The following is a 94,988-nucleotide window of genomic DNA, read 5'->3' on the forward strand; positions in this document are numbered from 1 at the left end:
AGCCCGAGCAGGAACGCGACCACGGCGGGCCCTACCAGCAGGGTGATCGCCTGGAGGCGGTACGGCATCCGGTGCCGGGTCAGCTCGCCCGCGTTGCCCAACACGATGGCCCCGGCCAGCATCAGGAACGCCCCCCACCACCCGGTCTCCAGGTCGATCAGGTTCACCCGGATCAGTTGCAGGGTCAGACCGAGCAGCGCGCCGGTCAGCGCGAGCAGGGCCACCGCCCGATGCAGGCCACGGGCCAGCGGGTGGGCCGCCCGCCAGCCGTAGGTGCCGGCGACCGCCAGGCAGGGCAGCACCACCAGCACCGGCCAACCCAGGCTCATCACGCTGAACATCAGCAGCGCGCCCACCGCGAACACCAGCGTGCCGACGCAGGCGAGGACGAACCCGGCGAAGGCCCGCCCACCGCCGCGGGCCAGCAACGGCCCACCACTGGCCGCGATCAGGGCGCCGGGGATCAGGATGAACCCGGCCCACCAGTGGAACCGCCCGCTGCCCTGTGCGGCCGTCGCGACCGTGGCGCAGGCCAGCCCGGCGACCGCCAGGCTGGTCAACCACGGCCGGCTGCTTCGGGAGTACGGCTCAGCCAACGACGTCCGCTCCGCTTCGACGCTCACGCCCACCAGCCTGGCCGGTGGCGCCCCCGCCGGTCCATCCGGCCAGCCCTACCGGGCGGCGGTGGCTGGCCGGAACAGCGGCTGGCACCGACCTCAGCTCGTCTCGCCGGCCACGCTGAACGAGCGCAGGCGGTCGATGGCGAGCACGGTGAAGCCGACGCTGACCAACGCGGTCATCACCGAGGCCACCGGCACCGACACGCTGGTCTCCAGCAGACCGGTGGGGGCGATCCGGTCGGCGAGGGCGATCACGTACTGCTGGATGGAGAGCACCTTGGTGCCGCTGACGAAGTTGCCCAGCAGCCCCTCCCAGATCAGCACGTAGACCAGGCCGAGCAGCACCGGCCGCCGGGTGACCAGGCTGAGCGCGAGGAACAGCGCCGAGTAGGCCAGCGCACCGAGCGTCGCCGCGACGGCCAGCGCCAGACCGAGGCGTACCGAAGAGGCCAGCACGCCCGCGACGTAGAGCGGGACCGCGACGGTGGCCGCGGTGACCCCGGCGGCCACCGCGAGTTTGGGCAGCACGATCTGCCAGCGCGGCAGCGGCTTGGTCAGGATGTGCACCACGGTGCCGTCGTCGATCTCGGCGCCCAGCACGCCGGTGCCGATGATCAGCGCCACCACCGGCAGCACCACGGCCAGCCCGAGGCCGACCAGCACCGGCGGCCCCCACTGGCCCGGGTCCACCCCCAGTGAGCGGCAGAGCACCGCCAGCCCGAGCAGCACCAGCGGCAGCGGGAGTAGCAGCAGGAACCGGCGCCGGCCGAACAGCCCGCGCGCGGTGATCCAGGTAACGGTCGACATGGCTCAGCTCCCTTCGTTCGTGACTGCGGGGCTCACTCGCTGCGCTCGTCTACTCCTCGCACTCACCTCAAGCCTCCACCAGGTAGGAGAAGACGCTCTCCAGGGATTCGTCGGACGGCACCAACTGGCGCACCCGGATGCCCCGGTCCAGCGCGATCCGGGGCAGCGCCCGGGTGAAGGCGCCGTAGTCGCCGGCGCGCACGGTCAGGCCGGTGCGGTCCAACTCGACGCCGCTCACCGATGCCTCGGCGATCAGCGCGACGGCCAACGCCCGATCGTCGGTCGAACGCACCGCGAAGACGTGCGGGCGGTTGGTCATCAACCGGCGGATGGTCCGGAAGTCACCGGAGGCGGCCAGCCGGCCGGCCACCATCACCTGGACCGTCCCGGACACCTGCTCGACCTCCTCCAGGATGTGCGAGCTGAACAGGATCGTCCGGCCGGCGTCGCCCAAGGAGTGCAGCAGTTGCATCATGTGCAGCCGCTGGCGCGGGTCCATCCCGTTGAACGGCTCGTCGAGCAGCAGCACCTGCGGGTCGTGCACCAGCGCGGCGGCCACCCGTGCCCGCTGTCGCATGCCCTTGGAGTACGTGCCGATCCGGCGGTCCTGCGCCGACTCCAGCTCCACCAGGTCGATGGCGCGTCGGGCCGCCGCCGCCGGATCGGCCAGCCGGTGCAGTTTCGCGCTGGCCAGCACGAACTCGTACGCGCTGAGGAAGCCCTGTACCGCCTCGCGTTCGCTGACCAACCCCAGATGCCGGTAGACCTCGGGGTTGCGCCAGGTCGGCTCGTCGTCGAGGGTCACCGTGCCCCGCGACGGGGCGAGGAAGCCGGCCATCATGTGCAGCAGCGTGGTCTTGCCGGCGCCGTTGGGGCCGAGCAGCCCGGTCACTCCCGGGCCGAGGGCCATGCTGATGTCGTTGACCGCGACCACGTTGCCGTACCACCGGGACACCCCGGTCAGGCTCAGCGTGCTCATCAGGAGGCGACCTTCCGGTAGCGGGCCAGCAGGAGGGCGGTCGCGCCGGCGACCAGCAGCACCGCGGCCAGGGCGTAGACCGGGCCGAACCCGCCGATCGACATTTCGCCTGGATCGCCCTCGACCAGCAGGTCGCCCAGCGACCAGATGCCGACCCCCTGCACCAGGGTGGACGGCGACGCGAGTCCGGCCAACTCGTTGGCCGTCCGCGACGGCAGGATGCTCAGCACGCCCACGATCGGGGTGGTCATCAGGAAGACCGCGACCACGCCGCCGGCGGCGAAGGCCCGCTTGCCGGTCAGCGACGCGACCAGCAGCCCGATCGAGGCGAAGACCACCGCCCACAGCCCGGCGTAGAGCAGCCCGGGCAGCAGGTCGAGCAGCTCGTTCCAGACCCCGCGCAGGCCGTCCTTGGTGGTGAACGCGGCGCCCAGGAACATCACCAGCTGCGGCCCGCCGAGCAGCAGCCAGAGCGCGGTGACCAGCGCCAGCAGCTTGGCCAACGCGTAGTCGGCGCGGGGCAGCGGCCGGGAGAAGTAGAGCGGCAGCACCCCGCTGCGCAGGTCCCGGGAGACCAGCTCGGGCGCGGCCACCGCGACGAAGAAGATGACCAGCCAGCTCATCGCGTCGGCGAACTGGGCGTACGTGGCGACCGGCTCGCCGATCTGGCTGCGTACCGCCGCCAGGGCCACCGCGACCAGGGTGACGATCCCGACGACCAGCCAGGGAAAGATCTTGGCCTTGACGCTGCGCCCGAAGCCGAACGTGGTGCGCAGCCCGTGCAGGTAGAGCGCGCCGAAGACGTGTCGTCGGCCCAGCCTCGCGCCCTGGTAACGCTGGTAGCCGATGTCGTGGATGACGCCGCTCGGCGCGGGGCGCACGGCGGTGGTCGACGGTTCAGGCATGGGTGAGCTCCCTCGTGGCGAAGAGTTCGGCCACCCGGTGCCGGCGCTGGTCCAGTCGGTGCAGCGGCAGGTCCAGCTCGGCGACCGCGCCGAGGATCAGGTCGTAGGTGCTGTCGTCGGCCAGCGGCACGAGCAGCAGCCGGCCGTCCCGGGCCACCGGCAGGTCGAGCGCGGCGAGCCGGGCCGCCAGCTCCTCGGTGCCCTCGCTGACCTCGACGGCGAGCACGTCGGTGGCCGAGGTCATGGCGGAGATGTGGTCGGCGCGCAGCAGCCGACCGCCGTCGATGGCGATCAGGGTGTCGCAGATCCGTTCGACCTCGCCCAGCAGGTGCGAGCAGACCAGCACGGAGATGCCGAACTCGGTGCCGATGCGGTGCACCAGCGCCAGCATGGCGTCGCGGCCGGCCGGGTCCAGGCCGTTGGTCGGCTCGTCGAGCAGCAGCAGGTCGGGGTCGTGCACCAACGCCTGGGCGAGCTTGACCCGCTGCTTCATGCCGGTGGAGTAGCCGCCGACCGGGCGGTAGCGCTCCTCGTAGAGCCCGACGTGCCGCAACGCCTCCGAGGCCCGCTCCCGGGCCGCGGTCCGGGGCAGGCCGCTCATCCGGCCGAGATGGGTGACCAGTTCGGCGGCGGACAGGTCCGGCGGGAGGCAGTCGTGCTCGGGCATGTAGCCGACGCGGGCGCGGACCGCCGCCGGGTCGGCGGTCGGGTCGATGCCGAGCACCGACACCTGACCTGTGGTGGGGGCGATCAGGCCGAGCAGGATCTTGATCAGGGTGGACTTGCCGGCGCCGTTCGCGCCCACCAGGCCGATGATCCCGGGCTCGACGGCGACGGTGAGGTCGGCCAGCGCGGTGACCCGACCTCCGTACGTCTTGGTGAGCGACTGGGTCGCGATCAGTGTCACGTCTGCCAGCGTAGGGAGTCGGTGCCCACCCCGGACACCGGCGCGCCCCCCGCACTCCCCTGATCTTGGCGCGGCGAACCCCTAGGGTCCCGGGCGACGTTCGCGCCGATGGTCGGACCCCGCCGCCGGAATCGCCCGCCGAAGGTGGCACCATTCACTTCCCGTTCATTCGGATGCGCGATCAGCGGAGGCCCCGGAACCGGCTGCCGTCGGCGGAGGGGTCACCAGGTCCGTCAATGATCCGGCAACCCCGGCCGTGGAGTGGCACCCTCGACCGATCGGCGGTCGGCTGCGAAACTGTGTGCCGGTCAGCGAGTTGGGGGCGTGGATGAGCAACGGCTGGGTGCTGCCCGACGAGGTGCTCCGGGACGCACCGGCGTACACGCCACGTCCCGGTGAGCTCGCGGATCTGGAGCTGCTGCTGACCGGCGCGTACGCCCCCCTGACCGGCTTCATGACCCGCGCCGACCTGGTGTCGGTCAGCCGGCGCAGCCTGCTGGCCGACGGCACGCCGTGGCAGGTCGCGGTGACCCTCCAGGTGCCGGCCGCGCTGGCCCAGGGCTTCGATCCGCGTGACCCGGCCCGCCGGGCGCTGGTCCTGACCGACGGCGAGGGCGCCCCGGCGGCCGCCCTGGACGTGGCGGACGTCTGGCCGGTACGCGAGGGCGTGGCCGGGGTGGGCGGCCAGGTTCGCCGGTTGGGCGACGGTGGCCACGGCCCGTTCCAGCGACTGCGCCGCACCCCGGAGGAGGTCCGCGCGCTGCTGCCCCCGGGCCGGGTGCTCGGGGTGATCGCCGACCGGCCGCTGCACCGACCCCAGCTCGCCCAGATCGCCCACGCCGCCCGCACCCTGGCCGCGCACCTGCTGGTGATGATCCCGGTCGGCGAGGGTGGTGCCGGTGGGCTTCCGCCGGAGGCGCTGGTGCGCAGCGTCTTCGCCGCCCGGGACCGGATGCCCCCGGCCACCCTGGTGGCGGTGCCGCTGTCGCACCGGCGGGAGGAGATCAGCGACGCGCTGCTGCGCGCCCGGGTCTCCGCCGCGTACGGGGTGACCCATCTGCTCTCCACCGGGGAGATGCTCTCCGGCGCCGGGTTGCGCGTGCTGGTGCCGCGCGAGCTGGCGTACGACAACCGGGACGGCCAGTGGCGCTGGCGGGAGGACATCCCGCCACGAAACCGTCGTCTCGCGCTGACCCAGGCGGAGGTCGAGGACCTGCTCGACCGGGGCTTCCCGCTGCCGGAGTGGCACACCCCGCCGGCGGTGGCGAGGGAGTTGGCGCGGGTGCGCCCGCCGCGCCGGCACCGGGGGCTCGTGGTCTTCCTGACCGGCCTCTCCGGCTCCGGCAAGTCCACCATCGCCCGAGGGCTGACCGACGCGCTCCGGGAGAGCGGCGACCGGACGGTGACCCTGCTCGACGGGGACGTGGTGCGTCGGGAACTCTCGGCCGGGCTGGGCTTCACCAAGGCCGACCGGGACCTCAACGTGCGGCGGATCGGCTGGGTGGCGGCGGAGATCGCCCGGCATCACGGCCTGGGCATCTGCTGCCCGATCGCCCCGTACGCGGCGGCCCGCGCCACGGCGCGCGAGATGGCCCTGGCCGCCGGGGCGGGTTTCGTGCTGGTCCATGTCGCCACTCCACTGGACGTGTGCGAGCAACGGGACCGCAAGGGCCTGTACGCCCGTGCCCGGGCCGGGCTGCTGACCGGTATGACCGGCATCGACGACCCGTACGAGGTGCCGACCGATGCCGACCTGTTGGTGGACACCACCGACCTGAGCGTGCCGGAGGCGGTGCAGGCCGTCATGGACCACCTGACCGAGACCGGCTGGGTGGAGCTGAAGGCCCCGTCCGCCTGAAGTCGTCGCCGTACCCCGTTCCTTCCGCCGCTGCTCACTACACGCTAGTGTTCATCTTTGTTGGAACACGTTCGACCGCGTGAGAGTACGTGGACCCCGGGGAGGCACGGCATGCTCGCTCAGCAGCGGCAGGCTGCCATCCTGGAGCGGGTCCGGCAGACCGGCGGTGTCCGGGTGACCGAGCTGGCAGGCGAGTTCGGCGTCTCCGACATGACCATCCGTCGCGACCTGGAGGCGCTGCACGAGCGCGGCCTGCTGGCCAAGGTGCACGGCGGCGCCACGGCAGCCGACTCGAGCTCCACCGACGAGCCGGGCTTCCGCGCCAAGTCGGTGCGCCAACTGCCGGAGAAGGCCGCCATCGCGGACCGGGCGGCGCGACTCGTCCGGCCGGGCGCAGCCGTCGCGCTCTCCGCGGGCACCACCACCGCCGAGCTGGCCCGCAGGCTGGTGGACGTGCCCGGCCTGACCGTGGTGACCAACTCGCTGCCGGTGGCCGAGATCCTGCACGCCAGCGGTCGGCCGGACCAGACCGTGGTGCTCACCGGCGGCGTGCGTACGCCGTCGGACGCGCTGGTCGGCCCGCTCGCGGTGGGGGCCGTCCGCGCACTGCACCTGGATCTGCTCTTCCTGGGCGTGCACGGCATCACCGAGCGGGCCGGCTTCACCACCCCGAACCTGATGGAGGCGGAGACCGACCGGGCGCTCGTGGCCGCGGCGGACCGGCTGGTGGTGCTCGCCGATCACACCAAGTGGGGCACGGTGGGCATCTCCTCGATCGTCGAGCTGGCCGCGGCACACGTACTGGTCAGCGACGACCGGTTGCCTGAGCCGGCACGACGGGTACTCGGCGAACAGGTGGGCGAACTGATCATGGTTGAGGTAACAGGGGCGGGCCGCGCGACGGGCACGCCGACGAGTGAGGGGACGGCGCCGTGAAGCGCACCGCGATCGACCTGGCCGACGGCCGGGAGCTGATCTACTTCGACGAGCGCGACGACGCCGTCCGCGACCAGCCGGACCGCCGGGACCTGCCGCCGCCGCCCCCCGCTTCCCAACTGCGCTACGACCCGCTGACCGACGAGTGGGTCGCGGTCGCCGTGCACCGGCAGACCCGCATCTTCCTTCCGCCGGCGAACGAGTGCCCACTCGACCCGTCGGTCGGTGACCGGCTGACCGAGATTCCCGCCCCCGACTACGACGTGGTGGTCTTCGAGAACCGGTTCCCGTCCCTCAGCGGCCGGGTGGCTGACGAACCCGGGAACATCACTGCGTTCACGCCGGTCCGGCCCGGTCTCGGCCGGTGCGAGGTGGTCTGCTTCACCTCCGACCACAACGCCTCCTTCGCCAGCCTCCCCCCGCGTCGGGTCCGCACCGTGCTGGACGCGCTCGCCGACCGCACCGAGGTGCTGGGTGAGCTGCCCGGCGTCGAGCAGGTGTTCTGCTTCGAGAACCGCGGTGTCGAGATCGGCGTGACCCTGCACCACCCGCACGGCCAGATCTACGCGTACCCCTTCGTCACACCGCGCACCCGTGCGCTGCTGGCCGCGGCACGCCGGCACGCCGAGCGGACCGGCGGGGGCAACCTCTACGCCGACGTGCTGGCCGCCGAGCGCGCGACCGGCGACCGGGTTGTCACCGAGAACGAGCACTGGACGGCGTTCGTCCCGGCGGCGGCCCGCTGGCCGTTCGAGGTGCACGTGGCACCGCACCGCGTGGTGCCGGACATTCCGGCGCTCAGCGACAGCGAGCGGGACGCCTTCGGGCCCCTCTACCTGGACCTGCTGCGCCGCTTCGACGGCCTGTTCGACATGCCGATGCCCTACATCGCGGCGTGGCACCAGGCACCGGTACGGATCGACCGCGAGCTGGGCCACCTGCACCTTCAGCTGTTCAGCATCCGGCGGGCCAAGGACAAGCTGAAGTACCTGGCGGGCTCCGAGTCCGGGATGGGGGTCTTCATCAACGACATCTCCCCCGAGCGGGCCGCGGACCTCCTGCGTGCCGCCTGAGAAGAGCGGGAAAACAGGGCGCGGGGGGCCCGGGACAGGGCCCCCCGCAGGGAAGGGACGGCTGGCTGTGCACGACACAGCCGGGAAGGCTGGCTGATCGGCACGCGTGCCGCGGTCGACCGCGGTCGACCTTCTGGACGCGACTGGCATCTCGTCCATCTTTGTCAACGAGGCGCGCCGGATCAGGTGACGCCAATCGGCGCGCCGCGAAACCTCGGTGCGGACGCGACCCGGAAACGCCGGAGCCCGCCGGCGAGTGCCGACGGGCTCCGAACGAGTGAGATCAGGCGCCGAGCTTGCGCGCCAGGTTCTCGTCGAGCGCGTTCATGAACTCGTCGGTGGTCAGCCACGGGGCGTCCCGCGAGATGAGCAGCGACAGGTCCTTGGTCATCTGACCGCCCTCGACGGTGTCGACGATGACCTGCTCCAGCGTGTTGGCGAACTCGGTCACCGCCGGCGTGCCGTCCAGCTTGCCCCGGTGGGCGAGGCCCCGGGTCCAGGCGTAGATCGACGCGATCGGGTTGGTCGAGGTCTTCTCGCCCTTCTGCCACTGCCGGTAGTGCCGGGTGACCGTGCCGTGCGCGGCCTCGGCCTCGACGGTGCGGCCGTCCGGGGAGAGCAGGACGGAGGTCATAAGACCCAGCGAGCCGAAGCCCTGCGCGACGGTGTCGGACTGCACGTCACCGTCGTAGTTCTTGCAGGCCCAGACGTAGCCGCCCTCCCACTTGAGCGCGGCGGCGACCATGTCGTCGATCAGCCGGTGCTCGTAGGTGATGCCGGCGGCGGCGAACTCGGCCTTGAACTCCGCCTCGAAGACCTCGGCGAAGATGTCCTTGAACCGGCCGTCGTACGCCTTGAGGATGGTGTTCTTGGTCGACAGGTAGACCGGGTAGTTGCGGTCCAGGCCGTAACGGAACGAGGCCCGCGCGAAGTCCCGGATCGACTCGTCGTAGTTGTACATGCCCATGGCGATGCCGCCGCCGGGGAAGTTGGCGACCTCCATCTCCATCGGCGCGCCGCCGTCGGCCGGGGTGTAGGTGATGGTCACCGTGCCCGGGCCGGGGACGACGAAGTCGGTGGCCTTGTACTGGTCACCGTGGGCGTGCCGGCCGATGATGATCGGCTTGGTCCAGCCGGGAACCAGCCGCGGCACGTTGGACATGATGATCGGCTCGCGGAAGACGACGCCGCCGAGGATGTTGCGGATGGTGCCGTTGGGCGACCGCCACATCTTCTTCAGGCCGAACTCCTCGACCCGGGCCTCGTCCGGGGTGATGGTCGCGCACTTGACGCCGACGCCGTGCTCCTTGATGGCGTTGGCGGCGTCAACGGTGACCTGGTCGTCGGTCTCGTCGCGGTGCTGGATCGACAGGTCGTAGTAGTGCAGGTCGACGTCGAGGTAGGGCAGGATCAGCTGCTCCCGGATCTGCTTCCAGATGATCCGGGTCATCTCGTCGCCGTCGAGCTCCACGACCGGGTTGTTTACCTTGATCTTCGCCATCGGCCGGCGCTCCTCTCGGGGGACACGTACTCAAGCAGTACGAGCGTACTGCAATTGGGCCGGCAGCCCCCAGCCGGCCTCGACCGGCCGGCGAGAACGGGGCTGCACGGCACAGTAGTTCCCTGGCATCCTCGCCCGATGCCACTGAGCCGCACACTCGGGTCTATCACGGTGACCGCCCTCACCGACGGCGAGGGAGCCTTCTTCCAGCCCCGCACGGAGGCGTTTCCGCACGCCACGGCGGCGCAGTGGCGGGAGGCCGACCGACGGGATCCCGCAGGCGTCACCGGGGACGGGCAGTGGTGGCTGCCGTTCCGCAGCTTCGCCATCCGGGCCGGCGACGGGCCGGTCACCCTGGTCGACGCCGGCATCGGCCCGGCCGACTCCCCCGCCGCGAGCTGGGCACCGGTGCCCGGGCGGCTGCCCGATGAGCTGGCCGCGGCTGGCATCGACCCGGCCGACGTCGACACGGTCGTCCTCACCCACCTGCACAGCGACCACATCGGCTGGGCCGTCACCGGCACCCCGGGCCGCCCCCACTTCCCCGATGCCGCCTACCTCGTGCAGCAGGCCGAGCTGGACGCGGTGGAGACCATCAGCCCCGGGCTACCGGCCGGGCTGGTCGCGCCGTTGCGCGCCGCCGGCCAGCTCCGGGTGATCGACGGCGAGGCGACCCTCACCCCGGGGGTACGCCTGCTGCCCACCTTCGGGCACACCCCCGGCCACCAGTCGGTGCTGGTCGAGGCGGCCGACGAGCGCCTGCTGCTCACCGGCGACCTGCTGGTGCACATGGTGCAACTCGTCGACCCCGACCTGGCGTACGCCCACGAGGTCGACCGGGAGACTGCCCGCGATTCCCGGGTGGCCCTCCTCCGCGCCCTGGCAGCCACCGGCCCCACGACCCTGGCCACCCCCCACCTGGGCACCCCCTTCACCCCTCTCTAGACCCCACCCCCACCCCGCCCACCTCGCCATGTTGATCATGGGATTGGCGGCGGTTCTGATCTCCACAGGTGCCGCCAACCTCATGACCAACGGGCGGGGCGTGGGGTGCGGCGGGGCGGGAACGGCGGGAGGGGCGCATCGGCCTTGGCCGGTGCGCCCCTCCCGTGGGTTGGTCAGCTCACATGCTGGAGATGTCGCCCTGCTTGGCGCGGACGGCTTCGGCGGCCTCGACGAGGCTGGCCCGCTCGTCGGCGTCCAGGTCGGTCTCGACGACCCGCTTGACGCCCTCGGCGCCGATCTGGGCCTCGACACCCAGGTAGACCCCGGAGATGCCGTACTCGCCGTCGACCCAGGCGCAGACCGGCAGAACCTCGCCGGAGTCCTCGGCCACGGCCTTCGCCATCCGGGCCGCCGCCGCGGACGGGGCGTAGTACGCCGAGCCGGTCTTGAGCAGCGCGACCACCTCGGCACCGCCGTTGCGGGTCTTGACGACCAGTTCCTCGATCTGCTCCGCCGGCATCACGTCGCGCAGCGGCTTGCCGTTGACCGTGCTCTTCGACGGCACCGGGACCATGGTGTCGCCGTGCGAGCCCAGGGTCAGTGTGCGGACCGACGCCACCGGTACGTTGAGTGCCTCGGCGACGAAGTTGCTGAACCGCGCAGTGTCCAGCATGCCGGCCTGGCCGAGCACCCGGTTCTTCGGGAACTGGGTGGCGAGTTGGGCCAGCGCGGTCATCTCGTCCAGCGGGTTGGAGACGACGATGACGACGGCGTTCGGGGCGTACTTCGCGACGTTCTCGGCGACCTGCCGCACGATCTTGGCGTTGGTCTCCAGCAGGTCCATCCGGCTCATGCCCGGCTTGCGCGGCAGACCAGCGGTGATCACGACGACGTCGGAGCCCTCGATGGCCTCGTAGCCCTCGCCGTTGCGGCCGGTGGTGACGCCGACCACCTTGGTCTCGAAGCCCTCGATGGCCCGCGACTGGTTGAGGTCGAGCGCGAGACCCGCCGGCTTGCCCTCCACGATGTCGGTGATCACGACGGTGTCGAAGACGTCGTACTCGGCCAGGCGCTGTGCGGTGGTGGAGCCGTAGAAGCCGGCCCCGACGACAGTGACCTTCTTACCCATGGTCGTCCCACTCCCTGCTACCAGTCGGTTTTCCGGACCGTATCAGTCATCCTGGCACCGATCGGCCCAGGGGCGGACGGTTACCGCCGGGGTGGGCGGCCCGTCAGCCGCGCTCGGCCCGCTCGACGACGTTGCTGAGCAGCATGGCCCGGGTCATCGGGCCGACGCCGCCGGGCATCGGGACCAGCGCGCCGGCCGTCTCGGCCACCTCCGGGGCCACGTCGCCGGTGTAGCGGCCCTTGCCGTCGGCGCCGATCACCCGGGTGATGCCGACGTCGACGACCACCGCACCAGGATTGATCATGTCGGCGGTGAGCAGGCCGGGCACGCCGGCCGCGACGATGACGATGTCGGCGGCCCTGGTGTGCGAGGCGAGGTCCAGCGTGCCGGTGTGGCACAGGGTCACGGTGGCGTTCTCGCTGCGCCGGGTGAGCAGCAGGCCGAGCGGGCGGCCGACGGTGTTGCCCCGGCCGACCACCGCGACGGTGGCACCGCGCAGCGCCACGTCGTGCCGGCGGAGCAGCTCCACGATGCCGCGCGGGGTGCACGGCAGAGGGCCGTCGTAGCCCAGGACCAGTCGGCCCAGGTTGACCGGGTGCAGGCCGTCGGCGTCCTTGTCCGGGTCGATCAGTTCCAGCACCCGCTGGGTGTCCAGGTGGGCGGGCAGCGGCAGCTGGACGATGTAGCCGTGGCACGCCGGGTCGGCATTCAGCTCGGTCAGCACGTCGTCGACCTGCTGCTGGGTGGCGTCGGCCGGCAGTTCCCGCCGGATCGAGGCGATGCCCACCTCGGCGCAGTCCCGGTGCTTGCCGTTGACGTACGCCTGGCTGCCCGGGTCCGCCCCGACCAGGACGGTGCCGAGTCCGGGGATGATGCCGCGTTCCGCGAGCGCCTTCACCCGTATCCGCAGCTCATCCTTGATCTCCGCCGCAGTGGCCTTGCCGTCCAGAAGCTTCGCCGTCACGACTCGATCGTCTCACGGCCTTCGTCCTCGGTTCGGACGACCTCGTCGGGCGGGCTGCCGACATGCTGGCTGCCCTCGCAACGGTAACGATCAGTGACGTGTCGCTCGTCACTCTGAGTGCCTGGCCGTGGATCCAGTCACAGCCGATCCGGGCGGTACGGCGGATCGTGGTCGGGAGCGGACGTTCGGTCGAGAGCCGGCCAATCCCGCCGAGGCACCGCGGCTGAGCCGGAAAGAGCCAAGGAATTGGCACGTCAGGACCGCCAAAGCGCAGTTTCGCTAGCAGACGTGTCGCCAGCCGGCAAGGGAGGGAACGTCAGACCGTTACCCACCCGCAACCGGACCGTTGCCGAAGCCCGTACGCCGACCTACCGTTACCGCTTGTTGCGCAGCGTAAACCCAGCGTCGGGCCTGACTGCGCAGCGTGAGGAGATGAGGAGGCTCAATGCGAGTTCGTAGACTCGCCGCCTGGACCGCCCTCCCGCTCGCGGTGACGCTGGGCCTTGCGGCCTGCGGCAGCGGCGGAGACGGTGGATCCGGCAGCGGCGACCCCAACGCGGCCGTCAGCATCCAGATCAGCGAGCCGCAGCACCTGGTTCCGACCAACACCACCGAGACCTCGGGTTCGCAGGTGCTGGCCGGTCTGTTCAGCCCGCTCGTGGACTACGACGCACAGAACAAGCCCGTCGAGGTCGCGGCCCAGTCGGTGACCTCGTCGGACAACAAGGTCTGGACGATCAAGCTGAAGGACGGCTTCACCTTCCACAACGGTGAGAAGGTCACGTCCGAGGACTACATCGACGCGTGGAACTACGGCGCGTACGCCCCGAACGGTCAGGGTGGCAGCTACTTCTTCGAGAAGATCGCCGGCTACCAGGACCTCCAGGGTGCGAAGCCCAAGGCCAAGACGATGTCCGGCCTGAAGAAGGTCGACGACACCACCTTCACGGTGACGCTGTCCGACCCGTACATCGACTTCAAGACGATGCTGGGCTACAACGCCTTCTACCCGCTGCCGCAGGCCGCGTTCTCCGCCCCCGGCGTGCTGAAGGACTCGTACGAGCAGGCGCCGATCGGTCAGGGCCCGTTCAAGATGAAGGGCACCTGGCAGCACGACTCGAAGATCGACGTCGAGCGGTACGACGCGTACCCGGGCGAGAAGCCCAAGGTGAAGGGCGTCGAGTTCCGGGTCTACCAGCAGCTCACCGCGGCCTACGCGGACGTGCTGGCGGACAACCTGGACGTGCTGCCGACGATCCCGACCGAGAACCTGAGCACCGCGCCCACCGACCTCGGTGACCGGTACCAGACCAGCCCGATGTCGTCGTTCCAGTTCCTCGCGTTCCCGACGTTCGACAAGGACTACAGCAAGCCGGACGTGCGCAAGGCCATCTCGATGGCGATCGACCGGGACGAGATCACCAAGTCGATCTTCAAGGGTTCGCAGCAGTCGGCCCGTTCGTTCGTCTCGCCGGTGCTGCCGGGTTACCGGGACAACACCGCGGGTGCGGCCGGGCAGTTCAACCCGACCGAGGCCAAGAAGCTCTACCAGAGCGCTGGCGGCCCTTCCAAGATCACCATCTCCTACAACGGCGACGGTGGCCACAAGGACTGGGTCGACGCCACCTGCAACCAGCTCAAGGCCAACCTGGGCGTGGACTGCGTGGGCAGCGCCGAGCCGAAGTTCGCCGACCTGCTGACCAAGGTCGAGAAGAAGCAGCCGGTGGGTCTGTTCCGGATGGGCTGGGTGATGGACTACCCGTCGATGGAGGACTACCTCGGCCCGCTGTACAGCACCAACGGCTCGTCGAACTACTACGGCTACAGCAACCCGGAGTTCGACAAGCTCGTCAAGGAGGGTGCCGCCGCCAAGACGCAGGACGAGGCGATCGCCAAGTACCAGCAGGCGGAGGACATCCTGGCCAAGGACATGCCGGTGATCCCGCTCCGCTTCGGCGAGAACGTGTTCGGCCACTCGTCCAAGGTCAAGAACGTCCAGATGGACCTGTTCCAGCGGGTCAACCTGGTCAAGATCGAAGCGGCCAGCTGAGCTGACCACCGGTTGCGGGCCACCCGGGCGACGACGCCCGGGTGGCCCGGACCGCACTACCCGGAGCGGGCCGCAGACCTGGCCCGGACAGTGCCGGCCTCCCCCGGGCCGGACGGACGTCTCGGATATTTCGGGTACGACCAGAGATGCCGTCCTGCGACCCTTTCGCATATTTCCGGAGAGACTGCTAAGCATGTTCCGCTACATCCTGCGGCGCCTACTCCAGATGGTCCTGGCGTTCTTCGGGACCACCCTGATCGTCTACGCGCTGACATTCGCCGGGCAGAGCGACCCGATCCAGGCTCTCGCCGGCGAGAGGCCGGTGACGGCGGCCCAGCGGGCGTACCTGACCGAGAAGTACCACCTGGACGCGACCGGCGTCGGCGGCTTCTTCTACCGCTACTTCGACTACGTGAAGAACCTGCTCCAGGGTGACCTGGGCCAGTCGCTGACCGGCCGCCAGATCGGCGACATCCTGCAGGCGGCCTGGCCGGTGACCGTGAAGCTGGCGCTCATCGCGCTCGCCGTGGCGATCATCTTCGGGGTCTCCGCCGGTGTGGTCGCCGGTATCCGTCGGGCCAGCATCTTCGACAACTCGACGCTGGTGCTGACCCTGCTGGTGCTGGGCATCCCGACGATCGTGCTGGCGCCGCTCGCGCAGTACTTCCTGGGCGTCAAGTGGCAACTCTTCCCGCCCACCGCCGGTGCCGAGCCGAGTTTCTACGCGCTGCTGCTGCCGGGCATCGTGCTCGGCTCGCTGTCGCTGGCCACCGCTCTGCGGCTGACCCGGGCGTCAGTGGCGGAGAACCTCCGCGCCGACTACGTCCGGACCGCCCGCTCCAAGGGCCTGGTCAAGCGCCGCATCGTCACCGTCCACGTGCTGCGCAACTCGCTCATCCCGGTGGTCACCTTCCTCGGCGTCGAACTGGGCAACCTGATGAGCGGCGCGATCATCACCGAGGGCGTCTTCAACATCCCCGGCGTGGGCTTCAACCTCTTCCGCGGCATCCGCACCGAGGACGGTCCGCTGGTGGTGGGCATCGTCAGTGTGCTCGTGGTGGTCTACCTGGTCTCGAACCTGGTGGTGGACGTCCTGTACGCCGTACTCGACCCGAGGATCCGCTATGAGTGAGCGCAGCACGGAGCAAAGCGAGGTGCCGGCATGAGCGATTTCGAGACGGTGGCGGCGACCGAGAACCAGGCCGCCCGCCGCGGCCCCTCCGGCGAGCCCGGCGCGCCCAACCAGATCGGCGCGGCGCAGAAGCCGCGCAGCCTGGCCGGGGACGCCTGGCGCGACCTGCGCCGCAACCCGATCTTCTGGATCTCGCTGGCGCTGGTCGTCATCTTCACGCTGATGGCGGCCCTGCCCGGCGTCTTCACCGCCAACGACCCGCGTGACTGCCTGCTCTCCCGACAGCACGCCGGGCCGTCCGGCGGGGCGATCTTCGGGTACGACTTCCAGGGCTGCGACACGTACGCCCGGGCGGTCTACGGCACCCGAGCCTCGCTGCTGGTCGGCGCGCTCGCGGCCCTCGGCACCGGGGTGATCGCGCTGGTGGTCGGCATGCTGGCCGGCTACTTCGGCCGCTGGGTCGACGCGATCCTCTCCCGGGTGATCGACGTGGTCCTCGGCATCCCGCTGCTGCTGGCTGCCATCGTGCTGCTCAAGCGGGTCTCCAGTGACAGCCAGTGGGCCCGGATCGGCGCGGTCGTCTTCGTGCTGGCCATCCTCGGCTGGACCACCGCCGCCCGCGTCGTCCGCTCATCGGTGATCACCGCCAAGGAGCAGGACTACGTGGCAGCCGCCCGGATGCTCGGCGCCGGCAACGGCCGGATCATGTGGCGGCACATCCTGCCCAACTCGCTGGCCCCGGCCATCGTCGTCCTGACCATCGCGCTCGGCTCGTTCATCGCCGCCGAGGCGACGCTCTCCTTCCTGGGCATCGGCCTGAAGGCACCGACCATCTCGTGGGGCCAGGACATCGACACCGGCCGCATCCACATGCGGGAGGCGGCGACGCCGCTGCTCGTTCCGTCGGCCTTCCTCGCGCTGACCGTGCTGGCGTTCATCATGCTCGGCGACGCGATCCGTGACGCCTTCGACCCGAAGCTGCGGTGATTACCTCATGACCGACCGACCAACGCCCGCCTCCGCGACACCCGAGGGTGGCCACCTGCTGGAGCTTCGGGACCTGCACGTCGAGTTCCGCACCAACGAGGGCGTGGCCCGGGTGATCAACGGCGTGTCGTACCACCTGGACGCCGGGGAGACGCTGGCCGTGCTCGGCGAGTCGGGCTCCGGCAAGTCGGTCACCGCCCAGGCGATCATGGGCATCCTGGACACCCCGCCCGCGTTCGTCCGGTCCGGCCAGATCCTCTACCGGGGTCAGGACCTGCTCACCCAGCCCGAGGAGCAGCGTCGGCAGATTCGCGGCAAGGAGATCGCGATGATCTTCCAGGACGCGCTCTCCGCGCTGAACCCGGTCTTCCCGGTCGGCTGGCAGATCGGCGAGACGCTGCGCCAACGCGCCGGCATGTCCCGGGGCGACGCGCGGCGCCGGGCCGTCGAGCTGATGGACCTGGTCAAGATCCCGGGCGCCGCGAAGCGGATCGGCGACTACCCGCACCAGTTCTCCGGGGGAATGCGGCAGCGCGTCATGATCGCCATGGCACTGGCGCTGGACCCGAAGGTGCTGATCGCCGACGAGCCGACCACGGCGCTGGACGTCACCGTGCAGGCCCAGATCATGGACCTGCTGGCCGACCTCCGCCGGGACCTCAACATGGCGATGATCCTGATCACCCACGACCTGGGCGTGGTCGCCGGAGTCGCGGACCGGATCGCGGTCATGTACGCCGGCCGGATCGTCGAGCACGCCGACGTCCGCTCGCTGTACAAGGCGCCGGCCCACCCGTACACCAAGGGGTTGTTGGAGTCGATCCCGCGGATGGACGTTCGCGGCCAGGAGCTGTCGACGATCAAGGGACTGCCGCCGAACCTGATGCGGATCCCCTCCGGATGCCCGTTCCACCCCCGGTGCCCGTACGTGCAGCAGGTCTGCGTGGACGTGGTGCCGCACGACCTGGTCCTCGGTGACGGCCGGACCAGCAGGTGCCACTTCGCGCAGGAGGTCCTCGATGACAGCGCCCGCTAGCTCGACGAAGGTCCGGGGCGAGACCATCCTCTCCGTCGACAACCTGGTGAAGCACTTCCCGATCCAGCAGGGCGTGCTGTTCCAGCGGCAGGTCGGCGCGGTCAAGGCCGTCGACGGCGTGAGCTTCGAGCTGCGCCGGGGCGAGACGCTGGGCGTGGTCGGCGAGTCCGGCTGCGGCAAGTCCACCCTCGCCCGGCTGCTGATGCGCCTGGAGACACCCACCTCCGGGCAGGTCACCCTCGAGGGCAGGGACCTGTTCAAGGCGTCCGGGTCCGAGTTGCGTCGACTGCGCCGCAACATGCAGATGGTCATGCAGGACCCGTACACCTCGCTGAACCCGCGGATGACCGTCGGCGACATCATCGGTGAGCCGTTCGAGATCCACCGTGACGCGGCGCCCAGGGGCAGCCGGGAGCGGCGGGTCCAGGAGCTGCTGGACGTGGTCGGGCTCAACCCGGAGCACATCAACCGGTACCCGCACCAGTTCTCCGGCGGTCAGCGCCAGCGCATCGGCATCGCCCGCGCGCTCGCCCTGCGACCCGAGATCATCGTCTGCGACGAGCCGGTGTCGGCGCTGGACGTCTCCATCCAGGCCCAGGTGATCAACCTGTTGGAGAAGCTCCAGGACGAGTTCGGGCTCTCGTACATCTTCATCGCCCACGACCTGTCCGTGGTGCGGCACATCTCCGACCGGGTCGCGGTCATGTACCTCGGCAGGATCGTCGAACTCGGCACCGAGGACGAGATCTACGAGCGGGCCACCCACCCCTACACCCAGGCACTGCTCTCCGCGGTGCCGGTTCCGGACCCGGACGCCCGCGAGCAGCGCAACATGATCCGACTTGTCGGTGACGTGCCCAGCCCGGCCGACCCGCCGTCAGGCTGCCATTTCCGGACCCGCTGCTGGAAGGCCCAGGACATCTGCGCCACCGAGGACCCACAGCTGGTGCCGCACGCCGCCGACCCGCACCCCTCCGCCTGCCACTTCGCCGACCTCCGCCCCACAGAAACCCCGACCCCCTAACCCCACCCCACGCCGGGCCACCCCGCGCCGGTGATCATGAAGTTATTGCGCCGACACGCCGAGTGGGCAGGCAATAACTTCATGATCAACCGGGCGAGGCGGGGTAGGGGGGCGACGCGGGGCGGGGCGGGGAGGGGGTGGGTTAGTGGAAGAAGTGGCGGGTGCCTGTCAGGTACATCGTCACGTTGGCTTCCTTTGCCGCGGCGATGACCTCTTCGTCGCGGATCGAGCCGCCGGGCTGCACGATCGCCCGGACGCCCGCGTCGATGAGGATCTTGGGGCCGTCGGCGAAGGGGAAGAACGCGTCCGAGGCGGCGACCGATCCCCGGGCCCGGTCGGCACCCGCGCGGCTGACCGCGAGCTGCGCCGAGTCGACGCGGTTGACCTGACCCATGCCGACGCCGACGGTGGCGCCGTCCTTGGCAAGCAGGATCGCGTTGCTCTTCACCGCGCGGACCGCCCGCCAGGCGAACGCGAGGTCGCGCAGCAGGTCCTCGTCCGCCGCCTCGCCGGTCGCCAGCCGCCAGCTCGCCGGGTCGTCGCCGGGGGCATCCACCCGGTCGGCGACCTGGGCCAGCACGCCACCGGTCACCTGCCGCAGCTCCACCAGCGCCGGAGCCCAGGCCGGCGCCCGCAGCAGCCGGATGTTCTTCTTGGCCTGCAACACCTCCACCGCGCCCTCGTCGAAGCCGGGGGCGACCACCACCTCGGTGAAGATGTCGGCCACCTGCCGGGCCAGCTCGACGGAGACCGGCCGGTTGACCGCGATCACCCCGCCGTACGCCGACACCGGGTCACAGGCGTGCGCCCTCCGGTGCGCCTCGGCCACGTCTGCGCCGACGGCGATGCCGCACGGGTTGGCGTGCTTGATGATCGCCACGGCCGGCTGTTCGGCGAAGTCGTTGGCGGCCCGCCAGGCGGCGTCCGCGTCGACGTAGTTGTTGTAGGACATCTCCTTGCCGTGCAGCTGCTCGGCCTGGGCCAGCCCCGCCGGGGCGTCCGGGTCGGTGTAGAGCGCCGCCGGCTGGTGCGGGTTCTCGCCGTAGCGCAGCGCGGTCGACCTGCGAAGTGCCAGCCCGGCGAACTGCGGCCACCAGTCGTCGGCGGGCGCGAGCTCCTGCGCGCACCACCGTGCCACGGCCACGTCGTACTCGGCGATGTCGGCGAACGCCCGGGCGGCCAGCGCGCGGCGTTGGGCCAGGGTGAACCCGCCCTCGCCGAGCGCGGTACGCAGTGCCGGGTAGCCGGCCGGGTCGGTGAGCACGGCCACCGAGGCGTGGTTCTTGGCGGCGGCGCGCACCATGGCCGGGCCGCCGATGTCGATCTGCTCTACGCACTCTTCCACGCCCGCGCCGGAGGCGACGGTGGCCTGGAACGGGTAGAGGTTGGAGACCAGCAGGTCGAACGCGGCCACGCCCAGCTCGTCGAGCTGGGCGACGTGCGTGTCCTTGCGGAGGTCCGCGAGGAGACCCGCGTGCACCTTCGGGTGCAGGGTCTTCACCCGGCCGTCGAGCACCTCGGGGAAGCCGGTCACCGTCTCCACCGGCGTCACCGGCACCCCGGCGGCGGCGATGGTGGCCGCCGTGCTGCCGGTAGAAACGATCTCCACGCCGGCCGTGTGCAGGGCCTGGGCCAGCTCGACCAGCCCGGTCTTGTCGTAGACGCTGACCAGCGCCCGCCTGATCGGGCGGCGCCCGTCCTGAGTGGAACTCACGGAACCGTGACCTTCCTTCCGGTGATGGTCCAGCCTTCGCGGACCAGGCGGCCGACCTGCTCGACGAGCTGCCGCCGCTCGGCTTCCTTGATGCGCTCGGTGAGCGCGTCCACGTCGTCGTCGTCGAGCACCGGCACCGCGACCTGCGCCACGATCGGCCCGGTGTCCATGCCGGCGTCGACGAAGAAGAGCGTGGCCCCGGTGAGTTTCACGCCGTAGGCGAGGGCGTCGCGCGGGCCGTGGATGCCGGGAAACGCCGGCAGCAGGGTGTTGTGGGTGTTCAGGTAGCGGTCGCCGAACGCGGCGAGGAAGTGCGGGCCGACCAGCTTGAGGAACCCGGCGGAGATGACCAGGTCGGGCTGGTGCTTCGCGACGTGCGCGGTAAGCGCGACGTCCCAGTCCTCGCGGGTGTCGTGGTCGCGGACCCGCTCGACGAACGTCGGCACACCGGCCACGACGGCCCGGTCCAGGCCCGCGATGCCGTCGCGGTCCGCGCCGACCGCGACGACCTCTGCGCCGTACGCGGGGTCGGCGGCGGCGTCCAGCAGTGCCTGCAGGTTACTTCCGGAGCCGGAAACGAGGACGACGATGCGGGCGACGGACGCGGGCTCGGTCACCGGTTCACCCTATCGGGCAGGTCAGGACGCCCACCGGCTGGGCGTCGCGCTGTTCTTTGACAGTCGGACAAGCATCGAACGGGTACGCTGCCGGTCGCTCGGGCTGAACGCCGAGCCGACCCGCACCTCCGTCTGTGCTGCGCGTTGGGCGGTCTGGGCGCGATCATGAGTGCAACAACAGCAGCTATCGACGGAACCAGTCCAAGGAGCTTCGAATGCAGCCCGGTAACCCCGGTCAGGACCCGTACGGCCAGCAGCCCAATCAGGACCCGACCGCCCCCCAGCCGCCGCACGACCCGTACGCGCCGCCGCCGGCCGCCCCGTACGGCCAGCAGCCCACCCCGGGCCAGCCGTACGGCCAGCAGCCACAGGACCCGTACGCGGCACCGCAGAACCCGTACGGCCAGCAGCCTCCCGCGGGGCAGCCGTACGGCCAGCAGCAGCCGTACCAGGACCCGTACGGCCAGCAGCAGCCGCCGCCCTACGGTGCGCCGGCGTACCCGAACGCCGGTTATCCCCAGCAGCAGGGGCAGAACAACACCCTCGGCCTGGTCTCGTTGATCCTCGGGATCGCCTCCATTCCGCTGGCCTGCTGCTTCTTCCTGGGCATCCCGGTCGGCATCGCCGGCGTGGTGACGGGTTACCTGGCCCGGCAGAAGGTCGCCCAGGGCCAGGCCAGCAACGCCGGGCAGGCCAAGGCCGGCCTGATCTGCGGCGCGGTCGGAGTCGGTTTGGGCATCCTGGCGGTCGTTCTCAGCATCGTGGCGAACGTCAACCTGCCGACCGAGCCCTGACCGGCCCGGTGTTGACGGGGCGCTCCGGGTTCGCCCGGGGCGCCCCGCGCCGCATCCAGGGCCGGGAAGCTAGTGGGCGGGAGCCCGGGTCAGCGCCCGGGTTGCCGCGGCACCGATCACCGCGCCGACCGCGATGACACCGGCCGCCACGGCGCCGACCTGCCAGCCCACCGGCCCGACCTGCGCCAGTCGCCCGCCACCGAGCGGCCCGCCGGAGACCGCGGCGGCCACGCCGAGCAGCACGCCGGCCACCGGCCCGGCCAGCACCGCCGGCGCCAGCAGCTCAGCCCAGCGCTGGGGCGGCCGCTCCGGGCTGGCCAGCCGGGCAACCCGGCGGGCCAGCAGCCAGCCGGCGACCATCCCGGCCAGCACCGGCACCGCGAGCAGCAGGGCGCCGAAGCCGTCCACCGGGCCGCGCGGCAGGCCGGCCAGCAGGGGTACGGCCGGCAACGCGCCAACCGACACCTCACTGGTACGGACCGCCGTGTCGACGCCGACCGCGAAGCCCGGCCCGAGCAGGTAGCTGGTCGACCAGATCGCCGCGTTCGGCGCGTAGGCGACGCTGACCAGGGTGATGCCGGCCTGCCCGGCCACCCCGGTGCGGTATGCCCCGATCATGTCCGCCGCGTCCCCACCGCCGGTGGCCACGGCCAGGCCGGCCGCGCCCGCGCCCGCGCCGAGCAGGAGGAGCCCTGCCACCAGACCGGTACGTACGCCGTCGCGCACGGGACCCGGCATGCGGGTGAGGAGCAGCCGGGTCACGGCGGTGATCCGGGTCGCACCGACCAGGGCGGCGAGGGTGCCGACCACCGCGAACGTGGCTGCCGCCCGCACCAGGGGCACGGTCGGCCCCCCGGCACCGATCAGCACCGCCGCGAGCGTGCCGAGCACCGCGTACGCCAGGCCGACCGCGCCCGCGGCGAGCAGCGCCCGTCGTGGTGAGCGGGTGTCGCGGGCGCCGATCGCGCGACTCACGTGCACGCCGGCCCGGGTCAGCCGCCAGATCGCGAGCACGGTCAGCGCCAGCGGGGCGAGCCCGAACGGTCCCGACTCCGTCTGCAGCGGCACGCCGTGCCCGAGCAGCCAGCCGGCCAGCGAGGTGCGCAGGGTGCCGGTCAGCGTGGCGGAATCCGCGCCGAGTTGAGCCAGGCCGAGCACGACGGCGACCGGAAGGTATGAGGTGAGGGCGGCCCAGCCGGCGGCCACCCCGGCGGCGACGGGCAGCGGTGCCCGTCCGCGCGGCGACTCGCCGGCGCGTTGCGCGGGCACCCGCCGGCCCGGCGCGGCACGGTCGGCCGTCCGGTCGTCGGCGCGTACACCGGCGGCCCGGCTGGGATGGTCAGGGGTGACGGGGGACATCGGCTCTACTCTGGCACGTCGCGCGGGCGGTGGTAGTCCGTTGACCCGCCCCGACCCACGGCGAGTTGACCGAACCGGGGTCCGAGCCACCCGACTCGGTCTAGCCTCGGCCCTGAAGGGGGCGACCGTCGCCGCCAACCGGGTCGGGCGCGCCGGTCGCGGTCCGGGTCGGCCCCGCCGCTCACAACCGCCCGGAGGACGTCGTGACGACCGCATACCCGCCGACCCCGCCACCACCGGCCAGGGGACGGGACCGGACCACGCTCTGGGGCGTGCTGGGCATCGTGCTCGGCCTGATCTGCTGCGGCATCCTCGGCATCATCTTCGGTTACCTGTCCATCCGCGACGCCCGGCGGAACGGCAGATCGCCGCTGCTCGGCTACCTCGCCATCGCGTTTGGCGTGATCAACATCATCGGTGGCTCGATCCTGCGCCTCACCGGCAACTACCCGTTCTGGAACAACGACTGAGCCCGCGCCGAATGGTCGGCAGCCGGCCGGTGGCCTTCCCGACCAACCGGTAGGTACGCCGCAGGGGGCCGACCGCGTACCGGTCGACCCCCTGCGGTTGGTGCCTGGTCCGCTCAGCTGCCAGACATGATCTCGCGCATCAGGCGCGCGGTCTCGGTGGGCGTCTTGCCGACCTTGACCCCGACGGCCTCCAGCGCCGTCTGCTTGCCCTCGGCGGTGCCGGCCGAGCCGGAGATGATCGCCCCGGCGTGACCCATCGTCTTGCCGGGAGGCGCGGTGAAGCCGGCGATGTAGCCGACCACCGGCTTCGTGACGTGTGCCTTGATGAACTCGGCGGCCCGCTCCTCGGCGTCGCCACCGATCTCACCGATCATGACGATGGCGTCGGTCTCCGGGTCGGCCTCGAACGCCCTGAGGGCGTCGATGTGGGTGGTGCCGATGATCGGGTCACCACCGATGCCGACGGCGGTGGAGAAGCCGATGTCACGCAGCTCGTACATCATCTGGTAGGTCAGCGTGCCGCTCTTGCTGACCAGGCCGATCCGACCGGCGCCGGTGATGTCGGCCGGGATGATGCCGGCGTTGGAGGCGCCCGGCGAGGCGATGCCCGGGCAGTTCGGCCCGATGATCCGGGTCCGCTCACCCTGCGACACGTTGTACGCCCAGAACGCGGCGGTGTCGTGCACCGGCACGCCCTCGGTGATCACCACGGCCAGGCCGATCGCGGCGTCGATCGCCTCGACCACGGCGGCCTTGGTGAACTGTGGCGGCACGAAGATGACCGTGACGTCGGCCCCGGTCTCGGCCATAGCGTCCGCCACGGACGCGAAGACCGGCAGCTCGGTGCCGTCGAAGTCGACCTTCTGGCCCGCCTTGCGCGGGTTGACGCCGCCCACGACGTTGGTGCCGGCGGCAAGCATCCGCCGGGTGTGCTTGGAACCCTCGGAACCGGTCATCCCCTGGACGATGACCTTCGAGTCCTTGGTCAGCCAGATAGCCATGATCAGACCCCCGCAGCTGCCAGCTCGGCGGCCCGCTCGGCCGCACCGTCCATGGTGTCCACCCGCTGCACGAGCGGGTTGTTCGCGCTGTCCAGGATCGCCCGGCCGGCCTCGGCGTTGTTGCCGTCGAGGCGCACGACGAGCGGCTTGGTGACCTGCTCACCGCGCTGCGCCAGCAGGGCCAGCGCCTGGATGATGCCGTTGGCGACCTCGTCACAGGCGGTGATGCCGCCGAAGACGTTGACGAAGACGCTCTTCACGGCCGGGTCGGAGAGCACGATCTCCAGCCCGTTGGCCATCACCGAGGCGCTCGCGCCGCCGCCGATGTCGAGGAAGTTGGCCGGCTTGACGTTGCCGTGCCGCTCCCCGGCGTACGCGACCACGTCGAGGGTCGACATGACCAGACCCGCGCCGTTGCCGATGATGCCGACCTCGCCGTCGAGCTTGACGTAGTTGAGGTCCTTCTCCTTGGCGGCCTGCTCCAGCGGGTCCACCGAGGCCTGGTCGACCAGGGCCTCGTGGTCCGGGTGGCGGAACGCGGCGTTCTCGTCCAAGGTGATCTTGGCGTCGAGCAGCAGCACGCTGCCGTCGCCCGTCTTGGCCAGAGGGTTCACCTCGACCAGCGTGGCGTCCTCGGCGACGAACGCCTGCCACAGCTGCACCGCGATCCCGACGATCTGGTCGGCCACCTCGGCCGGGAAGCCGGCGGCGGTGACGATCTCGCGGGCCTTCGCCTCGTCCACGCCCTTGACGGCGTCGATCGGGGCCTTGACCACCCTGTCCGGGGTCTCGGCCGCAACCTGCTCGATGTCCATACCGCCGGCAACGCTGGCGATGCAGAGGAACGTGCGGTTGGCCCGGTCGAGCAGGTACGAGAAGTAGTACTCCTCGGCGATGTCCGCGGTCACCGTGATCATGACCTTGTGGACGGTGTGACCCTTGATGTCCATGCCGAGGATGTCGGTGGACCGAGCCACCGTCTCGTCGGTGCCCTCGGCGAGCTTGACGCCGCCGGCCTTGCCTCGGCCGCCGACCTTCACCTGCGCCTTGACGACCACCCGACCGCCGAGGCGTTCGGCGATCGCGCGGGCCTCCTCCGGGGTAGTGGCGACGCCGCCGGCCAGCACGGGCAAACCGTGCCGCTCGAAGAGGTCCCGCCCCTGGTACTCGTACAGGTCCACGATTGCGCGTCCCGTCCCGTCTCCGCGGCGCGCCGTCGCGCCGCCACCAGCGTTCGAAAACAGTTTGACGCCTGTCATCACGTCAAACAGGTCATTGGCCGCAGCCTAGCGAGGTGTGCACCGCCGGCAACCGAGCGGGTGCACGGTGTGCGGTAATGCACAACCGGGCAGTGGACGCGGCCGGTTCCGGTCACGCCGCGGGCGGCGTCCATCGTCCGGGCGATGTTGCCCGGCGTGCGTAACCCGCCCGTCGGGGCGTCGTTGAGTCAGGTGTCGGAGCGCTGATGCAGCGCGAAGACGGGATACGGCCGATGCCCTGTCGGTCGAGGGGTGGCGGCGGGGCATCGTGCATAGAGGGGCCGGACGTGTGAGGGGTGCGTCCGGCCCCTCCCCCCTGCCCGGATTCGCCCGACGACCCCCTGCGGCACGCTCAGGCGACGGGTTGCGCGACGTTCTGCCGGACCCACTCGACGATCGACGCGGTCGTGGCGCCCGGCGTGAAAATCTTGGCGACGCCCAGCTTCTCCAGCTCGGGGATGTCGCCGTTCGGGATGATGCCGCCACCGAACACGACGATGTCCCGGGCGTCCCGCTCGCCGAGCAGTTCCAGCACCCGACGGAACAGGGTCATGTGCGCGCCGGAGAGGACGGAGAGGCCGACCGCGTCGGCGTCCTCCTGGATGGCGGTCTCCACGATCTGCTCGGGCGTCTGGTGCAGGCCGGTGTAGACGACCTCCATCCCCGCGTCCCGCAGGGCACGCGCCACCACCTTGGCGCCCCGGTCATGGCCGTCCAAGCCTGGCTTGGCGACGACGACCCGAATACGAGAGCTCATCAGCGCACACCTTTCACCGGCTCCACGGCTTTCACCTGAACGAACGGTAACCCGGCCGAGTGTGCCCGGGAAATCCGGGCCGGGAACCCATTCCTGCCGGATCCGCCCTGCCGGGCTGGACGCCGGCAGCAGGGGTGCGCATTCCGGTGGCATCCGGGGGCCGCCGAGGTCAAGCCGGACGACTCCGCCGGACCGGTCACGCTCGGCGACGAACGGGCAGTAACGAGGGCACCGTCTGGCGTCACGATGCGTGACAATCATGGACGCAAACGGACAGATCGACACGCCAATTCGGCGCTCTGGCTTGTGAGTCGCCTGGTGGTTGGCTAACGTGTCCACGGTTGTCATCAGGTCCATGGACGGGTGACGACGCGGTCAGCGGACGTTCAACGAAGCTTCACAGACGTCCACCGGCCGCCTCGGAACCCCGACAACGGAGGGTGTGCGTGCGCCAGCGCCTGTCGTCTGAGCCCGATCGATATCGCGGTCGTCGCCGCGTACCCACCCCCCCGCGTAGCCGTTACGCCGCGGTCGTCACCACCGCCTTCGTCGGAGCCGGCATCGTCGCGCTCGGCGCGGGCGCCATGCCGGACGCCAAGGACGTCAGCTCGTCGGTCCTCGACGATCTGAAGCAGGCGTCGGCCACCAGCCAGGACGCCGCGGCCCGTGCCGACAACGCCGACCGCGCCTCCCGGGACAGCCGGAGCAAGAACGCGACCGAGCCCGACGTCTGGCTGCTGCCGTTGCAGGGCTACGACTTCAACTCCCCGTACGGCGTCCGCTGGGGCAAGATGCACACCGGCGTCGACCTGGTCGCCCCGGAGGGCACGCCGTACGTGTCGGTCCACGACGGGCTGGTCACCAAGGCCGGTTGGTACGGCGGGTACGGCCAGGCCGTGATCGTCCGACACGCCGACGGCAGCGAGGCCATCTACGGTCACTCCTCCGCGCTGAGCGTCAAGGAGGGGCAGCAGGTCAAGGCGGGCGACCAGCTCGGGCTGGTGGGCTACACCGGCCACTCCTACGGCACGCACCTGCACCTGGAGATCCATGTCAAGGGTCAACCGATCGACCCGGTGCCGTTCCTGCAGGATCGCGGAGTGGACATCAAGCTGCAAGTCGAGACAATCTACAACGAGGTGCCCGCGTCCTGACGGAGGGTACTGACCGTTGACCGCCCGGATCTGTCGATCCGGGCGGTTTTTCGTTGCGCGACCGACCGGGATGTCTGCTGGGTCACAGCCGCAACTGTGACCGGGGACACCAGCTCGCATGATCACTTTTGCCAACGAAATGGCACAGAGACGGATGAAGCGGGACAGTAACGGCCAGGCTCACCGGCTGACCGCCCGGTCCCCGTTTCCGGCACTCTTCGGCCCGGCACCAGTATTTCGAGGTCAAGTGCCCCCTCGACTGTGAAGGTTCGCCGTGCCGGAGAACAGCCCCGTCCAGAACGAGAACACCCCCGACGCCGCCGCCGAACAGCCGAAGAGCACCGGCCGGCGGAACCGCCTCATCGTGCTCGGCGCGGCCGCGCTGGTCGCCCTCGGCCTGGGAGGCGTCGCCGTCGCCACCACCGGCCCGGACCGCCCGGCGCCCACCGCCGTCTCCCTCGACGCGCAGTCCCGGGTCGACGCCACCAGCCGCGCGGACCGCTCAGCCCGTGAGTCGAGCGCCCCGGTCTCCCCCTCGGCCAGCCCGACGCCGAGCCCGTCGGCGGTCAGCGCCAGCCCGACACCGGTGAAGACGGTTCCCGCGAAGGCGAAGCCGAAGCCGAAGAAGACCACCAAGCCCACGCCCGCCTGGGTCGACCCGATGCCGGGCGCCGCGGTCACCTCCTGCTACGGGCAGCGCTGGGGCACCCTGCACGCCGGTATCGACCTGGCACTGCCCTCCGGCACCCCGATCCACGCCGCGGCCGCCGGCACGGTGGTCCAGGCTGGCGACGCCGCCGACGGGTACGGCAACTCCGTCTTCGTCGACCACGGCAACGGTTACCTCACCCACTACGCCCACCAGAGCCGGATCGCGGTCACGGTCGGTCAGACGGTCAAGGCCGGCCAGGTGCTCGGCTACGAGGGCGCAACCGGCGACGCCACCGGCCCGCACCTGCACTTCGAGGTGCACCAGGGCATGTGGAACCAGATCGACCCGGCGCCGTTCATGCGGGCACGCGGCGTCGACCTGGGCTGCTGAGGCGAAGTCCCCTGCGGGGTCCGCGCAACATCAAGGAAGGAGTGGCCTCAGCGGTGCCCGAGGCCACTTTTTCCTTGCATCAGTGCGATCTTCGGATGACGGGTCAGAGCTTGTCGATCGGGGCGTGTCGCAGCACCAGCCACATCGTCTGGTCGCCGAAGTCGATCTGTGCGCGGGCACCCGGGCCGTGCCCCTCGACGGCGACCACCCGCCCCAGCCCGTAGCGCTGGTGGTTGACCCGGTCACCGGCCGCCACCTTCGGCCCCTGCGGCAGCTCGCTGGCCGTCGTCAGTCGGCTCGCGTCCACGCCGAGCCGCTTCGCCAGCTGTGCCGCCTTCGGCGTACCCCCGTTGAAGGTGCCGCGCCCGCCGGGCGCGCGGTCCGCGCGACCGCCGACGCCGCCGCCCCCACCGGCCCACGAGGTGTACGACCCCTCGGTGCGCTCCCAGTGCACCAGCTCCGGTGGCAGCTCCTCCAGGAACCGCGACGGCGGATTGTAGGACGGCTGCCCCCAGGCCGAGCGGGTGACCGCCCGGGACAGGTAGAGCCGCTGCCGAGCGCGGGTGATGCCGACGTACGCCAGCCGACGCTCCTCCTCCAGCTCGCGGGTGTCGCCCAGCGAGCGCAGGTGCGGGAAGACGCCGTCCTCCAGCCCGGTCAGGAAGACCACCGGGAACTCCAGCCCCTTGGCGGTGTGCAACGTCATCAGGGTGACCACGCCCTGGTGGTCGGGGTCGTCCGAGGGGATCTGGTCGGCGTCGGCGACCAGCGCGACCTGCTCGAGGAAGCCGGCCAGGGTGGCCCGCTCCCCGTCGGCGCCCAGCGCCTCGATCCGCTCGGTGTACTCCCGGGCGACGCTGACCAGCTCCTGGAGGTTGTCGACCCGCCCGGCGTCCTGCGGGTCCAGGCTCTCCTCCAGCTCGGTGAGGTAGCCCGAGCGGGTCAGCAACGACTCCAGCACCTCCTCCGGGGTGCCGGTCTCGGCCATCTCGCGAGCGTCGTTGAGCAGCGCCACGAAATCGGCGATGCCGTTGGCCGCCCGGCTGGAGATGCCCGGCGCCTCCCGCGCCCGGCGCAGCGCGGCGCCGAAGGAGATCCGGTCGCGGCTGGAGAGGGCCTCGACGCACGCCTCGGCGCGGTCGCCGATCCCCCGGCGCGGGGTGTTCAGCACCCGCCGCAGGCTCACGGTGTCGTCGTCGTTGACCACCGAACGCAGGTACGCGAGCGCGTCGCGGACCTCCTTGCGCTCGTAGAAGCGCACCCCGCCGACCACCTTGTAGGGCAGGCCGACCCGGATGAACACCTCCTCGAAGACCCGGGACTGCGCGTTGGTGCGGTAGAAGACCGCGACGTCACCGGGGCGGGTCTCGTCGGCGTCGACCAGTCGGTCGATCTCCCGGGCCACCCAGTCCGCCTCGGCGTGCTCGGTGTCGGCCACGTAGCCGACGATCTGCTCGCCGGCGCCGGCATCGCTCCACAGCCGCTTCGGCTTGCGGGAGGTGTTCCGGTCGATCACCGCGTTGGCCGCGTTGAGGATGGTCTGGGTGGAGCGGTAGTTCTGCTCCAGCAGGATCGTCCGCGCGTTGGTGAAGTCCCGTTCGAACTCCAGGATGTTGCGGATCGTCGCACCCCGGAACGCGTAGATCGACTGGTCGGCGTCACCGACCACGCACAGCTCGGCCGGCTCCAGCCCCTCGGTGCCGGAGACCAGCTCCTTGATCAGCGTGTACTGCGCGTGGTTGGTGTCCTGGTATTCGTCGACCAGGACGTGTCGGAACCGACGGCGGTAGCTCTCCGCGACGTGCGGGTGGGACTGGAGCAGGTGCACGGTGGTCATGATCAGGTCGTCGAAGTCCAGTGCGTGCGCCTCGCGCAGCCGCCGCTGGTAGAGCGTGTAAGCCTCGGCCAACGCCCGCTCGTTGGGCCCCTTGGCCCGCTCCGCGAACTGCTCCGGGTCGACCAGCTCGTTCTTCAGGTTGGAGACCTGGGCGGCCAGGCCACGCGCCGGGTAGCGCTTCGGGTCGAGGTCAAGTTCGCGGGTGACCAGCTGCATCAGCCGGCGGGAGTCGTCCGCGTCGTAGATCGAGAACGTGGATTTGAGGCCGGCGTGCTCGTGCTCGGCGCGCAGGATCCGGACACACGCGGAGTGGAACGTCGACACCCACATGAGCCGGGCCCGCGGGCCGACCAGCGAGGCCACCCGCTCCTTCATCTCGCCGGCCGCCTTGTTGGTGAAGGTGATCGCGATGATCTCACCGGGGTGCACGTCCCGTGCGGCGAGCAGGTAGGCGATCCGGTGCGTGAGGACGCGGGTCTTGCCCGAACCGGCGCCGGCCACGATCAGCAGCGGCGTGCCGGCGTGGGTGACCGCGTCGCCCTGCGGCCCGTTCAGCCCGGCGAGCAGCTGCTGCGGGTCGAGGCGCACGGCGGGCGGCCGGGGCCGGTCCGGACGAGCCGGCGCGGAAGCCGGCGCAGGCGGGGACGCGGGGATGTCGAAGAGAGGATGCATCGCCCGACAAGTCTATGCCGCCGGTCAGACACTGCGCCCTCGTGGCACCGCGCCTGGCACCGTCCCTCCGTCGCCGAGCGGTGCCGTCTGGCCGAACCGCTTGCGCCGGGGCAGGAGGCGTGGGCATACTCGACGGCGTGTTCGGTCAGCGCTACTACTTTTCCTATGGCACCGGGAGTCCGGCAGCCGTAGGTCCCGCCTGATCGATTCAGACCTGCGAAAAGCCCCGGGCTCTTGGAGTCCGGGGCTTTTTCGTCCCGGGATCCGGGCACCGGGCACCACAGTGCGAGGGGTACCCGATGATGACAGACGTGGCGGAGCAGAACGGCGGCCCGGCCCGACCGGCGGAGCAGTCCCCGGCGAACGGGAGCGAACCGGTGGCGACGACACCGCCGGCGGGACACGACGGGCCGGCCGAGGCACGGACCGGCACGGCGGAGCCGACCGCCGCCGCCCGGATCGTCGAGATAAGGGAACGTATCGACGAGATCGACGACGCGTTGATCGCGCTGTGGCAGGAGCGGGCAGCGCTGTCCCAGGAGGTCGGGGCGACCCGGATGGCCTCCGGCGGCACGCGCCTGGTGCTCTCCCGGGAACGGGACATCCTGGAGCGTTTCCGGGTCGCACTCGGCGCCGACGGCACCCAACTGGCGCTGCTGCTGCTTCGTGCGGGCCGCGGCCCGCTGTGAGCCGCCCAGAGCCGTCCGGTGGACGCCGGCCCGACCCGGACGAGGCCGTGTTCGGGCCCCGGGACGCGCGACCGGCCCGAATCAGGGCCACGGACAGACGGAACCGCCTGCCGTCGTCGTGGTGACGTCGGCAGGCGGTTCCGGTGACTCACGCCTCGTGCGTGGCGACGATCTCGCGGCGCTCCGCGAAGTGGCAGGCGCTCGGGTGGTCCGAGTCCCGCCGGATCTCCAGCAGCGGGACCTGCTCGGCGCAGACATCCTGCGCCTTCCAGCAGCGGGTCCGGAACCGGCAGCCCGACGGCGGGCTGATCGGCGACGGCACGTCACCGGTGAGCCGGATGATCGTCTTGTTGTTCCGCTGGGTCGGGTCCGGCACCGGCACCGCGGAGAGCAGCGCCTGGGTGTACGGGTGGGTCGGCCGCTCGTAGATCTCGTCCTCGGTGCCGATCTCGACGATCTTGCCGAGGTACATCACCGCGACCCGGTCCGAGAGGTGACGGACCACGGACAGGTCGTGGGCGATGAAGACGTACGAGAGCCCGAGCTCGGTCTGGAGCTTCTCCAGCAGGTTCATCACCTGGGCCTGGATGGAGACGTCCAGCGCCGACACCGGCTCGTCGCAGACGATGACCTCGGGCCGCAGCGCGAGCGCGCGGGCGATCCCGATGCGCTGGCGCTGACCGCCGGAGAACTGGTGCGGGTACCGGTTGATGTGCTCCGGGTTGAGCCCCACCACGTCCAGCAACTCCCGGACCTTGGCCCGGCGGCTGCCCTTCGGTGCCACCTCTGGGTGGATCTCGAACGGCTCGCCGAGGATGTCACCGACGGTCATCCGCGGGTTCAGCGAGGTGTACGGGTCCTGCATGACCAGCTGGATCTGCCGGCGAAGCCGCCGCAGCGCCCTACCGGAGAGCTTGGAGATGTCCTGGCCCTTGTAGACCACGTTGCCGGCGGTCGGCTTCTCCAGGTTCATCAGCACCCGGGCGAGGGTCGACTTGCCGCAGCCGGACTCACCGACCACGCCGAGCGTCTCACCGGCGCGCAGATCGAAGGAGACCCCGTCGACCGCCTTGACCTGGCCGACCGTCTTCTTGAACACCACACCCTTGGTGACGGGGTAGTGCTTGACCAGATTCCGGACCTCGAGGATGTTCTCAGACACGGTTCACCAGCTCCTCGGCGAAGTGGCAGGCGCTGGCCCGTGCGGTTCCCACCTGCAGAAGCGGCGGGACCTTCTCTCGGCACACCGGCTGCGCCATGGGGCAGCGCGGGTGGAACGGGCAGCCCGGCGGGATGTTCATCAGGTTCGGCGGGAGGCCCTTGATCGTCCGGAGCTGCTGCCCCTTCTCGTCCAGGCGCGGAATTGAGTCGATCAGGCCCATCGTGTACGGGTGCGCGGGCTTGCCGTACAGGTCGTACACGTCGGCTTCCTCGACGATGCGGCCCGCGTACATGACCGCGATCCGGTCCGCGACGTCGGCGACCACGCCGAGGTCGTGGGTGATCAGGATCATCCCCATCTGCCGCTCACGCTGGAGCTCGGCGAGCAGGTCCATGATCTGGGCCTGCACGGTCACGTCGAGCGCGGTGGTCGGCTCGTCCGCGATCAGCACCTCCGGATCGAGCGCCAGCGACATCGCGATCATGGCGCGCTGCCGCATACCGCCGGAGAACTGGTGCGGATAGTTGCTGAACCGGCCCTTGGCGTTCGGGATCTTGACCTGGTCGAGCATCTCGATGGCGCGCTTCTTGGCCTCGGCACGGCCGATGCCGCGCCGGACCCGGAACTGCTCGGCAATCTGGAACCCGACGGTGAAGACCGGGTTCAGCGCGGAGAGCGCGTCCTGGAAGACCATCGCGATGCCCTCACCGCGGATGCGGCGGCGCTCCTCGTTGGACATGCGAAGCATGTCCTTGCCATGGAACCGGACCTGACCGCCACTGACGAACCCGGGCGGGGTGTCGAGGATGCCCATGATGGTCTGCGCCGTGACGCTCTTACCGGAGCCGGACTCGCCGAGCACGGCGAGGGTCTCTCCCGCGTCGACGTGGTACGTGACCCCGTTGATGACCTTTGCGACGCCGTCCCGGGTACGGAACTCCACCCGCAGGTCGTCGACCTCGAGCAGCCGGCCGGAGGGACGTCCGGACCCACCGGTTCCCGGCGAGGACTGCTCGGACACGAGTATGTCGGACAACTGGATCTCCCCTAGCGGAGTTTCGGATCGAGGGCCTCGCGGACCGCCTCACCGAGCATCACGAAGCTCAGCACAGCGGTGACGAGGAACGCGGCGGGGAAGAACACCAGACCCGGCGCGACCCGGACGAAATTCTGACCGTCGCTGATCATGATGCCCCAGGACACCACCGGCGACCTCAGACCGACGCCCAGGAACGACAGGGTGGCCTCGGCGCCGATGAACGAGCCGACCATGATCGTGCCGTAGACCAACAGCGGGGCCAGACAGTTGGGCAGCAGGTGCTTGAGGATGATCCGGCCATGGCCGGCACCCAGCGCACGGGCCGCCACGATGTAGTCGGCCTCCTTGGTGGCGAGCACCGAGGAACGCATCAGCCGCATCACGACCGGCCAGCTCAGCACGATCAAGGACGTGATCACCAAGCTCATGATCTTGGCCTTGCTGTTGCTGGTGCCCGGACCGTTGAACGTGGTCAGGATGACGATCGCGCCGAGCACGAAGGGCAGGCCGAAGAAGACGTCGGCGATTCGGCTCAGCAGGCCGTCCACCCAGCCACCGCGGTAGCCGGCGATGATGCCCATGGTGCCGCCGAGCAGCAGGGTGCCGACCACGGAGAGCACGGCGACCACGATGGAGGCCCGGGCGCCGTAGATGACCCGGGCGTAGACGTCCTTGCCCTGGAAGTCGTACCCGAACCAGGCGTCCCCGGACGGCTTGACCAGGCTGCGGTCCAGCGTTCCGTTGACCGCGTCACCCGGGCCGAACAGCTGCGGGAAGGCCGCCATCAGCAGGAAGATGACGATCAGCGTGGCCGAGAGCCAGAACAGCGGCTTGCGCCGCAGGTCCCGCCAGGCGTCACCCAGCAGGCCACGCGGCTTCTCGTTGGACTGGGGCAGCCCGGCGGTGGCCGGGGCAGCGTCAGTCGGTTGCGCGGGGGCGGTGCTCACGATCGATGCGGCACTCGGGTCACTCATAGCGGATCCTCGGGTCAAGGGCGGCGTAGAGCAGGTCAACCAGCAGGTTCATCACGAGATAGACCAGCACGAGGACGACCACGATCCCTACCACGGTAGCGCTCTCCTTGGTGCGGATCGCGCGGAGGACCTGGAGGCCGATTCCATTGATGCCGAAAATTCCCTCGGTGACGATCGCGCCGCCCATCAGGGCACCGAGGTCGGTGCCGAGCAGGGTGACCACCGGGATGAGCGAGTTACGCAGCAGGTGCACACCCACCACCCGGCGCATCGGCAGGCCCTTGGCGATGGCGGTGCGCACGTAGTCGGCACGGCGGTTCTCCGCGATGCTCGTACGCGCCACCCGGGCTATGTACGCCACCGATGCACTACCGAGCACGAAGCCCGGCACGAGCAGCTCGGAGAGCCGCATCTCGGAGGAGACGGTCGGCTTGATGATGCCCCACTGCACGCCCAGCAGCCACTGCAGCACGAAGCCGACGACGAAGACCGGCAGCGCGATAAGGAAGAGCGTGGAGACCAGGACCAGGTTGTCCAGGAAGCCGTTGCGCCGCAGACCGGTCAGCACGCCGGCACCGAGGCCGATGACGGCCTCGATGGAGAGCGCCACCAGGGCCAGCTTGAGGGTGTTCGGGTACGCGGTCAAGATGATGTCGCTGATATCCCGTTGCGAGAACGTCTGGCCGAAGTCACCCTGGAGCAGGTTCTTCATGTAGCTGGCGTACTGCACGAAGACGTTCTGGTCCAGATTGTACTTTTCGGTCATGAAGGCGATGTACTGGTCCGGGCAGCGTCGGTCGCCGCACTTACCAGCGAAGGGATCGCCCGGAACGGACCAGACGAGCCAGTAGATCAGGAACGTCGTACCGATGAAGACCGGCACGAGTTGGAGCAGCCGTCTCAACAGATAACGGCCCATGGGGTGGTCCTCCAGACAGGGGGCGCGTCGGACGGCCGACACGGTGGTGACAACGTGGCGAGTGACGTGTTGTAACACCACTCGCGGAACGGCCCCGGGTCGGGCTCACCGGATGTGGCGAGCCCGACCCGGGGTCAGACCGTACGGATCAGAGCTCGACCGAGGTGATGTCGAGTTCGCCGACGTTGTTCAGCTGAAGCTTCTTGATCTTCTCCGAGTGGCCGGACTGCTGGCCGTAGAAGTAGATCGGGATGCTCGGGACGTCCTTGTCGACCAGCTCGACGGCCTTGGAGAACGCCTCGTGCGAGGCATCCAGGCTCGGCGCGGCACCAGCGGTCTTCGCCAGAGCGTCGACCTCCGGGTTGCTGTACAGACCGTCGTTCGAGGAGCCACCGGTGACGTAGAGCGGGTTGATCCAGTTCTCCACGTCCGGGTAGTCCTGCTGCCAGGCGGCACGGTACGGGCCGGTCATCTTGTGCGCGTTGATGTTCTGGCGGAAGACCGCGAAGGTCGGCACGCCCTCGGCGCGAGCGTTGATGTTCAGGTTGGTCTTGACCTGCTGCGCAACGGCGTCCATCCAGTCCTTGTGGCTGGAGTCGCTGTTGTAGTAGAAGACCATCTCACCGGTGAAGCCACCGGCCTCGGCCAGCAGCTGCTTGGCCTGGGCGACGTCGTACTTGCAGGCGGTGCAGTTGCCCGGCTTGGCGCCCGGGGTCAGCGGGTTCGCCCAGCTGTCGGCCGGCTTACGGGTACCGAAGAAGATCTTGTCCGAGATGTCCTGCCGGTTGATCGCCAGCGAGACGGCACGACGCAGCTTCGGGTTCTGGTAGCGCTTGTCGTAGATCGGGAACGCGATCAGCGCGGTGGTCGGCGTGGTGGTGTTCAGGCCCCGCTCACCGAGGTCGGTCTTCCACTTGTCACCGGCGAGCGCCGAGGTGGGAAGCGACTCCAGGAAGTCCAGGTTGTTGGCGAGCACGTCGCTGTACGCGGCGTTCTCGTCCTGGTACAGCTTGACGTCGACGTCCTTGATCTTCATCTTGTCGCGCAGGTTGTAGTCGTCGAAGCGCGTGAGCTTGATGAGGACGTTGTCCTCCCACGACACGAACTTGACCGGGCCGTTGCCGATCGGCTTCTTGCCGAAGTCCTCGGGCTTCTGGGTGAAGAACACGTCCGGAAGCGGCATGTAGGCGCTGTAGCCGAGCTTGGTCGGGAAGACCGCGGTCGGCGCGGCGAGGGTGACCTCGAAGGTCTGCTCGTCGATGACCTTCAGGCCGGACAGCTTCTCGGCCGTCGGCGCCGGGGCCTTCTTCGGGCCGTCCGGGCCGTCCGGGTCCGTGGTGTAGGTCTGGTCGAAGCCCTGGATGTCGGCGAAGAAGGAGCCGTTCTGCGCGCCGTTCGGCGAGTAGGCGGCCCAGTTCCAGGCGTCGACGAAGTTCTTCGACTTCACCTCGGTACCGTCGTGGAACTTGGTACCCTTCTTGATCTTGATCGTGAAGACCTTGGAGTCCTTGGTGTCGATGGACTCGGCCAGCGCGTTGCGCGGGGCCCCACCGTCATTCGGGTACTCGACCAGGCCGGTGAACATCCAGTCGATGATCTTGCCGCCGCCGGTCTCCGTCGTGTTCGACGGAACCAGCGGGTTCTCCGGCTGGACGCCGTGGACGACGATCGAGCCGTCCTTGCTGGCAGCGTCGCCGCCGCCGCTGCTGTTGCTCGAGCAACCGCTCGCGACAAGCACGGCAGCCGCGCTGAGCGCGATTGCGCCCGTCGCCCGCTTCGAGACTCTCATTCCGAGGGGCCTCCTCTTTCTAAGACCTGGTTCCGTCGTGGGTTTCACGCACGTCTGGGGGGTGACACCGCCCGACCACCCCGGGGCGCGGGTCGCCGGGACCACAGGGAAGTTGGGGACACCCCTGATGTTCCGATCCGCCGGGCTCCCCACCCGACGAGGCGCGACCCGACGCAGGCGGCACAGCCACGAACCGTCGCGGAAAGCGGAGGGTCGTGGTCGTGGACCGTACGGAGTGCCACACACCGAGGGTGAGGTGCTGCCACTGTGACACCCACTGGCCTCTTCCGTGAAGATGCCGTTATCAAGCCGTTAGTTGCTCGCCACGTTGCCGATACTTGAAAAATGATCATAAAGCGGTGTGGCGGGGTGGCTCTGAGCAGGGGGAACGTGACCCAGCCGGGCCCTGTCGAACGGCGCGGACGCGGGTTCTGTGAGCTTTCCGGCGTTCGCCCCCGTGCTTCTCCGGCACCCGTGCGGCGCGTACCCCCGTCACCCGTGCGGGGGATGTCGACTCCGGCTGCACGGGCACCATCGCCGACTGGGTGGATGAGGGCACCGGGGCGGAATCTCTGATCATCATCCGTTGCCAGGTGAGGAACAGGTCACACGAGCCGGCGGTCCGCCGCCCACCGGGAGAGCTCGTACCGGTTGGACATCTGGAGCTTGCGCAGCACGTTGGAGACGTGCGTCTCCACCGTCTTGATCGAGATGAACAACTCCTTCGCGATCTCCTTGTACGCGTAACCCCGGGCCAGCAGTCGCAGCACCTCCCGCTCCCGGTTGGTGAGCTGGTCCAGCTCCGGGTCGGCCACCGGGGCGTCCGGGCGGGCCGCGAAGGCGTCCAGCACGAACCCGGCCAGCCGCGGACTGAACACGGCATCACCGTCGGCGACACGGCGGATCGCGGCGGTCAGTTCGTCGGGAGAGATGGTCTTGGTGACATATCCCCGGGCACCGGCTCGGATCAGCCCGATCACGTCCTCCGCCGCGTCGGAGACGCTCAACGCCAGGAACTTGACCTGCGGGTGGCTGCGCCGCATCGCCTCCAGCACGGCGCGCCCGCCGCCGTCGGGCATGTGCACGTCGAGGAGCACCACGTCCGGTCCGGTGGCGGCGATCCGACTGACCGCCTCGGCCACGGTGCTCGCCTCGCCCACCACGTCGACGTGGGCACCCAGCTCCGCACGTACCCCGGCTCGGAACATGGCATGGTCGTCCACCAGGAACACCCGCAACCGCTCGGGGCGGGCGTCCGTCGGGTCGGGTTGCTCCATCGAGTGCTCGGCCATGGTCACTTGTTCCTCTCCGCTGCGGACGAGTCCCGGGAGATCGAGAGGATCAACCGGACCTCCGTCCCCTCCCCCGGTGCGGACCGGATCTCGGCCCGTCCGCCGTGCCGCTTCATCCGCCCGACGATCGAGCCGCGTACGCCGTGCCGGTGGTCCTCCACGGTATCCGGATCGAAGCCCTTTCCCCGGTCCCGGACGAAGACACTGACCTGATCGGGCTCCACCTCGGCATACAGCGACACCGTCTGCACCTCGGCGTGCCGGGCCGCGTTCACCAACGCCTCGCGGGTGGCGGCGACCAGTGCGCCGACCCGCTCATCGGTCTCCCGGTCGCCGACCACCACCGCCTCCACCGTGATCGCGAAGGTGTCCTCGACCTCGGCCGCGGCCTGTTCCAGGGCGGCGGCGAAGCGCTCGTTCGGCGACGCGGTGGGTTTGTAGAGCCAGTTGCGCAGCGAACGCTCCTGTCCTCGGGCCAACCGCTGCACCATCTTGACGTCGCCGGCGTTGCGCTGGATCAGGGCCAGCGTGTGCAGCACCTGGTCGTGCACCATGGCGGCCAACTCGGCCCGCTCCTGCTCGCGGATGCGCCCCTCGCGTTCCGAACGGAGCTGGCTGTACGTCCGCCAGAGCACCGGCGCGGCGACCACACCGACGCCCGCGAGCCCCACCAGCGCGAAGATCACGCCGTTGATGATCGCGTCGAAGTTCTGCGCGGGCGAGTAGACAGCCGCGACACCGATGATGCCGACCGCGACCAGCACTCCGCCGCCGATGAACCGGAGGACGAAGGCCCGCCGGTCGGTCTCCTCGACGACCGCGCCGAGCCACGGCACCGGCATGGTGTCGCTCCACTGCCGGCGCCGCTCGGGTGCGGACTGGTGCCAGATGACACCGGCGCCGACCGCGATGATGGCCACCAGCCAGCCGGCGGTGCCCGCCGCGCCGACCGAGTCGAAGACCATCACCTGGATCAGCAGGACACCGAGCCCGATCCCCACGAACGGCAGGAGCTGGGCCACGTCGCGTCGGGGCGGCACCGCGGTGTCACCGGGCCGCAGCGGCACCACCGCCCAGAAGGCCGCGTAGAGCAGCAGGCCGAGCCCGCTCAGCCCGAGCAGCACCATGAACGCCACCCGTACCCGCAGCACCGAGATGCCGAGATGGTCGGCGATGCCGGCGGCGACGCCGGCGGCCATCCGGTGCTCGGGGGCGCGGTACAGGCGCGGGGGCGGGGTCACGGTGCTGATCGGAGGCTCCCTGGTCACGGTGGTGCGCTGGTCGAGCTTGGTTGATCCGATCGTCACACGCTGCGGCGCTCCGGGACCACGGGGACGCCCCCGACATCCCGGCCGCCCGGATCTCAGGGTGGGGTCAGGGTCACCTCCTGAGGTCGTTCGGGCGGACGGGGCAGCAGGATCGAGGCATGACCGAGGAAGCTGCCCCGCCGCCCCGTCCCGGGCCGGCACAGCCGGGTGGTGCGACACCGCCCCCACCAGCCGCGACGCCCGCCGGCTGGACCGAGCCCACCACGTTCGGCCCGCCCGCCGGTGCCGCCACGAGGTTCGACACCGGCCCGGCGGGCCACCACGCACCGGGCTACCCGACCGGTGCGGGCCACGTGCCCGGCGGCGGAGGACACGACCCTCACGCCGGCTTCGCGCCCGGAACCGGCTACGGCCCCGGTGGCACACCGCCAGGGCCGGGGGGTCCCGGTCCGTCCGCGCCGCCACCGCCGCTGGGCGGCACCGGCTTCACCTCGCGGTACGGGCTGGTCCGGCCGCGGGACGGGCGGTACCTGGCGGGGGTCTGCGCGGCGATCGGACGAGCCACCAACACCGATCCGGTGCTCTGGCGGGTGCTGCTCGCGGTGCTCGGGTTCTTCGGCGGCATCGGCATCCTGGTGTACGTCGCCGCCTGGCTGATCATCCCCAACGAGGGTGACACCGCGTCGCCGGTGGAGTCCATGCTCGGGCGCGGCCGGTCCAGCATGTCACCGGTGACGGTGATCATCCTGGGCATCCTGGTCGCGGCGAGCTTCGGCTACATCGTCACCGACGCCTTCCGCGCCGTGCTGCTCGGCGCGGCCATCCTGATCGGCGGTGCACTGTTGCTCAACCGGGACAGCAGAGGGCCACAACCCGGCACACCGGGCGGCCCCACGCCCGCCGGACCGGTCGGTACGCCACCCGGGCCGGTCCCGCCGGTCACCTGGCCGGCGCCGGCCTACGGCACCGTGCCCTCCGCCGGCCCGCTGTCCACCGCGCCCCCGGCCGGCGGCGATCCGGTGTACGTCACCACGGGCGGACCGCCGACCGCGCCCTCCCCGGTCGTCGGCGCACAGCCGACCGCTGGTGCGGAGCCGACTACGCAACCGGTGTCCGGGGTCGGGCCGGTGTCCGGCGTGGGTCCGGTGTCCGGGCAGCCGGATGGCGCGACGGGGCCGCAGGCCGGCTGGTCGGTGCCCACCACCGCCGCGCCGAGCTGGCCCAGCACGGGCACGCCCAGCGCCGGGTGGCCGTCAGCGCCGGTGACCGGCGCACCCGCTGCCCCGTCCGGCTACCCGGTCGCGCCACCACCACCGGCCGGATACCGCCCCCCGTTCGCGCCGCACGGCCCGTACGCCTCGCCGGCCCCGGCCGCGTACCGCCCGCCCAAGCCACCGAAGCCGCCGAAACGACCCCGTGAGCGCTCCCCGCTCGGTGCGGTGACCTTCTCGCTGATCTTCCTGGCCCTCGGCGTGGTCGCCCTGCTCGACCTGCTGGACGTCTTCGACGTCGGCGCGTCGGCGTACTTCGCGGCAGCGTTGGCGACGATCGCGCTGGGCCTGCTGGTCGGCACCTGGTTCGGCCGGGCACGCTGGCTGATCGCGCTCGGCCTGGTGACCGCCGCCGCGCTGGGAACGGCAACGGTCGCCGAGTCGTACGACCGGATCCGCGGGGTCGACGGCGCGGTCACCTGGGCACCCACCGACATCCGCGACCTCGCCACCCGGTACGAGAACAGCTTCGGTGACGCCGTGCTCGACCTGCGCGGGATCGACTTCTCCCAGCGGGAGACCCAGGTGACCGTCGCGATCAACTTCGGGCAGGCGACCGTGGTCGTTCCGCCGAACGTGGACGTCACCACGGTGGCCGACGTCAACGCGGGCGACGCCACCATCTTCGGCAACCGATCGGGTGGGCTGGACGGCCGCCTGCGGGAGTCGACCGACCTCGGCGCCGACGGGGCCGGGGGCGGAAAGCTCCGCCTGGACATCCACGTCAATGCCGGCAATTTGGAGGTGACCCGGTGAAGGCCCACCGTACGGACCTGGTGTCGTTCGCCTTCGGGCTGCTGTTTCTGGCGCTGTCGGCCTGGTGGCTGCTCGCCCAACTGCTCGGGCTCGCGCTACCGCCGGTCGGCTGGTTCCTGGCCGGCGCGCTGATCCTGATCGGCGTGTTCGGGCTGGTCGGTGCGCTGCGCTCCGGCCGGTCGGGCCGACCGGAGCCGAGCGGACCGGAGCCGACCGGGCAGGCGGTGGCCACCGAGCCCGCCGCACCGGTTTCCGGAGCCTCCGCGCCGACGTCCGGCGCCGGCCTGCCACCCTGGGACGCCGCAGGCTCCACCTGGGACGCTTCCGTGCCGGGATCGATGCCGGAGGCGCCGACCGCGGAGGTACGGGCGCCGGAGGCGCCGACCGGTGAAATGCGGACGCCGGAGACGCCGACGGCGGAGGTGATCCACCCGGCCTGGCTGGCCCACTCCGCGCCGGAGCAGCAGACCGCGCCGATCTCGGGGCAGCCCGGCGACGGGGCCGACGAGGCGACCAGCGGGATCCCCGCCCGGCCGGCCGGTGAGCCGACCCGGGTCGAGCCGGTCGGCGACCGCCCGGCGGACGAGCGGGAGGAACAGCGGCGGGACTCCTGACCCTGCGCCTGCCCGCGTCGGCCGAACGCCACGGCGGTGCGGCCGACGCGGGCAGGCGCATATGCTGGCCGGTGGAGATATCGCCTCCGCCGGCCGGCCCGTCCCGCCGTGGCGGTCCCGCCGCGATCCCCGTCTCTACCCCGTCAGGAGCCCGCCCGACATGACCCAGTCCCCCGCCGTGCGTTCCACCGGTCGGTCCGGTCCGGTCCGCATCGGCGAGCGAGCCGCCCGTACGCTCGTCACCGAACTGGCCCGGATCAACGATGCCAAGACCGCCCTGCTGGTCGGCGCGAGCCCCGAATCCGCGGTGCTGGCCGCGGCGATCGAGGCGCTCCTCCCCGGCGACCGGCTCACCGTGGTGCCCGCCGAGGTGTCCGGCGCAACCGTGCTCCGCGAGCACGTCACCGCCCAGGGCCGGTGGGTCGCCGATCGGGTACGCGTGGTCGACTCGCTGGCCGAGGCGGAGGCGGCCGGGGTGGTCATCGCCGGTGAGGTGTTCACCGGCACCGCCGAGGAGACCCGCAACGGCATCGAGGCCATGGCCAAGCACCTCGCCGACGGCGCGGTGTTGAGCGTTGCCACCACCGCAACGCCCGGCCGGACCACCGGCGCCGCCGCCGAGCTCTCCCGGCAGGACGCCCTCTACGGTGTCGGTGCCGACCTGGTGCTGCGCAACTCGCCGCCGGTGCGGGTCTACCGGCTGCGGTTCACCCCGGCCAGCGCCGTCGAGGCCGACCGGATGGCCCCGGCGTACCGGCCGTCGAGCGTGCCGTTGACGCGGGGTATGCACATCGACTCCAACGGGGTGGCAGCGGCGGGCATCACGCTCGGCCTGGCCGTGCTGGCCCGGGTGGCGCGTCCCTCGTCGAAGCTCTGGCTGCTGCCGGCCCTGGCCGCCGGGCCGGTCGCCGCGTTCTTCCGGGACCCGGAGCGGGACGTTCCGGAGGACCCGAGCGCCGTGGTCGCCAGCGCGGACGGGCAGGTCCTGTCGGTGCAGCGACTGCACGACGAGCGTTTCGGCGACGGCGAGTGGCTGCGGGTCGCGGTCTTCCTGTCGGTGCTGGACGTGCACGTCAACCGGGCTCCGGTCGCCGGCAAGGTGGTGGACTACTTCGTCGCCGATGGCGGCTTCGTCAATGCCATGAAGCCGGACGCCGAGCACAACGTTGCCGCGTACACCGTGTTGGACACCTCCCGCGGCACGGTGGTGGTCGCGCAGCGGACCGGTCTGATCGCCCGCCGGATCGTGCAGCGCGCGCCGATCGGCGCGCTGCTCGCGAAGGGCGAGCGCTTCGGGCTGATCCGGTTCGGCTCGCGGACCGACGTCTACCTGCCGGCCGAGGCCGCCGAGCCGCTGGTCGGGCCGGGCGACAAGGTCGTCGGCGGGTCGACGGTCATCGCCCGCTGGCGCTGACGCCTCCGACGAAACGGGGCGCCGCTGTTCGCGGCGCCCCGTGACGTGTGCGGAAGCTCAGGCGGTGTGCCGCTGGCGCAGCCAGAGCACCGGCCCGCTGACCAGGTAACCCACCACGATCAGGGCGAACGTGAGCCGAACGTCGACCAGCGCGCCGATGACCGGGGCCAACCAGAGCCATGGCGGCAGCTTGACCAGCCGGGCGAGCTTGGCGTACGGGAAGCTGGAGACCATCGCGAAGGCGAGCAGCGCCACCCCGGCGACCAGCACGAAGCCGGGCACCGGCAGGCCGATGGCGACGGTCGTGGCGAGCACCGCGGCCGCCATGGTGGTGGGCACCCCGCAGAAGAATCGACCGTCCTTCGGCGAGACGTTGAACCGGGCCAACCGGATCGCGGCACATGCCGCGACCAGGGCGCAGGCCACGGCCGCGGCGGCCGTCGAGACGGAGCCGGCGAGCGAGGCGTAGACCACGACCGGTGCGGCGAGGCCGAAGGAGCACATGTCGGCCAGCGAGTCCATCTGTGCGCCGAACGGGCTGGCCACGCCGAGCCGGCGGGCCAGCGCGCCGTCCAGGCCGTCGAAGGCGACGCAGGCGATCAGGCAGAGCGCGGCGATGCGCACCTCGCCCTGCATGGCCTGGAAGATGGCCAGCATGCCGAGCATCAGGCTGGCCAGGGTGCACGCGTTGACGAGGCCGAACTTCATCCGGCGGGCGATCGTGCGCTCGCCGGGGAGCAGCGGGATCGACCCGGCCGGCGTCTCGTCGGCGTGTGCCAGGTGCGGCAGCGCCGGACTGACCGGCATGACCGCCTCGATGTCGGCCCGGCCGACCTCGAGTGACGACCGGCCGAGCCGGTCCAGGCCGTAGCGGCGGCGCTGCCGACCGGCGTAGCGGTGCTCGGGCAGCGCCACGTCGGTGGTGTGCAGGTCACCGTCGCGGCGACCCACCCGCACCAGCAGCACCTGGCGGGCGAACGTGCTGCTGCGGCGCAACCGGCCCGCCCAGCGACGCCCTGCGGGGCGCGGACTGTCAGTCGTACGACGCCGGCGCCATGGGGCTCTCGGCACGTTTCCTCCATCACCGGATCGGCTGACCGCCGTGGGGCGGGTGTCCGGCTGTCTCGTGCCGGACCGTGCGTGGCCCGGCAGCCGTTTTGCGGAGTACACCATCGCATGAGGGAACAGGACTTGGCGATAGCTACCGGCGGTACTTATATCTGGCCTAAACCGCGCGAACCGCTCTCTTATTCCCATGCTGGGCTTCATCGCCCGTTTCCTCCACCATTCCCTCCTCTGACTGTACCGGAGGGTCACCATCTCGGCTCACCGAGCGGGGTGTTACCGCGCCAGCTGTCCGATTGCCGAGGCAGCGATACCGGTCAACGGCAGGTGGGCGGCCTGCTCCGAGGAGAACCAGCCGGCCCGGGCCGTCGAGCCGCCGAGGGATTCGGTGACCACCGCGTCGGTAGGTACGTCCACCAGCACCCGATAGATCACCCGTACCCCGTGCCAGTCCAGGGGACGACCCTCCGGGCCGAGAGCGGCGGGGTTGTGCAGATTGTCCACGCCGAGCAGTTCCACCACCCGGCCCAGCTGGCCGCCCTCCTCGACCAGCTCACGGAGCAGGCCGGTGGTCGGCTGCTCGCCGTGATCGGTGCCGCCACCGGGCAGGTGCCACCTGCCGGCCCCCGGATAGCCCTCCGCGATCTGGGTGAGCAGGATCCGCCCCACCGGGTCGGTGACCAGCCCGTACGCCCCGAAGCGCAGCCGGCGGTCGCTGTCGGGCGCGGCCGGGCCGGGTGGCAGCACCCGGGGCAGGTCGGTCGGCAGGGGCGACGCCGGCAGCCCGAACAACTCGGCGGTGAAGGGCACCAGTGGCACGGCCGCCGCTTCGTCCGGGCTGAACCAGGCCAGCTCGTCGCTGCCGTCGGCCGGCTCCGGCCGACGTTCACCACCGCGCGCCTCGACGTCGAAGATCAGCTGGTCGGTGTGCACCGTGACACCGTCATCGGGGAAGGCGGCCACATCGGCGACCGCCGCCCGGAGCACGCCTGCCGCGACGACCAGCCCGGTCTCCTCGACGAACTCGCGCTCGACGGCCCGGGCCGGGTGCTCGGCGTGCTCGATTCCGCCGCCGGGAAGCTGCCACACCCCCGGATACGGGCGCCTGTCCGACCTGCGCGCCAGCAACACCCGCCCACGCTCGTCCCGCAGCACGCCGTACGCCCCAACCCGCCGCCGCTGCTCCACTCGACCCACTCCCACCTCGTCGACCCCATCGATCATGAGGTTAGCGGCACCGAGACGGACTTTTCGCACCGTCAACCTCATGATCAACGGCGAGGGAGGCGCCTGGAGGGTCAGGTCAGTTGGGCTGCGTTGACCGCTTCGGTTGTCACCTCGGTCAGGCGGTTGGTGGGGAGGGCGGCCAGCTCCTCGCGGGCGAACCAGCGGGCCTCGCAGGTGGAGCCGCCGACGTCGCCCACGATGGGCGGGGCGGGCTGATCGACCACCACCCGGTAGAAGGCGCGTACGCCGTGCCAGTCGATCGGGTAACCCTCCGGGCCGAGCGAGGCGGCGTCGCGGTGACTGGCCACCCCGAGTAGCTCCACCAGGCGGCCGGTCTGCCCGGTCTCCTCGACCAGCTCCCGGATCAGCGCCGCGCCGGGCTGCTCGCCGTAGTCCGTACCGCCGCCGGGCAGGTGCCAGCAGCCGGCACCCGGGTAGCCGTCGGAGATCCGGGTGAGCAGCACCCGCCCGTCCGGGTCGGTGACCACCGCGTACGCGGCGAAGCGCTGCGCCCGGTGCAGCCCGTCCGGGCCGGGAACCGCGTAGAAGGAGGGGAAGTCGGGCGTCTCGTCGGGCACCACGTCGGCCGAGGAGGCGGGCAGCCCGAGGGCACGCGCGGTGAACGAGCGCAACGGCAACTGACGCGCCTCTTCGAGGGTGTACCAGCGAGCCAGGTCGGTGGGACGGTCACCGACCCGGTCGGCCAGCGTGCCGCCACGCACCGCCACGCGGTAGATCAGCCGGTCGGTGTGGATGGTGATGCCCCGCTCCGGGAGCGCCCGCATGTCGGCGAGCACGTCGGCCAGGCCCGAGACGGCGACCGAGAGGCCGGTTTCGGTGGCGGTCTCCCGGACCACCGTGTGGTTCGGGTCCTCGCCGTGGTCGACCGCGCCGCCCGGCAGCGACCACGTGCCCGGGGTGCCGGAACGCTCCGATGCGCGGACCAGCAGAAACCGGCCCTCTGAGTCAGCACAAACTGCGTATGCCGCGATCCTGCGGAGCGGCTCCAGCAAGGTGGTCACGGAAGCAAATTCTCCCCGGGCCGGGTTACCGGAACGGAAAAGAGTCGGATTCCTGACTGTCCGGCCCCGCTCAGGGATCGGTCAGGGTAAGGATCCGGGCGGTCACCGAGGACGCACCGGGTGCCAGCGCGGACCGTGGAGGCATGACAACCACCACCGCTCCCCACGCCCCGTACAAGCAGCTCCGGCGACCGACGACCGACCGGATGGTGGCCGGGGTCGCCAGCGGTCTCGGCCGCTACTTCGCCGTCGACCCCACCCTGGTTCGGGTGATCTTCGCGGTCAGCGGCCTGCTCACCGGCGGGCTGGCGCTGTTCGCGTACCCGATCATGTGGTTCCTGATGCCCGAGGAGCCCGCCAGCGCGCCGGCCTGGCCGCACCCGGCGGGCGCCGCGCCGCAGGGCCCGCCCACCCCGCCGCCGGCCGGATGAGATGCGTCACTCCCACTCGATGGTGCCCGGCGGCTTGCTGGTCACGTCCAGCACCACCCGGTTCACCTCGGCGACCTCGTTGGTGATCCGGGTGGAGATCCGGGCCACCACCTCGTAGGGCAGCCGTGACCAGTCGGCGGTCATCGCGTCCTCGCTGGAGACCGGGCGCAGCACCACGGGATGCCCGTAGCTGCGCCCGTCACCCTGTACGCCGACGCTGCGCACGTCGGCCAGCAGCACCACCGGGAACTGCCAGACGCCGCGGTCCAGGCCGGCGGCGGTCAGCTCCTCACGGGCGATCAGGTCGGCCTGGCGCAGCAGGTCGAGCCGCTCCTGGTCGACGGCGCCGATGATCCGGATGGCCAGCCCGGGGCCCGGGAACGGGTGCCGCCAGATCATCGCCTCGGGCAGACCCAGCTGCAGGCCGAGCGCCCGGACCTCGTCCTTGAACAGGGTGCGCAGCGGCTCGACCAGCGCGAACTTCAGGTCCTCCGGCAGGCCGCCGACGTTGTGGTGGCTCTTGATGTTGGCGGTGCCGGTGCCGCCGCCGGACTCCACCACGTCCGGGTAGAGGGTGCCCTGGACCAGGAACTCGACGTCGCCGTGCGAGGCGACCTCGCGGGCCGCGGCCTCGAACACCCGGATGAACTCCCGGCCGATGATCTTCCGCTTCTGCTCCGGGTCGATCACCCCGGCCAGCGCGCCGAGGAAGCGCTCCGCCGCGTCGACGACCTTCAGCCTGATGCCGGTGGCCGCCACGTAGTCCTTCTCCACCTGCTCCGCCTCGCCGGCACGCAGCAGGCCGTGGTCGACGAAGACGCAGGTGAGCTGGTCACCGACCGCCCGGTGCACCAGCGCGGCGGCGACCGCCGAGTCCACCCCGCCGGACAGGCCGCAGATGACCTCCTTGTCGCCGACCTGGGCGCGGATCCTGGCGACCTGCTCGTCGATGATGTTCTCGGGCGTCCAGGTCGGCTCGATGCCGGCGATGTCGTACAGGAAGCGGGTCAGCATCTCCTGGCCGTGCGCGGTGTGCCCGACCTCCGGGTGGAACTGCACCCCGGCGCGGCGACCAGCCAGATCCTCGAACGCGGCCACCGGCGCACCGGCCGACTCGGCGGTCACCGTGAAGCCCTCGGGCGCCTCGGTGACGCAGTCGCCGTGGCTCATCCACACCGGCAGGTCAGCCGGCAGGTCGCGGAGCAGCACACCGGGGTCGAGAAGGCGGGGGCGCAGCGGCGTGCCGCCGTACTCGCGGTTGCCCGTCCTCGCGACCGTGCCGCCGAGCGCCTGGGCCATCGCCTGGAACCCGTAACAGATGCCCAAGACCGGCACGTCCGCGGTGAACAGGCCGGCGTCGATCTGCGGCGCCTCCGGCGCGTAGACGCTGGACGGGCCGCCGGAGAGGATGATCGCGGCCGGGTTCTTCGCCAGCATCTCGGCGACCGGCATCGAGTGCGGCACGATCTCGGAGTAGACCTTCGCCTCACGGACCCGGCGGGCGATGAGCTGGGCGTACTGGGCTCCGAAGTCCACGACGAGGACGGGGCGAGGCAGGCTCATGTGCACGAAGCCTACCGACAGTCACCGCCGTCCCCGCCGCCGGCTCGCCGGGCGGCCGGGTCAGGGACGCAGCGCGGCGGGGGCGTCGGCGGGGACGGCGGGCGTGCGCGGCGGGACCGGGTCCAGACGGCGGTACGGGCCGCCGAGCGGGGGTCGCGGATCCGGGTCGTCCTTGTTGGGCCAGAGGGACATGGCCCGCTCGGCCTGCGCGGTGATGGTCAGCGACGGGTTGACGCCGAGGTTGGCCGAGACCGCGGCGCCGTCCACCACGTGCAGGCCGGGGTGCCCGTACACCCGGTGGTAGGGGTCGATGACCCCGTCGGCCGGTGTGGCCCCGATCGCCGCGCCGCCCAGGATGTGCGCGGTCATCGGGATGTCGAACGGCTCGGTGAGCGAGCCGCCCGGCGTACCCCCGATCTCCTCGGCGAGCAGCCGCGTCGCGGTGTTGCCGGCGGGGATCCAGGTCGGGCTCGGCGCACCGTGACCCGGGCCGGTGACCAGGCGGCGACCGAACGCGCCGCGTCGCCCGCGGGTGGTCAGCGAGTTGTCCGCCGACTGCATCACCAGGGCGATCACCGTCCGCTCCGACCAGCCGCGCACCGACAGCATCCGGGCGGCCAGCGCGGGCTGCCGCACGATGCTGCCCAGCCAGCGCCGCAGCCGGTGCGGCCCGCCGTCGACCAGCAGCGACTGGAGCAGCCCCATGGCGTTGGACCCGCGCCCGTAGCGGACCGGCTCGACGTGGGTCTGCGGGTCGGGGTGGAACGAGCTGGTGATCGCCACTCCCTCGCTGAAGTCCAACCGCTGCGCCCGGGCCCGCTGGCGCGGCACCGAGGCGCCCAGGATCGCCTCCGAGTTGGTCCGGGTCAGCTCGCCGAGGCGCGGCGAGAGCCCGGGCAGCACGCCGTCGTCCTTCATGGCGTGCAGCAGCCGTTGCGTGCCGAGCGCGCCCGCGGCGAAGACCACCTGATCGGCGTGGATCACCTGCCGCCCCTTGCGCAGCCAGGTGCCGGTGCGCTCGGTGTGCACCTCGTAGCCGCCGTCGTCGGCCGGCCGTACGGCGGTGACCGTGGTCAGCGGATGCACCGTGGCGCCCAGCCGCTCAGCCAGCCAGAGGTAGTTCTTGACCAGGGTGTTCTTCGCCCCGTGCCGGCAGCCGGTCATGCACGAGCCGCAGTGCAGGCAGCCGGTGCGCTCCGGGCCGGCGCCGCCGAAGTACGGGTCGGCGACCCGCTGGCCGGGGCGGCCGATGTGCACGCCCACCGGGGTGGCGTGGAAGGTGTGCCCCACCCCCATCCGCTCGGCCACCGCCCGCATGGCCCGGTCCGCGCCGGTGTCCACCGGGTACGTGGTCACGCCGAGCATCCGCTTCGCCTGGTCGTAGTGGCGGGCCAGTTCGTGCCGCCAGTCGGTGATGTCCCGCCACTGCGGGTCGCTGTAGAAGGCCGGCAGCGGCTCGTAGAGGGTGTTCGCGTAGACCAGCGACCCACCGCCCACCCCCGCTCCGGACAGCACGAGCAGGCCGCCGCCGGAACGCCGGTCGGCCGGGCGGAGCAGGGTGAGCCGCTGGATGCCGTAGCAGCCGAGCTTCGGCGCCCACAGGAACCGGCGTGCGCGCCAGGACGTCTGCGGGAACTCGTCGTCGGCGAACCGCCGGCCGGCTTCCAGCACGCCGACCGAGTATCCCTTCTCGGCCAGCCGGAGCGCGGTGACGCTGCCGCCGAAGCCGGACCCGATGACGACCACGTCATACCGCATGGACGCATCATTACCCGTGAGTAGCGCTCGCGCCAGCGGCAGTTTCACGCGATCATGCACCGGCTGACCGACCCGGTGCCTCCTGCCCGCAACCTGGAGGGCCCGTCGGAGCGTTGATCCCGTACCGGTGGGAAGGAAGCACCATGAACCTCGCGTCGATGGCACCGCGCCGACGGTGGCTGCTGCTGGGGCTGACGGCCCTCGCCGTCGTCGCGCTGATCGCGGCCGGGACGGTGGTGATCACCAGGCTGACCGGCGACGGCAAGCCGGAGCGTACGACCCCGGCGGCCGGCTCGCCGAGCCCGTCCGCGGCCGCCACGCCCACCCCCAGCCCGACCGGTCCGCCGCCGGGCGCCGACATCACCGGTCCACTCAACCTGCTGCTGGTCGGGGTGGACACCCGGGTCAGCTCGCCCGGATGGGAGCCGCACGCCGACGCCGTCCTGGTGCTGCACGTGCCCAAGGGGCTGGGAAGGGCGTACCTCTTCTCGCTCCCCCGCGACCTGCTGGTGGACATTCCGGCGTTTCCGAAGGCCGACTACAAGGGCGGCAAGACCAAGCTCACCCACGCCATGAGCTTCGGCAGCCGGGTGCCGGGCAAGCCCAAACAACCGAGCGCGGCCCAGGGGTACGAGCTGCTGCGCAGCACGGTCAGCGGATACACGGGGCTGCGCATCGACGCGGGCGCGGTGCTCACCTTCAACGGGTTCGACCGGCTGGTCAACGCCCTGGGCGGGGTGGACATCTACGTCGACCAGCGGGTCGCCTCGCTGCACCGCCGCCCGGACGGCAAGTACCGCGAGAGCGCTCCCGGCGGATACACCGGCCCGCAGCAGGTCTACGAGAAGGGCAACCAGCACCTCAACGGCTGGCAGGCGCTGGACTACGCGCGGCAGCGTTACGGCCTCGCCAACGGCGACTACGACCGGCAGCGCCACCAGCAGCAACTCGTCCGGGCGATGACCCGCAAGATCCTGGACGAGGGCCTGGCCCGGCAACCCGAGCGGGTCGACCAGGTGACCGCCGCGCTGGGCGACACCCTCATCTACGTCGGCGGCCGCCGGATCGTCGACCTCGCGTACGCGCTCAGCGGGGTCCCGGAAGACCGCTTCGTGCTGGTCGGCCTGCCCGGGTCGGGTGTCGGCAAGGGCAGCGCCTACCGCGGCGAACAGATCACCAGCGTCGGGCGGACGTTTCTCACCGAACTGCGCGCCGGCCGCGCCGACGCCTATCTCGCCGCCCACCCCACCCTGGTCGTCAAGAACTGACCCCGCTCACAGCCGCTTCGGCGGGGCGGGCTTCCTGGTGCCGTACAACCAGGCGTCGAAGAGAGCGTCGAGTTGCTTGCCGCAGACCCGCTCGGCGAGGGCCACGAACTCGGCGGTGGTGGCGTTGCTGTTGCGCTTCTCCGCCGCCCAGGTCTTGACGATCTCGAAGAACGCCTTGTCGCCGACAGCCACCCGCAGCGCGTGCAGCGTCATCGCGCCGCGCTGGTAGACCGACTCGCTGAACAGCTCCTTCGCACCCGGCTTGCCCGGCGGCGTCTTCCACACCTGGGCCGACGCCCGGCCGTACCGGGTGTCGAACGTCTGCTTGGCCGTCGACCCCAGGGCGTGCTCGTCCCAGAGCCACTCCGCGTACGTCGCGAAGCCCTCGTTGAGCCAGATGTCCTCCCACCTGGTCAGTGCCACGCTGTCGCCGAACCACTGGTGGGCCAACTCGTGGGCGACCACCCCGGTGTTCACGCCCTGCCGGAAGAAGCCGGCGGAGTAGACCGGGCGGCTCTGCGTCTCCAGCGCGTACGAGATCCGGTTGTCGGTGACCACCACACCGCCGTACGAGTCGAACGGGTACGGCCCGAACACGGTCTCCAGATAGTCGGCGACCTTGACGGTCTCCGCGATCGACGAGTCCGCAGAACCACTGGCCGCGATGGCGACCGCGCTGTACACCGGCCGTCCCCTGTGCGTGGCCGTGGTGACCCGGAACCTGCCGATCACCACCGTGCTCAGGTAACTCGCCATCGGCGACTTCTCCGACCACTTCCAGGTGGTCCAGCCGCCCTTGCTGGCCTTACCGCCCGGCACGCCGTTGCTGACCGCCGTCAGACCGTCCGGGACGGTGATCTCGAAGTCGTACGCCGCCTTGTCCGACGGGTGGTCGTTGACCGGAAACCAGGTGCTCGCCGACTCGGGCTGACCCAGCGCGATGGCACCGTCGGGGGTGTGCAGGAAACCGCCCTCACCGAGCGCCTCGTTCTTCAACGGCTTCGGCACGCCCTCGTACACGATCTCGGCGACGAACCCGTTGCCCGCGATCAGCCCGACCGCCGGCTTGATCACCAGCTCGTTCTTCTCCCGGGTGTGGGTGGCCGGGTTGCCGTCCACGGTGACCGTCCTGACGGTCAGGCCGGCCAGGTCGAGGTTGAACGTCGACAGGTCGGCCGTGGCGGTGGCCTGCACCGTGGTCGTGCCGGTCACCGTGTCCTGCTCGGGGTCGTAGCGCACCTTGACGGTGTACCGCGCCACGTCGTAACCGCCGTTGCCGTAGCTCGGGAAGTAGGAGTCGCCGACCCCGGCCGCGCCCGCGGTGAACGTCCGCGACGGCGTCGGGGACGCACCCGGCGACGGCGCCGCCGCCTTCGGGGCGGCGGAGTCGCATCCGGACAGCGCGAGCGCCCCGGTCACCAGCAGACCGGCACCGACCCTCACCCTGCGCCACGTCACCCGCATTCCGAACCTCCCCCGTGCGGTGGCGGAGGCAGCTTCCGCCGCTCCGCGCGAGCGGCAACAACGGGCCGATCGCAGCCGGCAGCCTATCGATCGATCATCACGGCCCCGTCACGGCAGGGTGGGCGCCGCGCCCCCCACCAGCCAGGCGTCGAAGAGCGGGCGCAGCTGCCTGCCGGCCACCCGTTCGGCCAACGCGACGAAGTCCGGGGTGGTGGCGCTACCCGCCGCCCGCTCGGTGGTCCAGGTGCGCAGGATGCGGAAGAACGTGTCGTCGCCGACGGTCCGACGTAGCGCGTGCACGGCGAGCGCACCACGCTTGTAGACGGCGGTACCGAACATCCGCTCCCGCCCCGGCTCGACCGACGGCTGCGACCAGTCGGTCGCCGCGTACTGCAGCTCGAAGGTGCGCTGCGCGGTCCGGCCGCCGTCGTGCTCCTCCCACAGCCACTCGGCGTAGGTGGCGAAACCCTCGTTGAGCCAGATGTCGCCCCACCTGCTGAGTGACACGCTGTCGCCGAACCACTGGTGGGCCAGCTCGTGCGCGACCACTCCCGAGTTGGGTTGGTCGTTGGCGAAGAAGGCGGGCCCGTAGACCGGCCGGGACTGGGTCTCCAGCGCATAGCGGATCCGGTCGTCGGCGACCACGATCCCGCCGTACGACTCGAACGGGTACGGGCCGAAGCGGGTCGCCAGGAAGTCGACGATCGCCCCGGTGCGGGCGAGCGAGCGGGCCGCACCACCGTTCACCGGCAGGCTCGCCGCCACCGCGGTGACCATCGGCTGGCCGGCGTGCCGACTGGTCACCACCCGGTAGTCGCCGATCACCAGCGTGCTCAGGTAGCTGGCCATCGGGGTGCGCTCCGACCACCGCCAGGTGGTCCAGCCGTCGGCGCTGCTCGTCGGCCCGGGCACCCCGTTGCTCAGCGCGGAGATGCCGTCCGGGACGGTCACCGCGAGCTCGTAGCTGGCCTTGTCCGATGGGTGGTCGTTCACCGGAAACCAGGTGGCGGCGGAGTCGGGCTGGCCGAGCGCGACCGCCCCGTCGGCGGTGTGCAGGAAGCCACCGCTGCCCAACTCGCCGTCGGTGACGGCGGTCGGCACACCCGCGTAGTCGACCACCACGGTGAACGGCCGGCCGCGCGGCAGACCGTCGGTCGGTGTCACCACCAGCTCGCGGTCGTCGCGGCGGTGCCTGGCCCGGGTGCCGTCGACGGTGACGGCGCCGACCTCGAGACCGGCCAGATCCAGGTCGAAGCGGGACAGGTCCTGCGTCGTCGTCGCCGTGATGGTGGCCCGGCCGGTCAGTCGATCGGTCGCCGGGTCGTAGCGGACGTCGAGTTTGTAGTTCTTGACGTCGTACCCGCCGTTGCCGTGCCCCGGGACGTACGGGTCGCCGACGTCGGCGGCGCCGGGCCGGAACCCGTCACGGTCATCTCCCGTACAGCCGGCCGCGCCCACCGCGACAGCGCAGCTCAGCGCGACGACGACCGAGGCCACCCGGCCCCGCCCACACCTCCGCCGCCCAGCCCGCAACACCGCCCGAGCCTACCGCCGACCCACTCCGTCGATCATGGAGTTGTGGTGGATGACGAACGATGACCGACCATCATCTTCCGGGCACCACAACTCCACGATCGGCGCGCGAGGTCAGCGCAGGTCAGCGGTCGAGGACCAGGCTGACCTTCTGGAACTCCTTGAGGTCGCGGTAGCCGCACTTGGCCATCGCCCGGCGCAGCCCACCGAACAGGTTGAGCTGACCGTCGGCCTCGTCGGCCGGACCGAAGAGCAGCTGCTCCATCGACCCGATCGGCTCGCCGGAGACCTCGAACGCACCACGCGGCAGCGACGGGTGACTCGCCGCCGAATGCCACCAGGCACCACCGGCGGGCGCCTCGTCGCACAGCGACAACGGCTCGCCGAGCATCACCGCGTCCGCACCGCAGCCGAGCGCCTTGGCGATGTCGCCCGAGGTCTGGATGTCACCGTCGGCGATCAGGTGCACGTACCGGCCGCCGGTCTCGTCGAGATAGTCCCTCCGGGCCGCCGCGGCGTCGGCGATCGCGGTGGCCATCGGCACCCGGATGCCCAGCACCGACTCGGTGGTCGACCACTCGTCGCCACCGATGCCCACGATCACGCCGGCCGCGCCGGTACGCATCAGGTGCAGCGCGGTCTTGTAGTCGGTGCAGCCGCCGACGATCACCGGCAGGTCCAGGTCGGCGATGAACTCCTTGAGGTTCAGGGGCTCGTCGGTGGTCGAGACGTGCTCGGCCGAGACGATGGTGCCCTGGATCACCAGGATGTCCACCCCCGCGTCCAGGATCACCGGGGCCAGCGCCAGGGTGTGCTGCGGGGAGACCCGCACCGCCACCGTGCCGCCACCGGCGCGCAGCTCACGGACCCGCTCGGCGATCAGGTCGGGACGGATCGGCTCGGCGTACACCTCCTGGAGCCGCTTGGTGGCGCGGGCGTCCTCGTCGAGGCCGGCCAACTCCTCCAGCACCTTGGTCGGGTTCTCGTAGCGGGTCCACAGCCCCTCGACGTTGAGCACACCGAGGCCGCCGAGCTGGCCCAGCCGCACCGCCGACGACGGGCTCATCGTGGCGTCCGAGGGGTGCCCGACGCACGGGATGCCGAACGGGTACGCGTCGAGCTGCCAGGCGGTGGAGACGTCGTCGACGTCCCGCGTCCGGCGGCTCGGCACGATGGCGATGTCGTCCAGGTGGTAGCCGCGCTGCGCGGTCTTGCCCAGCCCGATCTCGACCACGTCACGCATGGGGGACTCCAGGTTGTTGGGGGATGGTCAGCGGGAGTGGTAGTTGGGCGCCTCGACGATCATCTGCACATCGTGCGGGTGGCTCTCCTTGAGCCCCGCCGCCGTGATCCGGATCAGCTGACCCCGCTCGTGCAGCTCGGTGATGGTGGAGGCGCCACTGTAGAACATCCCCTGGCGCAGCCCACCGACGAGCTGGTGGGCGACGGCCGAGAGCGTGCCGCGGTAGGGGACCTGCCCCTCGATCCCCTCGGCGATCAGCTTGTCGTCGGAGGTCCCGTCGTCCTGGAAGTAGCGGTCCTTCGAGTAGGACTTCTGCACGCCCCGACTCTGCATGGCGCCCAGCGACCCCATCCCCCGGTAGGACTTGTACTGCTTGCCGTTGATGAAGATCAGCTCGCCCGGGCTCTCCTCGCAACCGGCGAGGAGGCTTCCCAGCATCACCGAGTCGGCGCCGGCGACGAGGGCCTTGGCGATGTCCCCCGAGTACTGCATGCCACCGTCGCCGATCACCGGCACCCCGAGCGGCCGGCAGGCCCGGGCCGCCTCCATGATGGCCGTGATCTGCGGTACGCCGACCCCGGCGACGACCCGGGTGGTGCAGATCGAGCCGGGGCCGACCCCCACCTTCACGGCGTCCGCGCCGGCCTCGGCGAGCGCGCGGGCTCCGGCGTAGGTGGCCGAGTTGCCCCCGATCACCTGGACGTCGGTCTCCCGCTTGAGGCGCTGGATCATCTCGACGATGGCCCTGCTGTGCCCGTGCGCCACGTCCGCGACGATGACGTCGACGCCGGCGTCGACCAGGGTCCGGGCCCGCTTGTAGGACTCCTCACCGAAGCCGATGGCGGCCGCCACCCGCAGACGGCCGGAGTCGTCCTTCGTCGCCAGCGGGAACTGCTCGCTCTTGGTGAAGTCCTTCACGGTGATCAACCCGCGCAGCCGACCGCCGGCGTCCACGAGCGGCAGCTTCTCAACCTTGTGCTTGCGCAGCAGGTCGAGCGCGTCGGCCTTGCTCACCCCGACCGGCGCGGTGATCAGGGGCAGTTTGGTCATGATCTCGTGGACCGGGGTGGCCGGGTCGGAGACGAACCGCATGTCGCGGTTGGTGATGATCCCGACCAGGGCGCCGTCGGCGTCGGTGACCGGGAGCCCGGAGATCCGGAACTTCGCGCAGAGCCGGTCGACGTCGCGCACCGTGTCCTCGGGCGAACAGGTCACCGGGTTGGTGATCATGCCCGACTCGGAGCGCTTGACCAGGTCGACCTGCTGCGCCTGGTCCTCGATCGAGAGGTTGCGGTGCAGGACGCCGATGCCGCCGTTGCGGGCCATCGCGATGGCCATCCGGGCCTCGGTGACCGTGTCCATCGCGCTGGAGACCAGCGGGATGGCGATCTCGATCGCCTTGGTCAACCGGGTGGCGGTGACCACGTCGCTCGGCGCGACGTCGGACTCAGCAGGCTGCAGCAGCACATCGTCGAAGGTCAGGCCGAGCGGAATCACCCGGGCCGAGCCGGCCGGCAGCTCGGGCAGGTGACCGCCCAGCTCGCTCTGGTCCACGCCGGTCGGAAGATCGGTGCTGGGCGAATTTTCCACGATTGCTCCCCTGAGCTGCTGGGACGGGCGTCAGCGAGGTGGCGCGGGCAGGCACCGGAGCGCGCCAGATCGGCCGCGCGTCGCCCCCATCGTACCCAGTGAGCTGGGCGACCCCTGTCGTGGCGGGCCGGCCCGGCGCGGGGCCGGGGGCGGACGTCCCCGCCGCGTTGGGTCTACGGTGAGGGGGTGCACGACGAGCCCATCGACCCGTTCAACGGCGACCCGGCCGATCCGACCGCGGGGCTGGACGACCCGGGCGACGACGCGACGCCGGATCCGCTGACCGACGTCGAGCGGCAGGACGTGCTGGAAGACCTCGCCGACCTGGAGATCTATCAGGCGCTGCTGGCCCCGATCGGGGTCCGCGGGCTGGTGATCGAGTGCGAGGACTGCCGGGAGCCCCACTACTTCGACTGGGACCTGCTCCGGGGCAACCTGCGGCACCTGCTCAACTCGGGTCGCCCCCGGGTGCACGAGCCCGCCTACGACCCGGACCCGGACCACTACGTCACCTGGGACTATGCCCGCGGCTACGCCGATGGGGTGCACGACACCCTGACCGAGGGCACCGAGGACGAACCGGGCACCCCAACCTCCGGGGAGTGAGACCCGCCCAGCCGGCACACTCGGCGCGACTTCGTTGTCACGATCCAGATCTGTGGTGACACGGAGGTGGTGGCCTCCCCGGTCGGGGAAGCCACCACCCGAGGTTGGTCAGGCGACCAGGCCGGCGCGGAAGCCGGCGGCCACGGCGTGGGCGCGGTCGCGGGCGCCGAGCTTGCGGAACAGCCGGCGGGCGTGGGTCTTGACGGTGTCCTCCGAGACGAAGAGCTCCCGACCGATCTCCGCGTTGCTCTTGCCCTCGGCCATGCCCAGCAACACCTGGAGCTCCCGCTCGGTGAGCCCGATCGACGCCCGGGCGGGCCGGGCGGCCGGAGCGGGGCGCGTCGCGTCGCCCTGGTCGCTCGCCGACTCGCCGTTCGCCGACTCGGCTTCGTCGTCGCCACGCTGCACCGGCACGGACGGCACGCCCGCCGGCCCCTCACCGGGCGCGGCGGCCCAGCCCGGCTCGGCGGCGCCGCGCAGCGACGGCGCGGGGCGGGCGGAACCGCCGACCGCCGCCGTGTCCCGGGCCGGGTCGGTGGCCCGTTGCCGGTTGGCCCGACCGGGCGCGCTGAGCAGCAGCAGCGCCTTGGCCACCGCGCTGGTCAGGTCGTGGTCGGCGTTCTGGATGAGGCCCCGGGCACCGGCACTGATGGTGGCCGCCGCGGCCTCGGACTCCTCCGCGCCGAGCAGCAGCACCGCGGCCTGCGGTGCGCGGGCCAGCACCCGGCGCACGAAGCCGGCGCTGTCCGGTCGGGTGAGGGCGGTGTCGGCCAGCACCACGTCGGCCGGTCGCTCGGCCAACCGCAGCATCACCTCGGGATCGGAGACGGCGGTACGAACGATCGCGGACAACCCCAGCCGCGCGGCTGCGGAAGCCAGGTGCTGGGCCGCGAGTGGTGTCCGAACGCACACAAGAACGGTACGCACTGTGGTCTCCTCTCCGCTGACGAGCAGACCATGGCGGGGTGGGCTGGGGAGGAGGTTCCCGGCAATCCTTCGAACTTTTCCGACAGATGGGGCAAAAGCCGCAAGTCGCCAGGCCTTCTCGATCACAGAAGTGTGAGTCGGGGACAGCACGGGTACCGGGAAGTCCAGGCCGGGAACGGTGCGCCTGCGCGGCCCGCCGCCCGGAAGCCGGCCACAAGGATCTCGCGGTGCCGCGCGGGAGGAGGGGTGCTGATGTCGAACGTACGCAGACTGCCCGGACCCATCGTCGATCTCTGGGACTGGCAGCGTCTCGGTGCCTGCCGAGGGCGGGACAGCGCCCAGTTCTTCCACCCCGACGGCGAACGGGGCTCCTCCCGGCTGCGGCGGGAATCCTCCGCCAAGGCGGTCTGCCGCGCCTGCCCCGTCCGTGCCGAGTGTGCCGCGCACGCGCTGTCGGTCCGCGAGCCGTACGGCGTCTGGGGTGGCTTCAGCGAGGCGGAGCGGCTACGACTGCTCGCCGTCGGCTGGGAGGACCTGGCGGACCGCCGGCAGGCCCGGGTCGACGTGACGCGGCTGGAAGCCCGACTGGGCCATCCGCACAAGTCGACCGTCCCGGCCCAGCGCAACGTCGCCTGACTGGCGCACCACCTCCCACGCCAAAGCCGAGAACCGCGCCCCCGAAGGGCGCGGTTCTTCGTCTGTCCGCACCCCCGCGCACAGCTGGACGCAATCTTGGACACTTACCGTCCGCGCCTGACGTCAACTGTCCAAGATCTCGACAGCGCGGGCGATGTCGCCCTTCGGATGGGCCGGGAGGCGCTTGCACGCGGCACCGCTGGGGCCATCGTTTCGGCCGGCGCCCGCACGACAGGCCCGACCCGCACGACAGGCCCGACCCGCACGACAGACCCGACCCGCAGGACAGGCCCGACCCGCACGACAGGCCCGGCCCGCACGACAGGCCCGGCCCGGGGAGGCTGCTCGGACCAACGGCCGGACGCGCAGGGTGCGGGTCAGCGGACGGTGACGGTGACCGTGTGCCAGCCGGTGGCGCCGTCCGGAGCGACGTCCTGCGTGCGCTCGGTCTGGGTCTCGCCGGTCGCGTCGGTCGCCCGGACCTGGAGCTTGTGCTCCCCCGGCGTGGCGTCCCAGCGCCACGACCACTGCACCCAGGTGTCCACCGACACCGTCGGGGCCAACTCCGCCTGCTGCCAGGGGCCGCCGTCGACGCGCACCTGGACCCCGCGAATGCCCCGGTGCTGCGCCCAGGCCACCCCGGCAACCGTCACCGGGCCGGTGGTCAGCCGGTTGCGCGACCGTGGCGCGTCGATCCGCGACTGGGTCTTGATCGGCCCCTGGGCTGACCAGCCGCGTGGCACCCAGTACGCGTCGAAGTCGGCGAACCGGGTCAGCTCCAGCTCGGTCACCCACTTGCACGCCGACACGTAGCCGTAGAGGCCGGGCACCACCATCCGGACCGGGAATCCGTGCTCGACCGGCAACGGCTCGCCGTTCATGCCGACCGCGAGCAGCGCGTCCCGCCCGTCGCGCAGCGCGGCGGTGGGAGTGCCACAGGTCCAGCCATCGACCGACCGGCCGACGACCTGGTCGGCGTCCTCCTCCGGTTGAACCTCGTCCAGCAGCTCACGCAGGGGCACACCGAGCCAGCGGGCGTTGCCGATCAGGTCACCGCCCACCTCGTTGGAGACGCACGCCAGCGTGACGTACCGCTCGACCATCGGCCGGGCCAGCAGGTCGGCGTAGCTGTAGGTGCGCTCGGTACCGACCCGACCGTGGATCCGCAGCCGCCACGTCGCCGGGTCCACCTGCGGCACCACCAACGCCGTGTCGATCCGGTAGAACCCGAAGTTCGGTGTGACGTACGGCGCGAGCTGGGCCACCGACAGGTCGGCGCCCGCCGGCAGGGCCGGCGCGGGGGCGACCGGCGCGGGCAGCCGGATCGCCTCCCGGGCGGCGGACACACCGCGCCGTCCGGCCAGCCAGCGGCCGCCGAGTCCGGCCACGGTGGCCGTACCGAGCAACACCCCGGCGCCGGTGAGGAATCTCCGCCGCGACTCCGGGTCGACCCCCACAGCCGGCGCCGCCGTGCCGAGCACGGCCGGCTCCGGCGGCGCCGCGGGGGTCACCGGCACGGGCAGGCTGTCCGACGGCACGGGGCCGGCCGGCGACACCGGTGCGCCCGCGGGGGACGTGGTCGGGGTGGGCGGAGACCACGGCCACGGGTCCAGCTCCAACGGGCCGGCGATGAGCATCCAGAGCACGAGGGCACCGAGACTGCCCCCGACCAGCGACGGCAGTGCGTCGGCGGCGTCCGCGCCGGCACGGGTCAGCGCGGCGACCACGCCGACGGCGGCGAACGCCCCGATGCCGGCCAGGCCGAGGGCCAACCGGCGTACGGACAGCACCCCGAACAGAGCGGCGAACGCGCCCAGCAACAGGGCCGTGCCGACCAGCAGGGCGATCTTGTCGGCGGTGCCGAAGAGGTCGATGGCGAACTGCTTCAGCGATTCCGGAACGGCGTCGACGACAACACCGCCGACCGCGACCAGCGGCGCCGACCGGGGACCGGTCAGCACCGCCACGGGTTCCGCGATCCCGATCGCGACGGCGGCGGCGGTGACTCCGGCCAGCGCGGCGTAGCGCCGCGACGTGGTGCTCATCGGCCCAGTGTGCGCGATCAACTTGTCCGGCCGCCAACGGTGTCAGCGCTCGGTAATACCCGGGGGAACGGGCCGGGGCACACCGCCGTACGACGGTGTGCCCCGGATCGGTACCGCTACCGGGTCAGAAACCCGGGCCGTGCTGGTGGCCGTGACCGTGGCCGTGCCCACCGGCGGCGGCCGGCTCGGCCTGCTCCGGCTTCTCCACGATGAGGGTCTCCGTGGTCAGCAGCAGGCCGGCGATCGAGGCGGCGTTGGTGACCGCGTTGCGGGTCACCTTCACCGGGTCGATGATGCCGGCCTTGACCAGGTCGACGTACTCGCCGGTGGCGGCGTTGAGGCCGTTGCCCCACTCCTTGGCGGCGACCTTCTGGACCACGACGTATCCGTCGTGGCCGGCGTTCTGCGCGATCCAGCGCAGCGGCTCGACCAGCGCCTTGCGCACGACCGAGACGCCGACCTTCTCGTCACCGGTGAAGCCCAGGTCGTCGTCGAGCACCGAGAGGATCTGCACCAGGGCGGCGCCGCCGCCGGGCACGGTGCCCTCCTCGACCGCAGCCTTGGTCGCCGCGATGGCGTCCTCGATGCGGTGCTTGCGCTCCTTCATCTCGACCTCGGTCGCCGCGCCCACCTTGATCACGGCGATGCCGCCGGAGAGCTTCGCCAGCCGCTCGGCCAGCTTCTCCCGGTCCCAGTCGGAGTCGGAGGCCTCGATCTCCTTGCGGATCTGGGCCACCCGGTCGGCAACGTCGGAGGACTGGCCCCCGCCGTCGACGATCGTGGTGTTCTCCTTGTCGACCACGACGCGCCGGGCGGTGCCGAGCACCTCCAGGCCAACCTGGTCGATCTTGTAGCCCAGCTCCGGAGCGACCAGCTCGGCGCCCGTGGAGATCGCGATGTCCTGGAGCATCGCCTTACGCCGGTCACCGAAGCCGGGAGCCTTCACGGCGCAGACCTTGAGGGTCTTGCGCAGCGAGTTGACCACCAGGGTGGACAGCGCCTGGCCGTCCACGTCCTCGGCGATGATCAGCAGCGGCTTGCTGTTCTGGAGGACCTTCTCCAGCAGCGGCAGCAGCTCCTCGATCGCCGAGATCTTCTGGGTGGTGACCAGGATGTACGCGTCCTCGAGGACGGACTCCTGGCTCTCCAGGTCGGTGACGAAGTTCGGCGAGATGAAGCCCTTGTCGAACTGGAGACCCTCGGTCACGTCCAGCTCGGTGGTGAGCGCGGAGCCCTCCTCGACGGTGATGACACCGTCGCGGCCGACCCGCTCCATCGCCTCGGCGATCAGCTCGCCGATGGTGGAGTCCTGTGCGGAGATCGTCGCCACGTTCGCGATCGACTCCTTGCCGGTGACCTCGGCGGCGCGGCCGAGCAGCGCCTCGGAGATCTTGGTGGCTGCCGCGTCGATGCCCCGCTTGAGGCCGGCCGGGTTGGTCCCGGCGGTGACGTTGCGCAGGCCCTCGCGGACCATCGCCTGGGCCAGCACGGTCGCGGTGGTGGTCCCGTCGCCGGCGACGTCGTTGGTCTTGGTCGCCACCTCCTTGACCAGCTGCGCGCCGAGGTTCTCGTAGGGGTTGGTGAGCTCGATCTCCTTGGCGATGGTCACACCATCGTTGGTGATCGTCGGCGCACCGAATTTCTTGTCCAGGACGACGTTGCGCCCGCGCGGGCCGAGGGTGACCTTGACCACGTCCGCGAGGGCGTTGACACCGTGCTCCAGCAGGTGTCGGGCGTCGTCCGAGAAGCTCAGGATCTTCGCCATGAATGTCCCTTCGAAGCGCCACTGCCCCGGCCCGGCGAGCCGGACCGGGGCAATGACACTGATCGGTTGCTTACTTCTCGATGACCGCGAGGACGTCGCGGGCGGAGAGCACCAGGTACTCCTCGCCGGCGTACTTGACCTCGGTGCCGCCGTACTTCGAGTAGAGGACGGTGTCGCCGACCTTGACGTCAACCGGAACCCGGTTGCCGTTGTCGTCGACGCGCCCCGGGCCGACAGCGAGGACAGTGCCCTCCTGCGGCTTCTCCTTGGCGGTGTCGGGGATCACGATGCCCGACGCCGTGGTGGTCTCAGCCTCGTTCGCCTGGACCACGATGCGGTCCTCGAGCGGCTTGATCGCAACCTTGGTCGCGGTAGTCACGGGCATACCCTCCTGGGGTACTGGTTTCGTTGCTGGTCAGCGGGGCCGACCAGCGTCAATCTGCCTCATGCCACCGGGCGGGACCGTCGTCGCGGGTGCCGGTCCGCCTGGCGTTGCGCACCCGGGTCGCGAGACCCGGGAGCTGGCACCCTCATGGTGAGAGTGCTAATCGCAGGTTATTCCGTGGCTAGCACTCCGTCAAGGAGAGTGCCAGCGCGTCGCGCCCCGCCAGCGGAGATTCGAGGGTCGATCGGGAGAATGGCCGGGTGGATCTCGATCAGCTGGCGGCGCTGCGTACCCCCGAGGGGTCGGCCGCACTCGCGGCGGCGGCCGGGCTGGCCGGCGGTGACCCGCTGGCCGCGGCGTCGGCGCTGCGCGCGACCGGCGTGCCGCCGCCGCTGGCCGCGGCGGCACTGACCCAGGCCGAGCTGCGCCACCGCGCGGTCGGCAAGTTCGGCCCGGCCGCCGCCGGGATGTTCCTCACCCGCCCCGGCCTGGAGCAGGCCACCCGCCGGGTGGTCGCCGACCGTCGGGCCGCCCGGCTGCACGCGGCCGGCGTGCGCACCCTGGCCGACCTCGGGTGCGGCCTCGGCGCCGACGCACTGGCCGCCGCCCGCGCCGGCATCCGGGTGTACGGGGTGGAGGCCGACCCGGTGACCGCCACGATGGCCGCCGCCAACGCCACGGCGGCGGGGCTGGCGGAGTTGTTCACGGTCGAGTGCGGGGATGCCACCGCGTTCGACGTGTCCCGGGTCGACGGTGTCTTCTGCGACCCCGCCCGTCGCACCACCGGCACCGGGCGGCGGATCTTCGACCCGCGCGCCTACTCACCGCCGTGGGACTTCGTCACGGGGCTGGCCGAGCGGGTGCCGCGCACGGTGGTGAAGGTGGCGCCGGGCCTGGACCACGCCCTCATTCCGGCCGGCGCGGAGGCGGAGTGGGTCGGCGTGGACGGCGACCTGGTCGAGGCGGCGCTCTGGTGCGGCGACCTTGCCGAGGTGCCGCGCCGCGCGACCCTTCACCGGCCGGGCGGCCGGTGTCACCAGCTGACCGGCTCGGGTGCCACCGAGGCCCCGGTCGGGCCGCCCCGCCGCTACCTGTACGACCCGGACCCGGCCGTGGTCCGCGCGCACCTCGTCGCCGAGCTGTCCGGCGAGCTGGACGCCACCCTCGGTGACCCGAGCATCGCCTACCTCTACGCCGACAGCCCGACCCGCACCCCGTACGGGCGCTGCCTGGAGATCACCGACGTGCTGCCGTTCTCGCTGAAGCGCCTTCGGGCGCTGCTGCGGGATCGCCGGGTCGGCCGGGTGGAGATCCTCAAGCGCGGCTCGGCGCTCACCCCGGAGCAGCTTCGGCGGGACCTGCGGCTGGCCGGCGAGGCGGCGGCGAGCCTGGTCCTCACTCGCGTCGCCGGGGCGCCGACCGTGTTGATCTGCCAGCCGGTCGACTAGGTTCGTTGCCGTGGCGGGACAGGGCACTCCGGCGACGGCACTGCTGGGAAGGCGCGGCATCGCGCATCGCACCCACCCCTACCGGGTGGCGGCGGACGCGCCGAACTACGGCGCGTTGGTGGCGGAGGCGCTCGGTGTGGCACCGGGGCGCGTCTTCAAGTCGCTGGTGACCGAGGTCGACGGCGCCCTCACCGTGGCGGTCGTTCCGGTGAGCGGCGAGCTCGACCTCAAGGCGCTCGCGGCGGCGGTCGGCGGTAAGAGGGCGACGCTGGCCGATCGGGCGGTCGCCGAGCGGGCCACCGGCTACGTACGCGGCGGGATCAGTCCGCTCGGGCAGCGTCGTCGGCTGCCCACCGTCCTGGACGACTCGGCACTGGACCTGCCGACGATCTTTGTCTCCGCCGGCCGACGCGGCCTTCAACTCGAACTGGCCGCGGCGGATCTGGTGGCGCTGACGGACGCCCGGACCGCTCCGCTCCGGGCCCGCTGACCACTCGTGCCCCGAGGGCAGGACCCCGAGGACCCGGGAGCGACGCGGCAGCGGCCGGACGAGCGACGTCCCGGCCAGGTGATCACCGAGTGACGGCCACGTTGCCGAACTGTTACCCCGGCGGACAAAGTCCCGGCCCCGGCGGTCTTGTGGACGCGGCCACCGCACCATACGTTGCCGGGCACAACAAACACCACACTCCACCCACCCCGGAAAGGACCCTGCACATGCGTAAGGGGCTCCTCACGTTCGCCACCGTGGGCCTGCTGGCCTCCGGCGGTACGGCGGCCTGTGGCGACACGCTCGGCGGACCCGACCACGGCGACTCCGCCAGGACCCCGAAGATCGGCGTGATCCTGCCGGACAGCAAGTCCTCGGCCCGGTGGGAGGGCGCCGACCGCAGGTTCCTGGAGGAGGCGTTCCAACGGGCGGGGGTCAGGTACGACATCCAGAACGCCCAGGGTGACAAGAGCCAGTTCCAGACCATCGCCGAACAAATGATCACCAATGGCGTCACCACGCTGATGATCGTGAACCTGGACTCCGGCACCGGCAAGGCCGTCCTCGACAAGGCGAGGTCGCAGGGGGTCGCCACCATCGACTACGACCGGCTCACCGTGGGCGGCTCAGCGCTCTACTACGTCAGCTTCGACAACGAGGCCGTCGGCAGACTCCAGGGCGAGGGCCTCGTGAGGTGCCTGGCCGCCAAGGGCGTACGGCAGCCGGTCGTGTCCTACCTGAACGGCTCCCCCACCGACAACAACGCCAGTCAGTTGAAGAGTGGCTACGACTCGGTGCTCCAGCCGAAGTTCGACGCGAGGGAATACACCAAGGGACCGGTGGACGCGGTGCCGGACTGGGACAACGCCCAGGCCGCCACGATCTTCGAGCAGCAGCTGACCCAGACCGACGGCCGGATCGACGGAGTGATCGCCGCCAACGACGGCGTCGCCAACGCCGTCATCTCGGTGCTCAAGAAGAACAAGCTCAACGGCCGGGTGCCGGTCACCGGCCAGGACGCGGACCCGCAGGGCCTGCAGAACGTCCTCGCCGGCGACCAGTGCATGACGGTCTACAAGGCGATCAGGGAGGAGGCCGAGGCCGCGTCCGACCTCGCCGTCGCGGTGGCGCGGGGCAGGACCAAGGACACCGGGCAGACGGTACGCGACCCGCAGACCGGTCGGGACGTCCCGGCGGTCCTGCTGAGTCCGCGGGCCGTCTACCGCGACGACATCTCGGACGTGATCGCGGCCGACTTCGTCACCCGGGCCGAGGTCTGCTCCGGTGGGTACGCCAAACTCTGCGCCGACGCCGGCGTCCGCTGACCGGGCACGTTCCAGAAAATCTCCACCCCTGTCCGAAGGAGACCCGTTGTCCGGGACACCCCTGCTGGAACTCCGCGGGATCGACAAGAGCTTCGGTCCCGTCCAGGTGCTGCGCGACGTGGCCCTCTCGGCCCATCCCGGTGAGGTGACCGCACTGGTCGGCGACAACGGCGCCGGCAAGTCGACCCTGGTCAAGTGCATCAGCGGCATCCACCCCACCGATGCCGGCGACTTCCTCTTCAACGGCGAGCCGGTCACCATCAGCAGCCCCCGGGACGCCGCGGCCCTCGGCATCGAGATCGTCTACCAGGACCTCGCGCTCTGCGAGAACCTGGACATCGTGCAGAACATGTTCCTCGGTCGGGAGAAGCGCAGCGGCCTCGTGCTGGACGAGCCGACCATGGAACAGATGGCCGCCGAGACGCTCGCCGGGCTCTCCGTCCGCAGCGTCAAGTCGCTGCGCCAGCACGTCTCCAACCTCTCCGGCGGGCAACGCCAGACCGTGGCCATCGCCAAGGCGGTGCTGTGGAACAGCCGCCTCGTCATCCTGGACGAGCCGACCGCCGCCCTGGGCGTCGCGCAGACCGCCCAGGTCCTCGAACTGGTCCGCCGGCTGGCCGACAACGGCCTCGCCGTGGTCCTCATCTCGCACAACATGAACGATGTCTTCGCCATCTCCGACCGCATCGCCGCGCTGTACCTCGGCCAGATGGTCGCCCAGGTGCGGACCACCGACATCACCCACGCCCAGGTGGTCGAGCTGATCACCTCCGGTCGCTCGGGCCGCCTCGGGCTCGCCACCGGCCCGACCTCGGGCGGCACCGACGACGGCCTCTGGCCCGCCGGCGTGACGACAGGAGGCGTCCGATGACCACCACCTCCGTCCGCCGGGAGGACCCTCCGGCCGCGCCCGAGGCACCGACCGTCGGCAACTACCTGCGCACCTACCTGAGTCGGGTGCGTGGTGGCGACGTCGGCGGCCTACCGGCCGTTCTGGGGTTGATCGTGCTCTGCACGGTCTTCTCGATCATGCGGCCGTCGTTCCTGTCGGCCGGCAACTTCGCCAACCTCTTCACCCAGGGCGCGGCGGTCACGCTGATCGCGATGGGCCTCGTCTTCGTCCTGCTGCTCGGCGAGATCGACCTCTCCGCCGGCTTCGCCAGCGGCGTGTGCGCAGCGGTGCTGGCCAACGTGGCCACCGTGCTCGGCTACCCGTGGTGGGTCGCGGTGCTCGCCGCGATCGTCACCGGCGCGCTCATCGGCACCGCCCTCGGTGTCCTGGTCACCAAGGTCGGCATACCGTCCTTCGTGGTCACCCTCGCCGGCTTTCTCGCCTTCCAGGGCATCGTGCTGATGCTCATGAAGGAGGGCCGCAACATCTCGGTCCGCGACGACGTGCTGCTCGCCATCGCCAACCGAAACCTCAGCCCGGCCGCCGGCTGGCTGCTGGGCGCCGTGGCGATCACCGGCTTCGCGGCGGTGCAACTGCTGCGCCACCGCAACCGGCTCGCCCGAGGGCTGGTCACCGACCCGATCGCGGTGGTCGTCGCGCGGATCGCCGGGCTCGCCGTCCTGCTCGGCGTGGCGGTGCTGATCCTCAACCTGGAGCGCAGCCGCAACGTGCTGGTCGTCTCGCTGCGGGGCGTACCGGTGGTGGTGCCGATCATCGCGGCGCTGCTGGTCCTGCTCACCTTCGTGCTGCACCGCACCAGCTACGGCCGGCACATCTACGCGGTAGGCGGCAACAAGGAGGCGGCCCGCCGCGCCGGCATCGACGTCGACCGCATCCGCATCTCGGTGTTCGTGGTCTGCTCGTCGATGGCCGCGGTCGGCGGCATCGTCGCGGCCAGCCGGGCCAACTCCGTCGATCCCAACACCGGTGGCAGTAACGTACTTCTCTACGCCGTCGGCGCGGCGGTGATCGGCGGCACCAGCCTCTTCGGCGGCAAGGGACGCGTCCTCGACGCCGTGCTCGGTGGGGCGGTGGTCGCGGTCATCGACAACGGAATGGGCCTGATGGGGTACAGCGCGGGGGTCAAGTACGTGGTCACCGGCGTGGTGCTGCTGCTCGCCGCCAGCGTCGACGCCGTCACCCGTCGCCGCTCGGCGACGGCCGGCGCCCGCTGACGACGGGCACGCCGTGTCGACGACCATGCGCGCCGGGCCGAGTCAGGACGAGATCCGCCGGCAGAACCTCGGCGCCCTGCTGCGCCACGTGCACGTCCACGGGGCGACCACCCGCGCCGAGCTGACCACGACGCTGGGGTTGAACCGCAGCACCATCGGAGCGTTGACCGCCGACCTGGCCGGAGCCGGGCTGGTCAGCGAGACGACGCCGAAGCAGACCAGGCGTGCCGGCCGACCGTCCCTGGTGGTCCGACCCGAGTCGGTGCGGGTCTACGCGTACGCGTACTCCATCGAGGTGGACCGGCTGCGGGCCGCCCGCATCGGTCTCGGTGGCGCGGTGCTGGACCGCCGGGAGCTGGACCGGCCACGGGGCCTGCTGGCCGTCGAGACCGCACCGCTGCTGGCCGGGGCGGTCAAGGAGATGCAGCAGGCGGTGCCGGCCGGCGCCCTGTGTGTCGGAACCGGCGTCGCGGTCTGCCCGATGATGCGCCGCGAGGACGGGATGGCCCGGCGGGCGCCGGCGACCGGCTGGGTCGACGAGCCGATCGGGGCGGCGCTCGGCGCCGAACTGGGCCTGGACCAACCGATCACGGTGGGCAACGTGGCCGACGTGGCAGCGTTCGCCGAGCACGCCCGGGGGGTGGCGGCGGGCTGCGACAACGTCATCTACCTGTACGGCGACGTCGGCGTGGGTGCCGGGATCATCGCCGGTGGGCGGCGGTTGACCGGGCACGGCGGGTACGGCGGCGAGGTCGGCCACATGCAGGTGCTCCGCGAGGGTGAGCCCTGCGAGTGCGGCTCCCGGGGCTGTTGGGAGACGGTGATCGGTGAGCACGGCCTGTTCCGCGCCGCCAGCCGGCCGGACGCCCGAGGCCGGGACGCGCTGCTGGCGCTCTTCGACGCCGCCGGCCGGGGCGACGCGCGCGCCCAGACGGCGGTCCGCCAGGCGGGCGACTGGCTCGGCTTCGGCGTGGCCAATCTGGTCAACATCTTCAACCCGGAGATGGTCATCTTCGGTGGGACCATTCGCGACCTGTACCTCGCCTCGGCAGCCCAGGTCCGCAGCCGGCTCAACTCCAACGCGCTGAGTGCCTGCCTGGAAAACGTCCGCCTGCGCACACCCAAGCTGGGTCAGGACGCGGCTCTGATCGGGGCGGCCGAGCTGGCGTTCGAACGGCTGCTCGCGGACCCGCTCGACGCCGGTTGAGCGCGTACCCTGTCGGCGTGGATGTCCAGCTGCGCGCGTCCGACGACGACCGCAACAGGGTGGTCGCCGAGCTGCACCGACACACCGCCGCGGGTCGGCTGACCCTGGACGAGTTCTCCGACCGGGCCGGCGCGGTGTGGACCGCGCGCACCCTCGGTGACCTGGCCGCGCTGACCCGCGACCTGCCTGCCCTCGCCGATCCGTCCGCCGCGACGGCCGGCGGTGACCCGGCAGGGCACGGCCACCGTGAGCTGCTGGTGCTCTTCGCCATCGCCGCGCTCACACTGCTGCTGCTCGGCGGCTTCATCGCCGTCACCCGCTGAAGCGCGCCAACCGGTGAACTGATCGGGCGGTCAGTCCGTATCAGTGGACGGACGGGCAGCCGGCAGGGATGCGGCTGCCCGATTCGGACGCGTTTCGGTCGGGACCGAGGAGGCACCGCAGACATGGCACCGCTCAGATCCGCCCGTCGCCGGCTGGGTAACCGGGCCCTCCGGGCGGCGATGCTGCTCATCGCCGCCGTCGCGGGGATCGCCGTCCTGCCCGGCGCGGCCGTCGCCGCGCCCAGCGGCGGGCAACAACTCAACGCCGCCGACATGACCCTGCTCAACGGGGTACGACTGGCCGGGTTGTGGGAGATGCCGGCCGGACAGATGGCCGCCGAGAAGGGCCAGTCGGCAAAGGTCCGGGAGATCGGCGCGGGCATCGCCAACGAGCACCAGAGGCTCGACCAGCTCGTCGTGGACGCGGCCAACAAGCTGGGCGCGAGCATTCCGACCGAGCCGACCGCCGAGCAGAAGGGCTGGCTGTCGGAGATGCAGAAAGCCTCCGGCGCCCGGTTCGACCAGATCTTCGTCACCCGACTCCGGGTGGCCCACGGCAAGATCTTCCCGGTGATCGGCGCGGTACGGGCCAGCACCCGGGACCCCATCGTGCGCAAGCTCTGCGACGACGCCAACGGCTTCGTGATGCACCACATGCAGATGTTGGAGAGCACCGGGCTGGTCCGCTGGCCCGAGCTGCCGCCGGCGGCGCTGCCCGCGCCCGGCAAGGACGGCCTGCTGGCCGCCGCCGCGGCCAACCCCGGCCCGCAGGTCGGAGTCAGCAGCACCGTCGTCTGGCTGGTGTTCCTCGCCGCGTTGGGCACCGGCGGCATCGCCACCTACCGGATGCTGCGCCGCAGCTGACCATCGGCGGTCGGGGCGGGCGGTTTCAGCGGTCGACCTGGGTGAAGTCCCAGGAGTGCGGGGCACGGGCCACCAGCAGGGCGGGCGGCTCGGGCAGCGGGCGCGGGTTGCTGCGCCACTTCGAGATGACCACCACCCGGTGGTCGGTGGAGGAGAAGACCTCACTGGAGACGTACAGCGGGTCGTGTTCCACCTCGGGCAGGGCGGTGTCGCACACCCAGGTGATCAGGTCGGCGACGCCGTACGCCTCCGCGCGTGCCTCCCACATCCGCACGATCATGTCCGTCGCCCCCGTCACACACTGACCGTCGTGAGCGGCAGCGCCGAGTCGGCCGGCAGGTCCAGCCGGCTCGGGGCGACTCCCGCGGCGACCAGGTGCGCACCGAGCGCCGCCACCATCGCCCCGTTGTCGGTGCACAGTTTCGGCCGGGGCACCCGCACCCGGATGCCGTACCTCTCGGCCCGCTGCTCGGCCATGGCCCGCAGCCGCGAGTTCGCCGCCACTCCCCCGCCGATCACCAGGGTCTCGATCCCGTTCGCCCGGCAGGCGGCGAGCGCCTTGGTGGTCAGCACGTCGCAGACCGCCTCCTGGAAGGACGCGGCCACGTCGGCCACCGGCACCGACTCACCGGCGCGCTGCCGCGCCTCGACCCAGCGGGCGACCGCCGTCTTCAACCCGGAGAACGAGAAGTCGTAGCGGTGCGCCGCGAGATCCTTGGCTGCGGTCAGGCCACGCGGGAAGGCGATCGCGGCGGCGTCCCCGGCCCGCGCCTCGCGGTCGATGGGCGGGCCGCCGGGAAACGGCAGCCCGAGCAGCCGGGCGACCTTGTCGAACGCCTCACCGGCCGCGTCGTCGATGGTGGCACCGAGCGGGGTGACGCCCCGGGCCAGGTCGTCGACCAGGAGGAGGGACGAGTGCCCGCCGGAGACCAGGAGCGCGATGGAGGGTTCCGGCAGCGGGCCGTGCTCCAGGGTGTCCACGGCGACGTGCGCGGCCAGGTGGTTGACGCCGTACACCGGCTTCTCGGCGGCGAGCGCGTACCCCTTCGCGGCGGCCACGCCGACCAGCAGCGCGCCGGCCAGCCCGGGGCCGGAGGTGACCGCGATCGCATCGATGTCGGCCAGGGTGACGCCGGCCTCGCTGAGCGCCCGGTCCATGGTCGGCACGATGGCCTCCAGGTGTGCCCGGCTGGCCACCTCGGGCACCACGCCCCCGAAACGGGCGTGCTCCTCGACGCTGGAGGCGATCGCGTCGGCCAGCAGGGTGTGCCCCCGCACGATGCCGACGCCGGTCTCGTCGCAGGAGGTCTCGATGCCCAGGATCAGCGGTTCGTCAGCCATGGTCGTGTGGTCCGTCCCCGGTCGGCTCGGTGTCGCGCTGCATGACCAGCGCGTCGGTGTTGCTCGGTTGGTAGTAGCCGCGCCGTACCGCGATCGGCTCGAACCCGTACGTCGCGTAGAGCCGCTGCGCGGGTGCGTTGTCCACGGCGACCTCCAGCAGGGTGCTGCGGGCGCCGCGCCGAGCCGCCTCGGCGAGCAACTCCTCCAGCAGGGCGCGGCCCACACCGCGCCGCTGGGCGTCCCGGCGGACGGCGATGTTCTGCACCCACACCTCGTCCGGTGGAGCCCCGGCGAGCCCGGCGTAGCCGAGCACGGTTGCGTCGACGTCGGTGGCGACCCGGTAGTGGTGCCCGTTGGCCAGCTCGTTCCAGAACATCCCCGGCGACCACTGTTCGGCGCCGAAGAGGTCCGCCTCGATCGGCAGCACCTGGTCGATGTGCCACCACCGGAACCGCTCCAGCCGCACAGTCGTCATGGGAGGACCGGTTTGCGGGCCGTCGCCACCACGGCGTCCGGGCGGCGCAGGTAGAGGGGGGTGAGTCGCTCGGTGGGCGCGCCGGCCCGGATCCGCTCGCCGGCGAGCAGCGCCAGCACCGTGGCGTCCGGATAGCGCGGCTCCACCCGGACCGGCAGGCCGAGCGTGTCCGCGTACCGGTGGGCTCCGTCGCCCACCGCGACCGTCGCCCCCAGCTCCCGGGCCCGGGCGGCGGCGACCGCCGGCGCGGACACCTCGGGCCCGACGATCCGCTGACCGGCACCGTCATAGACGGCCCAGTAGAGCTCCCTGCGTCGAGCGTCGCTGGCCGCCAGCACCGGCTCGCCCGCCGCCGCCGGGTAGCCGATCCCGTCCAGCGAGCAGACCCCGTACGTGGGGATGCCGAGCACCGAGCCCATGGTGGCGGCGGTGACCAGGCCGACCCGCAGCCCGGTGAACGGCCCCGGACCGAGCCCGGCGACGATCGCACCGAGGTCACGCGGACGCGCGTCCGCATCGGCGAGTACCGCGTCGATCTGAGGAGCGAGCAGTTCGCCGTGCGCGCGAGCATCGACCGCGCAGCGGTGCGCCCGGGACGCCACGCCGTCCGTCGAGACCTCCACCAGGGCCGCGGTCACCGCGGGGGTCGAGCTGTCCACCACGAGTACGAGCACGGTGAGCAAGCCTAGCGGCCCCGCCCCGACACCCCGCCACGCCCCGCCCCGGTCACGCCTCACCTCGCCGCACAGCCAGTGCCCCCACCACCTCGACCCGACCGTTACCTACCCACCCACCCGCCCGACCACCAGCCGATCCCGACCTCTGAAACGGCCCGACCACCAGCCCGGCCTGACCACCCCGACGCGGCCCCGCCAGACCACCACCACCGCGACCTGCCCCACCGCCACCCGTGTCCCCAACGCAAGGCGGCGCGGCCCATGGCAAGGCCGGCGCAAGGCAAGCACGGCCCAAGGCGCGGGGCGACGCAAGGCGCGGGGCGACGCAAGGCACGGGGCGACGCAAGGCACGGGGCGACGCAAGGCACGAGGCGACGCAAGGCACGGGGCGACGCAAGGCGCGGATCCGACCGCTGACGATTGGCCTCTCATCCGGGTGGGCCGCGGTCTGGTGAGCGTGATGCCACTGAGGCATAAATATGCCTCAGGAGCATCATGCTTGTGGGAGCGACAGGCCTCGCGCGGCCCAGCCCATCCGCCTCGCGCGGCCCAGCCCATCCGCCTCGCGCCGCCCAGCCCATCCGCCTCGCGCGGCCCAGCCAGGGCGGAACGCCGATCAGTCTTGAATCTGGCTCAGCGGTATCGCCACCGGATCGGCATGGTCCACCATGCCGGGATGTCATCCACTCGCCTCGTCACAATTCTCGGCGCCACAGTGCGACGACAACGACACCTGCGCGAGCTGACCCAGCGTGACCTTGCCGAGCTGGCCGGGGTCAGCCAGACCGCGGTGGCCCGGATCGAACGCGGTGACCGCGCGCCGAGCATCCTGGTGCTGGAACGGCTGCTGGCGGCCATGGACGTCCAGCTGGCCGTCGGGGTCGAGCCGCTCGACGCGCACCTCGACGCCCGCATCGCCGAGCTGGCCGCCCGGCCGGTCGTCGACCGCATCGACGACCTGGGCCTGGATGGCATGCTGGACCGGCTCGCCGACGTCCTACCGCAGGTGATCACCGGAGGCACGGCGGCCTTGTTGCAGGGTGCACCGGTACCGGTGGACGCGCTGGAGATCGCCGTGCGATGGCGCGACTCGACGCGGTTCACCAGCTGGTTGGCGACGGCGTACGGCCAGCGGTGGAACGCCCGCTGGGGCGAGTTCGGCATGCTGCGGCTGGAGCCCGAGGAGCCGGGCGAGCACCGGTGGTCGACTCGGTACGGGGAACTACGGGCGACGATGTGCGACGAGCTGCCCGAGACCATCGAGGTGCGGCACGCCGGGCGAAGCTACCGGGTGGTGCCGCTGGTCCAGGTGGAGCTGGGCGATGCGCACGCCGGCGAGCTGCTGCGCCGTTACCGGGACAAACAGCTCGCCGGCGGGGGATGACCACGGCGACGGGAGGGCCGGTTCAGCCCGCGCTGCGCTCCCAGTCGATGGTGGGCAGACCGGCGTCGGCGAGGGCCTTGTTGGCCGCGCTGAACGGACGGCTACCGAGGAAGCCTCGCGGGTTCATCGGGCTGGGATGACCGGCCTCCAGCACCACGTGCTGCGGGCTGGTGACCAGGGCGGCCTTCTTGCGGGCATAACCACCCCAGAGCAGGAAGACCACCCGGTCCGGCGACGCGTCCAGCGCGCGGATGGTGGCGTCGGTGAACTCCTCCCAGCCGGCGTTGGCGTGTGAGCCCGGGGTGGCCTGACGGACGGTCAGGACGGCGTTGAGCAGCAGCACGCCCTGCGCGGCCCAGCCGTCGAGGTTGCCGCTGGGCGGCTTGGGCACGTCCAGGTCCTCCCCCAGCTCCTTGAAGACGTTGCGCAGCGACGGCGGCACCGTCACCCCGTCCCGGACGCTGAAGCTCAGTCCGTGCGCCTGCCCGGCCCGGTGGTACGGGTCCTGACCGAGGATCAGCACCCGGGTGGCCTGCGGCGGGCAGAGCCGGTACGCCGAGAACAGGTCCGCCAGCGGCGGGAAGACGGTCTGCGTCGCGTACTCCCGGGCAACGAACTCGGCCAGCGCCGCGGTGCGCGCCGGGTCGAGGTGCGGGTTGAGCACGCCACGCCACTGCTCCGGCAGCAGAGCGAGCAGATCCAGGGTGGGGACATCGTCGGGCATCGAGAAACCTCTTCTAGCCAAGGTTGGTCAGTCGACGGGCCCAGTCGCCGCCGCACGGTTCCAGCTCGACGACGCGGGTGTCGTCGTCGCGGCGGTCGATGCGGACCCGCAGGTGCGCGTCGACCAGCTGCTCCACAAGACCCTCTCCCCACTCGACGACCGTCACCGACTCGTCGACCGAGGCGTCCAGGTCCAGGTCGTCGATCTCGGCGCGCGGATCGGTGGCGTCGCCCAGCCGGTACGCGTCGGCGTGCACGAGAGCCACCCGGCCGCCCCGGGCCGGATCGGGTCGGTGCACCCGGGCGATCACGAACGTCGGCGAGGTGACGCCGCCGAGAACACCGAGGCCGGCGCCGATGCCCTGGGTGAGGGCGGTCTTGCCGGCGCCCAACGGGCCGGTCAACAGCACCAGGTCACCGGCGCGCAGCAGCCCGGCGAGCCGGCGGCCGAACTCCCGGGTGTCCTCGACTGTCGACAGCTTGACGACGTGACTCACCGTTCCTCCACGCTCTGCAGTGACTCGAGAAACCGCGCCAGCGCGGCGTTGACCTCGTCGGCGTGCTCCAGCATCACCACGTGCCCACTTTCGTGGATCTTGACGAACTCGGCGTGCGGCAACCGGCGGACGATCTCCTCGGAGTGGGTCACCGGAGTGATCATGTCCTTGTCACCGACCACCACCAGCACCGGCGTCGCGGCCAGCGCCGCCAGCGCCGGGAAGCGCGAGTGGGTGGCCAGGGTCCGCAGATAGCGGGTCACCGTGTCGGCCGAGGTCCGGGAGTTCATCGTCTCCACGTACGACACCAGCGTAGGGCTGGGCTTGCGGGTGCCGAAGCCGTACTTGCGGGTGAGCAGCCACGCCACGTTCGACGTCGACTTGCGAGCCCTGTCGATCACCGGCCCGCCGTACCGGGTGGCGTTGCTGACCATGTACAGCACCGGACCACCGACCCGGCCGAGCAGTGCCGGCGCGACCAACTTGGTCTCCGCGATCAACCCGCCCGACGTGGCCATCAGCACGGTGCCCACCACCCGGTCGCCGAACAGCTCCGGAAACAGCTCGGCGAACGCCATGATGGTCATGCCACCCATCGAGTGACCGACCAGCACCAGTGGCCCGTCCGGCGCAATCCGGTCGATCACCTGACGCAGCGTCCGGCCGAGCACCGTGAGGTCGTACTCGCCGGTCTCCAGCCGACCCGACCGACCGTGACCGGGCTGGTCGTACGCCACGATCCGGTGCTCGCCGCGTGCGGCGAGCATCTGCCGCTGGAAGTGGAATGTGCCCATGTCCAGGCAGAAGCCGTGCACCAGCACCACCGTCGGGTGCCCGGGCACCGGCCGGGTCGGTTCGACCACCTCGACGTGGATGTCCGTGCCGTCCGGCAGTTCCAGCCGGAACGCGTCGTCGTACCGCTGCTCGCCGAACGTCTCGTGCGCGTAGCGGTCGGCCGGGTCTGCCTTGAGCCGGCGGACCAGGGTGCGCTCGGTCGCGACGCCCGCCGCCAGGCCGGCGGCGGCCACGCCCACCGCGGCGCCCACCAGGCTGGCGACCTTGCCGGCCGCGGTCCGCGGGCGCGGAATGCGGTACGCGCTCACGGTGCCACCACGGTTCGCGACTGCGGGGCTCGCAAACCCGGCTCACTCCTCGCGCTCACGGTGCCACCACGGTTCGCGACTGCGGGGCTCGCAACCCCGGCTCACTCCTCGCGCTCACGGTGACACCATGGTTCGCGACTGCGGGGCTCGCAACCCCGGCTCACTCCTCGCGCTCACGGTGCCAGCCCGTCATAGACCCTCGGCACACGGGTGCTGCCGAACCGGGTCACGATCTCGTAGTTGATCGTGCCGGCGGCCTCGGCCCAGTCGTCGGCGGTCGGCTCGCCGTCGGCACCGCTGCCGAACAGGGTCGCCACGTCGCCGTCGGCCACCGGGTCGTCGCCGCAGTCGATCACGAACTGGTCCATGCAGACCCTCCCGGAGATGATCCGCCGCGCGCCGGCGAGCTGCACCGGCCCGCTGTTGGACGCGTGCCGGGGTACCCCGTCGGCGTACCCGAGGGGCACCACGGCCAGGTTCGCGTCGGCCGGTGTCGTGTAGGTGTGCCCGTAGGAGACGCCGGTCCCTGCGGGCACCCGTTTGGTGAGCATCACCCGGGCCCGGGCGGCCATCGCGGGCCGCAGCCCGTACGTCTCGCCGGCCACCGGGGAGAGCCCGTAGATGGCCAGCCCCGGACGGACCAGGTCGAAGTGGGTGTCCGGGCGGGTCAGGGTGGCCGCCGAGTTGGCCAGGTGCCGCCAACGCGGGCGCAGCCCGGCCCGCTCGACCATGGCCAGCCCCTCGTGGAAGACGGCCAGCTGCCGATCGGTGGTCGGATGGCCGGGCGAGTCCGCGTACACGAAGTGGCTCCACACACCGACCACCTCGACCAGGCCGTCGGCCTGCGCCTTGGCGGCGGCGTCCAGCAGCGCCGGCCAGTCGGCGACGGTCGCACCGCCGCGGGACAGCCCAGTGTCGATCTTCAGGTGCAGCCGGGCCGGACGCTCGGCGCGTCGGCTCGCCTCCACCATCTCGTCCAGTTGGGGGAGGCTGGCCGCCGCCAGGTCCACCCCGGCGCCGACCCCCTCGTGCAGCGGCAGCCCGGGGGCGAGCAGCCACGCCAGCACCGGCGCGGTCACCCCGGCCCGGCGCAGCGTGAGAGCCTCGTCGAGGGTGCACACACCGAGCCAGTCCGCCCCGGCGTCGAGCGCCGCCCGGGCCGCCGGGAGCATGCCGTGGCCGTAGCCGTCGCCCTTGACCACCGCCATCAGCTCGGCGCTGGTGCCGGAGCGGAGTCGGCTCACGTTCTCGCGGATCGCGTCTAGATCGACACGTACCTCGGCCTGCCACATGCGCCCAGCCTACTTTCCGCCGTGATCACCGTGGGCGGCGACGCACGTCCCGCACCGCCGATCCGGTCGGCGGGGTCACAAGCGACACGGTCAGCCCAGCCGGGCGACGACCGGACGAAGCGCCGCCGCCACGTCCGGCGCGGTGACCGGCCCGCCGCGAGCCGCCTCGCGGCCCGCCAGCCCGTGCAGGTACGCGGCCGCAGCCGCCGCCCGCTCGGGTGATGCACCGGCCGCGAGCAGCGAGCCGAGCAACCCGGCCAGCACGTCGCCGGTGCCGCCGGTGGCAAGCGCGGAGGTGCCGGTCGGGTTGACGTACGCCCGACCGTCCGGGGTGCCGATGATCGTGCGGTCCCCCTTGAGCAGCACCACCGCGTTCATCCAGGCGGCCAGCCGCAGCGCGGCGCCGACCCGGTCGGCACCCGGCTCCTCCCCGCAGAGCCGTGCGAACTCCCGGTCGTGCGGGGTGACCACGATCGGCGCGTCCCGGCCGCGCAGTCGATCGGCGAGCGAGCCGTCCACCAGCAGGGTCAACGCGTCGGCGTCGAGCACCACCGGGACCGGCGCGGCCAGCACGGCGCGCAGCTCGGCCGCCGCGTCCTCGCCGGTGCCCAGCCCGGAGCCGCAGACCCAGGCCTGCACCCGGCCCGCCTCGGCGACCCGGCCGGCGGCGATCACCGAGGGGTGCTGGTGCAGCACCTCGGCGCGAGCCCCACCGGCGTAGCGGACCAGGCCGGTCGGCCCGGCCAGTGCCCCGCCGACGGAGAGCACCGCCGCGCCCGGGTACGTCGCCGAGCCGGTGGCCACGCCGACCACACCGCGGGTGTACTTCTCCGACGCCGGGCCCAGGCGCGGCCACCACTCGACCAGGTCGGACCACTCGGTGACGCGCACGGCCGGGGTGCCCCGCAGCCACGGTCGCAGCCCGATGTCGACCAGTTCCACCTGCCCGGCCAGGGCGGCGGCCGGCCCCACGACCAGGGCGGGCTTCAGGGCGCCGAAGGTCACCGTCACGTCGGCACGGACCGCCGTGGGCCGACCGGACGCGGCCAGTGGCACGTGCCCGGTGTCCACCGCCACGCCGCTCGGCACGTCGACCGCCAGCACCGTCGCCCGGCCGCCGTCCCGCCCGCGCAGCTCAGCGAGGCGCTGCACCACCTCGTCGGCGTTCGCCCGCAGCCCACCGGTGCCGCCGATGCCGACGATGCCGTCGAGGACCAGGTCGACCGGGCCGGCCGGTCGGTCCACCAACCGACCACCGGCGGCGCGCAGCGCGGCCAGCCCCGCGGCGTGCGCCCGCCCGGGGGTGAGCAGCAGGGCGGTCACCGCAACGCCGCGGCGGGCCAGCCGTTCCCCGGCGTACAGAGCGTCGCCGCCGTTGTCACCGGAGCCGACCAGCAGCAGCACCCGTCCGCCGTACAGCCCGCCGCGCTCGGCGAGCAGCAGCGCGGCCCGTCGGGCCAACCCGGCAGCGGCCCGTTGCATCAGCGTGCCCTCCGGCAGCGTGCCCATCAGCCCCGCCTCGGCCGCCCGTACGTCGGTCACCCGCCACACCGGTCTCATGCCACCGTGCCCCATTCCGCTCGCGGACGGGCCGGACGGCCCACCCGGCCGATGTCACCGTTGCGCGACCATCATCGGGTCGGGCACGAGACAGCCACGATCACCAGATCACCCTACCGGCGGCGAAGGCCGCAGATTAGCGGTCGGGTTCGCGGTGGGCAACGCCTGTGGACAGGCCAGGGTACGGCCACCGCCAACTGTCCACAGGGCACCACATCCCGCCCGTGCCGCGCCTAGCGTCGGCGCGTCGATGTCGATCGCTCACGGGGGTGTGGTCATGACCGAGGAGCCGTTCACCGTTCGGCCGGAGGAGCTGGGTGCCGTGGCCGTCGCGCTCGACGATGAGGCGCACGGCCTGGCGCTGGGCCTGGCCGGGGCGCCCGGGCTGCTGGTGCCAGCGCCCGGTTGGCGGGCCGCCGCCGCCCTGGCGGGGCTGGAGGCGGCCGGGCACGCCTGGCTGTGCCGGCTGGGCGCCCGGGTGGCGGCGACCGCCGGTGCGGTCCGGGCGGCGGCCGAGGCGTACGAGACGGTGGACCAGCGGGCCGCCGGCCGGTTCGTGGGCCTGCCCCGGTGACCGCCGTGGGCTACCGGCAGCTCTGGGCCGCCGATCCGGGAGCGTGGCGGGCCTCCGGGGTGCTGTGGGCCGGGTTGACCGGGCCGGTCGAGCGCCGCGCCGGCGAGCTGGGTGGGGCCGCCGGGCGACTACGGGACGGCTGGTCGGGCGCGGCCGCCACGGCGGCGGACGCCCGGCTCACCGGCCTGCGCGACGAGCTGACCTCGATCGCGCCGGCCCTTGTCGAGGTCGACCAGGTGCTGGCCGAGCTGGCCGGCCGGCTGGTCGTGGCGAAGGCGCGGCTCGGTGCGGCGGTCGCCCTGGCCGACGCCGCCGGCCTGGTGGTGGACCGGGCGGGCGGGGTGCACCCTGATCCGGCCCGGGCCCGGCCGACCGAGCAGGCCGGTCCCGCGGCGGCGCGGGTGGCGGCGGCGTTGCGGGACGCTCTCGACCGGGCAGAGGCGGCCGACCGCGGCGCCGCCGACCGGTTGGACGAGCTGGCCCGGGCCGCCGGTGCCGGCTGGGCGTCCCCACCACCGCCCGGCCGACCGGCTGCCGGTGCCGCGCCGGCCCTGGTCCTCGCCTGGTGGTCCGGGTTGACCCCGACCCAGCGACGGTGGCTGGTCGGGCACGAGCCGGCCCTGGTCGGCGCGCTGGACGGGGTGCCGGTCGCCTACCGCGACCAGGCCAACCGGCTACGGCTCGGCGCCTGGCGCGAGGAACTGCTCGCCGAACGTCGACGGTTGCTGGCCCGGGTGCCGCCGGGGCCGGCCGCGTCGGTGCGGCTGCGCGCGCTGGCCGCCCGGTCGGCCGGCCTGGACGGGCTGGCCGGTCGGCTCGCGACAGCCGGCGAGCCGCGGGCGTACCTGCTGGGGTTGGACGCGGCGGGTGAGGGGCGCGTGGTGGTCGCGCTCGGCGACCCGGACCACGCCGACCGGGTGTTGACCTACGTTCCGGGGATGACCGCGGGGTTGGACGACGCTCCCGGCGAGCTGGGCCGGGCTGCGCGGGTCCTGGACCGGTGCGCCGCGCTCGCACCGGGCGAGCGCAGCTCGGCGGTGCTCTGGCTCGACTACGACGCACCGGACTTCCTGTCCGAGGCCGCATCGGCCGGCCAGGCCCGGGATGCCGGGCCGGCGTTGCACCGCTTCCAGGAGGGCCTGCGGGCCAGTCACGAGGGTCCACCGGCCCGACAGACCGTCCTCGGGCACAGCTACGGCTCGTTGGTGGTGGGCACGGCGGCCCGCGAGCACGGGTTGGCCGCCGACGCGCTCGTCTTCGTCGGCTCGCCCGGCGTCGGCGCGACGCGCGCCACCGAGTTGGGCGTGCCACCCGGGCAGGTCTGGGCCAGCAGCGCCTCCGACGACGTGATCCGGCTGGCCCGACCCGCCGACGAGCTGGCCCGACGGGCGCTGCTCGGCGCGGCGCCGCTCGCCGCCGTGCTGGGCTGGCCCGACCGGACGGGGCACGAGTTGTGGTTCGGCCACGACCCCGCCGATCCCGGGTTCGGCGGGCGGGTCTTTCCCAGCGACCGACGCGGGCACGCCGGCTACTGGGATCCGGGCAACCCGGCGCTCGACGGGATTGCCCGCGTCGTGCTGGGTCGCTGACGGTTGCCACCGGGCAGGTGGCAGGAAGCCGCCCGCAGACGACAGGGCCCCGGCCACCGCGGATGCGGCGACCGGGGCCCCCGACGGTCGCGGGTGACCGTGCTTACTCGACGGTGACCGACTTGGCCAGGTTGCGGGGCTGATCCACGTCGTGTCCCCGGGCGGCGGCGATCTCGGCGGCGAAGACCTGCAGTGGCACCGTGGTGACCAGCGGTGCCAGCAGCGTCGGCGTACGCGGCACGTAGATCAGGTGGTCGGCGTACCGGACAACGGCCTCGTCGCCCTCCTCCGCGATCACGATGGTCCGCGCGCCCCGCGCCCGGACCTCCTGGATGTTGGAGACGACCTTGTCGTGCAGCATGCCCCTGCCGACCGGCGAGGGCACCACGCAGATCACCGGGGTCCCCTTGTCGATGAGGGCGATCGGGCCGTGCTTCAGCTCGCCGGCGGCGAAGCCCTCGGCGTGCATGTACGCCAGCTCCTTGAGCTTGAGCGCGCCCTCCAGGGCCACCGGGTAGCCGACGTGCCGGCCGATGAACAGCACGGTGGGCTCGGACGCCAGCTCCCGGGCCAGCTCGCGGACTCCCTCGATCCGGCTCAGCAACTCGCGCAGCTTGCCCGGCATCTCCTGCAGCTGAGCGACCACCGCGCTCACCTCGTCGGCGAACTTGATCCCCCGCACCTGGGCCAGGTGCAGGCCGATCAGATAGCAGGCGACCACCTGGGTCAGGAACGCCTTCGTGGAGGCGACGGCGATCTCCGGCCCTCCGTGGGTGTAGAGCACGGCGTCGGACTCGCGCGGGATGGTGGAGCCGTTGGTGTTGCAGATGGCCAGCACGCGGGCCTTCTGCTCCTTGGCGTGGCGCAGCGCCATCAGGGTGTCCATGGTCTCGCCGGACTGCGAGATCACCACGATCAACGTGGACCGGTCGAGCACCGGGTCGCGGTAGCGGAACTCGCTGGCCAGCTCGACCTCGCAGGGGATGCGGGTCCAGTGCTCGATGGCGTACTTGGCGACCAGGCCGGCGTGGTAGGCGGTGCCGCAGGCCACGATGAAGATCTTGTCGACATCGCGCAGATCCTGGTCGCTGAGGCGGACCTCGTCGAGGGCGATCTCACCGGTGTCGGTGAGCCGGCCGAGCAGCGTGTCGGCGATGGCCTGCGGCTGCTCCTCGATCTCCTTGAGCATGAACCAGTCGTAGCCACCCTTCTCGGCGGCCGAGGAGTCCCAGTCGATGTGGAAGTCCTTGCCGCTGGCAGGCTGGCCGTCGAAGTCGGTGATCTCGATACTGTCGCCGGTGATCAGGACGATCTGGTCCTGGCCCAGCTCGACCGCTTCCCGGGTGTGCTCGATGAACGCGGCGACGTCGCTGGCCAGGTAGTTCTCCCCGTCGCCCCGGCCCACCACCAGTGGCGAGTTGCGGCGGGCACCGACGACCGCGCCGGGCACGGAGGCGTCGACGGCGAGCAGGGTGAAGGCACCCTCCAGCCGCTGGCAGACCACCCGCATGCCGGCGGCGAGCAGCTGGGGGCTGTCCGACTGACCGGCGGCGCGCAGGTCGGCCAGCGCGGCGGAGAGCAGGTGGGCGGCGCACTCGGTGTCGGTGTCGCTGGTGAACTGGACGCCGTCGGCCTCCAGCTCGGCGCGGAGCCTGGCGAAGTTCTCGATGATGCCGTTGTGGATCACCGCGACCCGGCCGTCGGGGGCCAGGTGCGGGTGGGCGTTGCGGTCGGTCGGGCCGCCGTGGGTGGCCCAGCGGGTGTGCCCGATGCCGGTGGTGCCGTCACCGATGCCGATCGGGCTGGCCGCGCAGGAGGCCGGGTCCTCGGCGGCCCGCTCGGAGAGCACCTTCTCGAGGTTGGCCAGCTTGCCGGCCTTCTTCTCGATCAGCAGTCGGTCGTCACAGACGATCGCGACGCCCGCCGAGTCGTAGCCGCGGTATTCCAGCCGCCGAAGCCCGTCGAGCACGATGCCGAGTGCGGGGCGCGCGCCCGCGTAACCCACGATTCCACACATGGCCCGCAGCCTAACCCAGTTTCGCTCATCATGGGTGCTCGAAAGCCGGGTTATCAATCACGGAATCTGAGCGATCGGTGCCTGGGTGGCGGCAACTGGACGAGCGTCACAGACTGCTCGCGCCCCGCCCTGGACAGCGGGGTTGCGGCAGACCTTCGGGTACGACAGTCTCTCGGCGGGTTTGGCGCTCCCGTCCACGGCCCGTTCGTTCGATACCCACTCCCGCCCGGAGCAGCCATGTCCAACGCGCCCCCGCCCGATCCGTCCCCCTCTCCCGCACCGGAGCCGTCCGCTGGCGCGTCGGGGTCGCCGGCCGCGCCGAACTGGCCCGGTGCGGGCTCTCCCGGATCGGACCCGACGGCACCGCCCCCCTCGTCGTCGTTCCCGCCACCCGACCCGCTGGCCCCGGCCCAACCATGGGCACCGGCGGAACCATGGACACCGTCGGCACCAGCCGCACCGTGGGCACCGCCCCCGCCGGCGGTCCAGTGGACTCCCCAACCGCCCGCGACGCCCTGGACGCCCGGAGCACCGGCGTCCTCGTGGTCGCCAACACCGCCTGACGTCTCGGATCCGACGTCCGCCGGATCACCGCCACCAGCCGGATGGCCCCCACCGGGCGGAGCGCCGCCGCCCACCGGATGGCCGCCGTACGGCTATCCGCCGCCGTACGCCTACCCCGGTTATCCGCCGGCCAGCGGCAACCGGACCACGAACAGCGGGCGAATCGTCGGGATCGTCGTCGCGGTCCTCGTGGTGCTCGTCCTGAGCGTGTGCGGCTGCCTCTGCGCGGGTGGCCTGTGGCTCGACAGGACCAGCACGGACCCGGTCGCCGAGGAGCCGTGGGGCCGTCCCGAGGATGACTGGGCACCCACCGCCGGCCCGCTGATCCCCGAGGAACCCCCTGCCAGGCCGACCACCGCGGCACCCACCCCCAGCAAGCAGCCGATCACGCGACCGACCTCCGGACCGGCCCCGGTGACGGTCGTCTACGAGGTCACCGGAGCGGGCACGGTCGACCTCGCCTACTTCGACGCCGAGAGTGACCTCATCCACGTCGACGGCGCGAAGCTGCCCTGGCGCACCACCATCCGGACCAACGGCAGGAGCCGGGTCATGGTCGAGGCCAGATGGGCCGACGACGAAGGTGAGAGACCACTCGACTGCGCCGTCACGGTCACCGGTGCCGGCAAGCCGGCCGTCAACAGGGCTCGGGGGTCCTGGGCGACCAGTTGCGCGCCCGAGTGAGGTTGGGGTTCAGCCGGGGGGAGCCCGTAGGCTGGCGCAGGTGACGACGAGCACCGATGTCGACCCGCTGGTGGCCCGGATGCGGCCGTTCGGCACGACGATCTTCGCTGAGATGTCCGCCCTCGCCACCCGGACCGGCGCGGTCAACCTCGGCCAGGGCTTTCCGGACACCGACGGCCCACCGGAGATGCTGGCCGCCGCAGCCGAGGCGCTACGGACCGGCCAGAACCAGTACCCGCCCGGGCCGGGCATCCCCGCCCTGCGTGCGGCGGTCGCGGCCCACCAGCGCAGGTTCCACGACCTGACGTACGACCCGGACGGCGAGATCGTGATCACCGCAGGCGCCACCGAGGCGATCGCGGCGAGCATCCTCGCCCTCTGCGAGCCGGGCGACGAGGTGGTCTGCTTCGAGCCGTACTACGACTCGTACGCCGCCTCGATCGCGCTGGCCGGCGCGGTCCGGCGGCCGGTCACGCTGCGTCCCGGCGCCGACGGCCGGTACGCCTTCGACCCGGCGGCGCTGCGCGCGGCGTTCGGGCCCCGCACCCGGCTGGTGCTGCTCAACTCGCCGCACAACCCGACCGGCAAGGTCTTCACCCCGGCCGAGCTGGCGTTGGTCGCCGAGCTGTGCCAGGAGCACGGCGTGTACGCGGTCACCGACGAGGTGTACGAGCACCTGGTCTTCTCCGACGCGGCGAACCCGCACGTGCCTCTGGCCAGCCTGCCCGGCATGCGGGAGCGGACGCTGCGCATCTCGTCGGCCGGCAAGACGTTCTCCTGCACCGGTTGGAAGGTCGGCTGGGTGAGCGGCCCCGCGGCGCTGGTCTCGGCCGTGTTGCGGGTGAAGCAGTTCCTCACCTTCGTCAACGCCGCCCCGCTGCAACCCGCCGTCGCCGTGGCGCTGGCCCTTCCCGACGACTACTACACGAGCTTCCGGAACGGCCTCCAGCAGCGACGCGACCAGCTCGTCGGCGGTCTGACCGACGCCGGCTTCGAGGTGCTGGTGCCGGAGGGGACATACTTCGTCACCGCCGACGTGAGCAACCTCGGCGGCCGGGACGGGGTGGAGTTCTGCCGCTCGTTGCCGGAGCGCTGCGGCGTGGTGGCCGTGCCGACGCAGGTCTTCTACGACGACGCCGAGGCGGGCCGGCGGCTCATCCGTTTTGCCTTCTGCAAGCGTCCGGAGGTGCTGACCGAGGCGGTCAGCCGGCTGCGCCGCCTCACGGTGGGCGGCTGACCTCCGGCTGACCCGGCCCGCAGCCGCGCCCTCGGTCAGCCCGCGGCCCGGCCGAACACCTGCCGCCGGCGGTCAGCCGGCCGGGCTGGCGGCGGTCAGCCGGCCGGGCTGGCGGCGCGGACCTGGTCGGCGATCCGCTCCGCCACCGACCGGGCGGTCTGCTCGGTGGCCGCCTCGACCATCACCCGGACCAGCGGCTCGGTGCCCGACGGGCGCAGCAGCACCCGCCCGGTCTCGCCCAGTTCCGATTCGGCCCGCTCGACCTCGACACGAACGGCCGGGGCGTTGGCGCCGACGGTCCGGTCGCCGACCGGCACGTTGATCAGCACCTGGGGCAGCTTGGTGACCACCGAGGCCAGCTCCGCCAGGGATCGGCCGGTGGCCGCCATCCGGGCCATCAGGTGCAGGCCGGTGAGCACCCCGTCGCCGGTGGTGGCGTGGGCGGGCATGACGATGTGGCCGCTCTGCTCGCCGCCGAGCGCCAGCCCGGAGGCGCGCAGGGCCTCCAGGACGTACCGGTCGCCGACCTTGGTCTCGATCAGCCGGATGCCCTGCGCGGACATGGCCAGCCGCAGCCCGAGGTTGCTCATCACGGTGGCTACCAGGGTGTCCTGGGTGAGCGTGCCGGCGTCCCGCATGGCGAGCGCGAGGATCGCCATCACCTGGTCGCCGTCGACCTCGTCGCCGTCGGCGGTGACCGCCACGATGCGGTCGGCGTCGCCGTCGTGGGCGATGCCCAGGTGGGCGCCGTGCTCGACCACGGCCTCGCGGAGCGCCTCGATGTGGTTGGACCCGCAGTCGTCGTTGATGTTCAGTCCGTCCGGCTCGGCGTGGATCGCGACGACCTCCGCGCCGGCCTCCCGGTAGGCGACCGGGGCGACCTCGGCCGCGGCGCCGTTGGCGCAGTCGACCACGACCTTGATCCCGTCCAGCCGGTGCGGCACGGCGCCGACCAGGTGCTGGACGTAGTGGTCCGCGCCGTCGAGCAGGTCGTGCACCCGGCCGACGCCGGCACCGATCGGGCGATCCCAGGCGGTCGTGGCGTTGGCCTCCACGGCGGCCTCGATCTGCATCTCGATCTCGTCGGGCAGCTTGTGGCCACCGGCGGCGAAGAGTTTGATCCCGTTGTCCGGCATGGGGTTGTGCGATGCGGAGAGCACCACACCGAGGTCAGCCTTGGCCTCCGCGGTGAGAAACGCCACGGCCGGGGTGGGCAGCACGCCGACCCGGACCACGTTGGCGCCGGCGCTGGTCAGCCCGGCCACCACGGCCGCCTCCAGCATCTCCCCACTGGCCCGGGTGTCCCGACCGACCACGGCGAGCGGCCGATGGCTGCGGTCCGTCTCGGCGAGTGTGTGCGCGGCCGCCACGGCCAGCGCGAGCGCCAGCTCGGGGGTGAGATCCGCGTTCGCGCGCCCGCGTACGCCGTCCGTGCCGAACAACCGACCCATACCCGCCAACCTCCGATGACACTGCCGATGAGGAGAAAGCGGAACGGCCGGCCCACCTCCCCGGTCGAGGGGAGGCGGACCGGCCGTCCGTCAGAAGTACAACGCGCTGGCGAAGATCAGCGCTTCGAGTACTGGGGAGCCTTACGGGCCTTCTTGAGGCCGTACTTCTTGCTCTCCTTGACCCGGGCGTCCCGGGTCAGGAAGCCGGCCTTCTTCAGGGCCGGGCGGTCGTCCGGGTCGTTGACGATCAGCGCGCGGGCGATGCCCAGCCGGAGCGCACCGGCCTGCCCGGTGGTGCCGCCGCCCCGGAGGTTGGCGATGACGTCGAACTGCTCGGGCTTCTCGGCGGTGACCAGCGGGTCCTTGATCAGCTGCTGGTGCACCTTGCTCGGGAAGTACGCCTCGAGGTCCTGACCGTTGCAGGTGATCTTGCCGGTGCCCGGAACGATGCGCACCCGGACGATGGCCTGCTTGCGGCGGCCCACGGTCTGGATCGGGCGGTCACCACGCGGCGCGCGGGCGACGGGCGCGGGCGCCTCGGTGGCCTCGGGGGCGACCTCGGTCTCGGTGATGTCGGTCATGCTGCTTCCTTCGCCCGCGCTCACTGCGCGATCTGCTTGATCTCGAACGGCGCCGGCATCTGCGCGCCGTGCGGGTGCTCGGCACCGGCGTAGACCTTCAGCTTCTTGATCAGCTGACGGCCGAGCTTGTTGTGCGGGAGCATCCCCTTCACAGCCAGCTCGATGGCCCGCTCGGGGCGCTTGGTCAGCAGCTCTTCGTAGCTGACCTGCTTCAGACCACCCGGGTAACCGGAGTGGCGGTAGGCGATCTTGGTCTGACGCTTGTTGCCGGTCAGCGCAACCTGGCCCGCGTTCACGATGACGACAAAGTCGCCCGTGTCGACGTGCGGCGCGAAAGTCGGCTTGTGCTTACCACGCAGCAACGTGGCGGCGTGGGTGGCCAGGCGGCCCAGCACGACATCAGAGGCGTCGATGACGTGCCACTGACGCTCGATCTCACCCGGCTTCGGGCTGTACGTACGCACAGGTCTACCTTGTCTCGTCGTCGGTCTGGGGTCGCGCGCCGAGTTGACCAGGCGCGCACGAACGACCAAGCGTACCTGGTGGGGCACGCCTCTGGATGTCGTACAACAGCAGGCAACGATACCCGGCGCCCTATCGGCAGGTCAAAACGGGGGTACGGCCGCGCGCGCCGGCACCGCCATCATGTCACAGCTCACACGCCGGCCCCACGTCGCCCGGCAACGCTTCGGACGGGGATCCGCGGTGCTCAGAGCTCCTGGAGGATGCGCAGTGCCCGGCCGACCCGGACCATGGTGTCGGTGTCGGCGACGTCCACGCAGTCGGTGAACCACTTCTTCATCGGCGAGGAGAGCCGGTCGGGCATCACCACGTACCGGCCCATCGACACCGCGAGCGGGGAGTCGCGCAGCAGCGACTCCTCGACCACCTCCACCACGATCACGATGGGCACGTCGGTGGAGTTGTAGACATCCGAGCTGATCACGAGCCCGAGGCGTTCCCGAGCGCCCTCGATGCGCCAGACCTCACCCCTACGCAGCACGCGGCCGGCCGGGGAAGAGCAGGTCGTCGACCATGCCCACCTCGCGGGCGTCGGCGAGGGCGGCGGATTCCAGATCCAGGCCGGCACGCCCCACGGCGGCGGCGTGCGCGGTGAAGACCTCGCGCAGCGCCTTCTCCCGGGCAGCCTGGTCCATCCACGCGGAGAGCGACAGCCCTTCGCGCTTGGCGAACCGCCGGGCCTCCTCGATCGTCTCGTCGGTGAACGACAGAGTCACCTTGGCAGTCATGCCGGTGAGACTACCCAGCGGTATGACCGTCAGTCATCCCGCACTGTCGTCCAGCCACCGCAGGCGTCGAAAGGCACTCCGGTGACGATCCCGGCATACGGCGACCGCCGCGCCGATGCCGATGCCGACCTGCGGTGCACCTCCGCGCGTCGGCGACCGGGGTCAGGCCCGGCGGCCACCGAACACCGCGAACCGCCACTCCTTGAAGAAGCAGTCGACGTCGACCAGGCCCGCCTCGGTGAGCCACCGGCACTGGTCGGCGACGGTCGCCGGCCGGTCATGGCGCATCCGCTCCCGCGCGGCGGCGATCTCGTCGGGTGGCGAGCCCAGCTCGGTGATCCGCGCGGTCCACACCTCGTCGTAGCGCCGGTCGAGGGCCGGTGTCGGGCCGGCGACCTGCTCGGCGTTGACGAACACCCCGCCGGGCACCAGCACGGCGGCCGCCCGCCCGTAGAGGACCCGCTTGTCGGCGTCGTCCAGGTGGTGGATCGCCAGCGCGCTGACCACAGCGTCGTACCGGCCGGCCGGCAGCGGGTCGGCCAGGTCGGCCCGGACCGTCCGGTGCGGCACGGACCGGGTGTCCAACTGGTCGGCTGCGCGGGCGAGCATCGTCGGCGCGGCGTCCACCAGGGTCAACCGCACCCCCGGCACGGCGGCGGCGAGCAGCAGCGAGAGCAGGCCGGTGCCGGCGCCCAGGTCCAGCACCTCCGGCGTACGCCCGGCCGCGAGTGCGGCGCGCAGCGGTAACGAGGCCACCTGCACCGCGCTGCCGTAGAAGGCGTCGAAGCAGGGCACGAGCCGTCGGCGGGCCTCGTCGTAGCTGCCGGCCACCGCCTCGAAGGCGTCCGCCACACTCATCGCGCCCTCCCATCTATTGAGACAACTTTCTCACATTCTAGATGATAGGTGATCAGGATCCGTACCCCGGTGCGACGTGCTGCCCACGTGACAGGACCGAAACAGAGGGGACCCGGCCCGGAAACCGCCCGGCGGCACGCTTCCGGACATGACAGACGGTGCGCGGCCGGCGACACGCCGGGGCGTACGCCTCGGGCGTTGCCTCGACCCACCCGGGATGGCCGTGCCCGGCACCCCGCGCGCTGCCGGGGCGGGCTGGTCGGGGTACGGCTGCGGCAGGAGGGCTGATGCGGGGGGAACTGGCCGGCTTCACCATCGGGGTGATCGCAGACCGACGGCGCGACGAGCTGGCCGCGCTGCTCGAGCGGCGGGGCGCCCGGGTGGTGCTCGCCCCGGCGCTGCGGATCGTGCCGCTGTCCGACGACGCCGAGCTGCGTGAGGCGACCCGCGCCTGCCTGGACCAACCTCCGGACATCCTGCTGGCCAGCACCGGCATCGGCATGCGCGGCTGGCTCGAGGCGGCCGAGGGCTGGGGGCTGGCCGAGCCGCTGCGTACGGTGCTGGCCGGGTCGTACGTGGTCACCCGGGGGGCGAAGGCACGCGGCGCGATCCGCGCGGCCGGTCTGCACGACCAGTGGTCACCGACCTCGGAGACCTGCGACGAGATGGTCGAGCACCTGCGTCGGCGCGGCGTGGCCGGGCAGGTGATCGCCGTGCAGCTGCACGGTGAGCGACAGCCGGAGTGCACGCTCGCGCTGGAGGCGGCCGGTGCCACGGTGATCGAGGTGCCGGTCTACCGCTGGGCGCCGCCAACCGACCCGACGCCGATGCACCGGCTGGTCGACCTGATCACCGGCCGGCTCGTGGACGCGGTGACGTTCACCTCGGCGCCGACGGCCGAGGCGCTGCTGCAGGCGGCCGGGGATCGCACCGAGGCCGTGCTGTCCGCCTTCCGTGGCGACGTGCTGGTCAGCTGCGTCGGCCCGGTCACCGCCGAGCCGCTGCTGCGGCGCGGGGTGCCGGTCTGCGCGCCGAGCCGCGCCCGGCTGGGTGCGCTGGTGCGGACCATCGTCGACGAGTTGCCCCGCCGGACCATGACGTTCCGGGCCGGCGGGCACCTGCTCACCCTGCGCGGGCATGCGGCGGTGATCGACGGCGACCTGCGCCCGCTCGCCCCCGCCCCGATGGCGGTGCTGCGGGCGCTGGCCCGGTCGCCCGGCCGGGTGCTCTCCCGTACGGCGCTGCTGCGGACCCTGCCCCGGGGCGCGGACGAGCACGCGGTGGAGATGGCCGTGGCCCGGCTCCGAGCCGGCCTACGCGCCCCGCGCGTGGTGCAGACCGTGATCAAGCGCGGTTACCGGCTCCGGGTCGACTGACGGGTCGCGGCCGGCCGGCACGGACCGGCCGGCCGCCCCTGGTCAGCCGACCGGCGTCGGAAAGCCCCGGCCGTGCTCGGCCTGGAGCCGGAGCATGGCGTGCTCGACCACCGTCACCAGCACCTGCTTGACCGAATCCCGATGCCGGGCGTCGGTCATCACCAGCGGCACCTGCGGCGAGATGGCGAGCGCCTCGCGGATCTCCTCCAGCTCGTACTCGGGAGCGCCGTCGAACCGGTTCAGCGCCACCACGTACGGCAGGTTGCGGTTCTCGAAGTAGTCCAGCGGGGCGAACGCGTCCGCGATGCGACGGGTGTCCACCAGGACGGCGGCACCCACCGCACCTCGGATGATCTCGTCCCACATGAACCAGAACCGGGTCTGGCCGGGTGTACCGAAGAGGTACAGGATCAGGTCCTGAGCCATGGTGATACGACCGAAGTCCATGGCGACCGTGGTGGTCTCCTTGCCCGGCACCTTCGACGGATCGTCGATGCCGACACCGGCCGCGGTCATCACCGCCTCGGTGGTCAGCGGTGTGATCTCGGAGATCGAACCGACAAGCGTCGTCTTGCCGACGCCGAAGCCGCCCGCGACGACGATCTTCGCGGAGACGATTCCCCGGCTCTGCCGCCCCCCAGCGGGGTCATAGCCTGCGAAGTCCACTTAGCACCCTTCCAAGCATTTCCATCCGCTCCTCGAATCCTTCGGCGGGAGCAGCAGTGTG

General features: G+C 71.7%; 87 protein-coding genes and 2 pseudogenes (1 of these 89 cut by a window edge). 36 read left to right on the plus strand and 53 right to left on the minus strand.

Annotated features, from left to right (window positions below; all coding sequences use genetic code 11):
* From ACLJN9_RS14885 to ACLJN9_RS14905, 5 genes are all read right to left on the minus strand, one after another.
* A protein-coding gene (locus ACLJN9_RS14885) for a hypothetical protein (protein ID WP_410811890.1) crosses the window boundary here: on the minus strand, nucleotides 1-623 show its 5' portion. Its footprint begins 22 nt before the window's first position; only the first 623 of its 645 coding nucleotides appear in the window; the start codon lies at nucleotides 621-623; the stop codon falls past the left edge of the window.
* Between the two features lie 93 nt (nucleotides 624-716).
* Nucleotides 717-1,427, minus strand: a complete 711-nt coding sequence (locus ACLJN9_RS14890) for an ABC transporter permease (protein ID WP_410811891.1) — start codon at nucleotides 1,425-1,427, stop codon at nucleotides 717-719.
* Nucleotides 1,428-1,494: 67 nt separating this feature from the next.
* Nucleotides 1,495-2,406 (minus strand): ABC transporter ATP-binding protein, encoded by a 912-nt coding sequence (locus ACLJN9_RS14895; protein WP_410811892.1) that lies wholly within the window; start codon nucleotides 2,404-2,406, stop codon nucleotides 1,495-1,497.
* Nucleotides 2,406-3,311: an ABC transporter permease gene (locus tag ACLJN9_RS14900; protein ID WP_410811893.1), complete on the minus strand. Its 906-nt coding sequence runs from the start codon at nucleotides 3,309-3,311 to the stop codon at nucleotides 2,406-2,408. The genes ACLJN9_RS14895 and ACLJN9_RS14900 overlap by 1 nt, the downstream gene beginning before the upstream one ends.
* Nucleotides 3,304-4,218: an ABC transporter ATP-binding protein gene (locus tag ACLJN9_RS14905; protein ID WP_410811894.1), complete on the minus strand. Its 915-nt coding sequence runs from the start codon at nucleotides 4,216-4,218 to the stop codon at nucleotides 3,304-3,306. Before ACLJN9_RS14905 ends, ACLJN9_RS14900 begins: the two co-directional genes overlap by 8 nt.
* A gap of 328 nt (nucleotides 4,219-4,546) precedes the next feature.
* Here ACLJN9_RS14905 and cysC point away from each other — a divergent pair, with 328 nt between their 5' ends.
* From cysC to galT, 3 genes are all read left to right on the plus strand, one after another.
* Entirely contained in the window at nucleotides 4,547-6,076 is a 1,530-nt protein-coding gene (cysC, locus tag ACLJN9_RS14910) for an adenylyl-sulfate kinase (protein WP_410811895.1), read from the plus strand.
* Nucleotides 6,077-6,187: 111 nt separating this feature from the next.
* Nucleotides 6,188-7,012, plus strand: coding sequence for a DeoR/GlpR family DNA-binding transcription regulator (locus ACLJN9_RS14915; RefSeq protein ID WP_410811896.1), 825 nt, complete (start codon nucleotides 6,188-6,190; stop codon nucleotides 7,010-7,012).
* Complete coding sequence (galT, locus tag ACLJN9_RS14920) at nucleotides 7,009-8,085, plus strand: galactose-1-phosphate uridylyltransferase (protein WP_410811897.1); 1,077 nt, start codon at nucleotides 7,009-7,011, stop codon at nucleotides 8,083-8,085. The genes ACLJN9_RS14915 and galT overlap by 4 nt, the downstream gene beginning before the upstream one ends.
* Nucleotides 8,086-8,368: 283 nt before the next feature.
* Here galT and ACLJN9_RS14925 read toward each other — a convergent pair whose 3' ends face one another.
* Nucleotides 8,369-9,586 carry an NADP-dependent isocitrate dehydrogenase gene (locus ACLJN9_RS14925; protein ID WP_410811898.1) on the minus strand — a complete coding sequence of 406 codons (1,218 nt, stop codon included), beginning with the start codon at nucleotides 9,584-9,586 and terminating at the stop codon, nucleotides 8,369-8,371.
* A gap of 171 nt (nucleotides 9,587-9,757) precedes the next feature.
* Between ACLJN9_RS14925 and ACLJN9_RS14930 the strand changes: the two genes are divergently transcribed.
* The gene (locus ACLJN9_RS14930; RefSeq protein ID WP_410811899.1) at nucleotides 9,758-10,531 is read left to right on the plus strand and encodes an MBL fold metallo-hydrolase; all 774 of its coding nucleotides are present in this window, start codon (nucleotides 9,758-9,760) and stop codon (nucleotides 10,529-10,531) included.
* 178 nt (nucleotides 10,532-10,709) lie between these two features.
* On the opposite strand, the gene ACLJN9_RS14935 is transcribed toward ACLJN9_RS14930, so the two are convergent.
* Nucleotides 10,710-11,660, minus strand: a complete 951-nt coding sequence (locus ACLJN9_RS14935) for a malate dehydrogenase (RefSeq protein ID WP_410811900.1) — start codon at nucleotides 11,658-11,660, stop codon at nucleotides 10,710-10,712.
* A 103-nt stretch (nucleotides 11,661-11,763) separates the two neighbouring features.
* Nucleotides 11,764-12,624: a bifunctional methylenetetrahydrofolate dehydrogenase/methenyltetrahydrofolate cyclohydrolase gene (locus ACLJN9_RS14940; RefSeq protein ID WP_410811901.1), complete on the minus strand. Its 861-nt coding sequence runs from the start codon at nucleotides 12,622-12,624 to the stop codon at nucleotides 11,764-11,766.
* A gap of 445 nt (nucleotides 12,625-13,069) precedes the next feature.
* Here ACLJN9_RS14940 and ACLJN9_RS14945 point away from each other — a divergent pair, with 445 nt between their 5' ends.
* The 5 genes from ACLJN9_RS14945 to ACLJN9_RS14965 all read left to right on the plus strand — a co-directional run bounded on the left by ACLJN9_RS14945 (nucleotide 13,070) and on the right by ACLJN9_RS14965 (nucleotide 18,853).
* Entirely contained in the window at nucleotides 13,070-14,674 is a 1,605-nt protein-coding gene (locus ACLJN9_RS14945) for an ABC transporter substrate-binding protein (RefSeq protein ID WP_410811902.1), read from the plus strand.
* A 193-nt stretch (nucleotides 14,675-14,867) separates the two neighbouring features.
* Nucleotides 14,868-15,806, plus strand: a complete 939-nt coding sequence (locus tag ACLJN9_RS14950) for an ABC transporter permease (RefSeq protein ID WP_410811903.1) — start codon at nucleotides 14,868-14,870, stop codon at nucleotides 15,804-15,806.
* A 30-nt stretch (nucleotides 15,807-15,836) separates the two neighbouring features.
* Nucleotides 15,837-16,793 (plus strand): ABC transporter permease, encoded by a 957-nt coding sequence (locus ACLJN9_RS14955; protein ID WP_410811904.1) that lies wholly within the window; start codon nucleotides 15,837-15,839, stop codon nucleotides 16,791-16,793.
* 7 nt (nucleotides 16,794-16,800) lie between these two features.
* On the plus strand, nucleotides 16,801-17,829 hold the full coding sequence (locus ACLJN9_RS14960; RefSeq protein ID WP_410811905.1) for an ABC transporter ATP-binding protein: 1,029 nt from the start codon (nucleotides 16,801-16,803) through the stop codon (nucleotides 17,827-17,829).
* Nucleotides 17,813-18,853, plus strand: a complete 1,041-nt coding sequence (locus tag ACLJN9_RS14965) for an ABC transporter ATP-binding protein (RefSeq protein ID WP_410811906.1) — start codon at nucleotides 17,813-17,815, stop codon at nucleotides 18,851-18,853. The genes ACLJN9_RS14960 and ACLJN9_RS14965 overlap by 17 nt, the downstream gene beginning before the upstream one ends.
* 142 nt (nucleotides 18,854-18,995) lie before the next feature.
* Here ACLJN9_RS14965 and purH read toward each other — a convergent pair whose 3' ends face one another.
* The gene (purH, locus tag ACLJN9_RS14970; protein WP_410811907.1) at nucleotides 18,996-20,567 is read right to left on the minus strand and encodes a bifunctional phosphoribosylaminoimidazolecarboxamide formyltransferase/IMP cyclohydrolase; all 1,572 of its coding nucleotides are present in this window, start codon (nucleotides 20,565-20,567) and stop codon (nucleotides 18,996-18,998) included.
* The gene (purN, locus tag ACLJN9_RS14975; protein WP_410811908.1) at nucleotides 20,564-21,184 is read right to left on the minus strand and encodes a phosphoribosylglycinamide formyltransferase; all 621 of its coding nucleotides are present in this window, start codon (nucleotides 21,182-21,184) and stop codon (nucleotides 20,564-20,566) included. The genes purH and purN overlap by 4 nt, the downstream gene beginning before the upstream one ends.
* 215 nt (nucleotides 21,185-21,399) lie before the next feature.
* Between purN and ACLJN9_RS14980 the strand changes: the two genes are divergently transcribed.
* A complete protein-coding gene (locus ACLJN9_RS14980; RefSeq protein WP_410811909.1) occupies nucleotides 21,400-21,978 on the plus strand; it encodes a DUF4190 domain-containing protein in 579 nt (192 codons plus the stop codon).
* A 69-nt stretch (nucleotides 21,979-22,047) separates the two neighbouring features.
* Here the strand turns inward: ACLJN9_RS14980 and ACLJN9_RS14985 are convergent, their stop codons facing one another.
* A complete protein-coding gene (locus ACLJN9_RS14985) occupies nucleotides 22,048-23,337 on the minus strand; it encodes a DUF6350 family protein (protein WP_410811910.1) in 1,290 nt (429 codons plus the stop codon).
* Between the two features lie 203 nt (nucleotides 23,338-23,540).
* On the opposite strand from ACLJN9_RS14985, the gene ACLJN9_RS14990 reads away from it, so the two are divergent.
* Nucleotides 23,541-23,807 (plus strand): DUF4190 domain-containing protein, encoded by a 267-nt coding sequence (locus ACLJN9_RS14990; RefSeq protein ID WP_410811911.1) that lies wholly within the window; start codon nucleotides 23,541-23,543, stop codon nucleotides 23,805-23,807.
* A gap of 113 nt (nucleotides 23,808-23,920) precedes the next feature.
* Here ACLJN9_RS14990 and sucD read toward each other — a convergent pair whose 3' ends face one another.
* The 3 genes from sucD to ACLJN9_RS15005 form a co-directional block, all read right to left on the minus strand.
* Complete coding sequence (sucD, locus tag ACLJN9_RS14995; RefSeq protein WP_410811912.1) at nucleotides 23,921-24,808, minus strand: succinate--CoA ligase subunit alpha; 888 nt, start codon at nucleotides 24,806-24,808, stop codon at nucleotides 23,921-23,923.
* 2 nt (nucleotides 24,809-24,810) lie between these two features.
* Entirely contained in the window at nucleotides 24,811-25,989 is a 1,179-nt protein-coding gene (gene sucC / locus ACLJN9_RS15000; protein WP_410811913.1) for an ADP-forming succinate--CoA ligase subunit beta, read from the minus strand.
* A gap of 430 nt (nucleotides 25,990-26,419) precedes the next feature.
* Nucleotides 26,420-26,824, minus strand: a complete 405-nt coding sequence (locus ACLJN9_RS15005) for a cobalamin B12-binding domain-containing protein (RefSeq protein WP_252420090.1) — start codon at nucleotides 26,822-26,824, stop codon at nucleotides 26,420-26,422.
* Between the two features lie 446 nt (nucleotides 26,825-27,270).
* On the opposite strand from ACLJN9_RS15005, the gene ACLJN9_RS15010 reads away from it, so the two are divergent.
* Together ACLJN9_RS15010 and ACLJN9_RS15015 are read left to right on the plus strand one after the other, a co-directional pair.
* Nucleotides 27,271-27,978: a M23 family metallopeptidase gene (locus ACLJN9_RS15010; protein WP_410811914.1), complete on the plus strand. Its 708-nt coding sequence runs from the start codon at nucleotides 27,271-27,273 to the stop codon at nucleotides 27,976-27,978.
* Nucleotides 27,979-28,252: 274 nt separating this feature from the next.
* The gene (locus ACLJN9_RS15015; RefSeq protein WP_410811915.1) at nucleotides 28,253-29,020 is read left to right on the plus strand and encodes a M23 family metallopeptidase; all 768 of its coding nucleotides are present in this window, start codon (nucleotides 28,253-28,255) and stop codon (nucleotides 29,018-29,020) included.
* Between the two features lie 103 nt (nucleotides 29,021-29,123).
* On the opposite strand, the gene pcrA is transcribed toward ACLJN9_RS15015, so the two are convergent.
* Entirely contained in the window at nucleotides 29,124-31,529 is a 2,406-nt protein-coding gene (gene pcrA, locus ACLJN9_RS15020) for a DNA helicase PcrA (RefSeq protein ID WP_410811916.1), read from the minus strand.
* A 299-nt stretch (nucleotides 31,530-31,828) separates the two neighbouring features.
* Here pcrA and ACLJN9_RS15025 point away from each other — a divergent pair, with 299 nt between their 5' ends.
* Entirely contained in the window at nucleotides 31,829-32,218 is a 390-nt protein-coding gene (locus ACLJN9_RS15025) for a chorismate mutase (RefSeq protein ID WP_410811917.1), read from the plus strand.
* Nucleotides 32,219-32,366: 148 nt separating this feature from the next.
* Here the strand turns inward: ACLJN9_RS15025 and ACLJN9_RS15030 are convergent, their stop codons facing one another.
* The 7 genes from ACLJN9_RS15030 to ACLJN9_RS15060 form a co-directional block, all read right to left on the minus strand.
* The gene (locus ACLJN9_RS15030; protein WP_410811918.1) at nucleotides 32,367-33,380 is read right to left on the minus strand and encodes an ABC transporter ATP-binding protein; all 1,014 of its coding nucleotides are present in this window, start codon (nucleotides 33,378-33,380) and stop codon (nucleotides 32,367-32,369) included.
* Complete coding sequence (locus tag ACLJN9_RS15035) at nucleotides 33,373-34,401, minus strand: ABC transporter ATP-binding protein (protein WP_410812001.1); 1,029 nt, start codon at nucleotides 34,399-34,401, stop codon at nucleotides 33,373-33,375. Before ACLJN9_RS15035 ends, ACLJN9_RS15030 begins: the two co-directional genes overlap by 8 nt.
* Before the next feature lie 26 nt (nucleotides 34,402-34,427).
* Nucleotides 34,428-35,393, minus strand: coding sequence for an ABC transporter permease (locus tag ACLJN9_RS15040; protein WP_410811919.1), 966 nt, complete (start codon nucleotides 35,391-35,393; stop codon nucleotides 34,428-34,430).
* Complete coding sequence (locus tag ACLJN9_RS15045) at nucleotides 35,386-36,312, minus strand: ABC transporter permease (RefSeq protein WP_410811920.1); 927 nt, start codon at nucleotides 36,310-36,312, stop codon at nucleotides 35,386-35,388. Before ACLJN9_RS15045 ends, ACLJN9_RS15040 begins: the two co-directional genes overlap by 8 nt.
* 148 nt (nucleotides 36,313-36,460) lie before the next feature.
* Nucleotides 36,461-38,101, minus strand: a complete 1,641-nt coding sequence (locus tag ACLJN9_RS15050) for an ABC transporter substrate-binding protein (RefSeq protein WP_410811921.1) — start codon at nucleotides 38,099-38,101, stop codon at nucleotides 36,461-36,463.
* Nucleotides 38,102-38,706: 605 nt separating this feature from the next.
* Nucleotides 38,707-39,393: a response regulator gene (locus tag ACLJN9_RS15055; RefSeq protein WP_410811922.1), complete on the minus strand. Its 687-nt coding sequence runs from the start codon at nucleotides 39,391-39,393 to the stop codon at nucleotides 38,707-38,709.
* Between the two features lie 2 nt (nucleotides 39,394-39,395).
* A complete protein-coding gene (locus ACLJN9_RS15060; RefSeq protein WP_410812002.1) occupies nucleotides 39,396-40,661 on the minus strand; it encodes a PspC domain-containing protein in 1,266 nt (421 codons plus the stop codon).
* 158 nt (nucleotides 40,662-40,819) lie between these two features.
* Between ACLJN9_RS15060 and ACLJN9_RS15065 the strand changes: the two genes are divergently transcribed.
* The 3 genes and pseudogenes from ACLJN9_RS15065 (at nucleotide 40,820) to ACLJN9_RS15075 (ending at nucleotide 44,716) form a co-directional block, all read left to right on the plus strand.
* Nucleotides 40,820-42,688 carry a PspC domain-containing protein gene (locus ACLJN9_RS15065; RefSeq protein ID WP_410811923.1) on the plus strand — a complete coding sequence of 623 codons (1,869 nt, stop codon included), beginning with the start codon at nucleotides 40,820-40,822 and terminating at the stop codon, nucleotides 42,686-42,688.
* A pseudogene (locus tag ACLJN9_RS15070) lies at nucleotides 42,685-42,930 on the plus strand (hypothetical protein); the annotation flags it as partial. The gene ACLJN9_RS15065 and the pseudogene ACLJN9_RS15070, both read left to right, overlap by 4 nt.
* 532 nt (nucleotides 42,931-43,462) lie before the next feature.
* A complete protein-coding gene (locus tag ACLJN9_RS15075) occupies nucleotides 43,463-44,716 on the plus strand; it encodes a phosphatidylserine decarboxylase (RefSeq protein ID WP_410811924.1) in 1,254 nt (417 codons plus the stop codon).
* A gap of 57 nt (nucleotides 44,717-44,773) precedes the next feature.
* Here the strand turns inward: ACLJN9_RS15075 and ACLJN9_RS15080 are convergent, their stop codons facing one another.
* The 3 genes from ACLJN9_RS15080 to ACLJN9_RS15090 all read right to left on the minus strand — a co-directional run bounded on the left by ACLJN9_RS15080 (nucleotide 44,774) and on the right by ACLJN9_RS15090 (nucleotide 48,030).
* Nucleotides 44,774-45,712, minus strand: coding sequence for a CDP-alcohol phosphatidyltransferase family protein (locus tag ACLJN9_RS15080; RefSeq protein ID WP_410811925.1), 939 nt, complete (start codon nucleotides 45,710-45,712; stop codon nucleotides 44,774-44,776).
* 345 nt (nucleotides 45,713-46,057) lie between these two features.
* Complete coding sequence (locus ACLJN9_RS15085) at nucleotides 46,058-46,969, minus strand: NUDIX hydrolase (RefSeq protein ID WP_410812003.1); 912 nt, start codon at nucleotides 46,967-46,969, stop codon at nucleotides 46,058-46,060.
* Nucleotides 46,970-47,079: 110 nt separating this feature from the next.
* Nucleotides 47,080-48,030 (minus strand): NUDIX hydrolase, encoded by a 951-nt coding sequence (locus tag ACLJN9_RS15090; protein ID WP_410811926.1) that lies wholly within the window; start codon nucleotides 48,028-48,030, stop codon nucleotides 47,080-47,082.
* A 143-nt stretch (nucleotides 48,031-48,173) separates the two neighbouring features.
* On the opposite strand from ACLJN9_RS15090, the gene ACLJN9_RS15095 reads away from it, so the two are divergent.
* Nucleotides 48,174-48,461 carry a PspC domain-containing protein gene (locus ACLJN9_RS15095; protein ID WP_410811927.1) on the plus strand — a complete coding sequence of 96 codons (288 nt, stop codon included), beginning with the start codon at nucleotides 48,174-48,176 and terminating at the stop codon, nucleotides 48,459-48,461.
* Nucleotides 48,462-48,467: 6 nt separating this feature from the next.
* On the opposite strand, the gene guaA is transcribed toward ACLJN9_RS15095, so the two are convergent.
* Both guaA and ACLJN9_RS15105 read right to left on the minus strand, forming a co-directional pair.
* Complete coding sequence (gene guaA / locus ACLJN9_RS15100; protein WP_410811928.1) at nucleotides 48,468-50,024, minus strand: glutamine-hydrolyzing GMP synthase; 1,557 nt, start codon at nucleotides 50,022-50,024, stop codon at nucleotides 48,468-48,470.
* Nucleotides 50,025-50,084: 60 nt separating this feature from the next.
* A complete protein-coding gene (locus ACLJN9_RS15105; protein WP_410811929.1) occupies nucleotides 50,085-51,782 on the minus strand; it encodes an FAD-dependent oxidoreductase in 1,698 nt (565 codons plus the stop codon).
* 143 nt (nucleotides 51,783-51,925) lie between these two features.
* Here ACLJN9_RS15105 and ACLJN9_RS15110 point away from each other — a divergent pair, with 143 nt between their 5' ends.
* Nucleotides 51,926-53,050 (plus strand): LCP family protein, encoded by a 1,125-nt coding sequence (locus tag ACLJN9_RS15110; protein WP_410811930.1) that lies wholly within the window; start codon nucleotides 51,926-51,928, stop codon nucleotides 53,048-53,050.
* A 6-nt stretch (nucleotides 53,051-53,056) separates the two neighbouring features.
* On the opposite strand, the gene ACLJN9_RS15115 is transcribed toward ACLJN9_RS15110, so the two are convergent.
* The 4 genes from ACLJN9_RS15115 to guaB all read right to left on the minus strand — a co-directional run bounded on the left by ACLJN9_RS15115 (nucleotide 53,057) and on the right by guaB (nucleotide 58,880).
* Entirely contained in the window at nucleotides 53,057-54,514 is a 1,458-nt protein-coding gene (locus ACLJN9_RS15115; RefSeq protein WP_410811931.1) for a M1 family metallopeptidase, read from the minus strand.
* A 108-nt stretch (nucleotides 54,515-54,622) separates the two neighbouring features.
* On the minus strand, nucleotides 54,623-56,011 hold the full coding sequence (locus tag ACLJN9_RS15120; RefSeq protein WP_410811932.1) for a M1 family metallopeptidase: 1,389 nt from the start codon (nucleotides 56,009-56,011) through the stop codon (nucleotides 54,623-54,625).
* A gap of 160 nt (nucleotides 56,012-56,171) precedes the next feature.
* Nucleotides 56,172-57,290 carry a GuaB3 family IMP dehydrogenase-related protein gene (locus tag ACLJN9_RS15125; RefSeq protein WP_410811933.1) on the minus strand — a complete coding sequence of 373 codons (1,119 nt, stop codon included), beginning with the start codon at nucleotides 57,288-57,290 and terminating at the stop codon, nucleotides 56,172-56,174.
* Between the two features lie 27 nt (nucleotides 57,291-57,317).
* Nucleotides 57,318-58,880, minus strand: a complete 1,563-nt coding sequence (gene guaB / locus ACLJN9_RS15130) for an IMP dehydrogenase (RefSeq protein WP_410811934.1) — start codon at nucleotides 58,878-58,880, stop codon at nucleotides 57,318-57,320.
* Nucleotides 58,881-59,066: 186 nt separating this feature from the next.
* On the opposite strand from guaB, the gene ACLJN9_RS15135 reads away from it, so the two are divergent.
* Complete coding sequence (locus ACLJN9_RS15135) at nucleotides 59,067-59,486, plus strand: DUF5319 domain-containing protein (protein WP_410811935.1); 420 nt, start codon at nucleotides 59,067-59,069, stop codon at nucleotides 59,484-59,486.
* 108 nt (nucleotides 59,487-59,594) lie between these two features.
* Here the strand turns inward: ACLJN9_RS15135 and ACLJN9_RS15140 are convergent, their stop codons facing one another.
* Nucleotides 59,595-60,413 (minus strand): response regulator transcription factor, encoded by an 819-nt coding sequence (locus ACLJN9_RS15140; protein WP_410811936.1) that lies wholly within the window; start codon nucleotides 60,411-60,413, stop codon nucleotides 59,595-59,597.
* A 252-nt stretch (nucleotides 60,414-60,665) separates the two neighbouring features.
* Here ACLJN9_RS15140 and ACLJN9_RS15145 point away from each other — a divergent pair, with 252 nt between their 5' ends.
* Nucleotides 60,666-61,049, plus strand: a complete 384-nt coding sequence (locus ACLJN9_RS15145; RefSeq protein WP_410811937.1) for a WhiB family transcriptional regulator — start codon at nucleotides 60,666-60,668, stop codon at nucleotides 61,047-61,049.
* 377 nt (nucleotides 61,050-61,426) lie between these two features.
* On the opposite strand, the gene ACLJN9_RS15150 is transcribed toward ACLJN9_RS15145, so the two are convergent.
* The 3 genes from ACLJN9_RS15150 to groES all read right to left on the minus strand — a co-directional run bounded on the left by ACLJN9_RS15150 (nucleotide 61,427) and on the right by groES (nucleotide 65,244).
* On the minus strand, nucleotides 61,427-63,094 hold the full coding sequence (locus ACLJN9_RS15150) for a molybdopterin-dependent oxidoreductase (protein ID WP_410811938.1): 1,668 nt from the start codon (nucleotides 63,092-63,094) through the stop codon (nucleotides 61,427-61,429).
* A gap of 124 nt (nucleotides 63,095-63,218) precedes the next feature.
* On the minus strand, nucleotides 63,219-64,859 hold the full coding sequence (gene groL / locus ACLJN9_RS15155; protein WP_410811939.1) for a chaperonin GroEL: 1,641 nt from the start codon (nucleotides 64,857-64,859) through the stop codon (nucleotides 63,219-63,221).
* A gap of 70 nt (nucleotides 64,860-64,929) precedes the next feature.
* Nucleotides 64,930-65,244 (minus strand): co-chaperone GroES, encoded by a 315-nt coding sequence (gene groES, locus ACLJN9_RS15160; RefSeq protein ID WP_130404589.1) that lies wholly within the window; start codon nucleotides 65,242-65,244, stop codon nucleotides 64,930-64,932.
* 260 nt (nucleotides 65,245-65,504) lie between these two features.
* Here groES and ACLJN9_RS15165 point away from each other — a divergent pair, with 260 nt between their 5' ends.
* The 8 genes from ACLJN9_RS15165 (at nucleotide 65,505) to ACLJN9_RS15200 (ending at nucleotide 73,028) form a co-directional block, all read left to right on the plus strand.
* Complete coding sequence (locus tag ACLJN9_RS15165; protein WP_410811940.1) at nucleotides 65,505-66,692, plus strand: THUMP-like domain-containing protein; 1,188 nt, start codon at nucleotides 65,505-65,507, stop codon at nucleotides 66,690-66,692.
* 10 nt (nucleotides 66,693-66,702) lie between these two features.
* Entirely contained in the window at nucleotides 66,703-67,182 is a 480-nt protein-coding gene (ybaK, locus tag ACLJN9_RS15170) for a Cys-tRNA(Pro) deacylase (protein WP_410811941.1), read from the plus strand.
* A gap of 227 nt (nucleotides 67,183-67,409) precedes the next feature.
* Nucleotides 67,410-68,507 (plus strand): sugar ABC transporter substrate-binding protein, encoded by a 1,098-nt coding sequence (locus ACLJN9_RS15175; protein ID WP_410811942.1) that lies wholly within the window; start codon nucleotides 67,410-67,412, stop codon nucleotides 68,505-68,507.
* 46 nt (nucleotides 68,508-68,553) lie between these two features.
* Nucleotides 68,554-69,378 carry an ATP-binding cassette domain-containing protein gene (locus ACLJN9_RS15180; protein ID WP_410811943.1) on the plus strand — a complete coding sequence of 275 codons (825 nt, stop codon included), beginning with the start codon at nucleotides 68,554-68,556 and terminating at the stop codon, nucleotides 69,376-69,378.
* The gene (locus ACLJN9_RS15185; RefSeq protein ID WP_410811944.1) at nucleotides 69,375-70,634 is read left to right on the plus strand and encodes a sugar ABC transporter permease; all 1,260 of its coding nucleotides are present in this window, start codon (nucleotides 69,375-69,377) and stop codon (nucleotides 70,632-70,634) included. The genes ACLJN9_RS15180 and ACLJN9_RS15185 overlap by 4 nt, the downstream gene beginning before the upstream one ends.
* A 25-nt stretch (nucleotides 70,635-70,659) precedes the next feature.
* Nucleotides 70,660-71,841: an ROK family protein gene (locus tag ACLJN9_RS15190; RefSeq protein WP_410812004.1), complete on the plus strand. Its 1,182-nt coding sequence runs from the start codon at nucleotides 70,660-70,662 to the stop codon at nucleotides 71,839-71,841.
* 17 nt (nucleotides 71,842-71,858) lie between these two features.
* Nucleotides 71,859-72,164 carry a DUF1707 domain-containing protein gene (locus ACLJN9_RS15195; protein ID WP_410811945.1) on the plus strand — a complete coding sequence of 102 codons (306 nt, stop codon included), beginning with the start codon at nucleotides 71,859-71,861 and terminating at the stop codon, nucleotides 72,162-72,164.
* Between the two features lie 123 nt (nucleotides 72,165-72,287).
* Nucleotides 72,288-73,028: a DUF4142 domain-containing protein gene (locus ACLJN9_RS15200; RefSeq protein ID WP_410811946.1), complete on the plus strand. Its 741-nt coding sequence runs from the start codon at nucleotides 72,288-72,290 to the stop codon at nucleotides 73,026-73,028.
* A 25-nt stretch (nucleotides 73,029-73,053) separates the two neighbouring features.
* Here the strand turns inward: ACLJN9_RS15200 and ACLJN9_RS15205 are convergent, their stop codons facing one another.
* From ACLJN9_RS15205 to tsaB, 4 genes are read right to left on the minus strand one after another with little or no spacing between them, the layout of a single operon-like run.
* Nucleotides 73,054-73,308, minus strand: coding sequence for a hypothetical protein (locus tag ACLJN9_RS15205; protein WP_410812005.1), 255 nt, complete (start codon nucleotides 73,306-73,308; stop codon nucleotides 73,054-73,056).
* A gap of 14 nt (nucleotides 73,309-73,322) precedes the next feature.
* Entirely contained in the window at nucleotides 73,323-74,369 is a 1,047-nt protein-coding gene (gene tsaD / locus ACLJN9_RS15210) for a tRNA (adenosine(37)-N6)-threonylcarbamoyltransferase complex transferase subunit TsaD (protein WP_410811947.1), read from the minus strand.
* Complete coding sequence (gene rimI / locus ACLJN9_RS15215; RefSeq protein WP_410811948.1) at nucleotides 74,362-74,844, minus strand: ribosomal protein S18-alanine N-acetyltransferase; 483 nt, start codon at nucleotides 74,842-74,844, stop codon at nucleotides 74,362-74,364. The genes tsaD and rimI overlap by 8 nt, the downstream gene beginning before the upstream one ends.
* Nucleotides 74,841-75,518: a tRNA (adenosine(37)-N6)-threonylcarbamoyltransferase complex dimerization subunit type 1 TsaB gene (tsaB, locus tag ACLJN9_RS15220; protein ID WP_410811949.1), complete on the minus strand. Its 678-nt coding sequence runs from the start codon at nucleotides 75,516-75,518 to the stop codon at nucleotides 74,841-74,843. Before tsaB ends, rimI begins: the two co-directional genes overlap by 4 nt.
* A 679-nt stretch (nucleotides 75,519-76,197) precedes the next feature.
* On the opposite strand from tsaB, the gene ACLJN9_RS15225 reads away from it, so the two are divergent.
* A complete protein-coding gene (locus ACLJN9_RS15225) occupies nucleotides 76,198-76,905 on the plus strand; it encodes a helix-turn-helix domain-containing protein (protein ID WP_410811950.1) in 708 nt (235 codons plus the stop codon).
* Nucleotides 76,906-76,927: 22 nt separating this feature from the next.
* On the opposite strand, the gene ung is transcribed toward ACLJN9_RS15225, so the two are convergent.
* From ung to ACLJN9_RS15250, 5 genes are all read right to left on the minus strand, one after another.
* A complete protein-coding gene (ung, locus tag ACLJN9_RS15230; protein WP_410811951.1) occupies nucleotides 76,928-77,629 on the minus strand; it encodes a uracil-DNA glycosylase in 702 nt (233 codons plus the stop codon).
* Between the two features lie 13 nt (nucleotides 77,630-77,642).
* Nucleotides 77,643-78,125 carry a tRNA (adenosine(37)-N6)-threonylcarbamoyltransferase complex ATPase subunit type 1 TsaE gene (tsaE, locus tag ACLJN9_RS15235; RefSeq protein ID WP_410811952.1) on the minus strand — a complete coding sequence of 161 codons (483 nt, stop codon included), beginning with the start codon at nucleotides 78,123-78,125 and terminating at the stop codon, nucleotides 77,643-77,645.
* Complete coding sequence (locus ACLJN9_RS15240; protein ID WP_410811953.1) at nucleotides 78,122-79,228, minus strand: alpha/beta fold hydrolase; 1,107 nt, start codon at nucleotides 79,226-79,228, stop codon at nucleotides 78,122-78,124. The genes tsaE and ACLJN9_RS15240 overlap by 4 nt, the downstream gene beginning before the upstream one ends.
* A gap of 173 nt (nucleotides 79,229-79,401) precedes the next feature.
* Nucleotides 79,402-80,520 (minus strand): alanine racemase, encoded by a 1,119-nt coding sequence (alr, locus tag ACLJN9_RS15245; RefSeq protein ID WP_410811954.1) that lies wholly within the window; start codon nucleotides 80,518-80,520, stop codon nucleotides 79,402-79,404.
* Between the two features lie 90 nt (nucleotides 80,521-80,610).
* The gene (locus ACLJN9_RS15250) at nucleotides 80,611-82,080 is read right to left on the minus strand and encodes an NAD(P)H-hydrate dehydratase (RefSeq protein WP_410811955.1); all 1,470 of its coding nucleotides are present in this window, start codon (nucleotides 82,078-82,080) and stop codon (nucleotides 80,611-80,613) included.
* 250 nt (nucleotides 82,081-82,330) lie between these two features.
* Here ACLJN9_RS15250 and ACLJN9_RS15255 point away from each other — a divergent pair, with 250 nt between their 5' ends.
* Nucleotides 82,331-82,654 (plus strand): hypothetical protein, encoded by a 324-nt coding sequence (locus ACLJN9_RS15255; protein WP_410811956.1) that lies wholly within the window; start codon nucleotides 82,331-82,333, stop codon nucleotides 82,652-82,654.
* The gene (locus ACLJN9_RS15260; protein WP_410811957.1) at nucleotides 82,651-84,243 is read left to right on the plus strand and encodes an alpha/beta hydrolase; all 1,593 of its coding nucleotides are present in this window, start codon (nucleotides 82,651-82,653) and stop codon (nucleotides 84,241-84,243) included. The genes ACLJN9_RS15255 and ACLJN9_RS15260 overlap by 4 nt, the downstream gene beginning before the upstream one ends.
* A 103-nt stretch (nucleotides 84,244-84,346) precedes the next feature.
* Here ACLJN9_RS15260 and glmS read toward each other — a convergent pair whose 3' ends face one another.
* Nucleotides 84,347-86,260 (minus strand): glutamine--fructose-6-phosphate transaminase (isomerizing), encoded by a 1,914-nt coding sequence (glmS, locus tag ACLJN9_RS15265; RefSeq protein ID WP_410811958.1) that lies wholly within the window; start codon nucleotides 86,258-86,260, stop codon nucleotides 84,347-84,349.
* A 434-nt stretch (nucleotides 86,261-86,694) separates the two neighbouring features.
* Here glmS and ACLJN9_RS15270 point away from each other — a divergent pair, with 434 nt between their 5' ends.
* The 3 genes from ACLJN9_RS15270 to ACLJN9_RS15280 all read left to right on the plus strand — a co-directional run bounded on the left by ACLJN9_RS15270 (nucleotide 86,695) and on the right by ACLJN9_RS15280 (nucleotide 88,745).
* Nucleotides 86,695-86,823, plus strand: coding sequence for a hypothetical protein (locus ACLJN9_RS15270; RefSeq protein ID WP_410811959.1), 129 nt, complete (start codon nucleotides 86,695-86,697; stop codon nucleotides 86,821-86,823).
* Nucleotides 86,824-87,016: 193 nt separating this feature from the next.
* The gene (locus ACLJN9_RS15275) at nucleotides 87,017-87,508 is read left to right on the plus strand and encodes an MmpS family transport accessory protein (RefSeq protein WP_410811960.1); all 492 of its coding nucleotides are present in this window, start codon (nucleotides 87,017-87,019) and stop codon (nucleotides 87,506-87,508) included.
* Nucleotides 87,509-87,548: 40 nt separating this feature from the next.
* Nucleotides 87,549-88,745, plus strand: a complete 1,197-nt coding sequence (locus ACLJN9_RS15280) for a pyridoxal phosphate-dependent aminotransferase (RefSeq protein ID WP_410811961.1) — start codon at nucleotides 87,549-87,551, stop codon at nucleotides 88,743-88,745.
* Nucleotides 88,746-88,840: 95 nt separating this feature from the next.
* On the opposite strand, the gene glmM is transcribed toward ACLJN9_RS15280, so the two are convergent.
* The 6 genes from glmM to ACLJN9_RS15310 form a co-directional block, all read right to left on the minus strand.
* Nucleotides 88,841-90,196 (minus strand): phosphoglucosamine mutase, encoded by a 1,356-nt coding sequence (gene glmM / locus ACLJN9_RS15285; RefSeq protein WP_410811962.1) that lies wholly within the window; start codon nucleotides 90,194-90,196, stop codon nucleotides 88,841-88,843.
* 116 nt (nucleotides 90,197-90,312) lie between these two features.
* Entirely contained in the window at nucleotides 90,313-90,777 is a 465-nt protein-coding gene (gene rpsI / locus ACLJN9_RS15290; protein ID WP_410811963.1) for a 30S ribosomal protein S9, read from the minus strand.
* A 20-nt stretch (nucleotides 90,778-90,797) separates the two neighbouring features.
* Nucleotides 90,798-91,241: a 50S ribosomal protein L13 gene (rplM, locus tag ACLJN9_RS15295; RefSeq protein ID WP_410811964.1), complete on the minus strand. Its 444-nt coding sequence runs from the start codon at nucleotides 91,239-91,241 to the stop codon at nucleotides 90,798-90,800.
* Between the two features lie 245 nt (nucleotides 91,242-91,486).
* Nucleotides 91,487-91,780, minus strand: a complete 294-nt coding sequence (locus tag ACLJN9_RS15300; protein ID WP_410811965.1) for a hypothetical protein — start codon at nucleotides 91,778-91,780, stop codon at nucleotides 91,487-91,489.
* The gene (locus ACLJN9_RS15305) at nucleotides 91,770-92,027 is read right to left on the minus strand and encodes a DUF6364 family protein (RefSeq protein WP_410811966.1); all 258 of its coding nucleotides are present in this window, start codon (nucleotides 92,025-92,027) and stop codon (nucleotides 91,770-91,772) included. The genes ACLJN9_RS15300 and ACLJN9_RS15305 overlap by 11 nt, the downstream gene beginning before the upstream one ends.
* 162 nt (nucleotides 92,028-92,189) lie before the next feature.
* On the minus strand, nucleotides 92,190-92,885 hold the full coding sequence (locus ACLJN9_RS15310; RefSeq protein WP_410811967.1) for a class I SAM-dependent methyltransferase: 696 nt from the start codon (nucleotides 92,883-92,885) through the stop codon (nucleotides 92,190-92,192).
* Nucleotides 92,886-93,172: 287 nt separating this feature from the next.
* Here ACLJN9_RS15310 and ACLJN9_RS15315 point away from each other — a divergent pair, with 287 nt between their 5' ends.
* A complete protein-coding gene (locus ACLJN9_RS15315; protein WP_410811968.1) occupies nucleotides 93,173-94,261 on the plus strand; it encodes a uroporphyrinogen-III synthase in 1,089 nt (362 codons plus the stop codon).
* 42 nt (nucleotides 94,262-94,303) lie between these two features.
* Here the strand turns inward: ACLJN9_RS15315 and ACLJN9_RS15320 are convergent, their stop codons facing one another.
* Together ACLJN9_RS15320 and ACLJN9_RS15325 are read right to left on the minus strand one after the other, a co-directional pair.
* Nucleotides 94,304-94,927 (minus strand): GTP-binding protein, encoded by a 624-nt coding sequence (locus ACLJN9_RS15320; protein WP_410811969.1) that lies wholly within the window; start codon nucleotides 94,925-94,927, stop codon nucleotides 94,304-94,306.
* Nucleotides 94,908-94,988, minus strand: a pseudogene (locus ACLJN9_RS15325) (DUF742 domain-containing protein); the annotation flags it as partial. The pseudogene ACLJN9_RS15325 and the gene ACLJN9_RS15320, both read right to left, overlap by 20 nt.

The sequence above is a fragment of the Micromonospora sp. 067-2 genome (assembly GCF_046549295.1).
In the GTDB taxonomy this organism is placed as follows: Bacteria; Actinomycetota; Actinomycetes; order Mycobacteriales; family Micromonosporaceae; genus Micromonospora.

Excerpts from the sequence above, each read along its gene's own strand:
- ACLJN9_RS14890 (WP_410811891.1), bottom strand. The coding sequence starts at position 1,427 with ATGTCGACCGTTACCTGGATCACCGCGCGCGGGCTGTTCGGCCGGCGC.
- ACLJN9_RS14895 (WP_410811892.1), bottom strand. The coding sequence starts at position 2,406 with ATGAGCACGCTGAGCCTGACCGGGGTGTCCCGGTGGTACGGCAACGTG.
- ACLJN9_RS14900 (WP_410811893.1), bottom strand. The coding sequence starts at position 3,311 with ATGCCTGAACCGTCGACCACCGCCGTGCGCCCCGCGCCGAGCGGCGTC.
- cysC (WP_410811895.1), top strand. The coding sequence starts at position 4,547 with ATGAGCAACGGCTGGGTGCTGCCCGACGAGGTGCTCCGGGACGCACCG.
- ACLJN9_RS14915 (WP_410811896.1), top strand. The coding sequence starts at position 6,188 with ATGCTCGCTCAGCAGCGGCAGGCTGCCATCCTGGAGCGGGTCCGGCAG.
- ACLJN9_RS14925 (WP_410811898.1), bottom strand. The coding sequence starts at position 9,586 with ATGGCGAAGATCAAGGTAAACAACCCGGTCGTGGAGCTCGACGGCGAC.
- ACLJN9_RS14935 (WP_410811900.1), bottom strand. The coding sequence starts at position 11,660 with ATGGGTAAGAAGGTCACTGTCGTCGGGGCCGGCTTCTACGGCTCCACC.
- ACLJN9_RS14945 (WP_410811902.1), top strand. The coding sequence starts at position 13,070 with ATGCGAGTTCGTAGACTCGCCGCCTGGACCGCCCTCCCGCTCGCGGTG.
- ACLJN9_RS14950 (WP_410811903.1), top strand. The coding sequence starts at position 14,868 with ATGTTCCGCTACATCCTGCGGCGCCTACTCCAGATGGTCCTGGCGTTC.
- ACLJN9_RS14955 (WP_410811904.1), top strand. The coding sequence starts at position 15,837 with ATGAGCGATTTCGAGACGGTGGCGGCGACCGAGAACCAGGCCGCCCGC.
- ACLJN9_RS14960 (WP_410811905.1), top strand. The coding sequence starts at position 16,801 with ATGACCGACCGACCAACGCCCGCCTCCGCGACACCCGAGGGTGGCCAC.
- ACLJN9_RS14965 (WP_410811906.1), top strand. The coding sequence starts at position 17,813 with ATGACAGCGCCCGCTAGCTCGACGAAGGTCCGGGGCGAGACCATCCTC.
- ACLJN9_RS14980 (WP_410811909.1), top strand. The coding sequence starts at position 21,400 with ATGCAGCCCGGTAACCCCGGTCAGGACCCGTACGGCCAGCAGCCCAAT.
- ACLJN9_RS14985 (WP_410811910.1), bottom strand. The coding sequence starts at position 23,337 with ATGTCCCCCGTCACCCCTGACCATCCCAGCCGGGCCGCCGGTGTACGC.
- sucD (WP_410811912.1), bottom strand. The coding sequence starts at position 24,808 with ATGGCTATCTGGCTGACCAAGGACTCGAAGGTCATCGTCCAGGGGATG.
- ACLJN9_RS15005 (WP_252420090.1), bottom strand. The coding sequence starts at position 26,824 with ATGAGCTCTCGTATTCGGGTCGTCGTCGCCAAGCCAGGCTTGGACGGC.
- pcrA (WP_410811916.1), bottom strand. The coding sequence starts at position 31,529 with ATGCATCCTCTCTTCGACATCCCCGCGTCCCCGCCTGCGCCGGCTTCC.
- ACLJN9_RS15025 (WP_410811917.1), top strand. The coding sequence starts at position 31,829 with ATGATGACAGACGTGGCGGAGCAGAACGGCGGCCCGGCCCGACCGGCG.
- ACLJN9_RS15040 (WP_410811919.1), bottom strand. The coding sequence starts at position 35,393 with ATGAGTGACCCGAGTGCCGCATCGATCGTGAGCACCGCCCCCGCGCAA.
- ACLJN9_RS15045 (WP_410811920.1), bottom strand. The coding sequence starts at position 36,312 with ATGGGCCGTTATCTGTTGAGACGGCTGCTCCAACTCGTGCCGGTCTTC.
- ACLJN9_RS15050 (WP_410811921.1), bottom strand. The coding sequence starts at position 38,101 with ATGAGAGTCTCGAAGCGGGCGACGGGCGCAATCGCGCTCAGCGCGGCT.
- ACLJN9_RS15055 (WP_410811922.1), bottom strand. The coding sequence starts at position 39,393 with ATGGCCGAGCACTCGATGGAGCAACCCGACCCGACGGACGCCCGCCCC.
- ACLJN9_RS15065 (WP_410811923.1), top strand. The coding sequence starts at position 40,820 with ATGACCGAGGAAGCTGCCCCGCCGCCCCGTCCCGGGCCGGCACAGCCG.
- ACLJN9_RS15075 (WP_410811924.1), top strand. The coding sequence starts at position 43,463 with ATGACCCAGTCCCCCGCCGTGCGTTCCACCGGTCGGTCCGGTCCGGTC.
- ACLJN9_RS15095 (WP_410811927.1), top strand. The coding sequence starts at position 48,174 with ATGACAACCACCACCGCTCCCCACGCCCCGTACAAGCAGCTCCGGCGA.
- guaA (WP_410811928.1), bottom strand. The coding sequence starts at position 50,024 with ATGAGCCTGCCTCGCCCCGTCCTCGTCGTGGACTTCGGAGCCCAGTAC.
- ACLJN9_RS15105 (WP_410811929.1), bottom strand. The coding sequence starts at position 51,782 with ATGCGGTATGACGTGGTCGTCATCGGGTCCGGCTTCGGCGGCAGCGTC.
- ACLJN9_RS15110 (WP_410811930.1), top strand. The coding sequence starts at position 51,926 with ATGAACCTCGCGTCGATGGCACCGCGCCGACGGTGGCTGCTGCTGGGG.
- ACLJN9_RS15115 (WP_410811931.1), bottom strand. The coding sequence starts at position 54,514 with ATGCGGGTGACGTGGCGCAGGGTGAGGGTCGGTGCCGGTCTGCTGGTG.
- ACLJN9_RS15125 (WP_410811933.1), bottom strand. The coding sequence starts at position 57,290 with ATGCGTGACGTGGTCGAGATCGGGCTGGGCAAGACCGCGCAGCGCGGC.
- ACLJN9_RS15145 (WP_410811937.1), top strand. The coding sequence starts at position 60,666 with ATGTCGAACGTACGCAGACTGCCCGGACCCATCGTCGATCTCTGGGAC.
- ACLJN9_RS15150 (WP_410811938.1), bottom strand. The coding sequence starts at position 63,094 with ATGAGCACCACGTCGCGGCGCTACGCCGCGCTGGCCGGAGTCACCGCC.
- groL (WP_410811939.1), bottom strand. The coding sequence starts at position 64,859 with ATGGCGAAGATCCTGAGCTTCTCGGACGACGCCCGACACCTGCTGGAG.
- groES (WP_130404589.1), bottom strand. The coding sequence starts at position 65,244 with ATGCCCGTGACTACCGCGACCAAGGTTGCGATCAAGCCGCTCGAGGAC.
- ACLJN9_RS15175 (WP_410811942.1), top strand. The coding sequence starts at position 67,410 with ATGCGTAAGGGGCTCCTCACGTTCGCCACCGTGGGCCTGCTGGCCTCC.
- ACLJN9_RS15185 (WP_410811944.1), top strand. The coding sequence starts at position 69,375 with ATGACCACCACCTCCGTCCGCCGGGAGGACCCTCCGGCCGCGCCCGAG.
- ACLJN9_RS15190 (WP_410812004.1), top strand. The coding sequence starts at position 70,660 with ATGCGCGCCGGGCCGAGTCAGGACGAGATCCGCCGGCAGAACCTCGGC.
- ACLJN9_RS15200 (WP_410811946.1), top strand. The coding sequence starts at position 72,288 with ATGGCACCGCTCAGATCCGCCCGTCGCCGGCTGGGTAACCGGGCCCTC.
- ACLJN9_RS15205 (WP_410812005.1), bottom strand. The coding sequence starts at position 73,308 with ATGATCGTGCGGATGTGGGAGGCACGCGCGGAGGCGTACGGCGTCGCC.
- tsaD (WP_410811947.1), bottom strand. The coding sequence starts at position 74,369 with ATGGCTGACGAACCGCTGATCCTGGGCATCGAGACCTCCTGCGACGAG.
- rimI (WP_410811948.1), bottom strand. The coding sequence starts at position 74,844 with ATGACGACTGTGCGGCTGGAGCGGTTCCGGTGGTGGCACATCGACCAG.
- ACLJN9_RS15225 (WP_410811950.1), top strand. The coding sequence starts at position 76,198 with ATGTCATCCACTCGCCTCGTCACAATTCTCGGCGCCACAGTGCGACGA.
- ung (WP_410811951.1), bottom strand. The coding sequence starts at position 77,629 with ATGCCCGACGATGTCCCCACCCTGGATCTGCTCGCTCTGCTGCCGGAG.
- alr (WP_410811954.1), bottom strand. The coding sequence starts at position 80,520 with ATGTGGCAGGCCGAGGTACGTGTCGATCTAGACGCGATCCGCGAGAAC.
- ACLJN9_RS15250 (WP_410811955.1), bottom strand. The coding sequence starts at position 82,080 with ATGAGACCGGTGTGGCGGGTGACCGACGTACGGGCGGCCGAGGCGGGG.
- ACLJN9_RS15255 (WP_410811956.1), top strand. The coding sequence starts at position 82,331 with ATGTCGATCGCTCACGGGGGTGTGGTCATGACCGAGGAGCCGTTCACC.
- glmS (WP_410811958.1), bottom strand. The coding sequence starts at position 86,260 with ATGTGTGGAATCGTGGGTTACGCGGGCGCGCGCCCCGCACTCGGCATC.
- ACLJN9_RS15270 (WP_410811959.1), top strand. The coding sequence starts at position 86,695 with ATGGACACCGTCGGCACCAGCCGCACCGTGGGCACCGCCCCCGCCGGC.
- glmM (WP_410811962.1), bottom strand. The coding sequence starts at position 90,196 with ATGGGTCGGTTGTTCGGCACGGACGGCGTACGCGGGCGCGCGAACGCG.
- rpsI (WP_410811963.1), bottom strand. The coding sequence starts at position 90,777 with ATGACCGACATCACCGAGACCGAGGTCGCCCCCGAGGCCACCGAGGCG.
- ACLJN9_RS15305 (WP_410811966.1), bottom strand. The coding sequence starts at position 92,027 with ATGACTGCCAAGGTGACTCTGTCGTTCACCGACGAGACGATCGAGGAG.
- ACLJN9_RS15310 (WP_410811967.1), bottom strand. The coding sequence starts at position 92,885 with ATGAGTGTGGCGGACGCCTTCGAGGCGGTGGCCGGCAGCTACGACGAG.
- ACLJN9_RS15315 (WP_410811968.1), top strand. The coding sequence starts at position 93,173 with ATGCGGGGGGAACTGGCCGGCTTCACCATCGGGGTGATCGCAGACCGA.